The organism is Novosphingobium oxfordense (genome assembly GCF_044029435.1).
In the GTDB taxonomy this organism is placed as follows: Bacteria; Pseudomonadota; Alphaproteobacteria; order Sphingomonadales; family Sphingomonadaceae; genus Novosphingobium.
Genome location: NZ_CP147005.1, coordinates 3,619,594 through 3,734,936, shown reverse-complemented (window position 1 = coordinate 3,734,936; position 115,343 = coordinate 3,619,594). Strand labels below are relative to the sequence as shown.

At 62.3% G+C, this 115,343-nt stretch carries 88 protein-coding genes, 1 tRNA gene and 4 pseudogenes (1 of these 93 running past the window's edge); 44 read left to right on the top strand and 49 right to left on the bottom strand.

Annotation, left to right across the window (positions count from 1 at the left end; all coding sequences use genetic code 11):
• Positions 1-267, bottom strand: the beginning of a protein-coding gene (locus tag WBP07_RS17660) for a helix-turn-helix domain-containing protein (protein WP_395392969.1). It extends 624 nt beyond the left edge of the window; the window shows 267 of its 891 coding nt (coding positions 1-267); it begins with the start codon at positions 265-267; its stop codon lies off the left edge, out of view.
• Between the two features lie 185 nt (positions 268-452).
• Between WBP07_RS17660 and WBP07_RS17655 the strand changes: the two genes are divergently transcribed.
• The 3 genes from WBP07_RS17655 to WBP07_RS17645 all read left to right on the top strand — a co-directional run bounded on the left by WBP07_RS17655 (position 453) and on the right by WBP07_RS17645 (position 4,857).
• A complete protein-coding gene (locus WBP07_RS17655) occupies positions 453-1,715 on the top strand; it encodes a gallate dioxygenase (RefSeq protein WP_395392967.1) in 1,263 nt (420 codons plus the stop codon).
• 235 nt (positions 1,716-1,950) lie between these two features.
• A complete protein-coding gene (locus WBP07_RS17650; protein ID WP_395392965.1) occupies positions 1,951-3,258 on the top strand; it encodes an MFS transporter in 1,308 nt (435 codons plus the stop codon).
• A gap of 84 nt (positions 3,259-3,342) precedes the next feature.
• Positions 3,343-4,857 carry an alginate export family protein gene (locus WBP07_RS17645; RefSeq protein ID WP_395392964.1) on the top strand — a complete coding sequence of 505 codons (1,515 nt, stop codon included), beginning with the start codon at positions 3,343-3,345 and terminating at the stop codon, positions 4,855-4,857.
• Between the two features lie 81 nt (positions 4,858-4,938).
• Here WBP07_RS17645 and WBP07_RS17640 read toward each other — a convergent pair whose 3' ends face one another.
• Both WBP07_RS17640 and WBP07_RS17635 read right to left on the bottom strand, forming a co-directional pair.
• Positions 4,939-6,090, bottom strand: a complete 1,152-nt coding sequence (locus WBP07_RS17640) for a glycerophosphodiester phosphodiesterase (RefSeq protein WP_395392962.1) — start codon at positions 6,088-6,090, stop codon at positions 4,939-4,941.
• Positions 6,091-6,482: 392 nt separating this feature from the next.
• Entirely contained in the window at positions 6,483-8,402 is a 1,920-nt protein-coding gene (locus WBP07_RS17635; protein WP_395395829.1) for a ribonucleoside-diphosphate reductase subunit alpha, read from the bottom strand.
• 895 nt (positions 8,403-9,297) lie between these two features.
• On the opposite strand from WBP07_RS17635, the gene WBP07_RS17630 reads away from it, so the two are divergent.
• Positions 9,298-9,543, top strand: coding sequence for a GlsB/YeaQ/YmgE family stress response membrane protein (locus WBP07_RS17630; RefSeq protein ID WP_395392960.1), 246 nt, complete (start codon positions 9,298-9,300; stop codon positions 9,541-9,543).
• Positions 9,544-9,787: 244 nt separating this feature from the next.
• Here the strand turns inward: WBP07_RS17630 and nadB are convergent, their stop codons facing one another.
• Both nadB and WBP07_RS17620 read right to left on the bottom strand, forming a co-directional pair.
• A complete protein-coding gene (gene nadB, locus WBP07_RS17625) occupies positions 9,788-11,404 on the bottom strand; it encodes an L-aspartate oxidase (RefSeq protein WP_395392959.1) in 1,617 nt (538 codons plus the stop codon).
• Between the two features lie 96 nt (positions 11,405-11,500).
• Positions 11,501-12,448: an ABC transporter ATP-binding protein gene (locus WBP07_RS17620; protein WP_395395828.1), complete on the bottom strand. Its 948-nt coding sequence runs from the start codon at positions 12,446-12,448 to the stop codon at positions 11,501-11,503.
• Between the two features lie 166 nt (positions 12,449-12,614).
• On the opposite strand from WBP07_RS17620, the gene WBP07_RS17615 reads away from it, so the two are divergent.
• Positions 12,615-13,880, top strand: a complete 1,266-nt coding sequence (locus tag WBP07_RS17615; RefSeq protein ID WP_395392957.1) for a cytochrome P450 — start codon at positions 12,615-12,617, stop codon at positions 13,878-13,880.
• A gap of 321 nt (positions 13,881-14,201) precedes the next feature.
• Here the strand turns inward: WBP07_RS17615 and WBP07_RS17610 are convergent, their stop codons facing one another.
• On the bottom strand, positions 14,202-14,645 hold the full coding sequence (locus WBP07_RS17610; protein ID WP_395392956.1) for a winged helix-turn-helix transcriptional regulator: 444 nt from the start codon (positions 14,643-14,645) through the stop codon (positions 14,202-14,204).
• Between the two features lie 103 nt (positions 14,646-14,748).
• On the opposite strand from WBP07_RS17610, the gene WBP07_RS17605 reads away from it, so the two are divergent.
• From WBP07_RS17605 to WBP07_RS17590, 4 genes are all read left to right on the top strand, one after another.
• Positions 14,749-15,318, top strand: a complete 570-nt coding sequence (locus WBP07_RS17605; RefSeq protein ID WP_395392955.1) for an FMN-dependent NADH-azoreductase — start codon at positions 14,749-14,751, stop codon at positions 15,316-15,318.
• A 96-nt stretch (positions 15,319-15,414) separates the two neighbouring features.
• Positions 15,415-15,627, top strand: coding sequence for a zinc-finger domain-containing protein (locus WBP07_RS17600; protein WP_147221702.1), 213 nt, complete (start codon positions 15,415-15,417; stop codon positions 15,625-15,627).
• A gap of 94 nt (positions 15,628-15,721) precedes the next feature.
• The gene (gene tldD, locus WBP07_RS17595) at positions 15,722-17,140 is read left to right on the top strand and encodes a metalloprotease TldD (RefSeq protein ID WP_395392953.1); all 1,419 of its coding nucleotides are present in this window, start codon (positions 15,722-15,724) and stop codon (positions 17,138-17,140) included.
• A gap of 93 nt (positions 17,141-17,233) precedes the next feature.
• Positions 17,234-17,656, top strand: a complete 423-nt coding sequence (locus WBP07_RS17590) for a hypothetical protein (RefSeq protein WP_395392951.1) — start codon at positions 17,234-17,236, stop codon at positions 17,654-17,656.
• A gap of 70 nt (positions 17,657-17,726) precedes the next feature.
• On the opposite strand, the gene WBP07_RS17585 is transcribed toward WBP07_RS17590, so the two are convergent.
• Positions 17,727-18,146: a GNAT family acetyltransferase gene (locus WBP07_RS17585; RefSeq protein WP_395392950.1), complete on the bottom strand. Its 420-nt coding sequence runs from the start codon at positions 18,144-18,146 to the stop codon at positions 17,727-17,729.
• Between the two features lie 137 nt (positions 18,147-18,283).
• On the opposite strand from WBP07_RS17585, the gene WBP07_RS17580 reads away from it, so the two are divergent.
• The gene (locus tag WBP07_RS17580; RefSeq protein WP_395392949.1) at positions 18,284-18,775 is read left to right on the top strand and encodes a methylated-DNA--[protein]-cysteine S-methyltransferase; all 492 of its coding nucleotides are present in this window, start codon (positions 18,284-18,286) and stop codon (positions 18,773-18,775) included.
• Between the two features lie 50 nt (positions 18,776-18,825).
• Here the strand turns inward: WBP07_RS17580 and WBP07_RS17575 are convergent, their stop codons facing one another.
• Together WBP07_RS17575 and guaA are read right to left on the bottom strand one after the other, a co-directional pair.
• Positions 18,826-19,485: a sulfotransferase family 2 domain-containing protein gene (locus WBP07_RS17575; protein ID WP_395392947.1), complete on the bottom strand. Its 660-nt coding sequence runs from the start codon at positions 19,483-19,485 to the stop codon at positions 18,826-18,828.
• A gap of 189 nt (positions 19,486-19,674) precedes the next feature.
• Positions 19,675-21,258 carry a glutamine-hydrolyzing GMP synthase gene (gene guaA / locus WBP07_RS17570; protein ID WP_395392945.1) on the bottom strand — a complete coding sequence of 528 codons (1,584 nt, stop codon included), beginning with the start codon at positions 21,256-21,258 and terminating at the stop codon, positions 19,675-19,677.
• Between the two features lie 504 nt (positions 21,259-21,762).
• On the opposite strand from guaA, the gene gyrB reads away from it, so the two are divergent.
• Positions 21,763-24,306 carry a DNA topoisomerase (ATP-hydrolyzing) subunit B gene (gene gyrB, locus WBP07_RS17565; RefSeq protein WP_395392943.1) on the top strand — a complete coding sequence of 848 codons (2,544 nt, stop codon included), beginning with the start codon at positions 21,763-21,765 and terminating at the stop codon, positions 24,304-24,306.
• A 25-nt stretch (positions 24,307-24,331) separates the two neighbouring features.
• Here gyrB and WBP07_RS17560 read toward each other — a convergent pair whose 3' ends face one another.
• The gene (locus WBP07_RS17560; RefSeq protein WP_395392942.1) at positions 24,332-25,414 is read right to left on the bottom strand and encodes an endo-1,4-beta-xylanase; all 1,083 of its coding nucleotides are present in this window, start codon (positions 25,412-25,414) and stop codon (positions 24,332-24,334) included.
• Positions 25,415-25,571: 157 nt separating this feature from the next.
• On the opposite strand from WBP07_RS17560, the gene WBP07_RS17555 reads away from it, so the two are divergent.
• The 3 genes from WBP07_RS17555 to WBP07_RS17545 are packed head-to-tail and all read left to right on the top strand — an operon-like array spanning position 25,572 to position 29,430.
• Positions 25,572-27,080 carry a tetratricopeptide repeat protein gene (locus WBP07_RS17555; protein WP_395392940.1) on the top strand — a complete coding sequence of 503 codons (1,509 nt, stop codon included), beginning with the start codon at positions 25,572-25,574 and terminating at the stop codon, positions 27,078-27,080.
• Positions 27,081-27,122: 42 nt separating this feature from the next.
• Entirely contained in the window at positions 27,123-29,024 is a 1,902-nt protein-coding gene (locus tag WBP07_RS17550; protein WP_395392939.1) for a M1 family metallopeptidase, read from the top strand.
• A 4-nt stretch (positions 29,025-29,028) separates the two neighbouring features.
• Positions 29,029-29,430 (top strand): metallopeptidase family protein, encoded by a 402-nt coding sequence (locus WBP07_RS17545; protein WP_395392938.1) that lies wholly within the window; start codon positions 29,029-29,031, stop codon positions 29,428-29,430.
• Between the two features lie 247 nt (positions 29,431-29,677).
• Here WBP07_RS17545 and WBP07_RS17540 read toward each other — a convergent pair whose 3' ends face one another.
• The 6 genes from WBP07_RS17540 to WBP07_RS17515 all read right to left on the bottom strand — a co-directional run bounded on the left by WBP07_RS17540 (position 29,678) and on the right by WBP07_RS17515 (position 37,605).
• Entirely contained in the window at positions 29,678-32,023 is a 2,346-nt protein-coding gene (locus WBP07_RS17540; RefSeq protein WP_395392937.1) for an acetamidase/formamidase family protein, read from the bottom strand.
• Positions 32,024-32,168: 145 nt separating this feature from the next.
• Positions 32,169-33,560, bottom strand: coding sequence for a peptidase M20 (locus WBP07_RS17535; RefSeq protein WP_395392936.1), 1,392 nt, complete (start codon positions 33,558-33,560; stop codon positions 32,169-32,171).
• A 28-nt stretch (positions 33,561-33,588) separates the two neighbouring features.
• Entirely contained in the window at positions 33,589-34,830 is a 1,242-nt protein-coding gene (locus WBP07_RS17530) for an MFS transporter (RefSeq protein WP_395392934.1), read from the bottom strand.
• The gene (locus WBP07_RS17525; protein ID WP_395392932.1) at positions 34,830-35,498 is read right to left on the bottom strand and encodes a cysteine hydrolase family protein; all 669 of its coding nucleotides are present in this window, start codon (positions 35,496-35,498) and stop codon (positions 34,830-34,832) included. Before WBP07_RS17525 ends, WBP07_RS17530 begins: the two co-directional genes overlap by 1 nt.
• Positions 35,499-35,503: 5 nt before the next feature.
• Positions 35,504-36,628 (bottom strand): LLM class flavin-dependent oxidoreductase, encoded by a 1,125-nt coding sequence (locus WBP07_RS17520; RefSeq protein ID WP_395392929.1) that lies wholly within the window; start codon positions 36,626-36,628, stop codon positions 35,504-35,506.
• A gap of 38 nt (positions 36,629-36,666) precedes the next feature.
• Complete coding sequence (locus tag WBP07_RS17515; RefSeq protein WP_395392927.1) at positions 36,667-37,605, bottom strand: ribokinase; 939 nt, start codon at positions 37,603-37,605, stop codon at positions 36,667-36,669.
• A gap of 219 nt (positions 37,606-37,824) precedes the next feature.
• Between WBP07_RS17515 and WBP07_RS17510 the strand changes: the two genes are divergently transcribed.
• Positions 37,825-38,655: an oxidoreductase gene (locus WBP07_RS17510; protein ID WP_395392925.1), complete on the top strand. Its 831-nt coding sequence runs from the start codon at positions 37,825-37,827 to the stop codon at positions 38,653-38,655.
• The gene (locus WBP07_RS17505) at positions 38,655-39,332 is read left to right on the top strand and encodes a cysteine hydrolase family protein (protein ID WP_395392924.1); all 678 of its coding nucleotides are present in this window, start codon (positions 38,655-38,657) and stop codon (positions 39,330-39,332) included. The genes WBP07_RS17510 and WBP07_RS17505 overlap by 1 nt, the downstream gene beginning before the upstream one ends.
• Positions 39,333-39,619: 287 nt before the next feature.
• Here the strand turns inward: WBP07_RS17505 and WBP07_RS17500 are convergent, their stop codons facing one another.
• Positions 39,620-40,726, bottom strand: a complete 1,107-nt coding sequence (locus WBP07_RS17500) for a TauD/TfdA family dioxygenase (RefSeq protein ID WP_395392921.1) — start codon at positions 40,724-40,726, stop codon at positions 39,620-39,622.
• 365 nt (positions 40,727-41,091) lie between these two features.
• Here WBP07_RS17500 and WBP07_RS17495 point away from each other — a divergent pair, with 365 nt between their 5' ends.
• From WBP07_RS17495 to WBP07_RS17470, 6 genes are all read left to right on the top strand, one after another.
• Positions 41,092-42,324: an NAD-dependent epimerase/dehydratase family protein gene (locus WBP07_RS17495; RefSeq protein WP_395392920.1), complete on the top strand. Its 1,233-nt coding sequence runs from the start codon at positions 41,092-41,094 to the stop codon at positions 42,322-42,324.
• A gap of 58 nt (positions 42,325-42,382) precedes the next feature.
• Entirely contained in the window at positions 42,383-44,050 is a 1,668-nt protein-coding gene (locus tag WBP07_RS17490; RefSeq protein WP_395392918.1) for a hypothetical protein, read from the top strand.
• Positions 44,050-45,966 carry a glycosyltransferase gene (locus WBP07_RS17485; RefSeq protein ID WP_395392917.1) on the top strand — a complete coding sequence of 639 codons (1,917 nt, stop codon included), beginning with the start codon at positions 44,050-44,052 and terminating at the stop codon, positions 45,964-45,966. Before WBP07_RS17490 ends, WBP07_RS17485 begins: the two co-directional genes overlap by 1 nt.
• Positions 45,963-46,904 (top strand): hypothetical protein, encoded by a 942-nt coding sequence (locus tag WBP07_RS17480; RefSeq protein ID WP_395392916.1) that lies wholly within the window; start codon positions 45,963-45,965, stop codon positions 46,902-46,904. The genes WBP07_RS17485 and WBP07_RS17480 overlap by 4 nt, the downstream gene beginning before the upstream one ends.
• Before the next feature lie 56 nt (positions 46,905-46,960).
• Positions 46,961-47,482: an META domain-containing protein gene (locus WBP07_RS17475; protein WP_395392915.1), complete on the top strand. Its 522-nt coding sequence runs from the start codon at positions 46,961-46,963 to the stop codon at positions 47,480-47,482.
• A gap of 90 nt (positions 47,483-47,572) precedes the next feature.
• Positions 47,573-50,107, top strand: coding sequence for a DUF3772 domain-containing protein (locus WBP07_RS17470; protein ID WP_395392912.1), 2,535 nt, complete (start codon positions 47,573-47,575; stop codon positions 50,105-50,107).
• An 8-nt stretch (positions 50,108-50,115) separates the two neighbouring features.
• Here the strand turns inward: WBP07_RS17470 and WBP07_RS17465 are convergent, their stop codons facing one another.
• Entirely contained in the window at positions 50,116-51,462 is a 1,347-nt protein-coding gene (locus WBP07_RS17465; RefSeq protein ID WP_395392911.1) for a TldD/PmbA family protein, read from the bottom strand.
• Positions 51,463-51,830: 368 nt separating this feature from the next.
• The gene (locus WBP07_RS17460) at positions 51,831-52,139 is read right to left on the bottom strand and encodes a hypothetical protein (RefSeq protein WP_395392909.1); all 309 of its coding nucleotides are present in this window, start codon (positions 52,137-52,139) and stop codon (positions 51,831-51,833) included.
• A gap of 445 nt (positions 52,140-52,584) precedes the next feature.
• On the opposite strand from WBP07_RS17460, the gene lptB reads away from it, so the two are divergent.
• From lptB to WBP07_RS17435, 5 genes are all read left to right on the top strand, one after another.
• Entirely contained in the window at positions 52,585-53,346 is a 762-nt protein-coding gene (gene lptB / locus WBP07_RS17455; protein ID WP_395395827.1) for an LPS export ABC transporter ATP-binding protein, read from the top strand.
• 98 nt (positions 53,347-53,444) lie between these two features.
• Positions 53,445-55,016, top strand: a complete 1,572-nt coding sequence (gene rpoN, locus WBP07_RS17450) for an RNA polymerase factor sigma-54 (RefSeq protein ID WP_395392908.1) — start codon at positions 53,445-53,447, stop codon at positions 55,014-55,016.
• Positions 55,017-55,190: 174 nt separating this feature from the next.
• Complete coding sequence (locus WBP07_RS17445) at positions 55,191-55,871, top strand: energy transducer TonB (protein WP_395392907.1); 681 nt, start codon at positions 55,191-55,193, stop codon at positions 55,869-55,871.
• 383 nt (positions 55,872-56,254) lie between these two features.
• Positions 56,255-57,652 (top strand): methyltransferase domain-containing protein, encoded by a 1,398-nt coding sequence (locus WBP07_RS17440; protein WP_395392905.1) that lies wholly within the window; start codon positions 56,255-56,257, stop codon positions 57,650-57,652.
• Positions 57,653-57,935: 283 nt separating this feature from the next.
• The gene (locus WBP07_RS17435) at positions 57,936-58,436 is read left to right on the top strand and encodes a YSC84-related protein (RefSeq protein ID WP_395392903.1); all 501 of its coding nucleotides are present in this window, start codon (positions 57,936-57,938) and stop codon (positions 58,434-58,436) included.
• Between the two features lie 28 nt (positions 58,437-58,464).
• Here the strand turns inward: WBP07_RS17435 and WBP07_RS17430 are convergent, their stop codons facing one another.
• A complete protein-coding gene (locus WBP07_RS17430; RefSeq protein ID WP_395392901.1) occupies positions 58,465-60,720 on the bottom strand; it encodes a tetratricopeptide repeat protein in 2,256 nt (751 codons plus the stop codon).
• A gap of 84 nt (positions 60,721-60,804) precedes the next feature.
• Here WBP07_RS17430 and WBP07_RS17425 point away from each other — a divergent pair, with 84 nt between their 5' ends.
• The 6 genes and pseudogenes from WBP07_RS17425 to WBP07_RS17400 all read left to right on the top strand — a co-directional run.
• Positions 60,805-61,092 (top strand): hypothetical protein, encoded by a 288-nt coding sequence (locus WBP07_RS17425; RefSeq protein WP_395392899.1) that lies wholly within the window; start codon positions 60,805-60,807, stop codon positions 61,090-61,092.
• Entirely contained in the window at positions 61,089-62,651 is a 1,563-nt protein-coding gene (locus WBP07_RS17420) for a hypothetical protein (RefSeq protein WP_395392898.1), read from the top strand. Before WBP07_RS17425 ends, WBP07_RS17420 begins: the two co-directional genes overlap by 4 nt.
• A gap of 67 nt (positions 62,652-62,718) precedes the next feature.
• Positions 62,719-63,258, top strand: coding sequence for a sigma-70 family RNA polymerase sigma factor (locus WBP07_RS17415; protein ID WP_395392896.1), 540 nt, complete (start codon positions 62,719-62,721; stop codon positions 63,256-63,258).
• Positions 63,255-63,947: a DUF1109 domain-containing protein gene (locus WBP07_RS17410; RefSeq protein ID WP_395392895.1), complete on the top strand. Its 693-nt coding sequence runs from the start codon at positions 63,255-63,257 to the stop codon at positions 63,945-63,947. Before WBP07_RS17415 ends, WBP07_RS17410 begins: the two co-directional genes overlap by 4 nt.
• A 120-nt stretch (positions 63,948-64,067) precedes the next feature.
• Entirely contained in the window at positions 64,068-65,606 is a 1,539-nt protein-coding gene (locus WBP07_RS17405; RefSeq protein WP_395392894.1) for an arylsulfatase, read from the top strand.
• Positions 65,607-66,062: 456 nt separating this feature from the next.
• Positions 66,063-66,296 (top strand): annotated as a pseudogene (locus tag WBP07_RS17400) (transposase); the annotation flags it as partial.
• Positions 66,297-67,154: 858 nt separating this feature from the next.
• Here the strand turns inward: WBP07_RS17400 and rfbA are convergent.
• The 4 genes from rfbA to rfbC are packed head-to-tail and all read right to left on the bottom strand — an operon-like array spanning position 67,155 to position 70,581.
• Positions 67,155-68,024, bottom strand: coding sequence for a glucose-1-phosphate thymidylyltransferase RfbA (gene rfbA, locus WBP07_RS17395; protein ID WP_395392893.1), 870 nt, complete (start codon positions 68,022-68,024; stop codon positions 67,155-67,157).
• The gene (rfbD, locus tag WBP07_RS17390; RefSeq protein ID WP_395392892.1) at positions 68,021-68,917 is read right to left on the bottom strand and encodes a dTDP-4-dehydrorhamnose reductase; all 897 of its coding nucleotides are present in this window, start codon (positions 68,915-68,917) and stop codon (positions 68,021-68,023) included. The genes rfbA and rfbD overlap by 4 nt, the downstream gene beginning before the upstream one ends.
• Positions 68,918-68,950: 33 nt before the next feature.
• Entirely contained in the window at positions 68,951-70,003 is a 1,053-nt protein-coding gene (gene rfbB / locus WBP07_RS17385) for a dTDP-glucose 4,6-dehydratase (RefSeq protein ID WP_395392891.1), read from the bottom strand.
• A gap of 14 nt (positions 70,004-70,017) precedes the next feature.
• A complete protein-coding gene (gene rfbC / locus WBP07_RS17380) occupies positions 70,018-70,581 on the bottom strand; it encodes a dTDP-4-dehydrorhamnose 3,5-epimerase (RefSeq protein WP_395392889.1) in 564 nt (187 codons plus the stop codon).
• Between the two features lie 316 nt (positions 70,582-70,897).
• Between rfbC and WBP07_RS17375 the strand changes: the two genes are divergently transcribed.
• Entirely contained in the window at positions 70,898-72,718 is a 1,821-nt protein-coding gene (locus WBP07_RS17375; protein WP_395392888.1) for a hypothetical protein, read from the top strand.
• A 229-nt stretch (positions 72,719-72,947) separates the two neighbouring features.
• Here WBP07_RS17375 and tnpC read toward each other — a convergent pair.
• From tnpC to tnpA, 3 genes and pseudogenes are all read right to left on the bottom strand, one after another.
• Positions 72,948-74,474 (bottom strand): annotated as a pseudogene (tnpC, locus tag WBP07_RS17370) (IS66 family transposase).
• Positions 74,475-74,628: 154 nt separating this feature from the next.
• Positions 74,629-74,915, bottom strand: a pseudogene (gene tnpB, locus WBP07_RS17365) (IS66 family insertion sequence element accessory protein TnpB).
• Between the two features lie 62 nt (positions 74,916-74,977).
• Positions 74,978-75,343, bottom strand: a complete 366-nt coding sequence (gene tnpA / locus WBP07_RS17360) for an IS66-like element accessory protein TnpA (RefSeq protein WP_395392886.1) — start codon at positions 75,341-75,343, stop codon at positions 74,978-74,980.
• Positions 75,344-75,488: 145 nt separating this feature from the next.
• Between tnpA and WBP07_RS17355 the strand changes: the two are divergent.
• Positions 75,489-75,842, top strand: a pseudogene (locus tag WBP07_RS17355) (transposase); the annotation flags it as partial.
• A gap of 47 nt (positions 75,843-75,889) precedes the next feature.
• Here WBP07_RS17355 and WBP07_RS17350 read toward each other — a convergent pair.
• The 10 genes from WBP07_RS17350 to WBP07_RS17305 form a co-directional block, all read right to left on the bottom strand.
• Positions 75,890-77,134 carry a hypothetical protein gene (locus WBP07_RS17350; protein ID WP_395392885.1) on the bottom strand — a complete coding sequence of 415 codons (1,245 nt, stop codon included), beginning with the start codon at positions 77,132-77,134 and terminating at the stop codon, positions 75,890-75,892.
• Between the two features lie 10 nt (positions 77,135-77,144).
• On the bottom strand, positions 77,145-77,714 hold the full coding sequence (locus WBP07_RS17345) for an acyltransferase (protein WP_395392884.1): 570 nt from the start codon (positions 77,712-77,714) through the stop codon (positions 77,145-77,147).
• Positions 77,711-79,012, bottom strand: a complete 1,302-nt coding sequence (locus tag WBP07_RS17340) for a glycosyltransferase (protein ID WP_395392883.1) — start codon at positions 79,010-79,012, stop codon at positions 77,711-77,713. Before WBP07_RS17340 ends, WBP07_RS17345 begins: the two co-directional genes overlap by 4 nt.
• Positions 79,012-79,899, bottom strand: a complete 888-nt coding sequence (locus WBP07_RS17335; RefSeq protein WP_395392882.1) for a glycosyltransferase — start codon at positions 79,897-79,899, stop codon at positions 79,012-79,014. Before WBP07_RS17335 ends, WBP07_RS17340 begins: the two co-directional genes overlap by 1 nt.
• 10 nt (positions 79,900-79,909) lie before the next feature.
• Entirely contained in the window at positions 79,910-80,980 is a 1,071-nt protein-coding gene (locus tag WBP07_RS17330; RefSeq protein ID WP_395392881.1) for a hypothetical protein, read from the bottom strand.
• A 5-nt stretch (positions 80,981-80,985) separates the two neighbouring features.
• Entirely contained in the window at positions 80,986-82,074 is a 1,089-nt protein-coding gene (locus WBP07_RS17325) for a DegT/DnrJ/EryC1/StrS family aminotransferase (RefSeq protein WP_395392879.1), read from the bottom strand.
• Positions 82,071-82,976, bottom strand: coding sequence for a hypothetical protein (locus WBP07_RS17320; RefSeq protein ID WP_395392877.1), 906 nt, complete (start codon positions 82,974-82,976; stop codon positions 82,071-82,073). The genes WBP07_RS17325 and WBP07_RS17320 overlap by 4 nt, the downstream gene beginning before the upstream one ends.
• A 12-nt stretch (positions 82,977-82,988) precedes the next feature.
• On the bottom strand, positions 82,989-83,921 hold the full coding sequence (locus tag WBP07_RS17315) for a Gfo/Idh/MocA family protein (RefSeq protein ID WP_395392876.1): 933 nt from the start codon (positions 83,919-83,921) through the stop codon (positions 82,989-82,991).
• Between the two features lie 3 nt (positions 83,922-83,924).
• Positions 83,925-85,217 carry a nucleotide sugar dehydrogenase gene (locus WBP07_RS17310; protein ID WP_395392875.1) on the bottom strand — a complete coding sequence of 431 codons (1,293 nt, stop codon included), beginning with the start codon at positions 85,215-85,217 and terminating at the stop codon, positions 83,925-83,927.
• 66 nt (positions 85,218-85,283) lie between these two features.
• A complete protein-coding gene (locus WBP07_RS17305) occupies positions 85,284-86,585 on the bottom strand; it encodes a sugar transferase (protein WP_395392874.1) in 1,302 nt (433 codons plus the stop codon).
• A 174-nt stretch (positions 86,586-86,759) separates the two neighbouring features.
• Between WBP07_RS17305 and WBP07_RS17300 the strand changes: the two genes are divergently transcribed.
• From WBP07_RS17300 to WBP07_RS17285, 4 genes are all read left to right on the top strand, one after another.
• Complete coding sequence (locus tag WBP07_RS17300; protein WP_395392872.1) at positions 86,760-88,133, top strand: O-antigen ligase family protein; 1,374 nt, start codon at positions 86,760-86,762, stop codon at positions 88,131-88,133.
• Between the two features lie 119 nt (positions 88,134-88,252).
• Positions 88,253-88,897 carry a polysaccharide biosynthesis/export family protein gene (locus WBP07_RS17295; protein WP_395392871.1) on the top strand — a complete coding sequence of 215 codons (645 nt, stop codon included), beginning with the start codon at positions 88,253-88,255 and terminating at the stop codon, positions 88,895-88,897.
• Between the two features lie 13 nt (positions 88,898-88,910).
• Positions 88,911-91,121, top strand: a complete 2,211-nt coding sequence (locus WBP07_RS17290) for a GumC family protein (protein WP_395392870.1) — start codon at positions 88,911-88,913, stop codon at positions 91,119-91,121.
• Entirely contained in the window at positions 91,118-92,389 is a 1,272-nt protein-coding gene (locus WBP07_RS17285; RefSeq protein ID WP_395392869.1) for a hypothetical protein, read from the top strand. Before WBP07_RS17290 ends, WBP07_RS17285 begins: the two co-directional genes overlap by 4 nt.
• A gap of 28 nt (positions 92,390-92,417) precedes the next feature.
• On the opposite strand, the gene WBP07_RS17280 is transcribed toward WBP07_RS17285, so the two are convergent.
• Together WBP07_RS17280 and traA are read right to left on the bottom strand one after the other, a co-directional pair.
• Positions 92,418-92,966 carry a DUF6118 family protein gene (locus WBP07_RS17280; protein WP_395392867.1) on the bottom strand — a complete coding sequence of 183 codons (549 nt, stop codon included), beginning with the start codon at positions 92,964-92,966 and terminating at the stop codon, positions 92,418-92,420.
• 1 nt (position 92,967) lies between these two features.
• On the bottom strand, positions 92,968-95,799 hold the full coding sequence (gene traA, locus WBP07_RS17275) for a Ti-type conjugative transfer relaxase TraA (protein ID WP_395395826.1): 2,832 nt from the start codon (positions 95,797-95,799) through the stop codon (positions 92,968-92,970).
• Between the two features lie 171 nt (positions 95,800-95,970).
• Here traA and WBP07_RS17270 point away from each other — a divergent pair, with 171 nt between their 5' ends.
• Positions 95,971-96,309, top strand: coding sequence for a conjugal transfer protein TraD (locus tag WBP07_RS17270; RefSeq protein ID WP_395392865.1), 339 nt, complete (start codon positions 95,971-95,973; stop codon positions 96,307-96,309).
• A gap of 16 nt (positions 96,310-96,325) precedes the next feature.
• The gene (locus WBP07_RS17265; protein ID WP_395392864.1) at positions 96,326-96,538 is read left to right on the top strand and encodes a conjugal transfer protein TraD; all 213 of its coding nucleotides are present in this window, start codon (positions 96,326-96,328) and stop codon (positions 96,536-96,538) included.
• A gap of 74 nt (positions 96,539-96,612) precedes the next feature.
• Here the strand turns inward: WBP07_RS17265 and WBP07_RS17260 are convergent, their stop codons facing one another.
• Entirely contained in the window at positions 96,613-96,972 is a 360-nt protein-coding gene (locus tag WBP07_RS17260) for a hypothetical protein (protein WP_395392862.1), read from the bottom strand.
• Positions 96,973-97,483: 511 nt separating this feature from the next.
• Here WBP07_RS17260 and WBP07_RS17255 point away from each other — a divergent pair.
• Together WBP07_RS17255 and WBP07_RS17250 are read left to right on the top strand one after the other, a co-directional pair.
• The gene (locus tag WBP07_RS17255) at positions 97,484-98,065 is read left to right on the top strand and encodes a hypothetical protein (protein WP_395392860.1); all 582 of its coding nucleotides are present in this window, start codon (positions 97,484-97,486) and stop codon (positions 98,063-98,065) included.
• A 331-nt stretch (positions 98,066-98,396) separates the two neighbouring features.
• Complete coding sequence (locus WBP07_RS17250) at positions 98,397-98,615, top strand: helix-turn-helix transcriptional regulator (RefSeq protein WP_395392858.1); 219 nt, start codon at positions 98,397-98,399, stop codon at positions 98,613-98,615.
• A 63-nt stretch (positions 98,616-98,678) separates the two neighbouring features.
• On the opposite strand, the gene WBP07_RS17245 is transcribed toward WBP07_RS17250, so the two are convergent.
• The 9 genes from WBP07_RS17245 to WBP07_RS17205 all read right to left on the bottom strand — a co-directional run bounded on the left by WBP07_RS17245 (position 98,679) and on the right by WBP07_RS17205 (position 113,757).
• Positions 98,679-98,963 carry a sigma factor-like helix-turn-helix DNA-binding protein gene (locus tag WBP07_RS17245; RefSeq protein WP_395392856.1) on the bottom strand — a complete coding sequence of 95 codons (285 nt, stop codon included), beginning with the start codon at positions 98,961-98,963 and terminating at the stop codon, positions 98,679-98,681.
• Positions 98,960-99,847, bottom strand: coding sequence for an ArdC family protein (locus tag WBP07_RS17240; RefSeq protein WP_395392854.1), 888 nt, complete (start codon positions 99,845-99,847; stop codon positions 98,960-98,962). Before WBP07_RS17240 ends, WBP07_RS17245 begins: the two co-directional genes overlap by 4 nt.
• A 370-nt stretch (positions 99,848-100,217) precedes the next feature.
• A complete protein-coding gene (locus tag WBP07_RS17235; RefSeq protein ID WP_395392852.1) occupies positions 100,218-101,519 on the bottom strand; it encodes a tyrosine-type recombinase/integrase in 1,302 nt (433 codons plus the stop codon).
• A gap of 194 nt (positions 101,520-101,713) precedes the next feature.
• Positions 101,714-101,787: transfer RNA gene (locus WBP07_RS17230), tRNA-Gly, on the bottom strand.
• A gap of 138 nt (positions 101,788-101,925) precedes the next feature.
• The gene (locus WBP07_RS17225) at positions 101,926-104,778 is read right to left on the bottom strand and encodes a TonB-dependent receptor plug domain-containing protein (RefSeq protein WP_395392850.1); all 2,853 of its coding nucleotides are present in this window, start codon (positions 104,776-104,778) and stop codon (positions 101,926-101,928) included.
• 243 nt (positions 104,779-105,021) lie between these two features.
• The gene (locus WBP07_RS17220) at positions 105,022-106,257 is read right to left on the bottom strand and encodes a glycoside hydrolase family 27 protein (protein WP_395392848.1); all 1,236 of its coding nucleotides are present in this window, start codon (positions 106,255-106,257) and stop codon (positions 105,022-105,024) included.
• 115 nt (positions 106,258-106,372) lie between these two features.
• On the bottom strand, positions 106,373-108,811 hold the full coding sequence (locus WBP07_RS17215) for a glycoside hydrolase family 3 N-terminal domain-containing protein (protein WP_395392846.1): 2,439 nt from the start codon (positions 108,809-108,811) through the stop codon (positions 106,373-106,375).
• An 8-nt stretch (positions 108,812-108,819) separates the two neighbouring features.
• A complete protein-coding gene (locus WBP07_RS17210) occupies positions 108,820-110,367 on the bottom strand; it encodes a tryptophan halogenase family protein (RefSeq protein ID WP_395392843.1) in 1,548 nt (515 codons plus the stop codon).
• Between the two features lie 264 nt (positions 110,368-110,631).
• Entirely contained in the window at positions 110,632-113,757 is a 3,126-nt protein-coding gene (locus WBP07_RS17205) for a TonB-dependent receptor (protein WP_395392841.1), read from the bottom strand.
• Between the two features lie 322 nt (positions 113,758-114,079).
• Between WBP07_RS17205 and WBP07_RS17200 the strand changes: the two genes are divergently transcribed.
• Positions 114,080-115,315, top strand: a complete 1,236-nt coding sequence (locus WBP07_RS17200; RefSeq protein WP_395392840.1) for an ROK family transcriptional regulator — start codon at positions 114,080-114,082, stop codon at positions 115,313-115,315.
• Positions 115,316-115,343: the final 28 nt, after the last annotated feature.

The window sequence follows — 115,343 nt, the reverse complement described above, 5'->3', positions numbered from 1 at the left end:
CGGCTCGTACCGGAAGCCGTGGATGCGGTAAGGCGGCACCACCATGACGCTGCCGGGCCGGAAAGGATGGACCTGCCCTTCCAGCGTGATCTCTCCGCCCGCCTCGGTGCAGACGCCGATCTGGAGGAAGTGCGGATGGGTATGCGGCTTGATCTCCCACCCGCGTTCGCGGCAGCGTTCGTCGAGTCGCTCCACATTCACGAACCAGTCCGCCCGCGCGCCCGTCTCTCCATAGAGAACGTAGCGCGGAACAGAGGCGGCGCTCACGCTGCCGACGGCAGTTTGGTCTGATGCGGCCTCATTTGGCGAAAAGTCCAAAAGATTTTCAATTTCCGACATGGACCCGGGTTAGTTTAAAGTGGATTGGGGCACAAGCGGCAGGACCGGCGTGCCCAAGGCAGTTCCGGAACCGGGTCGCAGTGGAATGGATGCTCGACGGAAGGACGGCCCGCATGGCCCGGATCATTGGCGCTATCGCCAGTTCGCACACGCCCACCATCGGCTTCGCGCTCGATGCGAAGAAGCAGGACGATCCGGCGTGGAAGCCGATCTTCGAGGCTTACGAACCGGTGCGCGCATGGCTGGATGACAAGCGGCCGGACGTGCTGCTGATCGTCTACAACGACCACATCACATCGTTCTTCTTCGACCACTACGCCCCCTTCACCCTGGGCGTGGACGACCGCTACCACGTGGCGGACGAAGGCGGCGGGGCGCGCCATGTTCCGCCGATCGGCGGCCATGCCGGTCTTTCGCGCCATATCGTGCAAAGCCTGATGACCGACGAGTTCGACATCGGCACTTTCCGCGGACGCGGGCTGGACCATGGCTGTTTTTCGCCTCTGTCCGTGCTGCTGCCGCATGAGAACGGCGCATGGCCAACACAGATCGTGCCGCTGCAGGTGGGTGTGCTCCAGTTCCCGATCCCCACCGCGCGCCGCTGCTTCAAGCTGGGGCAGGCGCTGCGCACCGCCATCGAAAGCTATCCCGAAGACCTGAAAGTCGCGCTGGTCGCCACCGGCGGGCTTTCGCATCAGGTCCACGGCGAACGCTGCGGCTTCAACAATCCCGAATGGGACGCCCGCTTCATGGACCTGCTGGAAAGCGATCCCGAGGCGCTCTGCCGGATGACCCACGCGCAATATGCCGAACTGGGCGGGATGGAGGGTGCAGAGGTCATCATGTGGCTGATCATGCGCGGGGCGCTGTCGGCCCGCGTGCGCTGCCTGCATCGCAGCTACTACCTCCCCTCGATGACCGGCATCGCCACCGCCGTCTACGAGAACGAATCACCTGCCCCGGACGAGGCTTTCCTGGCCGCCCATCGCACCCGCATAGGTGAGCAGCTGGCCGGTGCCGAGCGATTCGCGGGTACCTATCCCTACACGCTGGAGCGCAGTGCCAAAGGTTATCGCCTGAATCGCTTCCTCCATTCGCTGGTGGAACCCGAAGCCCGCGCCGCCTTCCGCGCGGACGAGGGCAAGGCCATGGCCGCTGCCGGACTTAGCGAGGAAGAACAGGCCCTTGTCCGCCGCCGCGACTGGCGCGGGCTGATCCATTACGGCGCGATCTTCTTCGTTCTGGAGAAGCTGGCCGCCGTGACGGGGGTATCCAATCTGGACATTTATGCCTCAATGCGCGGTGAGACGCTTGAGGACTTTATGAAGACCCGCAACCAGCAGGTCACTTACTCGGTGGCGGCGCAGCCGGCCTGAGGTTCTGATTCGAAATTCGCCAAAGCGGCGCATTTCGGTTCGGTGCCGGCCCTCTCCCCCACCCGACCTCCCACGAGTATACCCTGTTGGGAGGTCGGGTGAGGGAGAGGGCCGGCACCGAAAAATCCGAAGCGAACGTTTCGGATCAGATTCTGAGTCCAGGCTTGCGTCGCCCCCCGCGTCGCCAATAATTCCCGCGCCCTTCAAGAAGGCAGCGGAACCACAGGAGAAGTGCATGGAAGACCCACGCGCCATTATCGCGCGCGAGCCGATGCATTATCGGCAGATCATTGCCGTAGCCATCGCAACCGCGCTCAACGCCCTCGACGGGTTCGACGTCCTGTCGATCAGCTTCGCCGCGCCCGGCATTTCCAAGGACTGGGGCATCGATCGCGCCGCGCTGGGCCTGGTGCTGTCGATGGAACTGTTCGGCATGGGCATCGGCGCCTTCATTCTGGGCAGCCTGGCCGACCGGGTTGGTCGCCGCCCGACCTTGCTGGCCTGCCTTGTCATCATGGGCAGCGGCATGTTCCTGGCTTCCACCGCCACTTCCGTGCCAATGCTTTCCGCCTACCGCCTGTTCACGGGCCTGGGCATCGGCGGTATGCTGGCCGCGACCAACGCCGTCGTCGCCGAATGCTCCAACGCGCGCCGCCGCAACCTGAACGTTGCGATCATGGCGGGTGGCTATCCGATGGGTGCCATCGTCGGCGGTTCGATCGCTTCGTGGCTGCTCGGCGTGACCGGCCACTGGCAGTCGGTCTTCGAATTCGGCTCGATCGTCACGTTCTGCTTCATCCCGCTGGTTATCTGGCTGGTGCCCGAAACCATGGCCTTCCTGCTGCTGAAGCGTCCTTCCGGTGCGCTGGAGAAGATCAACCGCACGCTCGTGCGTCAGGGTCGCCAGCCGCTGGCCACGATGCCGCCCGCCGATCCGGTGAAGGAACGCACCAGCGTCGCAGCCCTCTTCGCGCCGGGCCTTGCCAGCGTGACCGTGATGCTGACAGCCGTGTGCTTCTTCCACATGATGACCTTCTATTTCCTGGTGAAGTGGATCCCGAAGATCGTCGTCGACCTGGGCTTTGCGCCCGCATCGGCTGGCGGCGTGCTGGTCTGGGCTAATGTCGGCGGTGCGATCGGCTCGCTTGCCGTCAGCCTGCTGAGCCAGAAGGTCGGCATCCGTCCGCTGGTGGTCGCCTCCATGGTGCTGGGCGCGGGCGCGGTCGTGCTGTTCGGCCAGGGCTTCACCACGCTCAGCGGCCTGTCGCTGATCGCCTGTGTGGCCTGCTTCTTCCTGAATGCCGCGATTGCCGGTTTCTATGCCGTGATCGCCCAGAGCTATCCCGCCGCGCTGCGCGGTGGTGGCACCGGGCTGGTGATCGGCGTGGGCCGCGCCGGCGCCGCGCTGGGCCCGATCGTGGCCGGCGTGCTGTTCAGCTCCGGCTGGGGCCTTGCGCCGGTGGCGATGACGCTGGCCTGCGGCACCTTGATCGCCGCCGTGGTCCTTTCGATGGTGCGTTACCGTGAAAGCGTGATCGCCTGATCGAGCGATAAAAGTTGGAGGCGGCCGAGACTGACCGGCCGCCTCCGCTAAAAAGACCAAGACGTTTCAGAGAGGAATTCCCCCATGCGCACCTCCCGCGCCCTGACCCTGCTCGCCTGCGGCACCGCCGCTGCGGCCACGTTCGCCATCCAGCCCGCCCTTGCGCAGTCGGTTCCGCCCGAAACCGGAAAGACGGACGAGGCCGGCACGCTTTCCACCCAGGCCCCTCCGGGTATCCGCCCCGCCAAGTCGCAGGCACGCCCCGCCGAAGCCATGCCCGGCGGCCGCCCCGGCCCCGCCAACCAACCGCAGGCGATCCGCTGGACGGAGGACTGGTCGAAGCGCGCCGATGCCGATGCGCCGTTCCTTGAGAAGATCAAGCACATCCCGATCGCCAACGACGACGTCTACCTGACGCTGGGCGGCGAGGCGCGCGTCTATTATACCGACTGGCACCACTCCTCGCTGGGCCTGAAGCCGAACGACAACAACGACCCGGTCCAGTCGCGCCTGCGCCTGCTGGCGGACCTCCATGTCGGCCCGAACCTGCGCGCCTACCTCGAACTGGGCGACAATCGCGAATTCGGCGAACAGTTCCCCACGGTGCCCAACCGCGACAAGGTGGACATCTACCAGGCCTTCGTCGACGTGACGGTGCCGCTGGGCAAGGCCGGCAAGGTAACCTTCCGCCCCGGCCGCTTCGAAATGCCGCTGGGCAACGGCAAGCTGGTGGGCGTGCGCGAAGGCCTGAACATGCGCTTCACCTATCAGGGCGTGCGCGCCACCTACATCCTGCCGGGCAAAGTCTCGGTAGACGTCTTTGCGGTGAAGCCGATCCAGATCGATCCGGGCACGTTCGACGATGGCCCGAACCACGCGCAGGACTTCCACGGCGTCTACATCAGCGCCCCGAACCGCATCGCCGGCTTCGGCACCGATATCTACTGGTACGAGATGGAGCGCGACCGCGCCACGCTGGCCGTCGGCGTCGGCAGGGACGACCGCAACAACTGGGGCGGCCGCCTGTGGAAGCGCGGTCCGCACTGGGACCTCGACCTTGAGGGCACCTACCAGAGCGGCACGTTCATCGGCAAGGACATCAAGGCTTTCGGCACGATGTTCGAAGGCGGCTATACCTTCACCGATACCGCGATGAAGCCGCGCCTGGGCCTGCGCGCCAACTACTTCAGCGGCGACAAGGACCTGACCGACAACAAGGTAGGCACTTTCGTTCCCGCCGCGGCCCGCCTGCCGCTGATCAGCGAGGCGGCGTTCTTCACCTTCTCCAACCTGATGGACCTCTACCCCTCGGTCACCATCAAGCCGACGCCGGCAATCACGGTCATGGCCGGCCCGGACTTCCTGTGGCGCGCCCGCAAGGGCGACGGCGTCTACATCGGTCCGTCCGGCGCCAGCTTCGCGCCTTACGATTCCAGCCGTGCGATCGGCACCGACCTCAACCTCGAAGCATCGTGGCAGGCGACCGACCGGCTGGCCTTCCGCCTTTGGGAAACCTACTTCGCCGCCAGCAACTCCTTCCAGGACAACGGCGGCAAGAGCGGCAACTATTTCGGCCTGATGGCCAACTACAAGTTCTAAACGAGACGCCGGAACTCAAGAAGGAAGGCGGGGGAGCGAACGCTTCCCCGCCTTTTCTTTTCCCGACGCTTCGGGCCGCTATCAGGCCCGGCCGTCCACAGCCTGACGGCCGATGGCCGGATCGTCGGTAAAGAACGAATCGATGCCCAGCGCCAGATAGCGGCGGATTTCGGCGATCGAGCCCGCCGGATTGCGCGCGCCCTGCCCGCCCCCGTCGCGCAAGTCGGTCGGCAGGAAGTAATTCTCCGGACGGAAGGTCCAGGTCGATACCAGCAGCCCGGCCGCGTGAGCGCGGTCGACAAGTCCGGTCCCCTGCGCCAGCAGCTTGCCGTCCTTGTCACGCCCCAGCAGCGCCATGTTGTAGGGCGAGATCCAGTCGGCATAGGTCGCCATTTCGGCCAGGCCGGCATCGCTGTGCATCTGGTCGAAAGTCGGCCCGGAACCCACGGCGACGACATCGGCCGGCCGCATAGATCCCGGCATCGTCAATTGCAGCAATTGAACATTGCCCAGCCCATCCAGCCGTTGCCGCAACCACTTGAGGTTGGCGATCTCGAAGCTCTGCACGATCACCGGCGCGGCCTGGAGATAGGCGCTGGCATGCAGTCGGTCGAGAAAGCGCTGCTCCAGCGGCAGGCCGATCGAGGCGAAGTAGGTCGAGTGCTTCAGCTCGGGGATCACCCCCACCACCCGGCCGCGCGCGGCGGATTCGGCGGCGACGAAATCGGCGATTTCCTCGAACGTCACCACCTGGAACTTGCCGTCGTAGCCGTGGCTTTCCGGACGCAGCGCGCCCAGACGCTCCTTGGCGCGCAAGGTCTTGATCTCGGCCAGGGTGAAGTCCTCGGTGAACCAGCCGGTCACCTGCTCGCCATCGACGGTCTTGGTGGTCTTGCGCGCGGCGAATTCGGGCCGGGCAGACACGTCGGTGGTTTCGGCAATGTTGTTCTCATGCCGGGCGATCAGCACGCCGTCCTTGGTGCTGACCAGATCGGGCTCGATGAAGTCGGCCCCATCGGCAATCGCCTTGGCATAGGAGCCCAGGGTATGCTCGGGCCGCAGCGCCGAGCAGCCACGGTGGCCGATCACCAGCGGCTTGGCCGGACGCGTCGGGCGGGTCCCCCTCGGTGCCGATACCGGCGCCGCCAGCACGCCGGGCGTGAAGCCCGCCGCCAATCCAAGTCCAAGCCCAGCGCCAACAAGCGAACGGCGGGACAGGCGGCTGTCGATCATGGGGGAGTGTCCTTCGCAAGCGTGTCTGGCTCCATCACGGCTTCGCCCCACTTTCACGAGGACAACCAGTGACATGGCCTTCGCGCCCGTCGCTAGGACCGGAGAATGACAATTTGTGGTCAAAGCGGGCTGCACGCATGCTCTCCAGCGGAGCAGCTCATGCGAAGCACTCGGCCCCAGACCCATTACGCGCCTAAAGTGCCTCGTCGCCCCCGCGAAGGCGGGGGTCCCGCTTCCTTCTGCACCGCCCGCGAAGAAAAGCGGGATCCCCGCCTTCGCGGGGATGACGGAGGATGGTTGGGATGGCGCAGGGCAAAACGAAAACGGCCCTCCAGCAAAGCCGGAGGGCCGTCTCTCGGTGATCTTGTCTGGCTTACCTTAGCGGCAGGACCTTACTGGCAGGCAAGGCACTCGTCGTAGTCGGTCGTCTCGCCGATCTCGAACTTGGGCGCTTCGGGCGTATTGTCCGCCTCCACGCCGCCGGAGCCGGCGAAACCGGCGCGCTGCACCGACTTCGAGCGCAGGTAGTAGAGCGACTTGATGCCCTTCTCCCAGGCCTGGAAGTGCAGCATCATCAGGTCCCACTTGTCGACGTCGGCCGGGATGAACAGGTTCAGCGACTGCGCCTGATCGATGTAGGGCGTACGATCGGCCGCGAATTCGAGCAGCCAGCGCTGGTCGATTTCGAAGCTGGTCTTGTAGATCGCCTTTTCGTCGGGGCTGAGGAAATCCAGGTGCTGGACCGAACCGCCGTGTTCGAGGATCGAATTCCACACGTTGGTGGAATCCTTGCTCTTCGAAGCCAGCAGCTTTTCCAGATAGGGGTTCTTCACCACGAACGAGCCCGAGAGCGTCTTGTGGGTGTAGATGTTCGCCGGGATCGGCTCGATGCAGGCGGAGGTGCCGCCGCAAATGATCGAGATCGACGCGGTGGGCGCGATCGCCATCTTGCAGCTGAAGCGCTGCATCACGCCCATTTCGGCCGCATCCGGGCACGGTCCGCGCTCGTTGGCGAGCATCAGCGAAGCCTCGTCCGCCTTGGCGGCGATGTGCTGGAACATCTGCATGTTCAGCGCCTTGGCCATCGCGCTTTCGAAGGCGATGCCGCGCTTCTGCAGGTACGAGTGGTAGCCCATGACGCCCATGCCCACCGAACGCTCACGCGCGGCGGAATAGCGGGCGCGGGCCATCTCGTCCGGCGCGCGATCGATGTAGTCCTGCAGCACGTTGTCGAGGAAGCGCAGCACGTCTTCCACGAAGCGCTTGTCGCCCTTCCACTCTTCCCAGGTTTCCAGGTTGAGCGAGGAGAGGCAGCACACGGCCGTACGGTCGTTGCCCAGATGGTCGCGGCCGGTCGGCAGCGTGATTTCCGAGCAGAGGTTCGAGGTCGAGACCTTCAGGCCCAGATCGCGGTGATGCTTGGGCATCATGCGGTTCACGGTGTCGGAGAACACCAGGTAGGGCTCACCGGTGGCGAGGCGCACTTCGACCAGCTTCTGGAACAGCGAGCGGGCGTGGACGGTGCTGCGCACCGAACCGTCCTTGGGGCTGCGCAGCGCGAAGTCGGTGCCATCGCGCACGGCTTCCATGAACTCGTCGGTCAGCAGCACGCCGTGGTGCAGGTTCAGCGCCTTGCGGTTGAAGTCGCCGGAGGTCTTGCGGATCTCCAGGAACTCCTCGATCTCGGGGTGCGAGACGTCGAGGTAGCAGGCGGCCGAGCCGCGGCGCAGCGAACCCTGCGAGATCGCGAGGGTCAGCGAATCCATCACGCGCACGAACGGAATGATGCCGCTGGTCTTGCCGTTCAGGCCCACCGGCTCACCGATGCCGCGCACATTGCCCCAATAGGTGCCGATGCCGCCGCCGCGCGAGGCCAGCCAGACGTTCTCGGTCCAGGTCGCCAGAATGCCTTCGAGGCTGTCGTCCACCGAGTTCAGGTAGCACGAGATCGGCAGGCCGCGTCCGGTGCCGCCGTTCGAAAGAACGGGGGTGGCCGGCATGAACCACAGCTTCGAGATGTAGTCGTAGATGCGCTGGGCGTGGTCCTGATCGTCCGAATAGGCATCGGCCACGCGGGCGAACAGGTCCTGATACTTCTCGCCGGGCAGCAGGTAGCGGTCGTCCAGCGTTTCCTTGCCGAAGTCGGTCAGCAGCGCGTCGCGCGCATCGTCGGTGACGATGGTGAAGCGGCGGGCATTGATCGTCTTCGAATCGGTGACGCGCGGTTTCGGCGCTTCTGCGGCGGCGGCCAGGGCGGCTGCGGCGAGAGCGTCAGCCACCAGCGCGGCCGAAGCGGTATCGGTCTTGTCCATGGCGATTGCCGGGCTCACGCCCGCCTCCTTTTCCTGCTTCAGCCCAAGTGCTTTTGGCGTTGCCTTTTGGGGGGCCTTTACCGGCGCCTTCGGGGCATTGCTGCGGCTCATTTCAAAGCCGGGCATTTCGACCTGACCATCATCAATTACATCGGAGCTGTTCACTTCAGCGTCGCTTCCGTTCCTGAAATCCACGTTTGCCCCCGTGCTTAAAATCCGGCGTCATCGAAGCGCCACATGGCGCCTTCACAACATGGCTTCGGGGCCGAACGACCATCCGCGCGAGTCGCCGGGACGAGAGGATCGACCCGGCTAGCACGGACGGCACAAAAAGAGAACAAAATTCCCTGACCGACCCCGGCGCCAACTGTCGTGAAGCTTGGCAATCCAACCCGGAATCGCTCCCGCCCAGCCCCCACAGCCTGGAAACGACAATACCTAGGTCTAGATGCCCCGCGACCGACGCGCCACAACCCATAGTGCCCTTTCTGGTTTCCAACGCAAGTGGGGGTGCCGGGGCCTAAGGTCAATTACCTAGAAGGGGTTTACACCTCGCTAGCCATCGCGACGCGTGGGAACTCCTTCACCGGGCATCGATGCAAGGGCCAATATGGGGTCTGCGGACAAAAATTTTTCCACATAAAACGGCGACGAAACGAATCGCGTTTGCGACGAAATGAGTGCGCGAAAATCCGGGTTTTCCCGCCTATCTAGGTACTTGACGCGTGTTTTCCCCGCATCGATCCACCAAAGCGGCTCAACCCGTCGCATCGTTTGCATCCGCGCATTCGACGGGCCTGATCCGCGCTTTGCCGATTCCCCCCTTGCAACCGCCTTGCCATCGGATGCTTCTACGCATCGCTTACCCTGTGATTCTTCAAGGACATTCCATTCCATGATCAACCTGATCGGCGCCATCATCAGTGGCTTCATCATCGGTGTGCTGGCGCGTTGGCTCTACCCCGGGTTCGTGGACATGAGCTGGGTGGCGACGATCCTGCTCGGCATCGGCGGGTCGTTCGCCGCCGGACTGATCACCACGCGCGGCGAACCCGGATTCCAGCGCGCGGGCTGCCTCGCCTCGGTGCTGGGCGCGATGGCGCTGATCTACATCGGCCGCGCGCTGCATATCGGGATGTGAGCGCGTGGGCAGGACGGCTCAGGCCGACCGGCGCCCGTGTCTCGTCATGCAGGTTTCCCCGATGGTGGCACCGAGATGTGCCACCAAAGGTCATCTAGTCGCAAATCACTCCGTCGCCCCCGCGAAGGCGGGGGCCCCGCTTCGTTCTTACCACGCGCGCGAAGAACAGGCGGGATCCCCGCCTTCGCGGGGATGACGGGATTTAGTAGGTCGAAATTTGCGCGTGATGCGCGACCTGAGCCTCTTACGGCACCAACACCGTGTCGTGCGGCGCGGTTTCCGTCGCCGGGTAATCGAGCGTGAAGTGCAGTCCCCGGCTCTCATGACGGTGCAACGCCGAGCGCACGATCAGCTCCGCAGTCTGAAGCAGGTTGCGCAGTTCGATCAGATCGGTCGAAACGCGGAAGTGTCGGTAATATTCCTCCACTTCCCCATTCAGCATCTGGATGCGGTGCATGGCGCGCTCCAGCCGCTTGGTAGTGCGCACGATGCCCACGTAATTCCACATGAAGCGGCGGATCTCGGTCCAGTTCTGCTTGATGACCACCTCCTCGTCGGAGTCGGTCACCCGGCTTTCGTCCCAGGGCCGAACCGGCGGCGGCGCGTCGAAGGCGTCCCAGTGGTCGAGGATGTGCGCGGCGCAGGATTCGCCGAACACGAAGCATTCCAGCAGTGAGTTGGAGGCGAGGCGGTTGGCCCCGTGCAGCCCGCTTTCGGTGCATTCGCCGGCCGCATAGAGGCCTGGCAGATCGGTCTTGCCGTCCAGATCGATCAGCACGCCGCCGCAGGTATAGTGCTGCGCGGGCACGACCGGGATCGGCTCCCTGGTCATGTCGATGCCAAGGCCCAGCAGCTTTTCGTAGATGTTCGGGAAGTGCTCCTTCACGAACGCTTCCGGCTGATGGCTGATGTCGAGGTGGACGTAGTCGAGGCCGAAGCGCTTGATCTCCGAGTCGATGGCGCGGGCGACGATGTCGCGCGGGGCCAGTTCCAGCCGCTCCGGATCGTAGTATTCCATGAAGCGCTTGCCGGTGCGCGGGTTGATCAGCCGCCCGCCCTCGCCCCGCACGGCCTCGGTAATGAGGAAGTTCTTCACGTCCAGGTTGTAGAGGCAGGTCGGGTGGAACTGCATCATCTCCATGTTGGAAACGCGCGCGCCCGCACGCCAGGCCATGGCAATGCCGTCTCCCGTGGCGCCGCGCGGCGCGGTGGAGAACTGGTAGACGCGGCCGGCACCGCCGGTGGCAAGCACTGTCGCGCGCGCGGTATGCGCCTCCACCCGGCCGGTATTCTCGTCCAGCGCATAGACGCCCCAGACGCGGCCCGATCCCGAATAGCGCATCTCATGCCGGCCGGTGATCAGATCGATACACGACTGGCCCGGCAGCAGGGTGATGTTGGGATTTTCCTCCGCCGCCTTCAGCAGCGCGCTCTGCACCGCCCAGCCGGTGGCGTCCGCCACATGGACGATGCGGCGGTGCGAATGGCCGCCCTCACGCGTCAGGTGCAGTTCGTTGCCATCCATGTTGAACGGCACGCCCAGTTCCACCAGCCGCTCGATCGCGTGGGGAGCGCGCTCGATCACGTACTCCACCGTCTCGCTGCGGTTCAGACCGGCGCCCGCGATCATGGTGTCGCGGATATGCTCCTCGAACGTGTCGCCAGCGTCGAGCACGGCGGCAATGCCGCCCTGCGCCCAGGCGGTGGACCCGCCGGTGAGCGTGCCCTTGGCGAGGACGAGAACCTTCAGCTTTTCGGCCAGCGCCAGCGCGGCGGTAAGGCCGGCGGCGCCGGAACCGACGATGATCACGTCATAGGGGATCACATCATGAGCAGGCGCGGCAACAGAATCCGTAGTCATGCCGGCTCCATGCCGAGACTAAGCAGTCTGCGCAATAATTAGCTTTGCATTCCCGCTTGCTCCGCAATCATGTTGCAGTGCAGCAGAGCGTTCGGATCAGGCGGCAGCAGAACTCGTCAGGCTGACGAACACGTCTTCAAGATCCGCCTCACGCGTGGTCACATCGACGATCGAGAAGCCCTGCGCCTGCACGGCGGAGAGAATCTGGCCGGCGTTGGAGCGATCCTTATCGTAGGTGATCTGCAGCACGCGCTCACCCGCCTTTTCGCACTTCACGAAGCCAGGGTGGCTGGGCAGTTCGGTCATGTCGCGGTCGAGCGTCAGGACCAGGATCTTCTCGCGCGCCATGCCCACCAGTTCGCGCGTGGGCTTGTTGGCGATCAGTTCGCCGTGGTTGATGATGGCGATGCGGTCGCACAGTTCCTCGGCTTCTTCGAGGTAGTGCGTGGTCAGCACGATCGTCGCGCCTTCGCGGTTCAGTTCGGTGACCAGTTCCCACAACTGGCGGCGCAGTTCCACGTCGACGCCGGCGGTCGGCTCGTCCAGCACCAGCACCGGCGGCTGGTGGACCAGCGCCTTGGCGATCAGCAGGCGGCGCTTCATGCCGCCCGACAGCGTGCGGGCATAAGCGTCGCGCTTGTCCATCAGGTGGACGGCGCGCAGCAGGTCTTCCGACCGGCGCAGGGTCTTGGCCACGCCATAGAGCCCGGCCTGATTCTCCAGCACCTCAAACGGCGTGAAGAACGGATCGAAGACGATTTCCTGCGGCACGATCCCGATCGAGCGCTTGGCATTGCGCTGCTGCTTGTCGATGTCGAAGCCCCAGATATCGATCGAGCCGGAGGTCTTGCGCACCAGCCCGGCCATGATGTTGATCAGCGTGGACTTGCCCGCGCCGTTGGGGCCCAGCAGGCCAAAGATGCCGCCTTCGGGCACGTCGAAAGAGACGCCCTTCAGCGCCAGCTTACCTTCTCCGCTGCCCACAGGCGCATAACGCTTCTTGAGATCGCGGATAGAGATGGCGGCGGAAGTAGTGCTGGTCATGCGCCGCATGTGGGACAGGATCGCCTGCCAGTAAAGGGCGCGCGGCACCGCCCCCGCACGATTGCGCGACAATTGATCGATTGACGCTCCCCGGCGCGCGACATACGATCCATAATATATCACAAAAGGCAGGCGAGTCAGACCTGCCCCCGGCGGGAGAGCAGTCATGGCCACGGCGACGCTGAACAGCGAGCACGACTACTTCACCGATCACGCGGTGCTACTGGATCCTTACGACTATTTTGAGCGGCTGCGCGCGCAGGGGCCGGTCTGCCCAATGCCCGGGCGCGATATCCTGCTGGTCACCGGCTTTCAGGAATCGCTGGAAGTGCTGCTGAACGCGCGCGATTTCTCGTCCTGGCTCAATCCCGATCCGCTGACGCCGCTGCCCTTCGCGATCGAGAGCGACGACATTTCCGAACAGCTCGCCAACCATCCCAGCAGCGAGATGGAGCTGCTGGTCTCCTACGACGGGAACCGCCACGCCGCGGCGCGGGCCTTGCTCAATCCGCTGTTCGTCCCTTCCCGCCTGAAGGAAAACGCCGCCTTCATGCGCAGCTACGCGCAGGACATGGTGCGCGATATCGTGGCACGCGGCGGCTGCGAACTGGTGGGTGAAGTGGCGACGCCGTTTGTCACCATGGTCATCGCCGATCTGCTGGGCGTCCCTGCCGAAGACCGCGAGGCATTCCGCGCGCTGATCGATGCCGCGCCGCCGCCGGGCAACATGGACGCGGGGGACGAGGGGCAGTCTATCCACCCGCTGCTCGCCATGGCGGGCTACTTCGCCCGCTACGTCGCCGAACGCCGCGCCCAGCCGCAGGACGACGTGATGACCGAGATGGCCTCCGCCACTTACCCCGATGGTTCGACGCCGGACGCGATGGAAGTGGTGAAGTCCGCCATGTTCCTCTTCGCCGCCGGTCAGGACACCAGCGCCAAGCTGATCGGCAACGCGCTGCGGCGGCTGGCGGAGGACCAGCCGATGCAGCAGTTGTTGCGCGACGATCCTTCGAAGATCGGCCCGTTCCTGGAAGAAGTGCTGCGGATCGAAGGCTCCACCAAGGCGACCTTCCGCATCGCCGCGCGCGATACCAAGCTGGGCGACATTGCGGTGCCGGCCGGGCAGCGACTGGTCATCTCGCTCTCCGCCGCCAACCGCGATCCGCGCCGGTGGGAAAACCCCACGGACTTCGTGATCGGCCGTCCGCGCATCAAGGAACACCTCGCTTTCGGGCGCGGCGCGCATACTTGCGCCGGAGCGCAATTGGCACGGGCGGAAGTGGCGGTGCTGCTGGAATGCCTGCTGGCCGCAACGCGGGCGATCACGCTGGACGAGGCACATCACGGCCCCGCCGACGCACGGCGGATCGCCTATGAGCCCAGCTACATCATTCGCGGGCTGGCGGAGCTGCATCTGAAGGTCGAGTGAGGGTATCGGGCGGCTCACCCGTGGGGCCGCCGCCAACTTCGTCATTGCGAGCGTAGCGAAGCAATCCAGGGGCGGTTTGCGCGGCTCTGGATTGCTTCGCTACGCTCGCAATGACGAGCGCAGGTGAGATGGGCCCACACGAGCGGGACCCGACAACTAACCCGCGATCAGCCAGTGGCCTCGCCCAAAACACTCCGTCGCCCCCGCGAAGGCGGGGGCCCCGCTTCCTTCCGCCTCGCCGCAAAGAACAAGCGGGATCCCCGCCTGCGCGGGGATGACGGGGATTAGCTATGATTGGGCGGTGCTGGCAGAACCTGAAGTTCAAGCCGCGTCGCTGCGGCTGTCGTAGAACGACCGGCTAGCCTCGATCGACGGGCGGTTGGTTACCGCCCAGGCGCCCAAAGCCTTTACCGGCTCCGAAAGCGAGCGCCCCAGATCGCTCAGCGCATATTCGACGCGCACCGGAACGCTGGCATGTACCGTGCGCACCACCAGCCCGTCGCGCTCCAATGCCCGCAAGGTGCGGGATAGCATCTGCTGCGAAATGCCCTCGATCCCGCGCTTCAGCTCGTTGAAATGGCGGTTGTCCTCCAGCAGCGTCATGACCACCAGCATCGACCACTTGTCGCCCACGCGGGCAAGAATGTCGCCGACCATGCGGCAGCTGCGCGCGGAATGGACGACTTCGCCGGCCGGTGCGTGCACGGCGGCATGGGCCGAAGCTGGGCCCGGCTCTAGGCCCGGCTCTAGGGTAGTCAGTTGCATGTTACCTGGTCCTGAAAAAATGCGCTCTTGGCGGGCGTCGCAGTGCAACATAGCTATGACCAGTCATTTTTCCAGACTACCTCCCAACTGAAGGCACACCCCCATGAAGCTTCTCCACCTCGATTCCAGTATCCTTGGCGAAAACTCGGTCAGCCGCGCGGTTTCGGCCGCCGTCGTCTCGACGCTGACGCAGGCCGATCCCTCGCTCGAAGTCAGCTATCACGACCTTGCCGCCGAAGCCCTGCCACACCTGACGCTCGACGTGCTGGGCAACCCGGACGGCACGCCCGAACTGGCCGAATTCCTGGCCGCGGACGTGATCGTGATCGGCGCCGGCATGTACAACTTCACCATCCCCAGCCAGCTCAAGGCCTGGTTCGACCGCGTGCTGGTGGCCGGCAAGACCTTCCAATACACCGCCGAAGGTCCGCAGGGCCTGGCCGGCGGCAAGAAGGTCTACATCGCCCTGTCGCGCGGCGGTTACTACGGTGAAGGCCAGCCCGGCGCCGCTGTGGAGCATGCCGAATCCTACCTGCGCGCCGTGCTTGGCTTCGTGGGCATCACCGATCCGATCTTCGTGCTCGCCGAGGGTATCGCCATCGGGCCGGAAGTCCGCGAAAAGGCCCTGGCCGACGCGCTCGCCGAAGCCGGTGCACTGGCTGTCGCAGCCTAAATTGCATGTGATGGTACCGGGTGCGCGCATTTCGCCGCGCACCCGCATCATTTGCCCGCTGGAAATTCCTCTGAAGGCTTGGTAATCGGCCGATCCATGAGCACGCAGCCCGAAACCGTCTTCACCGATTCCCACCGCGTTTCCTGCGACGGGGCCACCGAAATCCGCTCGAACGGCACCTACAAGGCAGCCGCTCTGGGCCACCCGCGCGTGTGGCTGGAGATCGACGAGAAGGGCTATGTCGATTGCGGCTACTGCGATCGCCACTTCGTGCTGAAGGGCGGCCCGGCCGACCAGCAGGCGGCCTGAACGCCATTCCTTTCGAGCCGGGCCTAACGCTTGATGGCGTGCCCGGCCCTCAATTCGATTTGATACCGCGGATCGCCGCCCTATATCCGTGGGCATGACCAGCCCCGATCCGCGCTCGCTCCTCTATCGCCAGCTTTCGCCCGAAGAGGCCCAGGCCCTCGCCCGCGAAACCTTGCAGCGCTGCGAGGACGGCGAACTCTACATGCAGTTCATCGCCACGGAGGCGTTCGGCTTCGACGACGGCCGGTTGAAGACCGCCGACTATTCGCGCGATGCCGGCTTCGGCCTGCGCGGCGTGACTGGTGAGATGACCGGCTTCGCCCACGCCAACGAAATCTCCGCCGCCGCCATCCGCCGCGCGGGCGAAACGCTGCAACTGCTCGATCCCGCCACCGGCACTCGCCCCGGCCCGCCCCCGCGCAGCAACCGCCACCTCTACACCGAAGCCTCGCCGCTGGACCTCGTGCCATTCGAGGACAAGGTGCGCCTGCTGGAACGGATCGATGCCGCCGCCCGCGCGCGCGATCCGCGCGTCTCGCAAGTCAGCGCCAGCCTGACCGGCCAATGGTCGGTGGTGGAAATCGTGCGGCCGGACGGCTTCATCGCCACCGACGTGCGCCCGCTGGTGCGCCTCTCCGTCTCGATCGTCGCCGAAAGCAACGGCCGGCGCGAAACCGGATCGTTCGGCATGGGCGGCCGCCATCTCTACGACACGCTGTTCGATCCCGCGAACTGGAACAACGCCATCGACACCGCGCTGGCGCAGGCGCTGGTAAACCTGGAAAGCGTGGACGCGCCCGCCGGTGAAATGTCCGTGCTGATCGCCCCCGGCTGGCCCGGCGTGATCCTGCACGAAGCCGTGGGCCATGGGCTTGAAGGCGATTTCAACCGCAAGGGCACTTCCGCCTTCTCCGGCCGCATCGGCGAACGCGTGGCCGCCCCGGGCGTCACCGTGATCGACGATGGCTCGATCTCCGACCGGCGCGGATCGCTCTCGATCGACGACGAAGGCACGCCCACGCAGGAAACCGTGCTGATCGAAGACGGCATCCTGAAGGGCTACATGCAGGACCGCATGAACGCGCGGCTGATGGGCGTGCAATCCACTGGCAACGGCCGGCGCGAAAACTACGCCTATGCCCCGCAAGTCCGCATGACCAACACCTTCATGAAGGCCGGCAACGACGATCCCGCCGAACTGCTGTCGCGCATGAAGAAGGGCATCTTCGTGAAGTCGATGGGCGGCGGACAGGTCGATATCGTCTCCGGCAAGTTCGTGTTCTCGTGCAACGAGGCCTACAAGGTGGAAGACGGCAAGCTGGGCGCGCCGATCAAGGGCGCCACGCTGATCGGCGATGGCCCGACAGTGCTGACGCGCGTGACCGGCATAGGCAACGACCTGGAACTCGATCGCGGTGTCGGCGTCTGTGGCAAGGGCGGACAGAGCGTTCCCGCCGGCGTCGGCCAGCCCACACTGCTGGTGGACGGCATCACCGTGGGCGGCACTGCCTGACGGCGAAGCGCCCCGCACGTGCGACGGTCATTGTGGGTTAAGCCTTGCCGTGCCAATGTCTTGGCAAGGGCGGGCTTTGTGGAAGGTAAGACAATGGCATTCAAACATGTCGCCGCAGCCGCGTTGATCACGGCCAGCCTCATCGCCACCCCCGCCGCCGTTTCCGCCCGTCCGAAGCTGACCGGCGAACAGCAGCTCGCCAAGATTCTCGAAGGGCGCGAGGCGGGCAAACCGGTCACCTGCATTCCGCTGAACCAGGCGAACGATACCCAAGTGGTGGACAAGACCGCGATCGTCTATCGCATCGGCGGCACGCTCTACGTCAACCGCCCGACCAATGCCGACAAGCTCGATTCGGACAGCATCCTGGTCACCAAGCTGTTTTCCAGCCAGCTCTGCCGGCTGGACACGATCCAACTGCACGATCGCAGCACCCGTTCATGGCGGGGCTTCGTGGGCCTGCAGGACTTCGTGCCCTACACCCGCGTGAAGCAGCCGGCCGCGCCCGCCAACTGAGCGAACACCAACGTCCCCTGAGGAAGGCGGCCGGGATTTCGATCCGCGGTCGCCTTCTGCATTGTCGCGCCTATGCGTCGAGCCGGCGGCCCAGCGTCACCACATCCTGACGCTCGTAGCCGATGGCATCGTAGAACCCCAGCGCCACCGCATTGTCGCCGCGCACCATCAGCTGGATCTTCGGACAGCCACGCGCCACCAGCCACTGTTCACAGACCGCCATCAGCGTGCGGGCGACACCCCGCCCGCGCCATGAGTGACCTACGCCGAGGTAGTAGACCCAGCCGCGATGACCGTCGAAACCGACCATCGCCGTGCCCGCCAATGCGCCATCAATCCGCGCGACCAAGACGGTGCTGCCGGCTTCGCGCAAGGCCAGGGCAAAATCGGCGGCCGGATCGTTCCACGGCCGGGTCAGCCCCACGGCGTGCCAGAGCGCAATGACTTCCGCGCCTTCGCCGGTGCCGGCCTCGCCAATTTCCACGTCCATATACCTGCTCCTGCGGAACGAGGGGCGGAAACTGCCGAATGCCCGGAAAAAGGAAAGCAAATACGGCTACATGGACCTTAGGCACTTTCACTCGGACGTCGCGCGCCTATCTTGGCGCTTCCTCCTGGAGTTGCCCGATGCCCCTGTTCCGATCCCGCATGCCCTCGCCCGTTGGCGAACTCACGCTGGTCGCGAGCGATGCCGGGCTGGTCGCGGTATTGTGGGAGGATGACGATCCCCGCCGCGTGCCTCTGGCCGATCTCCTCGACGATGCGGGCCATTCCGTGCTCGAACGGGCCACCGTCCAACTCGGCGAATACTTCGGTGGCGAACGGACGCGGTTCGACCTGCCGCTCGATTTTCGCGGCACCGATTTCCAGAAGAGCGTCTGGCACGCGCTGCTCACCATCCCTTTCGGAGAGACGCGCAGCTATCGTCAGATCGCCGAAGCCGTGGGCCGCCCCACCGCCAGCCGCGCGGTCGGCGCCGCCAACGGGCGCAACCCGGTGTCGATCATCGCACCGTGCCACCGCATAGTCGGCGCCAGCGGCGCGCTGACCGGGTTTGCCGGCGGGCTGGAGGCCAAGGCGTTCCTGCTGAAGCTGGAAGGCCCGAAACTGCTGCTGTGACAAAGCGCAGAGCCTCCCCCATCGCATTGCTCATGGCAGCGTGAGGATGTTCATGGCTGATAGCCGAGATAGGCGAAGTCCTGCCGGTACTTTTCCTCCAGCAGCCGCTTGGACGAAGGCGAAAGCGGGCTCTGTTCCTGGTACAGAGACCGGCTTGCATTCAGGTGCTCCAATTTCGCCGTCAACTGGAACATCTCTGCCAGCATCTCAAAATCGCGGCCGATATCTTCGGTTTTTCCGAGCACGAGATTCTCGGGCGGAACGCCTTCCACAAACGAAAATTGCGTCTTCAGCGACCGTATCTTCTGCAAATACGCCTTTTCGCCACGGCAGAATTCGACGACAAAATCGTCCACGCCTTGCGGCACATCCGGATAGATGTTCGCATGGGTTTTCAGAAGATAGGCGTGCAACGAACAGAAACGCGCGAAAGGATGGCGCGAAAAGGCAATGAACTTGTAATTTGCCAGCGCCTCCAAACCCAGCCCCGTCCTCTGTTGGAACGCGGCATGAAATTCCAGGAAGCTTTCATGCTTGGTGTTGGCGTTGACCGCCCGGGAAATCGGCACCGCGCCCTGCCCGTTCGGGGCGGCACTTGCTACCGGTTGCAATGCGCTGCGCAGCGATGTGCCGGCGCATTTGGGAATGTGAATGAAAACAAAGCACTTGTCGGGATTGATTATCATGCGTCCACCTGCCTGACGGTCCATCCCGCCGGGCGGATAGACCGTCAGGCAGGCGACTTACCCAGACATTATAGGCAGACCCCGCAAGGATCGGTTGGGCACGGCGGAAGAGCTCGGCGGGTAATCCTTTGCCACATGTAAAGAAAAAAGCCCGCATCGCTGCGGGCTTTCTCCGTTATCGCATCAAGCGGCCGACGAACGCCAGACGCCAAATCATTCCCACTCGATCGTGCCCGGCGGCTTCGACGTGTAGTCGTAGACCACGCGGTTGATGCCCTTCACCTCGTTGATGATGCGGGTGGCGACGCGCGACAGGAAGGCGGCGTCGAACGGGTAGATGTCGGCGGTCATGCCGTCGGTGGAGGTGACTGCACGCAGGGCGCAGACATTGTCGTAAGTACGGCCATCGCCCATCACGCCCACGGTCTTGACCGGCAGCAGCACTGCGAAGGCCTGCCAGATCGCATCGTAGAGGCCGGCGTTGCGGATTTCCTCAAGGTAGATCGCATCGGCCTTGCGCAGGATGTCGCAGCGCTCGCGCGTCACTTCGCCGGGGATGCGGATGGCCAGGCCCGGTCCGGGGAACGGGTGGCGGCCCACGAAGATGTCGGGCAGGCCCAGTTCGCGGCCCAGCACGCGGACTTCGTCCTTGAACAGTTCGCGCAGCGGCTCGACCAGCTTCATGTTCATGCGCTCGGGCAGGCCGCCGACGTTGTGGTGGCTCTTGATCGTCACCGAGGGACCGCCGGTGAACGAGACCGATTCGATCACGTCCGGATAGAGCGTGCCCTGCGCCAGGAACTCGGCGCCGCCGATCTTCTTCGCTTCGTCCTCGAAGACGTCGATGAAGGTCTTGCCGATGAACTTGCGCTTGGCCTCTGGGTCGGTGACGCCTTCAAGCCCCTTCAGGAACAGCGTCGACGCATCGACGTGGACCAGCGGGATATTGTAGTGGCCGCGGAACAGGCTGACGACCTGCTCGGCCTCGCCCATGCGCAGGATGCCGCCGTCGACGAAGACGCAGGTCAGCTGGTCACCGATCGCCTCGTGGATCAGCAGCGCCGCAACCGCCGAATCGACGCCGCCCGAAAGGCCGCAGATCACGCGCTTGTCGCCGACCTGGGCGCGAATCTCGTCGATCTTGGTCTTGCGGAATTCCGCCATTGTCCAGTCGCCGGCAAGGCCGCAGACGTGGCGCACGAAGTTCTTCAGCAGCTTGCCGCCATCGGGCGTGTGCACGACTTCGGGGTGGAACTGCATCGCGTAGATGCGCTTCTCGTCATTGGCGATCACCGCGAACGGTGCGCCTTCACTGGAAGCGACCGGGCGGAAGCCGGAGGCAAGGCTGGTCACCTTGTCGCCATGGCTCATCCATACCTGGTGGCGTTCACCCTTGGTCCAGAGCCCGTCGAACAGCGCGCAATCGTCGCCGATCTCGATGAAGGCGCGGCCGAACTCGCCCGAATCGCCCAGCAGCACTTCGCCGCCCAGCTGGTGCATCAGCGACTGCTGGCCATAGCAGATGCCCAGCATCGGCAGGCCGCTTTCAAGGATTTCGTCCGGGATCCGCGGTCCGTTCTCGTCCAGCACCGAAGCGGGCGAGCCGGAAAGGATCACGCCGGCCGGCTTCATGCGGGCGAAGGCTTCCTTCGCGGCATTGAAGGGGGCGATTTCCGAATAGACGCCCGCTTCGCGCACGCGGCGCGCGATCAGCTGGGTAACCTGGCTGCCGAAATCGACGATGAGGATGGAATCGGAGCCCTGCCCCGGATTCGTGGAGGAAGTCTGGTCAGTCATGGCCGGCCACTATAGCGACATATCGCGAGTGTCCAGTGCAGGCGGCGGATTTGCGCGCGTGGCCCATCAAACCGGACTGGCAAGATAGCGTCAGTTGCAAAATAATCACGTAATTTTGTTTCTTTGTGATTTGCAAAAATTCCGCCGCTTGGTAATTAGCTCCTCATGACAGGGCGTCGTGACCGCCCGGTCAGCATAAGCCAAAAAAAGCTAAGTTTGCAGGAAATAGCCATTTTGCGGATGCCCCTCGCGGCATTCGTCGCCGTCGCTCGCGCAGGGTGTGTGCGTCGCGGCGGAAGTCCATGCTCCTCCTCCCGGCATTGGACGAACATCATATGGCAAAGGGCGGCTCCGCAAGGGGCCGCCCTTTCTTGCGTCCAACTCTGGCATCCGGCGCCGCCAGCACGCTGCCTGTCGCGAACCTGTGTCCAGTCTTGTGGAAAAGAACGGCCCTACAGCCGGTTTTGCTTGGGTTCCTCGGCCCCAAACCCTATATCCTCAAATATGGCTAGCACCGACGACAGCACTCCCGGCACCGCCGATAACGGCAAGAACCAGAACAGCTACGGCGCGGATTCGATCAAGGTCCTCAAGGGTCTCGACGCGGTTCGCAAGCGCCCCGGCATGTACATCGGCGATACCGATGACGGTTCGGGCCTGCACCACATGGTTTTCGAAGTGTCCGACAACGCGATCGACGAGGCGCTGGCCGGTCATTGCGACCTGGTGCTGATCGAACTCAATGCCGACGGATCGGTCTCCGTAGAGGACAACGGCCGCGGCATTCCCACCGGCCTCCACCCGGAGGAAGGCGTTTCGGCGGCAGAGGTCATCATGACCCAGCTCCACGCCGGCGGTAAGTTCGAAAACACTTCGGACGACAATGCCTACAAGGTGTCCGGCGGCCTGCACGGCGTGGGCGTCTCGGTGGTGAACGCGCTGTCCGAATGGCTTGAACTCACCATCTGGCGTGAGGGCAAGGAACACTGGATGAAGTTCGCCAACGGCGATGCCGTGGCCCCGCTCAAGATCGTTGGCGATGCGCCCAAGGTGGCGGACAATGCGGACGACAACGGCTTCAAGAAGGGCACCCGCGTCACCTTCCTGGCTTCGACCGAGACGTTCAAGAACGTCACCGAGTTCGATTTCGACAAGCTGGAGCACCGCTACCGCGAACTGGCGTTCCTGAACTCCGGCGTGCGCATTCTGCTGCGCGACAAGCGCCATGAAGAGATCAAGGAGCACGATCTCTATTACGAAGGCGGCATCGGCGCTTTCGTGCAGTTCCTGGACCGCAACAAGCAGGCCCTGATGCCCGAACCGATCGCCATTTCGGCGGACAAGGACGGCATCGGCATGGAAGTCGCGCTGGAATGGAACGATTCCTATTACGAGAACGTGCTGTGCTTCACCAACAACATCCCGCAGCGTGATGGCGGCACCCACCTGGCCGCATTCCGCGCCGCGCTGACGCGCACGCTGAACGGCTATGCCGAGCGTTCGGGGCTGCTGAAGAAGGAAAAGGTCTCGCTCTCGGGCGACGACATGCGCGAAGGCCTGACCGCGATCGTCTCGGTCAAGCTGCCCGATCCCAAGTTCTCCTCGCAGACCAAGGACAAGCTGGTCAGCTCCGAAGTGCGCCAGCCGCTGGAAGCGCTGATGAGCGAGAAGATGACCGACTGGCTGGAGGAAAACCCCGCCACCGCCAAGGCCATCGTCATGAAGGTGATCGATGCCGCCGCCGCCCGCGAAGCCGCGCGCCGCGCCCGCGAACTGACCCGCCGCAAGGGCGCGATGGACATCGCCTCGCTCCCCGGCAAGCTGGCCGACTGCCAGGAACGCGATCCCGCCAAGTCCGAACTGTTCCTGGTCGAGGGTGACTCGGCAGGCGGCTCGGCCAAGTCCGGGCGCGACCGCAAGACGCAGGCGATCCTGCCGCTGAAGGGCAAGATCCTGAACGTGGAGCGTGCGCGGTTCGACCGCATCATTTCCTCCAAGGAAGTGGGCACGCTGATCCAGGCCATGGGCACCGGTATCCGCGACGACTTCAACCTTGAGAAGCTGCGCTACCACAAGGTCGTCATCATGACCGACGCAGACGTCGACGGCGCGCACATCCGTACGCTGCTGTTGACGTTCTTCCATCGCCAGATGCCGGAAATCATCCGCGCCGGGCACCTCTTCATCGCCCAGCCGCCGCTCTACAAGGTCGCCAAGGGCCGCAGCGAAGTTTACCTGAAGGACAATGCCGCGCTTGACCGCTATCTGGTCGAGGCCGGGCTTGCCGGGCGCGTGCTGGAAACCTCCGGCGGGGCCCGCATGGGCAGCGACCTTGAGGCGTTGGTCGAACACGCGATTCGCTTCCGCAACCTGATGGGCTTCGTGCCGCGCCGCTTCGATCCGACCATCATCGAAGCGCTGGCCCTGTCCGGCGCGTTCGAGCCGGACCTCAGCGCCACCGCCCGTACCGAGGCGCTGGATCGCACCGCGCAGTGGCTCGATCGCGGCGATCCGGAGGCCAAGTGGTCCGCACGCCTGACCGAAGAGGGCAATCTGGAGATCGAGCGCGTGTGGCGCGGCGTCACCGATCATCACAAGATCGAAGGCACCTTCCTGGCCAGCGCGGAAGCCCGCAAGCTGGCTCGCCTCGCCGCAGAAAATGCCGACGTCTACTCCGGCGCCGCCCGCCTCACCCGCGCGAGCGCCGTGGCAGAGGCCGAAACCACCGACGCCGAGGATGAAGGCGCCGCCACCCGCCCGATCGTGGGCGCGGACGTGATCACCCGCCCGGCCCAGCTTCTGGACGCCGTGCTGGCGGTGGGCCGCAAGGGCCTGTCGATCCAGCGCTACAAGGGTCTGGGCGAGATGAATGCCGAACAGCTTTGGGAAACCACGCTGGATCCGGAAAACCGCGCGCTGCTTCAGGTGAAGGTAGAGGACGCGGACGTCACCGACGAAATCTTCACCCGCCTGATGGGCGACGTGGTCGAACCGCGCCGTGAATTCATCCAGGACAACGCCCTGAACGTCGCCAACCTCGATATCTAAGGAAAACGCCGCCGCCCCGGAGCGATCAACGCGCCGGGGCGGCAGCCAGCGCCTCGGCAATGGCGTGGTACATCGACTTGGGCTTCAGCTTGTCGTCATAAGGGCAACCGCGCATGGGCAGCCCATCCGGCCGCCGGCGCTGCACCGGATAGCTGGGCCGGTTTAGGTTCGAATGCCGGTCGGTCAGCCCCCAGACCGTCACCCCGCGCACATTGGTGAAGCTGAGCGTGAGGTCCAGATAGCCCTTCACGAAAGCCGCCACTTCCCTGTCGCGAACGACGGGATCCCGCGATTCCAGGTAACGGTCCGCGCAATCCAGCTCGGTGATTGCGACTTCCAGCCCCAATCCCTGCACTTCGTCCAGAAACCGCCGCCAGTCGCGCTCATCCCGCTGGCGGCCCAGCGTGTTGCCGATGTGGCTCTGAATGCCCAGCACATCGATCCGGACCCCGCGCTTCAGCGCATCTTCCAGCAGACGAAGCGCACCGTTCCGGTGCCGCGGGTTCGCCTCCCAGTTCATGTTGCCGTTGTAGACTGCCTTGGCCCAGGGAAAATGCTCGCGCATCAGTTCGAACGCGACGTCCATGAAGCGTTCGCCCAGCACGCGCGTGAAAATCGAATTGGCCAGATTCCCCGTCGAGACTTCCAGCGCCTCGTTGACGCAGTCCCAGGCGTTGACGTGGGGAAAGCTCGTGCCAAGAAACGCGGCGTGGCGGCGCATGACCTCCACCAGCCCGCGTCCCCCCAGTGCGCCAAGCGCACGCTCCATCCCCAGCATCCATTGCGGGATGCGATCATCGTTGTTCCAGGCGAAAGTGTGCCCGTGAATGGCCATGCCGTGCGTATCGGCGAACTTGTAGATCCGGCGTGCCTTCGCGGTTTCGTAGGCCCCCCGCTCCGGCTCCATCCATTTCCACTTGAAGTCGTTCTCAGGCGTCAGCATCGCGCAGTCGCGCAGCAAGAGCCCGCGGTACGCCGCTTCGTCCAGATGGCTGGCCATGACCGCCGCCCCAAACCGCAAGCTGCGCCGGCGCGCGATCTTGTCCAGACCCTGCGCCGCTGTCGCCGCAACATCACGTTCGGCGGCGGCATCGGGGCGATCGGCCATGCGAAACGGTTCTCCGGAAGCCATGACAGGGCACGGCGGCCAATCTATTCCACCTTCGCAAATCCAACTATCGGGGATGACCGCGTTTTTCGCCCCGCTTACTACTGACAAGCACGCCCCGCCGCCTTAGCATCGCAACCCTGAAATGGGGGATTTGATGACGAAGATGGGTCGAAGTGCGTTGGTTCTGGCCTTGCTGGGCGGAGTAGCAACGCTGTCGACAGGCGCGCAAGCGCGCGAAGATGTCAGCCGGGCAGCGGCCAAGGCGATGCCGCGCCTGCAAGCGTCGATGAACGGCAACGACTGCGCCGGCGCCATGAAAGCCGTTTCGCCGATCCTCTCCCGCAAGGATTTCGCGACGCTGGACCAGAGCATGCAGGCGCGGATGCTGCTGGCGGCGACACTCTGCGAAGGGAGCAGCAACCAGCTTGAACCCGCGCTGGTCCACGCACGCGCCCTCACTGCCCTGCCCAATAGCCCGAACGTGGCCTGGCGGATGCGCTTCGGCATCGAACTTGACAGCGGACGCTATGGCGATGCCGTCACGACGCTGGAAACGATGCAGCGCCAGTTCCCGGCCGCGCTGGAAGCGATCGAAAGCCGGTGGGTCTTCGATCTGGCCGCCAGGTTCAAGGGGCGCGAGGACGATCCCGCCTACCGCCGCCTGCTGACGCTGGCCATCGATCCGAAATTCGCGCCCGCCGGTGACGACCGTACTTACCAGAGCATGCGCCTTCCTCTCGCCCGGCTGCTGGCCAAGGCCGGCGACACGCCCGGCGCAACCGCCCAAATCGCCGCGATCCGCGACGCCCAGCTTTTGCGCGACGTCAGCCTGGACCCGACGCTGCGCGGTTTTCTGCCGCAGCCTTTCGACTTGCGCACGGCTTACGAACGTCAGGCCGACGATCTTGAAAAGCGCAGCATCGCGCGTCCAGGCCTGCTTGAATTGCCGGTTTCGCTCGCCGCCACCCAGCGCACGCTCGGGCAGACGGACAAGGCGCTCGCCACGCTGGAAGCGGCAAGGCCCGAGGGCGTACTGGCCAAACAGTTTGCCGATCGTAACAAGCACATCAACTGGTGGTGGGACGGTCTGGCCCGCACTTACGAACAGCTTGGCCACTATGACCAAGCCGTCGATGCCTATCGCAAAGCCATCGAAGGCGGCGAAAGCGGGGGCGCCAATGTCAGCCAGACGATCAACCTGGCCTACCTTCACGTTCGCTTCGGCCATCCTCAGGACGCGCTGACCGTGCTGGCGCCTTTCACCGGGGCCTCCGAGCAGAAGACCAGCCCTTACGGCATGATGGAATTTCATCTGGCGCACGGTTGCGCCGCGCAGGCGCTTGGCCAGACGGACGCAGTCAATGCGGATCTGGCCTATGCGCAAGATCATGTGAAGGACCATCCCACGGCCTTCACCGACCTTCAGCTCTGCACCGGGCGGATCGACATGGCTGCAGCCTCGATGATCGCACGGCTCGACAATCCGGAGATGCGGGTGGATGCCCTCGCCCAGTTGAGCCTCTATCGCGCGCCGCCCACCACGCTTCCCGCCGATCCGTTCGCCGCCGGCATGGAGGCCCTGCGCAACCGTGCCGACGTGCAGGCCGCCATCGCCCGTTCCGGCGGGATCGGGCATTTCGACATCTATCCCACCACTCTCTAGCCCGCTTGCGCCGGATCATGGGCGCGGCCATAAACCGCGCCCATGCGTAACCTTCTTGCTGCCGCGCTGCTTGCCGGCTCCGCTTCCGTCGCCATCTCGCCTGCTGTGGCCCAGAATACTACAACTTCGATTCCCGCACCGATCCTGACGACGCCTGAGGCGAAGGACGTCTGGACTCACGCAGAGCCGCAAGTGGCCCGCGTGACGCACGTGGCGCTGGATCTCGACGTCGATTTCCAGAGCAAGACGCTGGCCGGCAATGCCGTGCTCGACATTCTGGCCGCGCCGGGCGCCGCGCAGATCGTTCTCGACGTCAATGACATGGATATTTCCGCCGTCACCGACGCCGCCGGCAAGCCGCTGAAGTGGACAGTCGGCCCGAAGGATCCCAAGAACGAGGATATCGGCTCGGCCCTGACCATTCAGCTTGCCGGCGCCACGAAGATCAAGATCGCCTACCGCTCGAAGCCCGGCGCCACCGCGCTGCAATGGCTGCCGCCGGAAATGACCTTCGGCAAGAAGAAGCCCTTCCTGTTCAGCCAGGGCCAGGCGATCCTCAACCGTTCGTGGGTACCCACGCAGGACAGCCCCGGCATCCGCCAGACCTGGGAAGCCACCCTGCGCGTGCCGGGTGACATGGTTGCGGTGATGAGCGCCGAAAAGCTCTCCGGCGACAAGGGAGAGGCCCTGCCCGACGGCCGCCGCCAGTTCCGCTTCCGCATGGACAAGCCGGTACCGCCCTACCTGATCGCCTTCGCGGTGGGCGACCTGAAGTTCAAGTCGCTCGGCCCCCGCTCCGGCGTCTGGACCGAGGCGCCGATGCTGGACAAGGCGGCCAGGGAATTCGTCGATGTCGAAAAGATGATCGATGCCGCCAGCAAGCTCTACGGCCCCTACCGCTGGGGTCGGTACGACATGCTCGTGCTGCCGCCCGCCTTCCCTTACGGCGGCATGGAAAACCCGATGCTGACCTTCCTGACGCCGACGATCGTCACGGGCGACCGCTCGAACACCGACGTCGTCGCGCATGAACTGGCGCATTCGTGGTCGGGCAACCTCGTCACCAATGCCACCTGGTCCGATTCCTGGCTGAACGAGGGCTTCACGACCTATTTCGAGAATCGCATCATGGAGGCGCTCTACGGCAAGGAGCAGGCCGCCATCTATGCCGACCTCGACTGGGACGTGATGCAGCGCGAGATTACCGAGGCCGGCGGCCAGACCGGCGCCGCCACCCGCCTGCACGGCGATCCGGGCGCGGGTGAGTTGGACTACACCAAGGGATCCAACTTCCTGCGCATGATCGAATACACGGTCGGCCGTGAGAAGTGGGATGCCTACCTCACGTCCTACTTCGACCGTCACGCCTTCCAGCCGCAGACCACTGCCGGCTTCCTGACCGACTTGCGTGAGCGGCTGCTGAAGGGCCAGCCCGAACTGGAACTGAAGCTTCAGCTTGACCGCTGGTCCTATGCCGCCGGCTTGCCCGACAATGCCGTGCGCGTGAACAGCGCCACGTTGGCCAAGGTCGATACCAAGCTGGCCGCCTTCAACGCCGGAGGCCCGGCCAGCGCGGTTCAACCCACCGGCTGGACCACGCAGGAATGGCTGCGTTTCCTCAACGGGATCGACCGCCAGCAAAGCCCCGCGCGCCTGAAGGAACTGGACGAAACGCTGGGCCTTTCCGCTTCGGGCAATGCCTATATCCAGTCGGCCTGGTTCGAACTCGCCATCGCCAACCGCTACGATCCGGCAGTGCCGTACTTGCGCACCTATCTCTCGCGGATCGGGCGCGGACTGCTGGTCTATCCGCTCTACAAGGGGCTGATGAAGCAAGGCGATTGGGGCCAGCCCAAGGCGCGGGACTTCTTTGCGGAAGCCAAGCCGACCTACCATCCATCGACCGCTGCGGGCATCGCGCGTATCGTCGCCGGACAGGAGTAACCAGATGCACCAGCGCTTCGGCAATGCCCCCAGCCCGGCCGTGTTCGAGGCGCTGGCCCACGCCGCCTTCGCGCGCATTCCGGAACCTTTCGCGAAGCACCTCGACGGGATCACCGTCCATGTCGAGGAATTCGCGGATGAGGAAACGCTGGAAGCGCTGGGGATCGAGGATGCCTGGGACCTCACCGGCCTCTACCACGGCCGCCCGCTGGACGAGGAATCGGTGTGGAGTTCGGGCGAATTCCGCCCGCGCATCACGCTCTACCGCCAGCCGCTACTGGCCGAATGGTGCGAGACCGACGTGACGCTGGAAGACCTGGTGACGCACGTGGTGGTGCATGAGGTGGGGCATCACTTCGGCCTGTCCGACGACGACATGCACGCGCTGGAAGACGACGCCGATTGACCTGACCTCCCCGGCACGGGGAGGGGGACCGCCCGAAGGGTGGTGGAGGGGAGTTTCGCCAAGGCGCGAGGCTGCGGGAGGACGCGAATCCCCTCCGTCAGCGCTTCGCGCTGCCACCTCCCCGTACCGGGGAGGACTTGCCAGCCGGCTGGCTCACCAAACCCCGTCGCTCCCCGAGAAGAATAAGCGAGATCCCCGCCTTGGCGAGGATGACGAGAATTATTGGGCCAAGGTCTGCAACGAAACCTCAGCTCGTGAACAGCGCCTTCCGGATCACCGCATGCACGCCGAAATTGCCGTTCACCACTTGCGACACCCCGAAGTCCACGCCCACCGATAGCAGTGAGATCGCCTCATCCTCGGTCAATTGCTTGGCCGTCATCAGGAACCGCCGCGCCTTGCGGAAGGCGTCGCGCATGGCGGCGTCGATCGAGGAGTGCTTGTAGACCTCGCTCTGCGCGTCAGGCCCCAGTTCCTTCAGGTAATTGGGGTGCGAGAAGCCCATGATTACCCATTCGCTCTCGGTCTCGATCAGCGGGTAATCCACGTCCTTCAACTGCTCCATCACGCCCGAAGCCTTGTGGTGGACGATCTGGACCAGCCCGGTCATCGAACATTCGATGGCCGTGCCGCATAGCTCGCTATCGCCCTGAGAGGCGTGCGGATCGCCCAGCGAGAGCAGCGCGCCGGGCACTTGCACGGGCAGGAACACCCGCGCACCGGGGCCGGTGCGCCAATTGTCGAGATTGCCGCCGAAGCTGGCGGGCGGCACCGAATCCACCAGCCCGTTGTGATTGGGCGCCACCGCGATCACGCCGAAATGCGGGCGGATCGGGATCTCGACGTTCTGGAGGATGTCGTAATTGCGCTCGATGCTCTCCGGGTTCACCGGCACGCCCGGATAGTCGTAGCGCGCATGGGTCACGCCCGAGGGATCGACTTGCGGCGTCCAGCGATAGGAATAGACCGCGTGTGCCGTCGGCAGCCGCCCGCCGGTCGCTTCCACCTCGTAGATCGTCACGACTTCGCGGTTCTTCGGCTCGGTCAGCAGGTCGTTGTAGTGGAAGCCCCAGTAGGTCGCCGCGTTGGAGCCGAAGCTCTTGCCGGCAAACCGCGAATTGCCGCTGGGGCGCGGCTTCAGGTCGAGGATGCGCACTTCGATCAGGTCGCCCGGCATGGCGCCTTCGACATGGATCGGCCCGGTGCAGATATGCACGCCGAAGCCTTCGCCCGGCCCACGACCAAAGGCGCTGGCATCCATCGGCCCGGCACCGCGCCGCTCCACCGTCTTGCCGCAGTGATCCCAGTGATAGACGCTCTCCACGCCGGCATCGCCTTCGACCATCCGCTCGGGATCGTCGTTGGCGTGGTGAGTCAGCGTCTCGATCGTGACGAAGTCACCCGAACGCACGCGCAGAGCCGGTTTCAGGTCCTTGCTGAGATAGCCCCAATGCACCGTGTCCGGCGTAGCGGGCAGGTGGTGATGGCGCGAAGTGCCGGTCTCGCCCATGTAGGCGGGCACTTGCGGGGTATCGTCCGCAGCCTGCTCCTCAAGCTGCTCATCCAGGACTTCCTCTACCTCGACAGCTTCTTCCGCCTTGGCCGCGCGTTCCTTTCGCGCGGGCCGGCCACGGCGGAGCAGCTCGACCGCTTCCTGCTCCTGCGGCGGCGCCTTGCGGTATTCGCGGGGAGAAATGCCGTACTGTTCGCGAAAGGCGCGGCTGAACGAGGCGCTGTCGTTGAAGCCCCATTCGAACAGGATGTCGGAGATCGACTTCTGCACGTGCAGCGGGCTGCGCAAGTCCAGCCGGCAACGCTCTAGACGGCGCACCTTCACATAGTGGCCGAAACTGTCGTCGATCGATTCGAACAGCTTTTGCAGATAGCGGGGCGAGATGCCGTGCTCGGCCGCCACTTGCTGGTAATTGAGGTCCGGGTCGGACAGGCGGATTTCGATGGTCTGGAAGATGCGTTCCAGCAGCGCGGCGCGCATGCCTGCCGCGCCGCCCAGCGCCTTGGCCGGGGCATTGTCCAGCAAAGCGGTAACAAGAAATTCGGGGAAAGCCAGTTCCACCGGCCGCGCCTGGTCGGTGGTGATGTCGGTCAGGGTATCGGCCAGCGATCGCAACATACCGGCGAAGACGCGCGCCGATCCGCTGTCCGTGGCGATCTTGCGCGGCGGGCCGCTGATCGGCGTCTTCAGGCGGGCGCTCAGTTCGCTGTGCGGCACTTGCACGATCAGGCTGCGGTTATCGCCCGCGAACGCGATGCTCACCGGCGAATCGCCGCGCCCGCAGATGATGTCGCCATCGGCAAGGCGCAGTTCCTGCTGGGCGTCGCGCATCGTCGCGCTGCCGTCCAGGATCATCGCCAGCCAATAGGTGGCCGGCTGGTCGCGGAAATCGATGGTCCAGGCCTGCGCGGTGCCGGTGACGCGGATGAAGTCGATATGCGTGCTGGACCGAAAGTGGATCAGCTCGCCATAAAGCGTCGCCTCATCCGCATCGTCGAGCGTGAGCGACAGACGCTTGAGCGCGAAACGCCATGCGTCGCGGCGCTGTTCCTTGGGGTAGACGTTGGTCGTTATGCGCAAGCGAGAACCACCCTGATAGACCGGTGGCACCCTTCCCGAACGGGCGTCCAATTTAGTACTTTGGCAATTTCGTACTTTGGCGACCTTATGACGAAGGTCTATCGGGCCTCCGTTCACTCGGCAAGGGCGGCGTATACGCCAGAGTTCAACCTTGATCGAAAGGCGTCTCGTTGCCGTACACACTGGTGCCTGCGCGCTCGATCGGCGCCTCGCCCCGGCCGCAGACGGCCAGCATCGTCAGAGCGTAGACCAGCGCGCTGGAGGCCATGTCCTCCGGCGTCGGCCGCCAGCGCGGCATGCCGGTGGTAACCGCCGGAACGCGGTGCATGTTGAACACGTTGTGATCGCGCCACATGCTGGAATAGACCGGGTGCGCGGGCTCCACCGCCGCGCCGCGCGCCAGCCGGGTGGCGGCATCGACCGCGCCGACCAGTGGGGCGACCTCGGAGGGGCGCGCCTCGAAACCGTGGCGTACCACCACCGGCTCCACATCGAACGCCTCCACGTCCACGCCGCGCATGGCTTCCATGATGCCGTGGTAGGCATCGGCCGCTTTCTGGCGCGGGTTGAGCGAGACGTCGATGTAGAGCGCGCAGACCTCGGTGCCCGCGCCGAAATCGATCGGCATGCCGCCGCGCACGGAGGCGATCTGGACTTTGGGATGGATCGCCCCGCTGGCGGTTTCCATCACGGAGTCGCGCTCGAACTTCAGGCCCCAGGCGTGGAGCGCGTCGATCACCGGGCCGAGGCGATAGATCGGGTTCGGGTGGCGGCGCGGATCGGTGGGCGCATCGAGGATCGGCGAGAACACGCCCTGACCGAAGATCCGCACGCGGTAGAGCGCATAGCCGCAACCCTGCCAGGTCAGGCCAAAGTCGGTGCCCTCGGCGGCGATGGCATAGTCCGGCGCGACGCCGCCGTGGTGGAACAGGTAATGCGCGCCGATGTCCTTGCCGTTCCAGCCGATGCCGGCGAATTCCTCGATCGGTTCGGGGCCGATCTCTCCGGGACAGGCGGTGAGCCAGGTCTTGCCGGAAAGGCCGATGCCGGCCTTGCGCAGCGCCTTGGCGGCGATCAGGAAGCACGACATCGGGCCGCGATCGTTGCTGATCGGATAGCCGCGCAGGCGCCCTTCCTCGTCCAGCCAGCACTGGGTCCATTCGGGATCGGCCAGCGTGGAATCGCGATAGCGGAACTTGTCATGCTCGCGCATGCCGCTGGGGCTTTCGGTGTCCAGGTGCGCGGTGAACAGCAGGTTCGCGCCGCGTCCCGTTCCGCCGTACTCGCCGATCACATTGGGCCGTTCCGGCGTGGCGCCGACCTTGCGCGGGTTGAAGCCTTCCTTCGCCATCCAGTCGTGCACGAACTCGGCCGCCGCCAGTTCCTCGCGCGATCGGCTGGGGATGTTGCCGAGCGTCAGCGCCAGTTCGACCAGTTCGTCGGTGTCGATGGCAGCGGCGATGGCGGCGCGCTCTTCCTCGCTGACGGCATAGGGCGCCTTTGCGGGATCGGCGAAACTGGGGAGGGGATCGGACATGTCGGCCAAAGTCGGGCTCCGTGAGAAATCAGTGACCGGAGACGAAGAGCGCTTCACTCTCCGCCTCGCGGTCATAGCGGGGCAGCAGCATGAGCAGCAGCGCGCCGGCCAGCAGCGCCGCGCCGACGCCGACCAACGCCGGGCGGTAGGAATGGCGTGCGTCGAATACGAGATCGAGCAGGATCGGCGTCGTCCCCTGCGCGGCGATGACAGCCGAATACATGGCGCCGATCACCGAACCGAAGTGCCGCGTGCCGAAGTAGCGCGCTATGAAGTAAGGCAGCGCGCCGAACTGCCCGCCAAGGCCGATGCCCAGCAGCGCCCCGCCCAGCAGGAGCAGCGGCGTGCCTTGCGCGGTCTCCAGAATTACCAGCCCGATCACCGCCATCAGGTACATCGGCACCGCTACGCGCGGCGTCGGGATCTTGTCCATGATCCGGCCCGTGGCGATCTGCCAGCCCGAGGTGACGAGCGCGAAGACGCTGACTACCGCGGTTCCCGTCGCCACCGAAAACCCACGGTCGGACAGGATCGGCACCACATGGCTGAACACCGCCGTGGTGCCGCCCGCCCCCGCCGCCAGCGCGATCAGGATCAGCCAGAACATCGGCGTCTGCGCCGCCTCGCCCAAGGTCATGCCATCACGTTCGACGGCCGCTTCGGCGCCCGCCACCGTAGCGCGGTCACGCAGCAGCAGGACCAGCAACGGCAGCGCGATCACCAGCATGAAGGCGGCAATGCCCAGATAGCCCGCGCGCCAGCCCCATGTCTGCACCAGCACGGCGGCCAGCACCGGCAGCACCACCGAGCCGATCCCGCAGCCGCCGCCCGCGCTGATGCCCAGTGCCGTGCCGCGATTCTCGTCGAACCAGTCGGCGATTACCTTCTGGAAGATCGGCGTGCCCGCCATCGCCCCGAACACTGCCAGCACCGTGAACGTCGCGTAGAACTGCAGCAGACTGCCGCTGTTGAGCGCCAGCGCCGCGATCGAGAGCGAAAGGCCGAAAATGCCGACCAACAGCGTCCGCCTCGCCCCGGCCTTGTCGACATGGCGGCCGATCAGCGGATAGGTCACCGCGCCCACCAGCGCGAGAATGCCCAGCACGCCCGAAACGCTCGCCCGGTTCCAGCCGAACGCCTCGGTCAGCGGCACCAGGAACAGGCCGAAGACGGCGTGCACCGCCGGCGTCACGCTGACCGCATTGCCCAGCGTGCAGGCGAACAGCACCCCATTGCGCGAGCCCAAAGCGGACGGGCGAGAGGCGGCCATCAGGCGCTTTCGCCCTTTGACCAGGCCCTCTCGACAGCATCGGTCGTGGTCAGCAGCACGCAGTTCTTCTCCATCGCAGAGAGCGAGCTTTCGTGCAGTCCCGGCTCATAGGCGGCGCTGGCGTCGGAGACGAGGAACACGTCGTAGTCGTGATGGAAGGCGGATCGCGCCGTCTGGTCCACGCAGCAATCGGTGGAGAGGCCGCAGATCACCAGCGTCTGGATGCCGCGTGCGCGCAGTTGGGCATCGAAATCGGTGCCATGGAAACTGTCGTAGAGCAGCTTGGCAATCTCGATATCGCCCGCCTCGGGCAAGATGCGATAGTAATCCGCCCCACCGTCCTCGACACGGCAGATCGCTTCTCCGCCCGGTTGCCCGCGCCGGACCATCAGCGTTTTCAGCGCGCGCGAATCCGTCTCGGGGCTGGTGACGACGCGCATCAGCGCCACAGTGGCCCCCGCGCCGCGTGCCGCCGCCACCAGCTTCTCGCAATTGTCGATCGCCGCCTCGGCCGGCGAGAGATCGACCCCATAGCGCCCCAGCAATCCATGCGGCGCGGCGAAATCGACCTGGATATCGACCACCACCAGCGCGGTGGTCTTCGGATCGATCATCCCGGCCAGCGCGGCCGCGTCGACATGGGGCAGGTCCTCGCTGCGAAGCGGCATGGCGATCAGCCCTCCACCGCGACGGCAACCTTATCCGGGAACCGCTCGCGCAGGGCCGGCAGGATCTCCGCGCCGAAGATCGGCAGGCTCTTGATGTAATCGTCGAAGATCAGCATCAGCCCATCGGTGCCGGAGGCTTCCAACAGGTCGCCCACCTGATCGGTCACGCTCTTCGCGCTGCCCACGATCTGCGCCGACATGAACGAACTGCGCGCCTTGCGGGTGAAGTCGTTCTCCTTGCCGATTTCGGCATCCAGGAAGCCGTAAGCGCGCATCATGCCCGCCAGCGCGCCTTCGTCCAGACCCGCAGCATAGTGCTGAGCGGTGGCCTTGGCGGCCTCATCACTGTCGCCGATCACCAGTGTCATCATCGAATAGGTGCGGATGTTGCGGCCGTATTCGGCAGCGATGGCCTTGGCGCGATCGCTGTTCTTGGAAAGCTCCGCCCCGGTGCCACCCGAAAGGAAGATCGCGTCCATTTCCTCGGACGTCAGGCGCATGCCGATCTCGGACGATCCGGCGCAGACCAGGAACGGGCGCTGTTCCGGCTTGGGCCAGGATTCGCAGTCTTCCAGCGTGAAGTAGTCCCCCTTCGTGGTGACCGAATCCTCGCTCCACAGTGCCTTCACCGCGCGCACCCATTCGTAGGCAAGGTCGTAGCGCTGGTCGTGATTCACATCCTCCGGCCAGGCGCCCATCTGCGCGAATTCGCCCTTGTAGGAGCCGGTGACGACATTCAGCCCGGCGCGACCACCGCTCACTTGCTGCAAGGTCGCCATCATCTTGGCGGCCACCGCCGGGTTCTGGAGCAGCGTGTGCAGGGTGGTGACGATGCGCGTCTTCTTCGTCACTTCGGAAAGCGCCGCCATCAGCACGATCGGATCGAGCGAGGAATCCCAGTGCTTCGTCTCGCCGCCGTAACCGCGAAACTTCGACATGGACATGATGAAGTCCATGCCCGCCTGCTCCGCCAGAACCGCGCACTGGCGGTTGTAGGCGTAGGATCCATCCAGTTCCGGCTTGTTCTTCGACAGGATCCAGCCGCCATTGGCGACCGGCAGGAACAGACCAAGGTCCTTGCCGCCATTGTCGGAGGGAAGGCCAAAGGGTGTCAGCGGGTGCGGGTTCATTTCTGTCCTCTGATGCTGGTTCGGTGCTGTCCTGATCCTCAGCCTAGGGAAACGCCCGCCCGGTTCTTGATCGGCGGCGCATGTTCTGTTGCCCGGCCCGAAAGCAGATCCTCCACCGCCGCGCGCATCGGCATCGACGGTGCCGCGCCCTGGCCCAAGGTGCAGAGCGCCGCCGCCGCGCTGGCCCAGGGCAGCGCTTCCTCAAGACTGCGGCCTTCGTCCAGCAGCGCCGCCAGCGCGCCGCAGAAACTGTCCCCCGCGCCTACGGTATCGACCGGGACCACCGGCACGGCGGGGACATGGAACTCCCGATTACCCTTCACCGCCACCGAACCGCGCGCGCCCAGCGTGACGACCACCGCCTGATCCGGATGGCGCAGCAGCCCGCGCGCCTCCCGCACCACGGCGGGCAGGCCCTCAACCGGCCCGCAGCAGGCGAAGGCCGCAAGCTCGGTCTGGTTCACCACCAGCACATCGACATGATCGAGCAGCGCGTCCGCCGCCAGCACCGCCGGCGCAGCGTTGAGAATGCGGATGCATTTCGAATTGCGGAACACCGGCAGCAGCGCGCCCACCGGCACTTCCAGCTGCGCCAGCAGCACGCCCTCCATGACCGGGCCGGGCGGAGAGAGCCGCGCATTGGCGCCGCTGACGACGATGATCTGGTTCTCGCCGTCGGCATCGACAGCGATGTAGGCGGTGCCGGTCTCCGCCCCTTCCAGCGCGACGACGCCGGACACCGCGATCCCGTCCCGCGCCAGCCGATCGCGCATCCAGCGCCCCGCATCGTCATCCCCCACCGCGCCGACCATGCGCGTCTTCGCCCCCATTCGCGCAGCGGCGACCGCCTGATTGGCGCCCTTTCCGCCGGGCAGCCGGGCAGTCGCCTTGGCGATGACCGTCTCGCCCGGCATCGGCAGGTGGTCGAGCGAGGTGATGATGTCGAGGTTGATCGAACCGACGATGTGAACTGCCAAGTGTGCCGCTCCGCTAGTCTGGAATGCCCCTTCGCGGGGCCACGTTCTGCAAGTGCAACATTGGGTGCAGCATGGCGCGTCCGGCGGGGTCAAGCCCGTGCTGGCGCCGTGCGTCCCCGCACAATAATTGCGGGGTCCAGCGCCAAGAGCCTTCGCGCGCGTGCGATCTACCTTTGCCGCACACTCTACGCCTTTCGCCTTTGGGGAGACACGCGAATTATGACAACCTGGCTCATTACCGGCATCGGCGGAGGCCTTGGCCGCGCCCTTGCCGAAGCCGCGCTCGCGCGCGGGGACACTGTCGTGGGCACCACCCGCAAGACCAGCGATCTGCAGTTCGAGGCGCTCGCGCCCGGCCGCGCCCACGCACTCTGCGTCGATCTGACCGACGAGAATTCAGTCAAGGCCGCCGTAGCCCGCGCAGAGGAGATCACGGGCGGGATCGACCGGCTGGTCAACAACGCCGGCTACGGGCTGATCGGCGCGATCGAGGAAGTCTCGATCGAGGAAGCCAAGGCGTTGTTCGACGTGAACCTCTTCGCCCCGCTGCGCATGTTGCGCGCCCTGCTTCCTTATATGCGCGCGCGCCGGGCCGGGCATGTGATCAACATCACCTCGGTCAGCGGCCATGCGCCGTGGGCGGGCACCGCGCTCTATGGTGCCAGCAAGTATGCGATGGAGTGCATCGGCCAGACCTTGGCGCAGGAAGTGGCGCCGATGAACATCCGCGTCACCAATGTCGCCCCCGGAGGCTTCCGCACCGGCTTCGCGGCGGCGGGACTGAAGATCGCGGCGGCCGACATTGCCGATTACGAGGACGTCGCCCATTTCGCCCGCCGCAGCCTGACCGAAGGCGCAGGCAAGGAAAAGGGCGATCCGGCGCGCGGCGCTGCCGCGATCCTCAAGGCCCTCGATGCCGCAGAGCCGCCGCTGCACTTGTTCCTGGGCGAGGACGCGCTCCATTACGCAGGCGACCAGCTGGAATTCGTGGGCAAGCAGATGCGCGAGTGGGAGGCGCTTTCGCTTTCCACCGCCTTCGAACCGGCCTGATGCACCAAACCGACTTGCCTGATTGGGTCGTCGAGCGCGGGCGCGGCTACAACAGCTTCACCGCGCTCGATCCCGCCACCACCGCGCTGGTGGTGATCGACATGCAGAGCGCCTTCGTGGGCGAAGGGCAGGTCTTCGGCAATGTTCATGCGCGCGATGCCATCGGGCCGTGCAATCGCTTGGCCGAGGCCATGCGCAAGGCGGGCGGCACGGTGATCTGGATGCGGCAGACCACCAGCGATGCGCCATCTTTGGCGATGCCGCATTGGCAGTACGACCGCTCCGACCCGTTCGTCGCCCGCGCCATCGCGGCCTTGCAACAGGGAGAGGCTTCGCACGACCTCGATCCGGCAATGGTGCGCGATGCTGGTGATCTGGTGCTCGACAAATACCGCTACGGCGCGTTCTCCTGCCCTGACGGGGCCTTGGAGAAAGCGCTGCAGTCGCTGCGGATAGAAACGCTGGTGCTGGCGGGCACGCTCACCAACGTCTGCGTGGAATCGACCGCGCGCGAGGGCAACATGCGTGGGTGGAAAGTGGTGGTCGTGAGCGACGCCTGCGCGGCGGTGACCGATGCGGAGCACAATGCGGCACTGATGAACCTGCGGCTTAACTTTGCCGATGTGCGGACTTCAGGAGAAGTGCTGGCAATGCTTGACATTGCCGAGACGGTCTGACTCCAGCCACCGAGCTACCATCCTGCCACATAACACTTCGTCGCCCCCGCGAAGGCGGGGGCCCCGCTTCCTTCCTGCCACGCCCGCGAAGAACAAGCGGGATCCCCGCCTTCGCGGGGATGACGGGGTTTGGTGCAAGTAGCCCAAATCCTCCCCTGCATGGCGAGGGGGACCGCCCGAAGGGTGGTGGAGGAGTGTCAGCCTCTCGGTCGCGTACAACCGAACCCGTTACACCCCTCCGTCAGCCGCTTCGCGACTGCCACCTCCCCTTGCAGGGGAGGAGATTCTCAAACCATCAAGCGCGGCACTGAAACCGAAAACACATCGAAGTGCGCATCCGGATGCTCCGCCTGCCCGTCGCGCGGGGCCTGGCGCACTTGCACGACGCCGTTCTTGCCGAAGCCATCCACCACCGGCCGCCCGGCATCGCGGCTCAGCCACAGGCGCAGGAGGTGGCGCTTGCGCTGCGGTTCGGGCCAGTCCCAGAACGTCGTGCGGGCATGCAGCGCGGCGTAGTTGGAGAGCCACTGGATGTCGCCGGGGCGGAAATCCATCTCGATGGCCATGCCTTCTTCGTAAGTGATCGTGTCGAAGAGTTCGAGCACCTCGATCTGCTCCGGCGTCAGCTTGGGCACGCCCGCGTATTCCTGCGCGGTGAGGATGTAGAGCGAGCCCGCGTACATCGAGAACACGCCGTCGACGAGGCTGACGATAGGCGAGGTGTAGGTGTCCGCCGGGGCATTGTGGTCCTGCCGGCGCCAGTCCCAGTGGAAGGGTTCCAGCAGCAGCGGCGCCAGATCGGGGCGGCGGCGCAGGATCTCGTTGTAAATCTCCGCGCCGGAAACGAGGCAGGACAGGCCGCCCTCCTTGGCCGGGCGCAGGCACATCAGCGCGACGATGTCCGAACTGTCCGAGTGGTAGACCAGCTTGTCCCGCACTTTGGAGGATAGCGCGGTGGGATCGTCCATGGTCTTGTCGCTGGTGGCGTAGACGTGGTCGATCAGGTCGCCCATCTCGTTCTGACGGATCGGATCGCCCATGTGCAGGCCCAACACGTAGTAGATCGCGTTGGACAGCGCGTCCGAATAGAGCTGGGTGCGCAGGCCGCGCACCAGCACGAAACCCCGGCCGTAATCGACATCGGCGCCCCATGACTTCACCGCATCGGCACAGGCGACCAGCGGATATTCTTCGGCCGTGACGGTTCGCAGGTCCGGATTCTCGGCCAGGAAGCGGGTGCCGAGCGTTTCCAGTTCCTGCACTTGCGCGTCGGACAGCATGTAGATCCACTCATCGCTCCCGGCGAGCCGATCCCCGCGCCAGGCGGCGGCGGTGGTGACGGGCGGGAAGACCTCGCCAGCCATGGGGGCAGAGGTGGAGGCGGAACTGGCCATGCTTTCAGGTCCTTTTGAGCGGCATTGCGGGATGCCCCCTCTCTAGGCCGCCCGCGCGCCCGCGACTTGTCATGCCATGTCCGAAAGTTTTCCGGACTGCGTATCCGGGCCTTCCGCTCCCCCACAGGATGGCGCGTCCATTACGGCGTCATCGCAGTCGTTACTGCGGGGCGCCGAAGTAAAGTGCGTTAGATAAAGAAATCATACCCCCGCGTGACACCAGCCAGACAGTCGAGCCGGGACCACAACGCTTCATTTTTGCAACAAGGTCATCGCAATAAAAGAAAATTCTCGAAAGTGACTGGTCGGTGCGCAATAAGCAGGTATTATCATGCACTTCATGAAGTATCGCTGACGGAGACCGCATGGTATCCCGGAAGAAGATTTTCGTGCTGGGTGGTGACGGCTTCTGTGGGTGGCCCACTTCGCTGCATCTTTCCCGCCTGGGCCATGACGTCGTCATCATCGATAACTTTTCGCGGCGCCGCATCGATGCGGAGCTGGGCATTCGCAGCCTGACGCCGATCGTCTCCATCGAACAACGGATCGACGCCTGGCGCGATGTCAGCGGCCGGCAACTGGGCTTTCACTACATCGACATCGCGCAGGATCCGGCGCAGCTGACCGCGCTGATCGCGGCGGAGATGCCGGACACTATCGTCCACTTCGCCGAACAGCGCGCCGCGCCCTATTCGATGCGCGGGCCGGTGGAAAAGCGCTACACCGTGGGCAACAATGTGCAGGGCACGCACAATGTGCTTTGCGCGCTGGTCGAATGCGGGTTGGACACGCATCTGGTCCACCTAGGCACCATGGGGGTCTATGGCTACGGCGGCGCCGGGTTCGAGATTCCCGAAGGCTACCTGGGCGTCGAAATCGTCGACAAGGCGGGAGAGCGGCATGACTGGGAGATCCTCTATCCCACCCGGCCCGGCAGCATCTATCACCTGACCAAGTCGATGGATCAGCTGCTGTTCCAGTTCTACGCCCAGAACGACAAGCTGCGGATCACCGATCTGCACCAGGGCATCGTCTGGGGCACCCAGACCGAGGAAACCCGCCAGCACGAAGACCTGATCAACCGCTTCGATTATGACGGTGAATACGGCACCGTGCTCAACCGTTTCCTGGTGGAAGCGGCAATCGGCCATCCACTGACGGTCCACGGCACTGGCGGCCAGACGCGCGCCTTCATCAACATTCAGGACACCGTGCGCTGCATCGCCCTGGCCGTCGCGCACCCGCCGCAGCGGGGGGACCGGGTAAAGATCCTGAACCAGATCGCCGAAACGCTGCGCGTGCGCGACCTTGCCGCGTTGGTCTCCCGCGTGACCGGCGCGTCGATCGAGAACCTGCCCAATCCGCGCAAGGAAGCGGCGGAAAACGATCTGGTGGTCAGCAATGCCACGTTCCGCTCGCTGGGCCTCGATCCGATCCTGCTGGAAGAGGGCCTGCTGGGAGAGACGATAGAGATCTCCACCCGCTTCGCCGACCGGGTGGACCTTGCGCATATTCGCGCACGCACCGCCTGGTCGCACGAGGAGCGCGAACTGCTGGGCAGGCAAAACCACACGGTGGGAGCGCGGACGGCAGTTTGACGGCCGTGTCGAACGGTAACGATCGGGGGATGCTCCCGGCAGCGGAGGTAAGGCGTCGATGAGGCTGTGGGGTATCGGACTGCTGGCACTGCTGCTGGTCGGCGTGCTGATGGCTATCGGGCAGACAGGTCTGTTTGCCGGGCTGACCAACCGCGATCGTCTGGGACCGCCCTATTTCGACGATTACGAAGCAGGATCGATCAAGTACACCGGCGATGCCGGCCGATCGGTTTTCGTGGCGCAGACCCATCCGGATACACCGCTGATCCTTTCCGGGCTGCCGTCCTATGTCAGCAAAGCCTTTCGCCTGCCGGTCGATGCGCGCCCGCGCAGCGGGGTCTACAACGTGTTCTTCCGCGTCGACGCCGCCAAGGGCGCGCAGGGGGCGCTGCGGGTCACGATCAACGGTATCAAGCGGGCCGACGTCCTGCTGGGCGAAGGGCGTACCCAGCAGCAGGCCGAAGTCCAGCTGACGCCGTCCGAACTGGCCGCAAGGCAATTGGACGTGAAGCTGGCCCTGATCGGGCGCGGGCCGCTGGCCGAATGCACGCCGGCCGAAGCGATGTCCGCCGTGGTGACGATCCTGCCGCAGAGCGGGCTTTCGCTGCGGCTGGACCGTCCGGTGGCCAGTTTGCGCGACAAGCTGGCGCTGTGGGGCAGCCTGATCCCGGTCGATTGGGAAGATCGGGGCGATCCGGCCGACACTGCCGCGATGATCGCCGCCGCCCGCCTGGTCGAAAAGGGCCAGATGACCTACTTCGGCGAAAAGGGCCTGTCGGCAAAGGAACTGGGCGACATGCTGAAGGTCGCCTCGCAGCCTGATTTTGCATCCGATTTGCGCATCCGCCAGGGCCTGCTGACCTATCCGATCCCGCTGGTGTCGGACATCGCCAACGGCGGCGCCCGCCGGTTCGATCGCGAGACGACCTGGCGCTATAGCTACAACATCGCGGACCTGCCGGGCGGTGCCCTGCCCTCCACGCTGGACCTCCACATGGTGATGGGCCCGCTGGCCGGCACCCGCACGACGATGGTGGTCATGCTGAACGATCGGCTGGTCTGGACCCGCGCGCTGGGGCAGGCCGGCGACAAGGACGAGACCGGCAAGCCCGCCGCCAGCCAGTTCCACGTCAACCAGTCGATCCAGCTTCCCGCCGATCTTCACAAGGCGCGCAACGATCTGGAAATCACGCTGACCTCCTATAGCGAGACCGACATGCGCTGCGGAGCGATGCGCCTGATCGCAGCGGAAATGCTGCCGAATACCGTGCTTCAGGCCGGGCCGCGCACGATCCTGCCGGCCATGCAGTTACGCGCCGCCCTCCAGGCCGCACAGCCGGTGCGGCTGGCGAGCGAGCCGCTGACCGCGCCCGATGCCCAGGCGGCAAGCCTGCTGCTCTCGAACCTGGCGCCCAGCCGCCTGCGCTTCGACGACAAGGCGCCGCGCGCCACCGTGCAGGTCTTCGCCGGGGACGTTGCCGCCAAGGTCGCCCGCCTGCGACCGGGGCCGGCCCGCTGGATCGTCTCCGCCCCGGCCGACAAGCGCGATGAAGTGAGCGCGGAGCCGCTTACGCCCAGTGCACGCGCCCTGTCCGACAATGTCGTGCTGGTCGTCACTTTCGCCCAGCCGCCCAGACTGCCCACCGTGCCGGTGACCATTCCAACGGCAACCCCCAGCCCAACCGGCACCGCATCGCCGGCCGCGCGCGGCGCCAGCCAGCAGTAATGGCCTCCGCCGGCGAGTATTCCCGGCGCGATGCCAATTTCCGGTCGGTGGACAGCCGCCCCGGCCAGCTTGCCGTACAAGTCTCCACGCTGCGGGCCCCGGCGCTGTTGCTGACGTTCGCGATCCTTTCCTCGATCCAGATCGCCGCGTTCGAACTGGGCTGGCTGGACAAGCTGTTTCCCGCCCGCGATTACGTTTTCGGGCCCTATATGGGCATGCACGCGCTGGCGGTGCGGGCCTTCATCCTCTCTTTCTACATATCCTTCGCGATCTTCGCCTCCGGCACCGCGAAGGCCCGCGCGCTGATGGCGTTCGACCTGGTGCTGCGCTTTCTGGTCGTCTGCGCGCTGCTCGACCTGGGCAGCACCGCGCTGCTGGGGCTGATCGGCGAACCCTATCCGCTATCGGTGATCCAGGTGATCGCCGGCTTGCTGGGGTTCGGCATCTTCGCCTTCATCATGCTGGAACGCGGGACGATGCCCAAGGCGGTCTATGTGCGGATCGACCGGCACCACAACTACCGCTCGCTGTTCCGTATCGCCGCGACCGGGGCCGTGGCCATGGTGGTTTCCGCATGGGCAGGCTTTCACAACGTGGCGCTGCTCAACGATCTTCGGGAACTGAGCCTGCTGGGCGGGATCGGCCCGGGCGTGGTGCTGTTTCTTACGGTGTTCTTCGCGCAGCTCTACGTGATCGCCGCCGTGGAACGCCGGATGCTGGCCCGGCGCGACTTTGCCGCGCCGATCAGCGTGATCGTGCCCGCGCACAACGAACGCTACATCATCGAAGAGACGATCCGCTATATCGACCGGGCCGCCGCCGAATACAGCGCGCCGGTCCAGCTCATCATCATGGACAACGCCTCCACCGACGGCACCGGGGACCATGCCCGCGCCGCCATCGCCGCATGCAATGCACTGGATGGCCACGTGGTGGAAGTGCCCCGGCCCGGCAAGGCCCATGCGCTGAACGCCGGGGCCGCCATCGCCAGCCATGAATTCATCGTGCGCATCGATGCGGACACGCTGGTCCGCAGCGATACCTTCCGGCTGGCCATGCAGAACTTCGCCAATGCGGAGACGGGCGCGGTGGGCGGCATTCCGCTGCCGCCGGGCGGTGCCCTGTTCGATGGCGGGCGGCTGGTGGAAGTGCTGCTGAAGCACGGCTACTATTCGCCCGCCCTCTCCGCGATCACCGGCCTTGTCGGCATTCCCGGCATGTTCGTGATCTACCGGCGCAGCGCGCTACAACGCGCCGGATCGTTCCCCGCCGGCATGAACGGCGAAGATACCGACATCTCGCTGCGGATCGCCGAGCTGGGCTATCACTCGATGGTGGACGAACGGGTGCGCTATGTGTCCGAAGTGCCGACCAGCTTTGCGCACTTGCGCGAACAGCGGCTGCGCTGGTTCCGATCCGTCTACCATGTCAGCGCGCGGGCCAGTTCGCTGATCCTGTCCCGCCGGATCACCATTCGCGGCAAGCTGATCCTGCCCTACATGCTGCTCAACAATGCCCGCCGGGCGATGATGGTGCCGCTGCTGGTATTTGGCCTGCTGGAAGCGATCTTTTCGCACAACACCAGCTATCCACTGGACTGGCATGCCGTATTGGCGGTGCTGCTGGGCGCACCGCTTCTGAATGCGGTCCTCGCGATCGTGCTGAGCAAGGAACCCCGCGCTTTTCTGTCTTTGCCGCCCTACGTCTTCTTCCGCACGCTGCGGGCCTGGTACACGCTGGAATCGGCGCTGACGATCCCGATCAACACGCGCCGCACCCGCGTTGCCCTGCCCGATACCGGGCATGCCCTGGCATCCGCCGCACCAAGTCTTGCGCCACTGGAGGCCCCGTCTGCCGAACAGGCGGTGCCCCAGCCCGCGCCTTCTCCGAACATCCCCCCTCAGGAGACGCCATGACTCCCGCATGCCGCCGCATTTCGCTCTCCGCCGCCCCCGTTGCGCTTGTCCTGACTGCCATGGCCCCGACGGTCGCCATCGCGAAACAAGGCGATCTGGTGTTCGACGGTTCGGCCTGGGTAGGCCGCGGCGTGGTGCCGCCGGACGTGATCGATTCCACACCCGATCAGGATCGCATCCAGACCGACCTCGGCACCAGCATGCGGCTCAGCTACGATACCGGCCCGGTGATCCTGCGCGCACTGGCCGGGGCAGACGTGTTTCCGGTGGAGAGCGACTACAACCGCTACCGCCTTGGGACCGAGGCGCAGTACGATCTGGCGCTGGCGGACAAGGGCCGCGTCAAGCTGCGGCTGATCCCGGGCTTCGACTATGTGTTCAGCAACAATGGCCGCGTGTTCGACCGCTATCGCATCGATGGGCAGCTGATCATGCGCCACAACCGCGAACACACCACCACCGTCCGCCTGCGCTATGGCTTTCGCAACCAGTGCGAATGCACGTTCCGCGGCTACGACCAGTCCGAATGGCTGGGCGAGTTGCGGCATTTCTGGCGGCCGGGCAACGGGCCCACGCGCATCCAGGGATCGCTGCTGGGCATGCACCACGATGCCGATGCCCAGCGCTTCAGCTATGACGGGTTCGGCGCGCAACTGATCGGCCGCACGGCGCTGACGCCCAAGCTGGACCTTTACGGCCGCGCCTATTTCGCCAAGCGCTATTACAAGGCCGCCTTCTCCAACTTCTACGATTTCAAGCGGCGCGACACGCAAGTGCGCGGCTCCGTGGGATTGGAATATGCGGTGGCGCGGAACTATGCGCTCTATGCCGAAGGCGGCTATACCAACAACGATTCGAACGTGCCGACGCGCGCCTACCATGGCTTCATCGGCCAGTTGGGTGTGCGCTGGAACTTCCTGCTGGCGCAGGGATCGTGACCGCCTGCGAAGCGGGCCGGAATGCAGATCGATATCCCGATGGGAGGAACAAGCCGATGAAGCGGATTTCCCTGATTTCCTGTGCGACACTGGCGGCGCTGGCGCTTGCCGGCTGCCAGACGGCCCCGCAAGCGCCCCAGCCTGCCGGTCCTCCCGCCGGCCCTCCCGCCGGCCCGCCATCCACGGTTCCGCAGCCCCCTGCGACGGGCGGCCTTGCCGGCACCTCGTGGAAACTGATCGGCTTCCAGTCGATGGACGATGCGCAGGGCACCACCAGGCCCGACGCCGGGCGCACCTACACGCTGGAATTCGGGGCCGACGGGGCACTGGCCATGCAGCTGGACTGCAATCGCGGCCGCGCATCCTGGACCGCAACACCCAATGAACAGGGGGGTGGAGAAGGCGGCTCGCTGACGATCGGCCCGGTCGCCTCCACCCGCGCGCTCTGCGCGCAACCGGATATGGGCCAGACCATGGCCGCGCGCCTGCCGGACGTGGCCAGCTACACCTTGCGTGACGGACATCTTTTCCTTGCGCTGAAGATGGATAGCGGCATTTACGAATTCGCCCCGCTCTGACCTCCGTTGCGGCCGGCATTTCGGGGAAACGACTTGGACCGCGATACGTCGATGGATTGCCGGCATGGATGGCACGGTGACCTGCGGGCCGTGAGGCGCAACGCCCCGTTTCGGCGCGCCGTGCTCATGCTGCTGGCGTTCTGCGGTCTGCTGGCGAGCGCTTCCGCGCAAGCGCAATTGCCGATCCTGCCGATCCCGCTTCCATCCGCCAGCCCGAAGCCGGATGCTTCCGCCACGCCTGTCACGGAATCCGGAGCCGCCGATTCCGGGCCTGCCAATTCCGGGCCCGCCCAAACCGAGACAGCGCCCGCCCATCCCATCGTCTCGCTGATCGGTCCGGAGGCGGTGGCGAAGTTCAACGCCGATGCCGCGCAAGCCCAGGCAGTGCTGGCCAAGCCCATCGGCAATTACGACTACTACGGCGTCCACCAGCTCAACAAATTGCGTGATCGGCTGGCCGCGGACCGCGACCTCGCGCGCCAGATCGCCGATCGCAGCAATCTGGATGCGCGCATCATCCAGGCCCAGATCGCCGCGCTCGGCGCCGTACCGGCAGAGGGCAAGACCGAACCCGGCGCGATCACCGCGCGCCGCAAGGAGCTGGACGCGCAGCTCTCGGTAAAACTCGCCCCCGTGCTGGACGCGCGCGAGGCGCAGGCCCGCGCATCCACGCTGGTTTCGGAACTGGACGAACGCATCGCCACGCTGGAACGCAACCGCCGTTCCGAACGGACGCGATCCATCCTCGATCCCCGGCTGTGGATCGATGTCGCCGGCGACGGGCAGAAGGGGCTGGACATCGCCGCGCGAGAAGGCGCGAAAGGCGTGGCGCGCGACGGCGCCAGCCATTTCGCGCTGCGCCTGCTGGCAGTGGCCGCGCTGGTGCTGCTAGGGCCCTTCGCCTCTATCCGCCTGCTGCGCATCGTCCGCCGCCGCTTCGTGGAAAAGCACCAGGCCACGCCGCAGACCGCGCCGCGGCTGATCTACATCGTGATCGAGGATGTGATCGCCGCGATCTTCCTGTTCTTCGCGATCGGCTGCTCGGTCGCGGCCTTCAACCTGCTGATGCGGCCATTCCTCGATAACGAGACGCTGGCCGCGCTCAGCGTGCTGCTGCTGCTGGCCGCGCTGGTGGTGGCGATCGCCCAGTGGCTGGCGAAAAGCACGCTGCAATCACCCTTTCACGAACTGCGGCTGGTCCGCCTGCGCCCGGACCTGATCGACCGCGCGGTGGGCACCGTGCGCCTGCTGGGCATCGTGCTGGCGCTGGAAATCGTGGTGGAGGGGATAGAGGACCAGGGCTTCCTGGCCATATCGGTGATCGATCTTGCCTCCGCGATACTGCTGATCTGCGGCGGCGCGCTGGTCTGGCGTTTCGCCGATATCATCGGCAAGGGGCGCGACAAGACGCCGGATGCGCCGGCTACCCCGACGCTGCATTCACGCTCCACCCGCAAGCAGGGCGACCCCCTCGATTTCGCGGGGCCGCTCGCCAAGATCCTGATGCTGCTGGCAGCCGGCTGCATCACCGCCGCCGTCGTCGGCTACATCGTACTGGCGCGCGAGCTGTTTTCCGATCTCGTCATGTCGGTAGCGATCATCGCCATCGCCATATTCCTTCACCGGCTGGTCAGCCTGATCGTCGGCCTGCTCGCCGAGGGCGGGCTGAAACGCTACCGCGCCAGCATCCATTTCGTGCCGATGCTGGCCGGCGTGGTGCTGACCCTTTCCGCCCTGCCGCTACTGGCGATCACCTGGGGCTACAATAGCCGCGAGATCGGCGACGCGGTGGTCATGCTGCGCACCGGCGTGACCTTCGGCAACGTCAATATCTCGGCGGGAGACATCCTGACTTTCGCCTTCGTGTTCCTGGCCGGCTACATCGCCACGCGGTGGACCCAGCGGATCATCAACCTGACGATCCTGCCCCAGTTCGAGATAGACCGGGGCTCGCAGGCCTCCATCGTCACCATCATCGGCTATGTCGGCATCGTCATTTCGGCGGCCATCGCCATCGCCACCACGGGCCTTGACCTCACCAGCCTGGCCTTCATCGCCACCGCCCTTTCGGTGGGCCTTGGCTTCGGCCTGCAATCGACGGTGGAGAACTTCACCAGCGGCATCATCCTGCTGGTCGAACGCCCGATCCGCGAGGGGGACTGGATCGAGGTGGGCACTTATTCGGGCATCGTCCGCAAGGTCTCGGTCCGCTCGACCCATCTCGAAAGCTTCGACCGGCACCAGATCATCATCCCGAACTCGCAATTGATCACCGGCAGCGTGAAGAACCTCAGCCTGGGTGAGCATCTGGCGCGCGTGGTGGTGCCGATCAGCGTCGCCTACGGATCGAACCTGGAACACGTGCGCGAGGTGCTGGTCGAGATCGCCAAGGCGCAGGACGGCGTGCTGTCCTGGCCCGAACCCAACGTGACGCTGGATGCCTTTGCCGACAGCGCGGTCCAGATGCGCCTGCTGGTCTTCGTGCGCGACGCAACCGACGGCACTGCCACCGCCTCCGCCATGCGCTTCGATATCGCCCGGCGCTTCGCTGCCGAGAACATCGAAATGCCCTTCCCGCAGATGGAAGTGCGCATGCACCAGGAAGACCCGCGCAAGAACCGGTGAGGGGCTGGTCAGTCCCCCGCCACGGTCAGCCCGTCCACCCGCAAGGTCGGCACGTTCAGCGATCGGTCGCGCACAAGATCGTTGGCCGGGATCAGCGCCGCGAACATCGCCAGCAGGTTGCCCGCCACGGTGAATTCCGCGACCGGGCCGGCGATCTGGCCATCGACGATGCGGAAGCCCGATGCGCCCCGGCTGTAATCGCCGGTCACTCCGTTCACGCCCTGGCCGATCAGTTCGGTGACGTAGACGCCATCCTTGATGTCCGCCATCAGCTCGGCGGGGGAGAGCGTGCCCGGCAGCAGGTCGACATTGCCCACCGAAACCCCCGGCGCGCCGTTGCCGCCGCGCGCGGCATGGCCGGTGGGGGCGAGCCCCAACTGGCGCGCAGAGGCGCTTTCCATCAGCCAGCCGGTCAGCCGCCCATCCTCCACCAGATTGCGCGCGCGCGTCGCCAGCCCCTCGCCATCGAACGCGCGCGAACGCAGCCCGCGCGGGCGCAGCGGATCCTCGACGATGGTCACGCCGTTGGCGAAGATCGCCTGATCCAGCCGGTCGAGCAGGAAACTGGACCGGCGGGCGATCGCACTGCCCGACATTGCGCCCAGCAGGTGGCCCACCAGCGATCCGCCCACGCGCGGGTCGAACACCACCGGCATCGGCCCGCTGCGCAGTCGGCCCGGCGCAAGCTTGGCCACGGCCCGCTCACCCGCCAGCGTGCCGATCGAGGCCGAGGTCGGCAGGTCGGACCAGTGGTGCATGGCCCGCCAGTCGCTGTCGCGCTGCTTGTCCACGCCTTCTCCCGCAACCACCGATGCGCTGACAGAGCGGCTGGTGGAGCCGTAGCCGCCGCCGAAACCATGGCTGGTGGCCAATGCCACCACGCCGCCGCCCGAACTGGCCGAGGCGCCATCCGAATTGGTGACGCCGGCCACCGCGCGGGCGGCGTCCTCCGCCTCCTCTGCCATCAGGCGCAAGTCCTGCGGGCCGGGCTCGCGATCGTCCAGCAGGTCCAGATCGGGCCAGGGGCCGGTAGAGAGCAGTTCCTCAGGCGCCAGCCCGGCAAAGGCATCTTCCGGCGCGCTGCGCGCCATCGCCAGTGCCCGGTTCGCCAGTTCGTCCAGCGCCTGCGGGGACAAGTCGCTGGAGCCGATGCTGGCGGACCGCCGGCCGACGAACAGGCGCAGCGAAATATGCTCGCTTTCCGACCGTTCGACGTCTTCCAGCTTGCCAAGGCGCACCTGGATCGCCTCCGAAGAACTGGCGCCATAGACCGCGTCGGCGGCGTCCGCGCCGACCCGGCGCGCGCGCTCCACCAATTGCTGTGCGCGGTCCAGCGCTTCGTCGGGGGTCAGCATCCTTGATCGATCTCCATGAGCGCGGCCCGAACATGGACCACGCACCGCATTCCTTGCTGACCTAAGCGCACCGGCGGCGAAGGGCAAATGGTGGTCTGGTGATGGGCGGTGGTTCCGGTTGAGGTTGAGGTTGAGGTTGAGGTTGAGGTTGAGGTTGCCCACCCCGCTGCGGCTAGGTTCGCCTGTGGCTCACCAAGCCTCGCGGCCCTCCCGCTTGCGGGAGGGCGTAATTGCGCTTTGCACGACTTGGTGCGCTGTCATCCCCTCCCGCAAGCGGGAGGGGAGCGAGACTTGGCAGCCTGCTGCCTAGTCGCAGCGGGGTGGGCAAGCGCAAGGTCTGATAACAGGATAACGGGACAGCGACAGTATCACCGAACCAGCAGTGCAAGTCCCTTGAACAGCCCGGTAAGCGCGAAAGGCAGGCCGATCGCCAATCCCCAGAGCATCATCAGATCGCGGCGGTAGAACGGCTGAAGTGCCGGATCGTGTGCCTGTTCGTCGGTCAGGCGGTTCCAGCGGGCTTCGAAACGGCGGCAGGCGGGGATGATGGCGATTACCAGGATAACCAGCGCCAGATAGGGCAGCAGCGATTCGCCGCCGGCCTTCAGCGCGCCGATCGTCACGAAAATCTGGAGCGCGGTGTAGACCAGCAGGGCATAGGCGATGTGATCGCTCATCTTGCGGCGAAAGTCGGGCAATGCCTTAGCCTGATCGCGATCAGCTTCCGGCGGGGTATGTCGAACCGGCTGCGGCGCTTGTGTAGAGCGCAGATCCGCATGCCCCCCCTCGGCATTGCGGCTGAAACCGTCTGAAATCCCTGTATGTCTGCCGGTCTTGGCCATCGAGCCTAACCTTTCTGTCCTGAGTGCGACCTTTGTTGTCTCTCCCGCGATCACTAGATCACGCGGCGCATGGATTGGCAAGTTCGCGCCATGCGGAACGCAATTTTCTATCCCTGCATTATGGACCTTATGACGGTACTGAAACTGTCGCACCGTCCCCGGCGTTCCCGCGAACAATGCACGCTCTGGCGCCCATCCGGTCGCCAGCCGGAAATGGCGGCTTGCGATAGGCCGGTGGGCTGCGTAAACGGCGGGGAAGATGACCGAAACGAGCGAACGCATGAAGGAAACCCCGGCCGCCGCGCTTACCGTGGCGCAGAATGGCGGGCTTGAGGTCATCTCGATCGCCAAAAGCTATGACAAGCGCGCGGTCCTGACCGACATTTCCGTCTCGGTCGCCAAGGGCGAAGTGCTGGGCCTGCTGGGCCCGAACGGCGCCGGCAAGACCACCTGCTTCTATTCGATCATGGGCCTGGTGCGTCCCGACTCGGGCCGCATCCTGATGGACGGCGTCGATGTGACGCGCCTGCCGATGTATCGCCGCGCGATCCTGGGCCTGGGCTATCTGCCGCAGGAAACATCGATCTTTCGCGGCATGACCGTCGAACAAAACATCGGCGCGGTGCTGGAACTGAACGAGCCCGATCGCGATGTCCGCGCCTCCGAACTGGAGCGTCTGCTGGACGAATTCGGCCTTACCCGCCTGCGCTCCAGCCCGGCGATGGCGCTTTCGGGCGGCGAGCGCCGCCGCTGCGAAATCGCGCGCGCGCTGGCTGCCAAGCCTTCGATCATGCTGCTGGACGAACCCTTCGCCGGCATCGACCCGCTGTCCATCGCCGACATCCGCGACCTTGTACGCGATCTGAGTTCGCGCGGAATCGGCGTGCTGATCACCGACCACAACGTGCGCGAGACGCTGGATATCGTGGACCGCGCCTGCATCATCTACGGCGGCCAGGTGCTGTTCGCGGGCAGCCCGGAAGCGCTTGTCGCCGATGAGAACGTGCGCCGCCTCTATCTGGGCGAAGGCTTCACCCTGTGACGGGGCACCGCCCCGTTATCATGTTCCGCGTCGTGAGGGGGCTCCACGGCGCGATCGGGGTGGCAGGGACGAGGCAGCCCCCTTCGGGAACCTGAGCCATGGCGCTGGGGCCCAGGCTGGACCTGCGGCAAAGCCAGTCGCTGGTGATGACCCCGCAGCTCCAGCAGGCGATCAAGCTGCTGGCGCTCTCCAACCTTGAGATCGAAGCCTTCATCGGCGAAGCGCTGGAGGCCAATCCCCTGCTGGACGTGGGTGGCGCTCCATCCGGACCGGATGTCGGGCCGGTTGTGGGCGAAGGCCCGGCCGAAACCCCGCGCCTGACCTCTCCGGAAACGTCCGCCGTGGACCGGCTGATCGGCGAAGGACGCGGCGGAGAGGATCGCCCGCTCGACATCGAAGTCCCCGCCGGAGAGCGCGAGCGCGACACCGGCGACGGCAACGAGCGCGCCGAAGCCTCCTCCAGCGATTCGGTGACTGGCGACTGGGGCGGAGACTTGCGCGCGGGCGGCGGCGAGGACGGCCCCGGCATCGACCAGCACGGCGGCGGCGAACTATCGCTGGTCGAGCATCTCGAAGCGCAACTGGGCACCGCCACCGACGACGATCTGCTGACCGGCATCGCCCGCTACATGATCGGCCTGCTGGATGAGGCGGGATACCTGCCCGTCTCGCTGGGCGAAATCGCCATCGACCTGGGCGTGGAGGAAGCGGAGGCGGAGGCGGCGCTGGCAGTGCTGCAATCGCTGGATCCCACTGGCGTCGGCGCGCGCACGCTGGGCGAATGCATTGCGCTGCAGGCGAAAGAGGCGGACCGCTACGATCCCTGCATGGCGCGGCTGATCGACAATCTGGACCTTGTCGCACGCGGCGACCTGCCCCGGCTCAAGCGCATCTGCGGCGCCGACGACGAAGACATGGCGGACATGCTGAGCGAATTGCGCGGCTACGATCCCAAGCCGGGCCTGCGCTTCGGCGGCGAACCGGGCGCGGCAGTGGTGCCGGACATTCTGATTACGCCGGCCGCAGCCGAAGAGAAGCAGGGCGAAAAGCAGAGCGCGCAACCGGGCTGGGATATCGCGCTGAACGAGGCGACGCTGCCGCGCCTGATCGTCAATCGCGGCTATTTCCTGGAACTGCGCAGCGGCTGCACCGACAAGGCATCGCGCAACTGGCTTTCCGAAAAGCTGACCGATGCCAACTGGCTGATCAAGGCGCTGGACCAGCGGCAAAAGACCATCCTGAAAGTCGCCGCCGAACTGGTGCGCCAGCAGGACGGCTTCTTCCGCCACGGCGTCTCCCACCTGAAACCGCTGACCTTGCGTACGGTGGCCGAAGCCATCGGCATGCACGAATCCACCGTCAGCCGCGTCACCTCCAACAAGTATCTCAACTGCCCGCGCGGGACCTATGAGTTGAAGTACTTCTTCACTTCCGGCGTGGCGGCGGCAGGCGGCGAAGGCGCGTCGGCAGAGGCGGTGAAGGCAGCGATCCGCCAGCTGATCGATGCGGAAGATCCCAAGGCGATCCTGTCCGACGACACGCTTGTGGACCTGCTGAAAGCGAAAGGTTTCGAACTGGCCCGCCGCACCGTGGCCAAGTATCGCGAGGCAATCGGCCTTGGCAGTTCGGTGCAACGTCGCCGCCAGAAAGCCATTGCTGCAGCGCGGTAACTACTAAGCATGGTGATAGTCAGTATTGCCAGTTAAATGCTTGTATTGCTGAGTATTATTTTATTTGAAACGATGGGATTCGTGTTAGCTTTCAAACCATGAAGTGCGCCAGGCTTGCGATGATCCGAAAACGGAAATCGCAAGAATAAGGGCACCATATTGGAGAGAATGCCGATGTCCTACGTCGATCGGAATTCCAACCCCAACCAAAAGTTCCTCACCGGGGGCGTGGTCGCATTGATTCAGGGCGGCGTGGCGCTGGCCCTGATCAACGGCTTTGCGGTGACGATATTCCAATCGGAACCGAAGCCTCGCACGGAGGGCGTAATGGTCCATCTGGACCCGCCGCCTCCCCCTCCCACGCCCACATCCAAGCCGGAACAGCCCAAGTCGATCGACACGGTCATCACCACCACGCACACGGTGCTCAAGGACCCGACGACCACCACCCAACCCACCGACCTTCCCTCCCTGCCGCCGGTGGCCACCGGCACGCCGACCGGCACCGCGCTCGATCCCTTCCCGCAGCCTTCCACCACCCCTTCGCCGCGCTTTCAGCCGCGCGGTGCGATGCCGCGTAACGATCCGGGCACCTGGGTCACCACGCAGGACTATCCCGCCGGAGAACTGCGCGCAGAGCACCAGGGCATGGTCCGCTTCCGCGTCGACGTGGATGCACGCGGCCGGGTGGGGCAATGCACGATCATGAGTTCCAGCGGCTATTCAGGGCTGGACGAGGCGACCTGCAAGTACGTCAGCCGGCGCGCCCGGTTCGAGCCCGCCACCAATGCCGACGGTGAGGCTTCCGCCGGCTCATACATGGGGACGATCCGCTGGATCATCCCGCGGGACTGACCCTTGCACCCCCATGGGTCATCCCGCCCGGAGCGGCGCACATCCGCACCACCGTGCCGCTCCGGCTCGTCAAGGGAAAGGGACCGTTCCCGTCCCTGACCCGGGTCCCGCCCGCACGGCGTACCCCTCGCCGCGCGGGCGGGCCGCCCCATGGGCCCGAAAGACCGTTTGGAAATTCGCCAGAACCGAACTTCGCAGTACCAGTCCGCTCCTCCGCCCGACCGCCCACAACGGTGTATACTGGATGGGAGATCGGGCGGGGGAGCGGGCTGGTGCCGCTCCATAATAGTCGTTTTCCCTGGGGGGGAGCTTCGTCCTCGATCAACCCTGTTGTCCTAGTTCTCGGGATCGAGATCGCCGGCAGGGTGAAACGAGGGCGAAGCATGATCCCGAAGACTTTCCACTTCATCTGGGTGGGCGACGAAAGCCGCCGCCCCGACAATTGCATCCGGACCTGGCGCGATGCCCATCCGGACTGGGCCTTCCGCCTTTGGGGCAATTCCGATCTCAACGGGCGCGACTGGATCAACGCCCGCCACATGGCCGAAATGCGCCAGCGCGAATGGAACGGCGTGGCGGACATGATGCGCTGGGAAATCCTGCACGAACACGGCGGCCTGGTCTTCGACGCGGACAGCATCTGCACCCGCCCGCTGGATGACGGCCTGCTCGATTGCGAGGCCTTCGCCTGCTGGGAGAACGAGATCGTCCGCCCCGGCCTGATCGCCGCCGGCTATTTCGGTTGCCGGCCGGGCAATGCCTTCGTGAAGCAGATCGTCGAAGACATCGCCGTCAGCCCCTCCGTAATCGGTGACATGGCGTGGAAGACGGTGGGTCCCCAGCGGCTGACCGATTGCTACCGCAAGTTCGCCTATACCCCGCTGCGCATCTACCCCAGCCACTACTTCATCCCGCGCCACTTCACCGGGGTGACGTACGAAGGCCGCGACCCGGTCTATGCGCATCAGCTTTGGGGATCGACCCACCGGACTTACGACCAGATCCATAAGACCGATCTTAGGGCTGATCTTAGGGCCGATCTTAGGGCCGATCCGGGCGCCGATCCGGGCGCCGCCGCCGCGCCCGCTCCGGTTCCGGCATCGTCACCTGCTCAGGCCCCCTCACCCGAGCAGGCGCCCAAACAGGTGGCCACCGATGGCTCGCCGCTGGAAAAGATCCACGCGCCCTACTTCCTCCAACGCGTGCCGGTCAGTTCGGAACTCGCCGCGCTGGGCCGCATGGATGTTTTCGCCAGCCTGCTGTCCGGAAAGCGCGTGCTGCATGTCGGCTGCGCGGACTGGCCGATCACCGACCCGCGCACTTCGCTCCACGTCCGGCTGGAAGAACACTGCGCCCACCTGGACGGCGTGGACCCGCATGGGGAGGCGCTGGAACAGCTGCGCCCTTACGTGAAGGGCGAATTGTTCACCGACCTGTCGCAGGCGACCGACCGCTACGACGTGGTGCTGGTGCCCGAAGTGATGGAGCATGTGCCGGACGTCGCCGGATTCCTGGCCCAGATCGAGGCGGTCGATGCCGGCCTGTTCCTCATCTCCGTGCCCGATGCCTTCCAGTGCCGCGCCCGCCACTTCGACTATCGGGCCGAGAGCGAGACGTTCCTCGAAGGCGTCCATCCGGACCACAACGTCTGGTACACGCCTTATACGTTCGCCAATACCTTGCGGAAATACAGCAGCCTGGAAATGCAGCGAATGTGGTTCTTCAACCGGATCTCGCTGCTGGCGCTGCTGAGCAAGCCGGCTTTGGCGCGAGCAGCGTAAATGGCGGCCTGAACGCAAATTCCCGACCGAGCACCCCGCATCGCGGAACTTCCACGAACGGGTCATGTTATGGGCATGTCGCCCCGGCCTTTCGGAACTCCGCTTCCGGTTTTCAGGGTTTGTGTCGATTGCCCACGCTGCTCAAACGGGCGCAAGACCACGAAAGACGGACGGAAGGGCGCGCTGCACCAGACATCACATTAGGGAAGGACGATCGATGATCACCGGAATTACGCGCAGATCGGCGATTTTCACTCTATCCATTGCGGCCTTGGCGACAGCCATGCCCAGCCAGGTGATGGCGGCATCGTCGGCCGCCGAGATCGAGGCGAAGTCGCGTGCGGCGCTCCATCAGCTTTACGCAGCCAATCCGAAGGCCGCCGCCATCGGCAAGCGCGCGAAAGGCATCATGGTATTCCCCAAGATCATCAAGGGCGGCTTCGTGATTGCCGGTTCGTCCGGTGACGGCGTGTTGCTGGTGAACGACAAGGTCACGAAGTTCTTCAACATATCCAGCGCATCGGTGGGCTTGCAGGCCGGCGCGCAGGGCTATGGCTACGCCCTGTTCTTCATGAACAACGAGAAGCTGGCCGAAGCGACATCCAATGAAAGCTGGGACGTCGGATCGGACCCCAACGTGGTGATGATCGACAAGGGCGCCGCCGCCGAACTCGATACCACCACGCTGAACAAGGCAGTCTACGCCTTCGCCTTCGGTCAGAAGGGCTTGATGGCCGGCATCAGCCTGAAGGGCAGCCGGACCAAGCAGATCCATCCGAAGTAACGGCCCGTGCGGGAGGCATGGCCTCCCGTCACTCCACCTCGAAGTGATCGGGCGCCAGCCCCGCCTGCCGGCGGCGATGCATTTCCGCGAACGCGCGCTCCAGCCGGCGGGTATAGTCCGCCGTGCGGAACAGCGGCGCGCTCGGCCGGTTTTCCACTAACTTCGCGCGCAGATCCGCCAGCCGCGCCGGATCGCGTGCCAGGGCCAGCGCGGCGGCTTCGTAGGCCGCCGCGTCCGCCACCGCCATTTCCGGCAGCCCGATGGCGTGAAGCAGGCTGGTCGCCACCCGCGCCGCAAACTGGTTGCCGCTAAGCGTCAGCACGGGAAGGCCCGCCCATAGCGCGTCGGACGCCGTGGTGTGCGCGTTGACGTTGAAGGTATCCAGGAACAGGTCGGCGTGGGCCAGCCGGCCAAGGTGCTCGCCATGGCGGACGTTGCGGGCGAAGACCAGCCGGGCGGGGTCGATCCCCCGCGCGGCCGCTTCTTGCCGCAGGTTCGCCTCGGCCCACTCGTTGGATCGCAGCAGCCAGAGCACACTGCCTTCGACCCGGTCCAGCAGGCGCATCCAGATATCGAACTCGGCCGGGCCGATCTTGTAGGTGTGGTTGAAGCAGCAGAACACGAAGCCCCCTTCCTGCCTTTCCGGCCCTTGCTGCCTTTCCGGCCCTTCCTGCCTTTCCGGCAGTCCCCAGTCGCCGCGGGTGCGGGCATCGGGCACGATCGCGCGCCGGTCGTCATTGGCCTGATAGCAGCCGGCAAGGCGCACGATCTTCTCGCTGAACCACGCCTCGCCGCCCGGAGGCAGGGCAACGGCGTCGGCCACGAAATAGTCGATGCAGGGATGACCCATGGTGCCAGGATAGCCCATGTGGCTCACCTGCACGGGCGCCAGCCGCTGGCCGAACATCGAACTGCGGGTGCCGCGCGTATAGCCCTTCAGGTCGACCGCGATGTCCAGCGCATCGTCGCGGGCAAGGTCGCGCACTTGCACGTCGGTCAGGTGGCCGATCTCGGTAAAGGCATCGACCTGGCGGCGCAGGGCGATGCGGGAGGCATCGTCCTCGCGCGCCGGGCCGTAGCTGTAGAGGCGCACGTCGAAACACGCACGGTCATGCTCGCGGAACAGCCCGCTCATCAGGTACATCGTCGCGTGATCGTGGAAATCGGCCGAGAAGTAGCCGATGCGGATGCGCCCGTCGGCGGACGGCGCGGGATCGGGCAGGTTTTTCGCCAGGGATTCCGGACCGGCGCCGAACTTCACCGCCGCGCAGGCCAGCGAACGGCGATACTGGTGCTCCGGATCGTCGACGAAGGGCAATGTCGCGAAAGGCTGGACGGCGGCGGAACCGGCGGTCAGCGCGTACTGGTCGCGATTGCTCCAGTCGCAGATGTGCGCTTCCTCGAACAAGGCATGCAGCAGCGCGGAGCGATCGTCGGGATTTATCGCGTAGGCCTTGCGGAACGCGGCGATGGCATCGGGCAGCGCGCCCGTCAGCACCAGTGCCTTGCCCCGGTTGACGATCGCCTGGGTATTGTCGGGATCGGCCGCCAGCGCGCGGTCGTAAGCGTCCAGCGCCTCGTCGACCCGATCCAGCAGCAGCAATTCGCCGCCCATGTTGTTGTAGGCGTCGGAATGGTCGGGCTTCAACGTCACCGCCTTGCGGTAGGAATCGATCGCCGCCGCGCGCGCGCCGCGCTTCGCGCGCAAGTTGCCAAGGTTGTAGTGCGCCTCCACATAGCCGGGGTCGATCTTGACGGTAGCGGCATATTCCACCTCGGCCTCCTTGGGCCGTCCGGCAAGGTCCAACAGGTTGGCAAGGTTGTAGTGGGCGTCCGCATACTCGGGATGGCGGGCGATCACGGCGCGATAGGTCGATTCGGCCTCCAATGTGCGGTTCTGTCGCCGCAAGGTAATCGCCAGGTTGTTGTAGCAGGCGGCGGCGTCGGGGTCCGCAAGGATCGCCCGGCGGAAGGCCGCCTCCGCCGCCGGCAGCACGCCCATCGCCAGCAAAGCCGCGCCTTGCAGGTTGTGGACGGCGAAGCTCTGCGGAAATTGCTCGGCCAATCGGGTGCCGTGGCGCACTGCCTCGTCCAGCGCGCCGGCGCGGTAGGCGGAAATCATCGGATCGAGCTGGTCCGGCGGCGGATTGGCGTTGGCCGCCTCCAATGCGTCCAGCGCGGCACGAGCCCGCGAATTGCGCGGAAACCGCGTTAACGCCTCGCGATAGAGCGCCCGCGCCGCATCGGTCTCGCCCCGCCGCGCGGCGCCACGGGCCTTGATCATCAGTGCTTCCAGTCCGCTCACACAAACCTCCCCAGGCCGTCAGGTCCGCTGCGCCCAGAGCTAGGCAAACAGGGTTGACGGGCCATGAGCCGTCGAATCCGGAAAAACCCGCAAGAAATGGCGTTTTACGCTGGGTTAACCATTCCGACGGATAAGGCGGAGGACGCCGTCAGGGCTGTTCGGGGGAACACGAAGACCATGAAGATGGAGCCGATCGCTTCGCAGCTGGCAACCGCGCCGCCACGCCTTTCCGTGGTGGTGCCCTGCTACAACGAACAGGCCGTGCTCGACATGCTTGAGACGCGACTCACCGCCGCCTGCGCGGCCGAGATGGGCGACGATTTCGAGATCGTGCGGAGAACCGCACGGTGAGGGGCCTGACCGCCCGCGAACGTGGTGTCGGCCTGATGCCGGCCACCAACTGGCGCGACGGCGCGGTGCCCCGTTCCTGGTGCATCATCGCCGTGCTGCTCACGGCCGTACCCCTGCTCTATCCGCAGGTTCCACCCCTTACCGATCTGCCCGCGCACATGGCGCGCTTCATGGTGCAGATGGACGGTGGCCGCTCCGTCGATGTCGCGCGCTGGTACACGTTCAACTGGAACTTGCTGCCCAATCTGGGGACCGACCTGCTGGCCCTGGTCTTGGAGCCGGTTCTGGGCCTGAGCGCCACGATGAAGGCCATCGCGATCCTGATCGTGATGCTGCAGAGCGCCGGTTTTCTGCTGCTCTCGCGCGCGGCGCATGGCCGCGTGATGGCGACGGCGCTGTTCGCCGTGCCCTTGGCTTTCGGCCATTCGTTCAACTACGGCTTCCTCAATTTCTCGCTCGCCATCGCGCTGGACACCCTGGCGCTGGCCCTCTGGATCAGCCCCTGGATGATGGCACGCCCACGCTTGCGTTGGGTAACGTTCTGCGCCGTCGCAAGCGTGATCTGGATCTGCCACCTTGCGGGCTGGGCGGTGCTGTGCATCGCTGTCGGGTGCTGCGAATTCGCCTTCCGTTTCGAACGCGATCGGCGCTTCCTGCACTCCGCGTTCACCGGCTTGCTGGCCAGTTCCTGCCTGCTGGTGCCCCACGCGCTGAGCATGCTGTGGCCGCACACCCCCGAACACCTGCCCACCGACGGCTGGTTTCTCCTGGCGATGAAGTTCGTCTTCATCGCCGACGTTCTGGCCGATCGCTGGAGCACTTTCGATACGCTGTGCGCCCTCGAACTCATCTTCGTGATCGTGTGCATGTGGCGATCCAATGCTTTTGCCTTGCACAAGGGGCTGGCGCTTGCCGCTGCCGTGCTGTTCGGGATTTTCTGGCTGATCCCCGTACGCATCTACGGGTCCTTCTTTGCGGACATGCGCATGCTGCCGATCACGTTCGCGCTAGCGCTGATCGCCGCGCGTCCGGCGAATCCGATGGGCAAATTCGGCTGGTTGTCGCTAGCGGCCGTGGCATTCGTCGCCGTGCGGCTGGCATCCAACACCGCAAGCCTTGCCACGTGGGACCACCAGATCCAGCAGGAAACTGCGGTGCTGGACCATGTTCCCCGTGGGTCGCAACTGGTGACCTTCGTTGCCCTGCCCTGCCGCGATAGCCCGTTCGCCGGCCCCACGCGCAACACCCATATCGCCAGCTATGCCCTGATCCGCAGGCATGCCTTCGCCAACGATCAGTTCGCAATGTCGGGCGGACAGCTGCTGAGCATTTCGAACCCGGTCGCCGCACCGTTCGACCGTGATCTATCCGCGATACAGATCGGCGAGCAATGCGACGGCACCGTCCAGGTACAGACCAGCGCCGCGAAGATCCCTTCGGCCATTCCGTACCTGTGGATCGTCTGGCAGGACACGCACGAGCTTCCGATCCCCGGCTGGACGCCTCTCGCCCGCACCGGCGCGCATGGCCATTCGGTGCTCTACCGCCGAAGCGAATAATCCTCGCGAAGCGCCGGCGGCCGTGTAACGTCGCGGGGCTTCGCGACGAACTCCTGTGGACATGCTGATGCGCACCGGCGAGACCGAACTCAGGGACTGGATGGTCCGCGCCCTCGATGGCGACGCCAAGGCCTATGCCCGCCTGCTGGAAGCGCTGGTGCCGCGCCTGCGGTCCTTTTTCCGGCGCCGCATGACCGGCCAGGACGACGATATCGAGGATCTCTTGCAGGAAACGCTGATCGCCTTGCACACCCGCCGCATGACCTACGATCGCGCCCGCAACTTCACCGGCTGGCTCTATGCGATCGCGCGATACAAGATGATCGACCATTTCCGCCGGCAAGGCCGCACCGTCCCGATCGACGGGATGGAGGACGATCTTTCCATCGACAGTTTCGAGGATGAGGTCGGCGCCGGCCTCGATACCGAGGCGCTGCTGTCCACGATCCCCGAAAAGCAGGCCCGCGCCATCCGTGCGACGCGGATCGACGGCCTCTCCACCTCCGAAGCCGCCCAGCGTGAGGGGATGGGCGAATCCGACGTGAAGGTCTCCACCCATCGCGGGCTAAAGGCACTCGCCGCGCGCGTGCGGGAGGCGATGAAGTGAAGAGCAGTGATAACGTGACGAACGACGGCGGCCCGAACCGGGGCGAGAACGCATGCGACCGTCTTGTCGCTTCGCTCAGTGCGGATCTTTGCGCGGTACCGCGCCATGCCGCTGCACGGCGTATCCTGACCGGCCTTGCGCTTGGCATGGCGATGACGATCGCCCTGCTCATGTTGGGGCTCGGCATACGGCGCGATCTGGGCGATGCCATGCAAAGCAGCCACTTCTGGATGAAGACGCTCTATGCCGCCGCGCTGGGCGCACTGGCGCTGATCGCCACGCTGCGCCTGGCCCGGCCGGACTGCGGCCCTCAACGCAAGCTCTGGCTGATTGCCCTTCCCCTAGGCCTGCTGGGCGCGTTTGCGGTGCTGGAGATGACCCGAACGCCGGCGTCGCAATGGCTGGCGATGTGGCTGGGCCATAGCTGGAAAGTCTGCGCGGCCATGGTTCTTGCCCTGGCGTTGCCGATCCTGACCGGGCTGCTCTGGGCCTTGAAGCGCCTTGCCCCCACGCGCCTGCGTCTTGCCGGGGGAACCGCCGGGCTGGCGGCCGGAGCATGGGCGGCATGCCTCTATTGCCTGCACTGCCCCGAAACCTCCGCGCTGTTCGTGCTGACGTGGTATTCGCTGGGGATCGCGCTGTCCGCCGCTCTCGGCGCCTTGCTGGGGCCGCGCGTGCTGCGCTGGTGATGGGCTGATCCGTCCCGCATGGCGCGGGTTACCATCGGCTGATTTCGGTAAAAGACCCGATAACCCGGCACGCCCGCGCCCGTCAGCTTTCCCGTCGGCCATAACCGACGGAGACGAATCATGCCGAATGGAAAGCCGAACATCCTCGTCATCTGGGGCGACGATATCGGGATCACCAATCTCAGCTGCTACAGCCACGGCCTGATGGGTTACGAGACCCCCAACATAGATCGCATCGCCAAGGAAGGCATGATGTTCACCGATTCCTACGGCGAACAGAGCTGCACGGCGGGCCGATCCTCCTTCATCACCGGGCAGAGCGTCTATCGCACCGGGCTTTCCAAGGTCGGCCGCCCCGGCGGGCGCGAAGGGCTGCTACCGGAAACCGTCACCATCGCCGATCTGCTGAAGAACCATGGCTACGCCACCGGCCAGTTCGGCAAGAACCACCTGGGAGACCGCAACGAGTTCCTCCCCACCGTCCATGGCTTCGACGAATTCTACGGCAACCTCTACCACCTGAATGCCGAGGAAGAGCCGGAGATGGACGACTATTACCCGGAAAAGGACTTCCCCAACATCCGCAACAAGATCGGCCCGCGCGGCGTGCTGCATTGCTGGGCGCAGGAGGCGGACGATGCCACCGAGGAAAAGCGCTGGGGCCGCATCGGCAAGCAGAAGATCAAGGATACCGGCCCGCTGACCAAGAAGCGCATGGAAACCTGCGACGACGATTTCGTCGACAAGGCCAGCGCCTTCATCCGCAAGGCCAAGGCGGACGATCAGCCGTTCTTTGTATGGCTGAACACCACGCACATGCACATGTTCACCCACACCAAGCCGGAGAGCAAAGGGCAGGCAGGGCGCTGGCAATCGCCCTACCACGACACCATGATCGACCATGACAAGAACGTCGGCCAGATGCTGGACCTGCTCGACGAGCTTGGCATCGCCGACGATACTTTCGTCATGTACTCAACGGACAACGGTCCGCACCGCAACAGCTGGCCCGATGCCGCCACCACACCTTTCCGCAGCGAAAAGGATACCAACTGGGAAGGTGCCTTCCGTGTACCGCTGGCGGTGCGCTGGCCGGGCAAGGTTCCAGCGGGATCGATCTCGCACGGGATCGTCCAGCATCACGACTGGCTGCCGACGTTCCTGGAAATGGCGGGCGAGGCCGATGTCAGCGAGAAACTGAAGAAAGGCCATCAGGCCAACGGCAAGAGCTTCAAGAACCATATCGACGGCATCAGCATGCTCGGCCACATCACCGGCAAGGAGAAGGAAAGCCCGCGCAAGCTGTTCTTCTACTTCAGCGACGATGGGGATGTGCTGGCCCTGCGCTACGACAACTGGAAGGTCGTGTTCATGGAACAGCGCTGCCAAGGCACGCTGCAAATCTGGGCGGAGCCATTCACGACCCTACGCCTGCCCAAGCTGTTCAACCTTCGAACCGATCCGTTCGAATATGCCGACATCACGTCGAACAGTTACTACGAATGGTTCCTCTACCACGACTACATCCTGTTCGGAGCCTTCGGCCTGGCGGATCAGTTCGTGGCTACATTCAAGGAATTTCCCAGAGTGCAAGCGCCAGGCAGCTTCACGATCAACGATGCCTTGGTGAAGTTGAACGCCATACAAGTGGCCGACTGACAAAACCGAAGGGAGCGGCCAATTCCCGCCGCTCCCGCATCGGTGGCCTTTCGGGCACGCCGAACGGTCCGCGCCGATCTGCGCATCAAGCTGGTGAAGGGAATCGCAACGCTTACCCACGCGATTGATTTTCAAGAAAATGCTGCGTTGCAACAAAATTTTAGGCCCCATGGTGGGCCCCATTCCCTGTTCATAAATCGGGTTCGAAGCATAAACAGGAATCGCTGGTCCCCCTCAACTTATGAACTGCAATCTTACTCTATGAGTTCGCGTAAATTGCGACCGCCTACGGCGAACCAGTTCGCAAGGACTTGGCGTTGCGCGTTCGCACAGAGCAAATTATGGCGGAGCAATCCGTGCAATATTCTTCGTCAATGTCGCCATGTCGACGCTTCGATCTGCTGATATGATCTGGCTCCCGTTTCGTCCGGACACCCTCAGGCATAGCATGGAGGCTTGGGGCTATTCCCTGAGCACGTGCCTATGTCTGGACAAGAGGTTGTCGCTGATGGCGGACATCCCCGTTTCTGGTCGGCTGCGGAGAAGCTGAGAATCGTAAAGAACACACTGGACGGCAGCGTCAACTTGTCGGTGGTTGTGCGGCGCAATGGCGTCTCGGCCAATCTGCTGTATCGTTGGCGCCGACTGACGCTCGAAGGAAGCAGTGTTCCGGTGACTAGCGATGGCGACGCACGGTACGCCTCTGCGTGATCAACCCAGGGCCTCTTTATAAGGCCTCGTCACACCAACGCCTGAGAACTTGGCGTCGAAGCTTGCCCTATCAATCCGATGTCCGAATGGTCATCTTGTGACTTTAGTTTGACGCTAATACCCAAATCTCAGGTTTGGCGACACTCCAGCGCAATGGGAAACAAATACCAATTTAATTAATGTTAATTACCTCAATAAATCCATGCAATCTGAATCTTAATATCTAATTTCCCTTGCGATGGTTAACTATTTTTAATTTTCATATACCGCTCAATACCATTGAATAAGGGTTATATATCTTCAATGACCATACTTTGTAGAAAAATCTATTGATTTCAGAAGGTTCATTCTGGATCTGAGTCGGTATTGACCATTCTTTCAGTTCTGCATTATTCGGAAGAAAAGGTGGGTCGCGAAGGGGTTTGATCGTGGATAGAGAGTTGATCGCTTATGGGCTGATCGCAATTTCGGTGGCTGGCGTCGGAATCTGGTCGAGCATCGCGTGGCGTAAGCATAAACGCAAAAAGCTTAGGCTCCGGGGCATCAAGACCCACGTTCGCTGAGTTGGCGATGACATCCTTGTATCCTGGGAGAATGGATAAACAGGTACCGATATCCCCAGCCGAAGTGGAGGCGAAGGAGCTAGAGCGCATTGGCCGACGCCCAGCAAACCGGCATGCCGTAAGCTGATCGCTGGATTTCCCATCCTCAAGATGAGCTTCGCCATGCACATGTGAGCTCGCCGGAAGGGCTCGGCTTGCAGTCACTAATGGCGGAAGCCCGCAACAATGTGCTGCGCAAGCATGGTGAAAGCCCAGCAATGGGGTAGTCGGGGGCCTAACGCCCCTCGACAGCTTTCAAGATCGCACGCCCGTAAGCGGTTTTTTTGAAGCGTTCTCCTGCTTGACGCGCTTGTTCAGCAGAGATGAAGCCCATCTCGAATGCAATCTCCTCGAGGCAGGCAATCTGAATACCCTGGCGATGTTGGAGGGTTCGAACGAATTCCCCAGCTTCCAACAGACTGTCGTGCGTACCGGTGTCTAGCCAGGCATAGCCACGGCCCATCTGTTCGACGTACAGATCACCGGCTTCCATATAGAGGCGGTTGAGGTCCGTGATTTCCAGTTCGCCGCGTGCTGATGGCTTCAGATTACGGGCAAGCTCCACAACGCGGTTGTCGTAAAAATAGAGACCGGTCACTGCATGGTTGGATTTAGGCTGCGCCGGCTTTTCCTCGAGGCTGATGGCACGGCCGCCTTCACCAAATTCAACCACGCCATACCGCTCCGGATCCTCCACACGGTAGCTGAATACCGTCGCGCCCGTCTTGCGTTCGACTGCGCTCACCAGCAGGTCGGTCAGGTTGGCACCGAAGAAGATGTTGTCGCCCAGGACTAACGCCACGTTATCGTCGCCGATAAAGTCTGCGCCTATCGTAAACGCTTGAGCCAGGCCGTCAGGGCTTGGTTGTTCGGCATACTCAATGTTCAATCCGAACGCAGATCCATCACTGAACAGGCGTTGGTAATTGTCTAGATATTCTGGGCTTGAGATAATAAGAATTTCGCGAATGCCCGCCAGCATAAGAACGCTAAGCGGGTAATAGATCATCGGCTTGTCGTAGACAGGAAGTAACTGCTTGTTAACGGCAAGCGTAGCCGGATGGAGCCGCGTGCCAGTGCCTCCGGCGAGAATGATGCCCTTCATTTACGTACTCCGATGAGTTCGTCGAGAATATCGCTGAGCGCTTCTGGCCAAGGTCGCGGTGTGATGCTGTACCCATTGCAGATCGCGTTGTGGCTTAGGAGTGAATTGGCCGGTCGCCGTGCAGGTGTGGGATAGTCCGCAGTGGTGATTGGCGCGACGTTGGCAGTAGGCCCACCGCGTTCGCCCGACTGACGGAATATCTCCGTCGCGAAGCCAGCCCAGGTTACGGTCCCGGCATTGCTAAAATGGAAGGTGCCGGTAGGGGCAGATTCATCTTCAACCAGGCGAACCGTAATTGTCATCAGTGCCTGAGCCAGATCTGCAGCGCTGGTGGGAGAGCCATGCTGGTCGTCGACGACGCTCAGCGTATCGCGGCCTTCGCTGACGCGCAGCATCGTCTTGATGAAGTTGTGGCCATGCGCCGATACCACCCATGCAGTGCGTACGATCGCGTGGCGAGCACCGGATGTCCGCACCGCCAGCTCGCCGCCCAGCTTGGAGGCCCCGTAGACGCCTAGCGGTGCGACAGGGTCGTCTACTTCCCATGCTCCGGCTTTGTTGCCGGCGAACACATAGTCAGTCGATACCTGAACAAACGGAATTCCGGCCTTGGCGCACGCCTCGCCGAAGGCCGCCGGAGCCATCGCATTGATGGCCCAAGCGCTTACGATGTCGCTCTCAGCCTTGTCTACAGCGGTATAGGCCGCGCCGTTGATGACAGCTGCCCAGTCGCGCTCTGCCACTTTGGCAGCGATCGCAGCGGTGTCGCGCAAGTCGAGCGTATGGCGGCCAACTGCTACGACTTCCCAGCCTTCAGGCCATGTGCAACGCTGAAGTTCCGTGCCAAGCTGCCCATCGGCACCGGTAATGAGGATCGCGTACGGCTTCGTCACGAATTTCTCCGATTTGTAGATGTGTCGACAGTTCTACGCCACGACACCTCGACGTTCCGAAGCCTTGGCCGCCACCAGCGGGCGCCACCACGCTTCGTTTGCCAAGTACCATTCGACGGTCTTGCGAATGCCGGTTTCAAACGTTTCGACAGGCTTCCAGCCCAATTCGTCACCGATGCGCGTTGCGTCGATGGCATAGCGCTTGTCGTGTCCAGGGCGATCGGCAACCTCGATCATCTGATCGGCGTAAGGCTTGCCGTCTGTGCGAGGCCGAAGCTGGTCAAGGATGGCGCAGAGTGTTTTTACCACCTCGATATTCTGGCGTTCGTTATGGCCGCCGACATTGTAGGTGCGGCCGGGCTGACCCTGTTCGAACACCGCCTGCAGGGCACGCACATGATCCTCGACATAGAGCCAGTCGCGAACCTGATCGCCCTTGCCGTAGATTGGCAGCGGTTCACCATCGAGCGCCTTGGCGATCATCAGCGGGATCAACTTCTCGGGGAAGTGATAAGGCCCATAATTGTTCGAGCAGTTGGTGATTAGCACCGGCAGGCCGAAGGTGTGGCCCCAAGCGCTGACCAAGTGGTCGGATCCAGCCTTCGACGCCGAATAGGGCGAGCGCGGGTCATAAGGCGTTTCCTCGGTGAACAAACCGGTATCGCCCAGCGTTCCGTATACCTCATCTGTCGAGATATGGTGGAAGCGGAAAGCCGCCTTGGCTTCTTCATCCAGGCCCAGCCAATATGCGCGCGCTTCGGCGAGCATGGTGTAAGTGCCGACGACATTGGTCTGGACGAACGCGCCAGGACCGTCGATTGATCGATCGACATGGCTTTCGGCCGCCAAGTGGGTGATAACGTCCGGACGGAATGCCGCAATCTCCGCGCGGACCGCATCGGCATCGCAGATGTCGGCCTGCACGAAACGGTAGCGGTTGGAAGATGCCACGCGCTCGACCGTCGACAGCGTGCCGGCATAGGTCAGCTTGTCAAAATTGAGCACTTCATGCTCGGTATTCTCGATCAAGTGTCGAACAAGTGCCGAGCCGATGAAGCCGGCGCCGCCGGTTACGAAGATACGCATGGGTTTTGTGTCCTTCAGGCGAACGGCGCGAGTGGGCGGCCATCATAGGGGAAGGGGCTGTCGAATTCGGCAAGCGTTGGCTGTACCTTGTCCTTTGCGGACAATTCAGGCGCTGTACCATCAGGGAGCGGCCAGTCGATCCCGACACTGTCCCAGCGGATACCGCCATCATGGTCGGGCGCATAAATGTCCGAGCACTTGTAGGTGACTTCGCAATCGGGCTCCAGCGTCATGAAGCCGTGCGCGAAGCCGATGGGGATGAACAGTTGATGCCCGTTTTCCGCACTTAGTTCGGCACCGACCCAATGACCGTAAGTCGGGGACCCTTTACGGATATCGACGGCCACATCGAATATCCGCCCGCGAATGCAGCGCACCAGTTTGTCCTGCCCCTTGGGGGGGGTCTGAAAGTGCAGGCCACGGAGTGTGAAGGCGGGGACTGACAGCGAATGATTGTCCTGCACAAAGGTGCAGGTAATGCCTAATGTCGTGAATTTGGGCTCCGAGTATACCTCGGTGAACCAGCCACGGGTGTCGCCATGGCGCTTAGAACGGATGAGTTGAACAGGTGAGTGCATAGAGCCTTCAAATAACTTCGAGACCGAGCAGCTGCAATCGGTCAGACATGGTGGTGTTTACATGGCTTGTTAGGGCGAAAGGAAACCGCCTTCAAACGTTATGTCTGCATGTTTGCGCTAGATGATACACAGTATCCTAGCGCAGCCTTGGCCGCAGGTTGGTTCTCGGCGACCGAGACTGATCAAGGAAGCAAAGGGACAATGGGCCGGAATTAATTCCCGGACACTGACCACCCGAGCTCCATCAAGCGCGCCACACCGACTTCAGCTGGCTCAAAATGCACGCCAAAAATGTTTCAGGCAGGCTGCGCGATGGATGCCTGAATACGCACCAATTCTTGTTCATTGGACGATCCCAAGAGCAAGATTCGAGGGCATGGCGAAAGCCACGCCTCACACGCCTACGGGATTCACGCCACTTGGCGATTTTAGTTCATCGACCGGCGGCAAAATTGGTACAGGATCAATCAATCTGAGGCAAAAATCATCACGACGAGGACCTATGAAATCCAGCTCCGACGCTCAGAACATGCGGTTATCTTCCGAAGCCGGCTTGGATGCCGCCCACACCCACCTGTCGCGAAGAGCGCTAGTGGGGGGGGCTGTCGGAGCGGCGATGGTTTCACCGTCATCGCATGCGCAGCCAGGTACAGCGTCGGGCAGTCAGGATGTCGAGGCGCAAGGAGCTTTTAAACTGAGCACCGATGGCACCGTTACGCGAAGTATAGTGAGCAAATTGCGTGAACAGGTGTCGGTACTAGACTATATTCCATCGGAACATCACGCGGCGATAAGATCCGGCGATTCACGATTTGACTGTGCCAATGCATTTCAGCAAGCCATCAACGAAAACCTTACGATCACTGTTCCCGATGGCACCTATCTGGTTGGCACCACAATACGTGAAAAAACCAATGGTGGCGCCCGCAGTATTATCGGTCAAAGTCGCCTGAACACCCGCATCATGGCTGCTCCGAATCTAGCTCATCAAGGGATGCCGATTTTTTGGTTCGGCAACAATAGCGGTCATGGCAATTATCGCCTACGGTTCCAGCATCTCTCACTGAATGGGGCTGGTGATCAAACCAACGGCGCGGGTGGCGCGATCGGTATCCGTGCACAGGAATGCGGGACCAGCGTGATTGGTGATCTGTACATTTCGCGATGCCAAATCGCAATCGACGCCATCGGTTGCATCGGAGCATCGTTCGGCGGGGAGAAAACGGAGATAATGGCTTGTGAGCAGGGGCTTTGGCATAGCGCCCCGAACTCAGGGAAGCCGACTGGTCCTGATGACATCACATTGACCGCCAGCCCCCTTTCTCTGAAGGATAATGCAAACCGGGCTAGCAACTTCTGGTTTTCCAAAGTTGCCCGGCCTGTCCGGCTCATGGGAGGGCTGTCACACCTTGGCCATGTCGTACTCCAGTCGTGCGGCAGCGGTACTTCTGACGATCTAATCCATCTCCTTAGCGCGAATGAGAGCTATGATTATGGGGGCGGCCCAACGCTGTCCGACATATGGTGCGAAGGTGGCAATTACAGATCCATCATCCGGGTGGAGCACACCCGGGATGCACGTATTCGTAAAATATTCCTGTCAGGCGCCGGCACGACGAGTGAACAAGGCATCGTCGTGATTAATTCCAAAGGATGTCGCGTTGATGATGTCGCCGCTCGCGGTTCCTGGCTTCGCTCGCCGACCGAGGAACGCTCTGGAAATCACTGGCTTCATGTAGATTCCACATCGTCGGGCGGCGTCTTCGGCCCATTCTATTTCACTCAAAACAGTTGCACCTATTACATTGATCGCACTGCGCCCCGCCACAATCACATCATCATCGACAATCATCGCGCAGATACAACGACCCAAGGTATTATTGTCGGACCCATCCAGATATCCGGCAGCACGATCCAGAAAGATCCCGCTATTCAAGCAAAAATCGATCTCCAGATCCACGATTTCGATGTGTACGCCGAGCATGAATTGCGCGTGCAGAATAAGCGTGTGGTCGGCCCGCAACAGCCGGCTATCGCCGACGCGAAGGGAGGAAGGACGATAGATGCAGAAGCCCGGACAGCACTCCACGCCATCCTGAGCAGCCTCCGCCAGCATGGACTAATTTCCTCCGAATAACTGAGAGGCTGTTTGGAAACTCGGTGCCGGGGGTTGTCGAGGGGCTCTGCGCCTGATTCAGGCTCTGCATGTGGATTCGGCAGAGCCGATGGAGGACGCCAGTCCGAGCACGGCGGTGATCGGGAGCCGGTCAATCAAGGCACCATCGGCAGAAAAAAGTGTAAGCGGTAAAAATCCCCCACGTGGCGGCGGAGCCACCCCGTCAGGTTTGGCGATGTCATTTCGGTGATCAAGCAGCGGTGACGACGTTGCTCATTTCGAACATCGTTTGCCCGGCGTTTGTATTGACCCAGTTGTATGGGAGCAGATCGTCGATCGGATCGGTGTCGGAGCGGCTGATAACTCGGGCGAGTACATCCGAGAGGTAGGCGTAGGGCTCGAGGTCCAGCATCTTGCAGGTTTCGACCAGCGAGGCGATCGCCGCCCAATTTTCGGCGCCGAGTTGGTGGCCGGCGAACAACGCATTTTTTCTCTGGAGAGTCACTGGCCTGATGGCACGTTCGGCGGCGTTGTTGTCGAGCTCGATCCGTCCGTCGTCGAGGAACCGGCTGAAGCCCGCCCAACGTTTCAGCGCATATTTCATCGCGTCGCTTGTCGCCGAGCCAGCCATGATGCGGGGGCTGATGGCAGTGAACCAAGCATGGAGGCTATCGATCAGCGGACGGCTTCGCTCCTGCCGTACAGCAAGGCGCTCCTCGGGCGAGCGACCACGGATGTCCTTTTCGATTCCGTAGATCCTGGCGATGCGCTGCAACGCATCCTGCGCGATCGGAGCATCACTGCCCGCATCGACAAACTTACGTCGCAGGTGCGCCCAGCAGTAGGATTTCCAGACGCCAGCATTGGCGCGGTCATCCTTGCCGAACTGGTCGTAGGCTTGCCAGGCATCGACCTGCAGGATGCCGTGGTAGGCTCCCAGCAGCTGCCTGGCCCACATGGCCCCGCGGCCGGGCATATAGGTGTAGAGCGCCAGCGGCGGATCGGCACCGCCATGGGCCCGGTCGTCACAGACGATGACCCACATGTAGCCGGTTTTGGTCTTGCCGGTCCCCGGTGCCAGCACCTTGACGGTGGTTTCGTCGACGAACAGCCGTGATCGTGCAAGTGCATCCACGCGCATCCGGTCGACGATCGGCTGCAGCGCCGCAATGCCCCGGCCGACCCAGTTGGCCAGCGTGGCGCGGCTGATCTCGATGCCCTGCCGCACGAAGATCTTCGACTGGCGATAAAGCGGAAGGTGGTCGCAGTACTTGTTGATGAGAACATCGGCGATCAGCGCTTCTGTCGGCAAGCCGCCCGGCACCACGCGCGCCGGTGCCGGAGCCTGGTGTACGCCATCGGTACAGCACCGGCACGCATAGCGCGGCCGGATCGTCACCATGACGCGGTGCTGCGCTGGGATGATGTCGAGCCGTTCCGCACGGTCCTCACCGACCTTGTGCAGCGCGCCGCCACAGGCGCATTCCAGGCTGTCGGGTTCGATCACCACCTCGAAGCGCGGCAGATGCGCCGGCAGCGATGCGCGCTGTGTGTCGGCGGGCCGGCGTTTGCGAGGCACGAGGCCATGACGCTCGATTTCTTCGTCTGTCTTATCCTGCAGGCCCTAGGCCTCACCAAGGGCCACGGCCTGGTCTTCCAGCGCGAGTGCGAGCTGATCGACAGGAAGCTTCTCCGACCGCTTGCCGAAGGTCGTGCGGTTGATCAGTTTGAGGATATGCTCGAGCCGCGCTGCGCGGGCGCGCTCGGCCAGCAGCATCGCCTTGAGCTGCTCGACGTCGTCGGGAAGCTCGTCGTATCCGGCTTCTGCGCCGGTCGCTGCGGGGAGTTCTGGGTGCGCCGCCACGCCTGCATTCTAGCGGATTTTGCCTCGCGAGGAACAGCCTTGCGCCAAGCAGAATCAGGCATGCGGCCTACTGCGCATGGATCGGTTTGGGCACGCGCGGCACGTGCACGCGCGACCAGTCCAACCCCTCGATCAACGCCGAGGCTTGCGCCGCTGACAGCTTCATCACCCCGTCTCCCGGGCGTGGCCAACGGAACTTCCCATCGTGCAAGCGCTTCGTCACCAGCACCAGCCCGGTGCCGTCCCAGACCAGGAGTTTGATCCGGTCCGCTCTGCGGCCCGGAAGATAAACAGCATACCTGAGAAGGGATCGAGCCTGAGCTCGCGCTCGACCAGCGAGGCAAGGCCCACCATTCCTTTCCTGAAGTCCACGGGCTGCGTTGCGACCAGTACCTTCAGGGGGCCGGGCGGGATGATCACGCGCCCACCCGCGCGGCCAACAACACCCGCTCGATGTGATCCGCGCTCACGTCGGGAGGGATGCGGATCAACAGCCCGCTTGCCTCGACGACGATCTGGCCGCTGACTGGTGGCACTGCCGCGCTGGACAGTTCGTCGACCTTCCCACGCTCGACCATTGCCGGCACAAAGGTCATCGCCTCCGCGCGCTCCCGCAATCCGCGCCGCCATGTGTACAACTGCTGGGGAAACAGCCCGTGGCGGCGCGCCACCGCTGACACATTGGCACCCGGCTCCAGGCTTTCCGCGATGATCTGCGCCCGCGCCTCGGGCGTCCAGTGCCGCTTGCCCCGCGGGCTTTCGATCACGTCAAGCCGCTGCACCTGACCCGGGGCGCTCGTTTCGAAACATGTTTCGAAATCAGTTTCATCACTCACTGGTAACCTCGCCGTTCATTGCGACGAAACTACCAACCTCGGAGCTTCTGAAAATGTGGGGGATTTTGACCGCTTACAAAAAAGTGAGCTTGACGCAGGCAAGAAGGTTATCGGATGCGAACGGCACATTGCCGTCGATACCGGTAGACGGCTCCTACTGGTCAACCTGACCATTGCAGAGATTTCGGACAGCGCAACCGCCCAGAGTATCCTCGATGGCATCGGCAAACGCTCGCCCCGGATCAAACTTCTCTTCGCCGATGCCGCTTATGACCGCCTTAAGGCAAACTATCTGGATTTCAACGTCGAGATCATCCGACGCAGCGATCAGCAGCAAGTCTTCAAGGTTCTGCCCCAACGATGGGTTCTCGAACAGACCTTTGACTGGATGCTCCGATAATGCCGATTGGTCCGCGATTACGAGAAGCGCATCGACGTCTCCTAGACCATGACCCTCGTCACTATCGGCGGCAATCTCCTACGCCAAAACGCTCACCCCTGACTTTCCAAACGAACTCTGAGGGAGCGAGAACCGGGCCAGAAATCACATGCCTTGGCGCGTATCAAAGCAATATAAACGAAATACAATATAGACGACCACACAGAAAATACGATATAGTAATTTACAGAACGTATAAAAAATAGCGAAACTGCTAAAATTGTCGTCCTTACAACATCAACAGCCAAAAAATACGCCTCTTTTTTAAGCGGCAACCTTACGTTGGCCACGGTATTGATAGCAACCTGACCTATCGTTACAAGAGAAAGTGGGATAATCATGTAGGGATTTGAAATATTGAGAACGCGACTCAATAAAACAACAGCTACAATCACAAATGGTAACAAGAACGAATAAAGCATCGCACTGCGCAACATGGCATGACGTGTTATGCGCCAGATATCTCTGCCGGGCGTGACCGAATTGCGCACTAGTGCAAAGGTATCAGCAAGATACGAATGGCCGTAAGCCTGTCGGATCAATGTGATTGGACCGGTCAAAAGGCGCATGACGAAACCAAAGTCGGCAACAAATGCCGCCGACTGGGTTGCCGAGGCAATAACTACGGGTATGTTGGCGTAGACGGTATTGACCATCACGGCAGCAGTCAGTGCGATGCTTCGCTTTAACATAGTGACTGACGGGACGCCCAAGGCTATTCGACCCGGAACGTTTATTATTGCCATCGCTAGCCAGAGAAGAATTGGCGCAGCTACCCCTATTGCGTATACAAAAAAAACAGCACTGCGGCCAATGCCACTCCATACTATTATAGCTAGAAGAACAAGAATTACGGTTTGGATGAATCTTGTCGCTACGAGTTCGATTACGCGACCCATCTGAACGCAAAGAAAAGATTGAGCCTCAATCATCCCGAACCCGAAGGCTAAAACATAAGACATCGGCGATATATCAATAGACAAATCGAATACTGATAATATCAGTTTCAGAAAAACTGCGCATACACTTAACGTCACAACCGAAATCGCGAGTGTCGAAAAAAGTACTTCTTTATCAACCTCACCTTTGGATTCGAACAATAAGAGCTCGAAGCGAAGGGTTGCAACGGATCCGATGATTGATGCAATCGATATCTGAGTTATGAAAAATGCAAAATGCTCATGCCCCAAGATAGGTTTGAGGACTATCAGCATCAAAAAAGAAGCTGCCTGAAAAATGAGGCTCCCTAAAGCCATGCCTCCGGCGTTCGACCGGAAACGCGAGACTATCGACTGCATCTTCTACGCTCTATCTTCGGGGTAGATACACGGGACGATGATATGCGCCCGCTTCGTCTAATTTCTGGTAATGCTCTAGGTCGCGATGGCCGATCGGCTGCGCCTTGGGAGCGCCGACTATAGCACATTGAGGGATTTCACCAGCCACCACAGCACCAGCACCGATGATAGCGCCGTCACCGATGTGGGCTCCGGGGAGAATCGTCACATTAGCGCCAACCCACACGTTTCGCCCAATGAAGACTGGGCGAAATACATTGGAATGGTCGAAAGGTAGTTCACTGCCTCGATGATCATGATTGCGCGTGTAAATGGTCACGTTGCGCGCGAAAATCGTGTTATCACCTATCGTTAACCCGCCTTCACAGACCCAATATGCGCCCGAATTAACATGGACATTATGACCTATCTCAAGTTTCGAAATATTGGTGAAACGCCCATGTCCCGCAAATTTTATCGAACCACACTTGCCTGCCTTCCGAGAAAGGTAGGACTCCAGAGTCCATGCCCAATAGCGCGATACAGCAATTGCTATGACCCGATTAATATAATGAAAAAATAACCCGAGATTAACACTCATGCCAATTTCCGACCGGCGCAATATTGGAACATATCTTCAGTCGAACCTTCAAGGTTCTTGTATAGCTGCACCAAACGGTCAGCATTGGCTGTCAGTGAAAAATCGTTTCGGGCTTCACGCGAAATACGCAGCCTGTCTCTTGCTTGATCCAACAATTTCGCAACGGTTTCGGCGCACGGGCCAGCTTCGGGATCATATGCTGCACCAGCATTCCGTGCGAGGGCATATTCCCGCACGCCGCCACAATAACGGTTCACTAGCAAAGGCAGGCCAACAGCCAAATACTCAGCTGATTTCGTTGCGAATACCGGCTCAGCCAGTTCGCGCTCAAAAGCGGTTTTTGGGGTGCGATAGCTTAAAATGGAAATGTCAGCGCCTTGCAGCAACTGCACGGTTTCCGCTGGTGCGCTTGCCGAAGTGAAGGTGATGGCATCCACCAGATCCGCCCGGCCGAAGGCAGCAAGACTGCTCTTTAGGGCACTATGATCCGATTTGGTGATCAGCAGCAGCCGCGCTCCGGGACAATGATCGCGGAATCCAGCAAAAGCCAGCCAGAGATTTTCCGGTTGGTGCCAGCTATTCTCTGCGAGATAGCCGGCATATGCTAGCACCGGTGCCCCAGCATCAAGACGGCTTGTGTCGGAAATCTTGTCCTCATTCAGGCCTCGCACTTCGGCGTTCAAATGTACGAGCGCCGTGCGTCGGGCACCCAGCACATCGAACCGGTCCTGCATGGGAGTTGATACGGCGTTTGAGAGATCGGCCGCCGCCAGCATCGCTTTCTCCGTATCTTTCCAGAAACGATATGCAGGCGAGCCATCCTTCCATCGGCCCGCCAGGCGCGCCTCTTCCGGCATGAGGGAACGTGCATCGAACACGATTTTTACTGGCAACCGGTATCGCGCTCGCACCTTAAGTGCAAAATGAGTGGCCACATACGAGCGGCATTGAATAATATCTGCGCCGAAATTTTGGATGTGTTTAGCGAGGAAGCGCTCATGGCCGGCGGTAAAGAGAGGCAATTGCCAAGGTTGAGGATGGACGCCGACAGGAGGAACTGCAAGCCGCCGAGTGACGAAGCCATCGCCCCCCAACCGACTTCGGATTGCCGAGATTTGGCGATGGTAGTGCCATTTCTCGCGTACCATCCCAGAATGGATCAGCGGAAATCCAGCCAGCAGTCCCGCACGTTCAATTTCAGGATGGCGCTGAAGCGCGGCAACCACTTCAACAACCTGCCCACCATATACCGACGAGAGGCGCGGCACCTCCCCCCAACTCATGTACAGCACACGCATTACCGCTTCTTCCCGATTGCCATTGCCATCAACAACAGCGTGATTGCACAGGCTTCAGACAACCGCCGGCGATATTCTCGACTATGAGCTAAGAGCTTGCCCCAGGACTTGACCTCAGGCTTGCGCAAATATTCCAGCAGCGCGTTTGAGGCGCCTGTAAGTTTGCCTACTGCCAAGATCTGCGAGCGGTACCAGCCATTGCTAACAAGGTCGAGGCGGGCGAGCCGCGCGCGCAAGCCCGCCGCGGCGCCCACAACATTGCTTTCATGCTGCCGGTAATCAAGGCCTGCAGTAGCATCTATCAGCCAAGGCATAGATGCTTCTCGAAAATAAGCGTAGAACAGCCAGTCATGCCTTTCGATGCCGCCCAGCGTTTCAGTGTCCGCCTTGTTCAATTGCATACGCAGAAAATTGGCTGCTTTCGCAGGAAAAACGAAGGTGCTTCCCGGGCCCGCACTCTCTAGCAGATAATCGAAGCGGCGGAGCGGCTGGCTTTTACGAATATAGCGTCGGCGGCCATCCGGCCAGAAAGCCTGCACGTCCGATGAATAGCCGGCAAGATCGTGAGTTTCGATCGCGCGCACCGCCTTCGCCAGCTTATCCGGGAACCATCGATCATCCTGATCCGCCAGCGAGACATAATCGTAACCATCCCACTCTGCTTCCTGAACCAACCGAATGAAATTCTGCGCCGCTGAACGGCGGGGCGCGATGGGCAAAAGCGTGAGGCGTTCCCCTCCCTCGCAGCGAGCGACATTCACGGTATCATCGCCTGAACCATCATCCGATAGGAAGATATGGCAATCAACGCCTTCGCTGCGCAAGATCGACTGAATTTGTTCACCGATCCAATCAGCGCCATTATAGCTGGCGAGCAGCACGGCCACTTTAGGAACACTACCCATAAATAATTGTTGCCTGAACAAGATACACAACATTCATAACAATAGCATAAAAACAATACTTATTTTGATTATCTCTTGAATTGCACAAATATTTTATCAGAATGGGCAGCAAAAATACATAATACCTGAACGTCTGAATTGTCGGAACAAAGCTTATGACTAGAAAATATGTGAAAATGAATGCATATAAATAGGACTTCATGTCCTCATTCATTCGCTCTTTCCACAGCCACTTACCGCCAACGAGAATGACAAGGAGATAGTCCACACCAATACCTAATATGGCATTGGTACCCCCAAGGTAAACAAACGAAACAAAAAGAAGACCAAGGCTGACTATCGGATTGTCATAATAATCAGTCAGACTTTGGCTAATATCACCGATAGTCGAGTCGCCACCAACGAATATATTGCTGGCCTCCACGTAAGGCCGAATGACTATCGCCACCACAAGAAGGACAATCATCATTCCAAGTGCGATTTGGGGTCGCCAACGAAAGCCCATAAGGCAGCCCAGATAAATCGTCAGCGAAACAAAGGACCTATCAATCAGTACCAAAGCGATAGAGGCAATGGTGTAAGGCCAGATCCGCTTTGAAGCCAGCGCGCCCACCATGACAAGAACAGAAAGCGTGCAAAATAGCGCCTGCTGATTTATACCGGTCATGTAAAAAAGATTTGCCGGCCAAATCAGTGACATCAAGTATAGGTTTTTATAATTAGAATCCTTTAATAAAAACACACCTAACAAAGCGGAAATAAGTATCATCGCCGCATTTACTAGCTTCATGTCGTAATAGCATTCATACCCACCTGTCATTCGGGCATGGAATACATTAGATAGATACGACATATCGCTTCCGTTCACATAGGAAACGATGCAATAATTCGTCGTGGCACGAGACAACAGGTCTAGATAAATATTTTCATCAATGCCGACACGGGAAACCTTATAGATTTCATCAGGCCAGTTGAGCGCCGGAAACAAGAAGGTCCATGCTAGCACGCCAATAGCGAACAGCAGAAACAAGCCCCATGGGCGATAGGCAGCTTTGAACGCCAATTGGGTTACTCGCGCCAGTCTTTTATCGCGCCAACGATTTCATCGATTTGCGCAGTTGAAAGATAGGGGTGCATGGGCAGGCTCATGACCTCTCGCGCGGCCTGGTCGCCCACAGGGAGCGAAACATCCGGATCTGCTACGGCAGGTTGTCGGTTCAGGGGAAGCGGATAGTGAACAGCTGTAGGGATGCCCGCGCGCTCCAGAGCGTGTTGGACCCGGTCCCGTTCCTTGACCCTGATCGTATATTGCGCCCAAGCGCTCGTCGTTCCCGCCGCAAGGGCTGGTGGCTGTACGCCGATCTCAGCCAAAGCGTAGGCATAGCGATCCGCCGCGTGCTGCCGAGCCGCAATTTCGTCATCCAAGATTTCGAGCTTTGGCAAAAGAATCGCGGCCTGCAGCGTATCGAGACGAGAATTTACCCCGATACGAATATGATGATATCGACGCTCCTGACCATGCCGGGCGATTTGTCGCATGACAGTCGCCAGTTTCGCGTCAGATGTGAAGATTGCCCCCCCATCGCCGTAGCACCCTAAGGGTTTCGACGGAAAGAAACTGGTGCAGCCTATTGTGGAGAGGTTACACGATTTGCGGTTCTGATAGGTTGAACCGAAACTTTGAGCTCCATCCTCAACGACAGGAATGCCATGACGTTCCGCAATGGCGTTAATCTTGTCCATGTCGGCAGGCTGGCCATATAGCGATACGGGAATAATCGCTTTGGTGTTTGGCCCGATTGCCGCCTCAAGCACATTAGGATCTAGCGTGTAAGTGACCGGATCGATATCGATATAGACCAACTTTGCACCGAGCAGCGCAGCTGTTTCGGCAGTAGCGATATAGCTGAAACCCGGCGTGATGACCTCGTCTCCTGGCCCGACGTCGAGCGCCATCAACGCTATCTGCAATGCATCCGTACCGTTGGCAACGGAGATACAGAATTGCGCGCCAGTATATGCGGCCAGCTTCTCTTCAAGCTCGTCGACTTCAGGGCCTAAGATATAGCGGCCGTGCGCGAGAACGGCAGCAATGCCAGTCTCGATCTTTTCTCGGATACGGTCCTGTTGTTTTGCCAGATCGATGAACGGAATCATTTAAATCCTCGCATGAACGATAGCCATTTGCGATGGTCAACAGCAAAATGGCCTGTCACCCGACTACCTTCACTGACATCCCGGGCTACCACTGCACCAATGGTCACATGTGTGCGGGGGCCAATATTGCAGCCATTACTGATTGAAACATTCGGCCCGATGAAACTATCATCGCCAATATTTACTCTTCCGGAAATTTCGGCGCATGCGGCCACCTGTACTCTCTTACCGACACGGCAATCATGAGCTAGATGCACCTGACAGTCGAACTTGGTTTCGTTGCCGATTTCGGTGAATCCACCAAAGGTCGCGCGCACCAACGTGCATTTAGATTGCACGTCCACATCGGTCCCAATTCGCACACCTCCAGCCTGCTTGAGGATTGCACGAGGGCTTACTTCCGCGTTCACCTCAAAAGCGTCCGCCCCAACAATCGTGCCAGGGCCAATCGTGCTCCGAGCACCAATGATCGACCGCGCGAGAACGATGGCCCCCGGATGGATGACCACGCCCTCCCCAATCACAACATTTTGTTCTGCGATATGAGCGCTGGGATGAACGATCGCAGTAGGATGCACCCGTGTCGGAAAATCCTCCCATTGGAAGTTGGGAATGGCGACGAGGGCTTCATGCAGAAGCATCGCTGAAACCCTTGGACTGTCAGATATTGCCAATCCAAGGGTTTCGGGAACCTGTGATGCAAGCTCAGCCGTTGTGATTACGCCGCTAATTCCGCCCATTGCCAGGGCTTCGCGGATATGCGCAGGCTTTCCGCAAGGTACCACTCGCTGATCGAGTAGTGTCGGTACCTTGCCGACAAACGCCACAGCACAATCTCGCTGCACTTCCAGCCCGAAACTTCCTGAAAAGCCCTTCAAAGGGAGTGTGGCACCAGTAAACATCGGCCGATCCTATCAGCGTAGAAATGGATGCTTCTCGCCCGTCGTGACCACCGGGCCGTTGCGGATTTGCGAAACGGTTTCGATGGCCACACGATTCTCCTCGATTCCGAAACCTCGACCCGCCAGCACTTCCTCATAAATCCGGTTATGAAGTTCCGTGAAGCCATCGGAAAACTCGATATCCTCGCCGTCTGCAAGGATCGCGCGGAAGGTACGCTTACCCTTAGCGCGCTCCGCCTCAGGCACATCGTTGGGGTCAATTGAAAGGAACCAGCGCACTCGCGCCCGGGCATATTCCAGGTATCCAGCTGCCTTCGTCGGGGTATTCAAATGAACGATGTTTTCCTGTAGATCGCCATAGACAAAATGCAGCATATCAAAAAAATGCACGCCAATATTCGTGGCGATACCACCGGATTTACTATCCGAACCCTTCCAGCTCTTAAGATACCAATTTCCACGCGACGTGATGTACGTCAGGTCAACGTCCACCTTCTTTCCTTCGGGCTGCGCCATAACTTTGTCGCGCAATGCGATAATTGCAGGATGCAGGCGTAACTGAAGGACCGTGTTGATCTTACGCCCAGTCTCGTCTTCGAGAGCCCGCAGACGACTGATGTCTTCAGGATGAAGCACCATGGGCTTTTCACAGATCGCATCGGCACCCGCCCGCATCGCGAAACGCATATGTGCGTCGTGAAGGAAATTGGGCGATGCAATAGCGACGTAATCTACCGGGCTTTTTGCACGGCGCTCATCATCGACAAAGGCTTCAAGCTGTTCGAACTGGGTGAAGAATTGCGCCGACGGAAAATGACTGTCGAGAATTCCGACGGAATCGTTGACGTCCATGGCTGCGACTAGATTTCCACCCACGGCGGCAATCGCCTTCATATGGCGCGGTGCTATGTAGCCCCCTGCGCCCAAAAGTACAAATCGCTTCACTTCTCAGGCCTTTATAACGTTGTCGTGTTGTTCGCGATAAATACCGCGACTATCAATTATAAGCTGGGCATTTTCCCTAATCATCTCGTAATCAAATTTCGAATGATCGGTGGTTATGACTACAGCGTCATACGAAGAGATAACTTCTGGCGAGAGCGTTTCACTTTTTAGATCGAACTTATGCTCACGCATCTTTGGGAAGACCGGAACATGCGGATCCGAATAAGCGAGTTGAGCCCCGCTCGCGCGAATATGCTCCATCACTTCGACGGAAGGGCTCTCGCGCATATCGTCGACATTCTTCTTATATGCGATACCCAGCACTAGGATTCGGCTACCATTAAGCGCCTTCCGTCGCATGTTCAGCCCAGTCACAAGCTTAGCCATCACAAATTCAGGCATGCTGCGGTTTATTTCACCCGAAAGCTCGATAAAGCGCGTGTGCAAGCCATATTCGCGAGCCTTCCAAGTAAGATAGAACGGATCAATTGGGATGCAGTGCCCCCCAAGGCCTGGCCCAGGGTAATAAGGAGTAAAACCAAAAGGCTTGGTTGCAGCTGCATCGATGACCTCAAAAATATCGATACCCATCCGATCAGCTACAATCTTCATCTCGTTAACCAAGCCAATATTCACTGCACGATGAATATTCTCGAGCAGTTTCGTCATCTCTGCTACTCGGGTCGAGGTTACAGGAACAACCCTATCGATCACTTGGTCGTATAGAGCTTTACCTACATCAAGACACGCTGAGGTATGCCCCCCCACGACCTTCGGAATCGAATGCGTGCTGTACTTCTCATTACCAGGATCTTCACGCTCGGGGGAATACACCAAGAAGACATCTTTGCCGACGATCAGCCCAGTAGACTCGATTCGCGGAAGCAGCTCCTCTTCGGTTGTGCCGGGATAGGTGGTGCTTTCCAGCGATACGACTTGCTCTGCGCGAAGGTAGGGCAACACTGCCTCGATCGTGCGAGTAACGAACCCAAGATCAGGCTCCCGGTACTTGTTAAGTGGCGTCGGCACACAAAGGATAAGAGCATCCACTTCGCACGCACGCCGGAAGTCGGTTGTGCAGACCATCCCTCCTGCTACGGCATCCATGACCTCGTCATCGCTGATATGCTCGATTTGCGAATGCCCTGCATTCAGCCCGTCAACTTTTTCGGCGTCCACATCGAAGCCGACAACCTTGTAACCGAGCTTTGCGTAGCGCAGCGCTAAAGGCTGCCCAACATAACCAAGCCCTAGAATGCCAATTACTGCGTCACGAGCCTTAAGCTTCTCTAACAACAAAATTTAAAACCTTTCGTTATCAACTGCGGCAGGCGCAATTAATTTCCAATGGAAATGGCTTATTTACTTTGAACCAAATCCCGTCAGGATGGTAATAATGGTGCGCGCAATGATAACAATATCAATCCACAGAGAAAAGTTCTTGATGTAATAGAAATCAAAATGCAATTTTTCTTGGACCTGATCAACATCTGCCACATGACCCTGATTGACCTGCGCCCAGCCAGTGATGCCAGGACGAACGATATGGCGATATCGATAGAACGGGATTTCCTGTTCATACCATTGAGAAAGAACGTGCGCCTCGGGGCGGGGGCCGATCCAACTCATTTCTCCCCGCAGCACGTTCAAAATCTGAGGAAGCTCATCTATCCGACTGCGCCTAAGAAATTGACCAAGTCGCGTGATCCGCTTGTCCCCATCCTTGGTAATGGCAGCATCGCGGATTGCGCCATGATCAAGGGCAACCTGCGCACCGCCCGCCATGCAGCCCGATGGCTCCGACGCCATTGTCCGAAACTTGAAAACACGGAAAGGTCTCCCGCGATAGCCCACTCGCGTTTGCAGGAAGAGCGCGGGGCCTTTCGAATCCAATCGAATCAGAAGTCCGACTACCAACAAAAAGGGGAAAAGCACGACGATCGCTAGGATTGCTGCAAGCAGGTCCATGATCCGCTTCACTGCCATAAAGGTGTTTAGCGGACTTAGCGTGCCAAAGGTGTTTTCCGACAAGTGTTCGATTTCAACGCGGCCGGTTAACGATTCCAGCAGATGTTTCGAGTGATAAACCGGCGTTCCCTGCAGCGCGTAGGATGCCAGCCGGCGCTCCCAAGCGTCTGACAAGTCCGCCCAAAGGTCCGCACTGACGGCGTCGAGCGGTGTCGCGTCAGCGACTGATGGATCAAGCGGCCTCCAGTCGATGCCAGGTATTTGCGTTAGCCGCGCATACCCACCCTCAGGGACGACACCGATCGACAATCGAGATCGCTTACGAAATGCAGAATACATAACCCCGAACAGAATTATGCTAACCAAGAATGACGATATTAACACAAATCGGCTATAGGGAATTCTGCTAAAAATAAGAAAAAAAGTCACCACGCCGTATGATAAAGAAAAGGCCGGAAGAATATATGACCGTTCTTCAACACCGGGGTATTTTCGAACATTGTTCACCGCAGCCACGCTCAATGATGACGCAACCACGCATGCCAATACGGAATACATCACAATATTGGTATCAACTTCGATATGACTCGGTGCAATAATGACAAAAAGCGCCGCACTAATAATCACCGACATTATTGTAACAACATGACACCATGTTTTAAATGTCGCCGAATTTTTATTCCGGATCTCAGCCATTAAAAATTCTTCTTTTTACACATTATTCAATATCTCGACATGACCGTCACCACGAGAGTTCCGAGTGGCAGGCCATAGTGCGAAAGTGTGAATTCGTAAATAGCTACTAGGGTTTTGGCAAGGCGCCAGCAAAGCTCGATTTGCCCTTCAGCCAAAATCGAATATAGGGCACAAATGCCCGTTTCTCCTCGTCCGGCTCGCCGTGTGCTGCCGAGCCCCGCTTTTTCGTTATTGACGTTGTTTATGGCCATGCTGCTAGTGGCGGGCGGCGCCTCCCGTGCTGACGTGTACGGCCAGGCGGTGATCCGGGGTAGCGCTGCAGCCTTGATGACATTCTGTATCTTGATGGCTGATAGGCGAGAATTCGCTGTTGGATCGAGAGCGGTATATTTGTTCGCACTCCTTTCCCTTGGTTTACCCTTACTTCAACTTGTTCCAATGCCGCCATCGCTTTGGGAAATGCTACCATCGCACAAGATACTGCTTCAGGCTGTGCACGGACCCCAGCCTTGGCGACCGCTTGCCATTGTTCCGGACGCAGCTATCAACGCTGCGGCATCGCTGCTTGTGCCACTGGCAGCCTTGGTGCTGAATGCCACCCTGCCAGCGTCCGAACGGAATTGCGTGGCCACTCTAATACTTGCATTCATCGTGTGCTCAACCTTGGTCGGATTGCTCCAACTTTCAGGGGCAGGCATTGACAATCCGCTGATCAATGATGTTCGCGGAGCTGTCAGCGGTCCGTTTGCAAATCGCAATCATTTTGCATTACTGCTGGCGATTGGAGGAGTGCTGACACCTCTCTGGGCCTTCCGACATGGCGAACAATCATTGTGGCGATTGCCGGTTGCTATTGTGCTTTGTATATTGTTTTTCCTTCTGATTTTGGCGACCGGTTCGCGCGCAGGCATAGTGCTGGGCGCGCTTGGAGTTGCGGCCGGGCTCGCTATTGAATGGTCATCGTTTAACCGCATTCTTCGACGCGTTCCTCAAAGAATGAGGTTGTTAATCTGCGGAGCCGGCGTCGCATTTGGCGCGCTGTTAATCACCATCAGTATTTACGCGGATCGAGTGCAATCGATCAATCGCGCAATGTCGCTGAATGCAGCAGATGACATGAGGGTTCGAGGATTCGCGACCGTTCTCAGCATGGTACGAACCGGCTTTCCCTATGGAAACGGATTTGGCAGCTTCGAACCCCTGTTTCGATTGAATGAGCCTGATCACCTGCTCAAACCCACCTATTTCAATCATGCTCATAACGATTTCATCGAAATCGTGCATGATGGAGGTGTTATCGGATTGCTGCTCCTGATCACGGCGCTCGGATGGTGGGCCTGGGCAAGCATTCGTGCTTGGCGACTTGAACCATCGCCATCTTCCAAACTTGCCCGTACCGGGTCCATCATTCTAGGGTTGGTGTTTCTGGCCAGCATCGTCGATTACCCAGCCCGCACTCCAATCATCATGACGATCAGTTCGATCGCTGCGCTATGGCTTGCATGGGCTAGAGGAACGAAAGGCACAGGCCGCTTTACCCTACCGTGAATAGCTTCTATAGCCCCGCGACATTTCAGTCAAAAGTAGGATCAGCCCTTCTAATGCGTAGGCTTTCTGCCGCTCTTTTCCTTGCGGCTGTATCTGGTGGGTGTGCCCAACGGGAACCCTTGCAGTCAACTGCAAACCTTACGGTACTCAGCGACACCACGACACTTCCAGCGCCCGCTCGCGCTGATCTGCTTGCTCCTGACCGTCCGGCGCTGATTGGCCCCCTCGATGTCATTCAGGTCGAGGTGGTGAATATACCCGATTTCAGCCGAGAAGTTCAGGTCGATTCGAGTGGGCGAATTGCATTGCCTCTGGTCGGAACGATCGACGCACGGGGAAAAACCTCGGAAGAATTGGCTAAAGTCATCGAGGTTGCGTTGCGCGACAACTATGTCCGCCAGCCTGAAGTGGTCGTCAATATTAAGACCTCGGTCAGCCAGGTCGTTACTGTGGACGGCCAGGTGCAGCAACCCGGACTTTATCCGGTAACCAATCAGATGACGCTTATGCACGTGATCGCTTCGGCGCGGGGTCTCACTGAGTTCGCTCGACAGGATGATGTTGTAATTCTGCGTACGGTTAACGGTCAACGAATGGCAGGCTTATATAATATCGGCGCCATCCGTCGCGGAGTCTACGGCGATCCGGCGGTTTACGCGAACGATATTGTGGTGGTCGGAGATTCGCCGCAGCGTCGCCTGTTCCGAGACATTATTGCCAGTGCACCGCTAATCGTTGCACCGCTAGTCACTATTCTGCGTTAAGGCTGGTTGATCAATGAACTTCCCATCTTCTAACCTGTACGTGGAAAGTATCGCGGCAGACGATAAGCAGAACAATTCGACCCACTCCAGTAAGGATGCGATGCCCATTGTGCGTCAGTATCTTCGTATGGCATGGCGTCAAAGATTTATCATTCTTGGCTCGGTGCTTGTTAGCCTTGTTCTTGGCTTGATCGTCACTTTGCTGATGACTCCGCAATATACAGCGACCGCAACAATCGAAATTTCGCGGGAAACAGATCGCCTAACCAATTTTCAAGGGGCTGAGCGAGAAACAAGCGCAGCCGACCAGGAATTTTATCAGACCCAATATGGTCTTCTGCAATCTCGTTCGCTGTCTGAGCGCGTTGCTGTACAGCTTCAACTTGTAGATAGCCCCGATTTTTTCAAGATGTTTGGTGTAGACACAGGAAACGCTGCGTTCGAGCAGGTCCAAGGGCACTACACAACCTCCGGTCGAAAACTGCGTGAACGAGTTGCAGGAGATATCCTTCGCGACCATCTCAACGTGGCACCAACCCGATTGTCTCGCCTCGCCGACGTTCAGTTCACCAGCCCGAGTGCAAGTTTTTCAGCAAAAATTGCTAATGCTTGGGTTGATAACTACATTCAGATGAATTTGGAGCGGAAGGTTCAGGCGACTTCCTACGGCCGGAATATGCTGCGCCAGCAAATCGGCCAAGCGAAGGAACGTCTCGATGAATCACAGCGCCAGCTTGTAGCTTACGCGTCGGAACAGCGTATCATCAATCTTCCATCCGAAGGCGGGAACTCCCAGAGGTCGATTGTCGCGGATGAATTAGCGACCTTGAACGGCGCACTCGCCAGTGCGACCGCTGATCGCGTCCAGGCGGAAACGCGCTATGGCGTACTCACCTCATCTAGCTCGACTAGCCAAGCGTTGCAAAATCCGACGATAAATACACTTCGGACCCGTCGCGCCGAACTGGCCGCGCAGCATGAACAACTCATGACGCAGTTCGAACCTAGCTATGCGCCTGCCCGCGCGATCAAATCGCAAATCGCCGAGCTCGATCGCAGTATTGCTAGCGAAGAAGCGCGGGTTCGTAACTCTATCCAAGTCGAATATCGACAAGCGCAGGCTCGTGAATCGTCGCTCTCGAAAGAAGTTGAACACCGCAAGAATGACTATCTGAATCTGCAAAACCGCAGCATTCAGTATAATATATACCAACAAGAAGTTGATACAAATCGCTCGCTCTATGATGCGCTGCTCCAGCGTTACAAGGAGATTGGCGTCGCCGGAGGTGTAGGTGTCAACAATGTGGCCGTCGTCGATAGTGCTGAAATCCCGATGCGCCCCTCGGGCCCCCGGATGCTGCTCAACCTTGGTGTCGCGTTCGTAGTTGGATTCCTTGTTGGCGCCGGCCTCGCGTTTGTTCGGGAACAATTGACCGAGGCGATTGATGATCCTGAAGAGGTCACATCGCGTCTTGGCCTTCCGCTTCTCGGGACGGTACCGAAGGTCGCAACCGATCGGCCAGAGAAGGAGCTACTTGACCGTAAATCAGAGCTGGTCGAGGCTTATATGGCCGTTCAAACAAGTCTGGCATTCGCCACCGAACATGGCGTGCCTCGCTCGTTGTCGATCACATCGACCCAACCGGCGGAAGGGAAGTCAACCACCTCCTTGGCATTGGCGACAATGCTGGCCCGAGCGCAGCGTAAGGTCATCTTGATTGACGGGGATATGCGGTCTCCGTCTGTCCACCTCCTCGGTGGCGTGGGCCACGAACGCGGACTCAGCAACTATCTCTCCGGCGAAGATGATATTTCGAGCCTGACCTTTGAAATGCCCGATTTTGGTCTAACGGCCATGTCGTCTGGGCCGTTGCCACCGAACGCTGCGGAACTGCTGACCGGAAGACGCTTGCCGCTATTGATCTCCCGTTTGTTGGAAAGCTATGATCACGTTATCATTGATGCGCCCCCGGTTATGGGCCTTGCGGATGCACCCTTGATCGCAAGTCATGTAGAGGGGCTTGTCTATGCCATCGAATCTCACGGCGTCAGATCAAGCCAGGTTCAGGGGGCCCTGGCCCGCCTCGCAACCACGAATGCTCGTATCTTCGGTGCGGTATTAACGAAGTTCCAAGTTAAGCGTGACGGTTACGGTTACGGTTACGGTTACGGTTACGGGCGCGATTCGCGAGCGGATGCGAAGCGCGCGCAATACGAACAATGACACTGAAGGGAGCCAAAGTTTCGCACCGATCGCTTACTGAGTGGGGTGTGCGTGCGATGCTCGCTATCACTGTAGGGATGTGCGGATATCTTGCCGTGGCGGATTCGGTTGCCACGGCATTACCGAAAAGCGGTCTGCCCCTTGCCCATCGTATCGCACCTTGGAATGCGCGTGTTGCCGGCGCCTTGGCTCGCGAGGAAATGACGGAAGGGGCTCAATTGCTCTCCGGAAAAGGCTCGATTTCTGCGGGACATCAACGACTAGCGAGCGCTGCTGTGCTCGCACGAAATGCGTTGCGCCGAGATGGAACTGTTGTTTCCGCAGTGACAACGCTGGGGATGGACGCGCAGATAAACGAGAATGTTAACGTTGCCCGGGGCTGGTTCCGTTATTCAGAATCACTTTCGCGTCGAGATTTAACCACGCAATTATGGATGATCGAAGATGCGGTGCAGCGCGGCGACATCAGTCAAGCATTGCGCCATTACGATATTGCGCTGCGAACCCAGCCTTCGGCCCCCGACGTTATGTTCCCAGTCCTGGCTAATGCAATCGGGGATCCCATAGTAGCCAACGGCCTAGTGAATATCCTGCGCCAGCGGCGGGCATGGGGGCCACATTTTATCTCGTTCATAGCTAGTAACAGTGATGAACCGGTGGCCGTTGAGCGATTTTTTGTCGCACTCCGGGACATTGGGGTCAAGGTTCCTAATGATGCTTCCGTTGCCTTGTTGGATAAACTGATTGCCAATGGCGCGTATGATGAAGCTTGGCGTTACTATGCAATGGGTCGGCCAGAAGTAAAACGGCAGCGTTCGCGAGATGCTGATTTCTCGGCTCTGATACCGGAACCCTCCGAGCTCGACTGGAAGACCCAGAGCACTGCCGAAGGCATGGTCGCATCGATTCAGCCGACCGGAAATGGGGCCGAATTCAGCTTTTCTGCTCCTTCTAACGTGGGTGGAGAGGTTCTTCGGCAGCTTCAATTGCTGACGCCCGGAGATTACGTTCTCGAAGGCAGAAGCACACAGATCGAGCAAACCCGGGGCACCAGTCCCTACTGGCGTATTGTCTGCCTCAATAACGATCACGAAATCGGCCAGATCGATGTGCCAAATTCCAGCGTGGATAACGGTCGATTTAGTGGCGAACTGACCATTCCGGATAATTGCCCAGCGCAGAAAATTAGCTTGAACATCCGAGCTTCCGATGAGTCAGGCGGCGTCACGGGACAAATCGTTCGAGTGCAAGTCCGTCCACGCAACTGACTGGCATATATTCGCACGAAGCGGCCGATCACACGCTATGTCGCTGAATGGAACGAGTCGGGTGGCGGCTGACAGATCGCATCAGCCCATCCTTGCAATGCCAGTTTGCTGGTTCCATCGAGCGAATTGAACCCCAACCGAAGCCGCCAAGGAAGAGGCCAACAACTAGCGTCACGCCTGCTACAAGGATCATCCACTTGGTCTGCTCCTGCTCCTTGCGTGCCGAAGCGACAACGGTACCAATGGAAGCAGCAGCGGCCTGGAGATCCTTCCTCGCCCGTTCCCAAGCCTGATGATCGGCCTGACGCCCATCCCTGGCCGCCGCCTCGATCTGCTCAGCGATCGTCTCCGGTGTCAGCACCATGGCCGGCAGCTCGATGAAATTCTTCACCGCGCCGCGCACCTTCTGGAACTGACCCTCGATCTTCGCCAGCTCCGGACTGTAATCGCGTCCATGCATCTCCTGTAGTTTGACGGCGAGGCCGTCGACGGCAGCAGTCAATCCCGCCAAGCGCCGTTCCATAGCCTGGAACGCGGTGGCGGGATCAAGCTCTTCGGGGGTGTGGATGTCATGCATCCTACCAGCCTATCTCGATTCCACGATCGCGCGAGCGATCCAGCCAGGTCCGGATCTCGTGAGACAGCGAATCATTCCCAGAGAATGCCATGTGTCTTTCCCGCTGCTGGCGGATCAATGAATCCAGTTGAGGATCGTGCTGAAAACTCTTGGCGAGGTAATCGATTCGCTCCGCTACGCGCTCTGCCCCGACTTCGTCGCCGAGCTTGCGTAGGCGCTGGAACTGCCGCGTCTTGGCCTGCCACTCGGCGACAAAGCTGTCGGCGCGCTCCATGCCTTCGACACGTAGCTGCCCCTCTATCATCATCGCCTGCATGGTCCGCGCGGTGCGTCCCTTGGCGCTCTCGTCGACCAGCGAAAGATCCTTGGTCATCGCCGCGTGGAGATCACGCGCACCATATTCCCGCTGCCCATCGAGTTCAGCGGCGGCGCGCTCCAGGGCCTGAAGCTGGTGAGTGATGGGGTTGAGCCCTTGCCGGTGCATCTTCGTGATATCCTGCATCGCTCGCCCATAGCGCTCGACCGCCGCCTCCAGCGGATTGGCGCGCACTGGCTCGGCCGAAGGCGCCTTGAGCCTGAGCCCGGCAAACGGATCACGCTTGATGACGACTTCGGCTTGCGGCTCGCGCTTCATCTCGCGAGCGGGGCCATAGTCCGACGCCATGTCCTTCGAGCGATCGCGGCTGAGCGCGCGCACCAGCTTCGAGCGATCGGCAAAGTCATCCTTGCCATAGTGAAGATCGACCTGGGTCCGATGGCGTGACAGCGCCACATAGGCCCCATGCCGATCGAGCCCCGGGGTGGCGAGCACCTGCACCCGATCCACCGTCATGCCCTGCGCCTTGTGGATCGTCGCGGCATAGCCGTGATCCACATCGGCATAGTCCTTGAGATCGAAGGCGACCGATCGGCCGTCGTCGAGCATGACCGCCATGCTGAAGGGCGAGACGCTGCGCAGCGTGCCCAGCGATCCGTTCTTCACCCCCATGCTGCGCTCGTTGCGGAAGAACATGACGCGGTCGCCGACGGCAAAGGCCCGCTCGCCGCGCTCGACCTTGAGCGCAACGTCTTCGCCCAGTTCGCCGGCTTCCCGCATCTTTCCACGCGCTGCCTGATTCAGCTCGCCCACTTCGTCATTGGTGTGCGTGAGGATGATCCGGCTTGCGCCGGGATTGAGCTGGCGATCGCGATCCCACTGACCGACCAGCGCTTCGCGCGCACCCTCGCGTGTCGCGGCAACATGAACATGCCCGGCCCCCTCATAGGCCAGCACCGCCTCGCCGGTCCGACCGGTTGCGAGATCGCGCGTGGCCTCGCGCTGCCACTCCTCGCTCTGGCGCCGCACCTGCATGATCTCGACGCTGCCATGACGCTCGGCAATGCTGCGGAACGCGGCCCCCGCTTCGATGGCCTGAAGCTGCTCGGGATCGCCGACCAGCACAACCTTGGCCCCGCGCTTCTCGGCCTCGGAGATCACCCGCTCCATCTGCCGGGTTCCAACCATCCCGGCCTCGTCGATGACCAGCACCGACCGATCGGTCAGCAGTTCGCGGTCCTGCGCCCACTGGCGCTCCATGCTGGCGATCGTGCGGCTCGCAATCCCCGAGCCACTTTCGAGGTTCTCAGCCGCGATACCGGAGAGCGCTGCACCGCGTACCTCGTAGCCCGCCGAGCGCCAGGCATCGTGGGCACCCCCCAGCATCGCGCTCTTACCGGTGCCGGCATAGCCGATCACCGAAGAGAGGCCCCGGCTATTGGTCACATGCTCGAGGGCGCCGCGCTGCTCGGCCGAGAGGACCAACCCCCTCGCCTCGGCGCGCGCCAATGCCTTTTCTTGCACCGCGCGGCTGACGCCATGACTGCGTTCGGCATCGAGTTTGATGGTGGCCTTCTCGAGCCGCTTCTCGGTCTCGATCATCGCGCGCGAGGTGAAGCGATCCTCGCCGCGTCCGTCCTTGCCGAGCGCGACCAGCTCCGGCGAGGCGCGCACGGCGCCCAGCACCTGATCGAACTGCTCCTTGCCGTCGCTGTGCCGGTGGACGAACCTGGCCAAGTCACGGTTGGTGAAGGTCGCCTGTTGGTGGGTTATGGCATCGAGCGCGATCGATGGATTGGCGAGGATCTTCTCGCCATTGGCCCGGGCAATCGCGTGATGCTCTTCGAGCCGCTCGCTTTCGAGCCCCTGCCCGGCCATGCGCGAGGCAGCGGGACCGATCTTGTGCTGCGGTTCCAGCTCGATGCCCTGGGCTTCCAGCGAGCGATGATCGATCCGCGCATCGATATCGAGTTCGGCAAGCCGCTGGTTGACGTGATCGGCCCAGGCTTCGCGCCAATGGGTGAGGAGTTCGGTACGGTTCCAATCGCGCACCTTGGGACCGAAACCTTCTTCGGTCACTTCCCGCATGCCGAGCATCACATGAGCATGGGGCTTGGGCTGTCCGTCTTCTCCCATATCCCAGTGCACATTGAGATCGGCGACCATGCCGCGTGCCACGAACTCTTGGGTAACGAAGTCGCGGGCGAGGCGAATGCCTTCGGCCTGATCGAGCTCGCGGGGAATGGCAAACTCGACTTCGCGGCACAGCTGGGCGTCCTTGCGCTTCTCGGCTGCCTCGACGTCGTTCCACAGCCGCTCGCGGTCGCGCCACTGTTCGGGAGCGTTCTCGGGAAGCAGGATCTCCGAGTGCACGACGCCCGCCTTGTTGGAAAAGTCATGATCGCGCCCGAGCCGCTTATCGTGCAGCCGCGAGGCGGAGCGATAGGCGGCGGCGGCCACCGCCGAGGAGCCGGCGGCGCGCGAAATGACTTTGGCCGAGAAATGGTAAATCGCCATGACGGCGATCCATTTACACTTCAAGCAGCACGTCGGCACGACGTATAAGCGCGCCCTCGAACGATTTCATCGCACTCGGGAACGCGAAATCCCAGAAGATTTCACGCACTTGTACGGCGCTGAGACTCCCGATAGCTGAACTGTCCGCCTCCATCAACGAAAGGACGGACAATGCGTAAGCCCCGTGACTATGACGCCGAACTCAAGGCACTCACCGACAAGGCGCGGCAACTCAAAACCCGCAAGACCAGCCAGCTCGGAGAACTGGTGAATGCGACCGGCGCCGACACTCTTTCAGCCGAGGTCCTGGCCGGCGCGCTGCTCGATGCTGCCACCACCACCGACGCGGCCAGAAAGGAGGCATGGCGCAAGAGCGGCGCCGCGTTCTTTTCAGGGGAAGACAAAGGCTCTCGCGCAGGAACTGGCAGCGAACCTCGCAGCAACTTGGGCAGCGCTGCGGCGGAACCAGGCAGCGCACAATTGCCACTTGGCAAGCCGGGCGCGGCATGACGCCCGCGCGTGGCAAGTGAAGCGGCGCGAACGCACCCGCCAGCTTATCGAACTGGGCGGGCTGATCGTCAAAGCCGAGCTGGTCGAGCTGGCCGGGGATGACCGCGCGGTGATCCTCGGTCTGCTCGTCGAAGCGGCGGCCAAGTTGCGCGGCGAAGATCGCGAAAAGGCGCTAACGCTATGGCGAAGACGCGGGGTACGGGCCTTTAACGATCCTCTGGACAAATAGAGGCCCAGTCTCGCAGCCGGGGAAGCAAACAGGCGCCCGGTCATGCGTCTGCTTCGGCTTCGGGGCCAGCCTCTCTATCGGCGTGCTGGCTGACAGGCCGCTGCGGCTCGATCGGCCAGTTCGAAATCGCCGGCCCTAAGCGCTGCCTTCTTGGCGTCTTCGCACTTTCCATCGGCCACGAGCGCGCCGACTTCTTCGCGAAGGCCTTGCTCCTTGCGCGCTTCGTCGCGTTCCTCGTTCTTGTCGCGAAGACGCTCGACTTCGTTGAAGGACGAGTACCGCTGCTGCGCCGGATTGTCGCCGGACACGCCATCACGGAGGCCACAACTCGTCACGTTACCGAGGCGGTAGCAAGTCGCGGTCTGGGCCATGGCGAGCGATGCGGAAAGAGCCGCCAAGACCAGAGCGGTGGCCGTAAGTGCAAGCTTCATCATCACCCCCGAAACATCATTGCCCAGTCACGATCCCAATGACCGCGCGTTGAATTCGCGTCAAGAATTGGCTGCCGAGGTCTTGGCCGTCCAAGTCTTCGTCTCTGAGCGGGAAACGATGAGCCCGGCAAGTATCAACCGTCGGGGACAAGCCTACATAACGGATACGCCAATACCCTTGCGCTTTGCTGCGCCGACCTCTCTGTACCCCCTCACCTACCGATCCAGTCAGACCTTGGCCTAAGGATTCCCGTCTGTTATCCTGCCAAGGCGCTGCGCAAAGGGCAGCGCCGGGACTGGTAATCCCGCGAAGGCAAATGAACTCGGAAAACTCAGTTTTCCGGGGTGCCGTCGTGCATGTCCAAACCTTCGGGTGAAAGACGGCGGCGCATGTGCTTTCGCATGTTACCAGCTCCGGCGGCTCCCGCGCGTTAGCGTGCGGGAGTTCGGGACTGGTCCGCAAGTTGTCTCGAGCCTTCCGCCAACCCGCCTTGATGCGGACCCGGAGGTGCCAATGGACGTGCAAGTTCCTGTTGCTTCACCCGATCAAATCGCCGCTGTCACTGCGGCGCTCAACTCCTTGCCCAACGACAATTCCGCGCTCGCTGCGCTCTGGAAAATCTACGGCGCCGAGCCGGTGCGATTGCTGCGCACCCAGCAGGGGCGCAGCCTCAGCCGCGAGCGGGTCAAACGGGCGGAAGGCTTCATGGGCGGGCTCGCCCCTGACGCGCCGTTCCACTGGCACTATTTCCTCTACACGTCGGGGATCGTGGTGCAGCTGGCGCTGTCCTCGCACCTGCTCGATGTGGGCTTTCCGGATAGCTGGTGCGCACGCCACATCAGCCTCCACGTCGACAGATCGCTTGCCTACGCCAACGTCACCGGCTTCGGTTACGATTGCCCCGAGACGGCGCGGCTGCTGCAGGTGCTCTCGCCCTATTGGAAGTGGAACCGCAACCGCCCTGGCGACGGCAATCTGCTCGACGATGGCGGCTTCACGCCCGACGAGGTTCGCACGCTGGTTTCCGCGCTGGTCGAACACGTCCGCCATGTGACCGGCCATGCCCGGCCCCGGCAGCGCGCCATGCGATCCTGATCTGACGCCCGCAGCAACCGTGCTGCGGGCCCGCCGAACGTTGAGGGGCCGCCCACACATCGTGCGATTCGTGCGCCGATGAAGGCGACGCCGCGTGCGCGATGCCTGCGATGATACGGCCTGAGATCGAACCGCCGGTCACAACCTCTCGGCGGCCAATTTTTTTTGGTGTCCGTAGACAGCCGCCAATGTCCGTTACGGTGCACCGAGAGGAATCTCGCGCGTTTTTGGCCGTTTAGCGCTGTTTGATGCCCTTGCGCCGGGCTCGCTTGAGCCCAATCTTGCTCATGGCCGGCCAGTCCACCTCATGAAAATGAAAGGACAACGCCACATGGAAATGAAGCCTCTCGATCGTTTTCTGCGCCTCAATACCGTGCTCGAACGCACGGGCCTGTCCCGTGCGACCCTCTACCGCAAGATCCAGACCGGAACCTTCCCGAAGCAGGTCCGGATAGCCGAACGCTGCTGCGGGTGGCGCGAAAGCGCTGTCACGCAATGGATGGACAATCCCGTCTCGTATCTGGTCGAAGATTGCCCGCCGCAGGCCTGAACGGGCGTCACGTCGGAAGACAAGGCCGGGACGCGCCCGCCGTAGCGGGCCCGTCCCGATCCCTTACCAGCCCTTGCGCTCCTGCCGATTGCGCGACCGCACGATCAAGCCGATGGCACGGCCAAATTCGATCTCCACCCGGCGAACGCTGATGCCGAGTTGCTCGGCGATCTCTTCATAACTCTTCCCCTCGAACCGGATCAGATGGAACACGGCGCGCGGGAGCCAGGGAAGCGAACGTACCGCCCGCGCCAGCCGGCGCAGTTCGGGCTGTTCGTACTCGGGAAAGGCATCGCGCAGGAAGGCTTCGCGGATGCGCTGTTCCAGCAGATAGATGTGCCAGATCATGCCGCGTCCTCCCCGAATGCGAGGAGGAAATCGGCGCCCTTGCTGGCTGCACTGGCTGCCCGAAAGATCGCCTTCTCATCGGCGCGGAGGACTTCAAGCCACGATCCGATGTAATCGCTGTGCCGCACCGTTGGCTGGATACCGAGCGACGCGCAGGCAAAGGCCGAGGTCATCTCGGCGACAAGCTCTTCCTTGGCATACGATGCCGAACCGTACTTGCCGGTCTGGTCGCGGTCCAGTCGCCCCTTGCCGCCGACCCAGTGGCCCAGCTCATGAAGTGCCGTCCGAAACCAGTTCACCGGCTCATGGAAAGCCGCCTGCGGAGGAACCTGCACATAGTCCTGCTTGGGGGCATAGAATGCCTCATCCCCGCCGATCCGGAAGTCGGCGCCAGTTGCCGTGATGATCCGATCCACCTCGGCAATCGCCATGACCGGGTCGGGCACCGAAGGTTCCTCGGCATACCGCTCCGGCAGCCCCTCGATCTGATCGATGTTGAACACGACAAAGCGCTTCAGAAAGGCAATCGTCCGCGCCTCACGATCCTCGCACCGCGCCTGCTCCGCCTCGTTCCTCGGCGTGAAGCGATCTGCATAGCAGATGACCGTACCCTTCTCGCCGCGCCGGACATGCCCACCTGCGGCCAAGGCCTGCCTGTAGGTCAGCCAGCGCTGCGATGCGAAATGGCGCTCCACTGCCTCGCACCACAGGATCAGCACATTGATCCCCGAGTACCCCCTCCCGGAAACGGCATTGTGCGGCATCAGGCAGGGACACCGCGCACTGTCCCAGGGCTGCACCCATGGGAGCCTGCCCTCCTCCAGCTCGGCAATGATGCGGGAAGTGACCTCTCCATAGAGGCTCTGGCGATTGGTCCTTTCCATTTCTCCTGTTCCTTTCCTCAACCGCCATTGACCGGCGCCGGGGTGGCGGGGGGCGGCAGGAGCGGACCAAAAGCCTCGCCTGAAATGGCGGGGTGCACCCGTAGGGCCGAAATGAAATGGAGGACCTGGGCCCCGCCCAGGTTGCGGCTCGCCATGGCGGGGCTAAGGGGCCGTGACGCCCCCCGTCACCCAGGAGCCGAGGCACACGCCGACGCGCCAAAGGCGCGGCGACCGCTGACGGGACGCGATGAGCGTCCCGCCCCGCCAGCGATCGTTACGGCTGTGCCGACGAGACGCCGCAGGAGGCTCGGTTAAGCGTCAGCGAAATAGAGCGCGGCCGTGCCCTGGCACGGGGCGGATTATGCTAGGGTCAAAAGCCCAGTTTCGGCACGTGATAGTTATAGACCACTCGAAATTGCGCCATTTCGCGGACATCGCCCTTCTGCGGCTCTGATTTCGGTAATGGCGGAGCGTTTGCGCCTTCGCGCAAGTTATCCAGGAAGTTCGACCACCACTGCGCCATTGCAACGCGTTCCTTCCAATGCGCGCCGCGGTGATAGGCTGCCCTCACCTTATTCCCATCACCATGTGCCAAGGCTCGTTCGATGGCATCGGAAGACCATTTGCCAGATTCATTAAGCAACGTGCTCGCCATCGCCCGAAAGCCGTGACCAGTCATTTCATTGGTAGCATAGCCCAAGCGGCGCAGGGCGGCGTTTAGGGTGTTTTCTGACATTGGCCGCGTTCTGGATCGCATTGACGGAAAAACATAACCATAGGGCCCTGTAATCGATCGAATTTCCTCCAGTACCGCTATCGACTGCCGGGAGAGCGGCACATGATGCGGCTTACGCATCTTCATTTTCTCAGCCGGAATCGTCCAGAGCGCGGCATCGAGGTCAATTTCGTCCCATCGGGCATGACGCAATTCTCCAGGCCGTACAAAGACATGTGGCGCGAGTTGTAGCGCCCATTTCGTCATGCCTTGACCTTCATAGGCATTTATCGCTCGGAGCAGCGCACCGACCTTGCTGGAATCTGTAACCGCGCCGTAGTGTGTGACGGAAGGCGTCGTCAGCGCCCCCCGCAGGTCTCGCGTCGGGTCAGACCTTAAGCGGGCAGTTGCTATAGCGTAGCGGAAGACGGCACCTGCAAGTTGCAGGGTGCGTCGTGCGCTTTCCAGCTTGCCTCGTTTTTCAATCTTCCGGATAGCGGCAAGGACTTCGATGGGCTCGATCTCATGGATCGGCATACTACCTATCGAGTTGTCCAACAGACTGAGAAGATATTCGCAGCGCGCGGCCGTTGAAGGCGCCCAGGCCCTGTCACCATCCCGGCGCCGCTTATTACAATATTCGTTAGCAATGCTAGTGAAGGTGTTCCCCGCTAAAGCGGCCGACCGGAGCTTCTCACGCTGCTTTTCAAGGGCAGGATCCTTCCCCTTCGCTAGCAGATCACGAGCTTCGTCACGTCGCTTGCGGGCGTCTCTCAAGCTCAATTGCGGATAGGCGCCAAGGCTCAGCTTCTTCTCAACACCCTTGAACCGATATTTCATCCTCCAGAGCTTGGAGCCCGAGGGCGAGATAAGAAGGAACAACCCCAACATGTCACTGATTTTATAAGATTTTTCTTTAGATTTCGCATTGCGAATGGCGACATCCGTCAAGGGCATAATGGTGGCCTTTCCCAGCCGGGGACCCCGCTTGGGGGCCTCGAGCAAAAATCGGCTCATAGTTCTTGCGAAAAGGCCCCCATGGACGGGAGATGCCTTGATATGGCGAGGAACCTTACAAGCCGGACAAGGCGAAAAATACCGCAGAATTCCACGGTTTGCAAAGCTAAGAGGGATGTCATGGGATTGAGAATTGGAGCGGGTGAAGGGAATCGAACCCTCGTATTCAGCTTGGGAAGCTGCTGCTCTACCATTGAGCTACACCCGCGCGCCGGCTTGGCCGGAGGCGAGGCATTGGCACGGGGACCGGCTCCTCGTCAATATGGCCACCGCATCAATTCGAGAAAAGCCCGGCTCGATGGGGATCGAGCCGGGCAAGGTGGGAGAAAGATCGTGCGACGCGCGATCAGAGCTTCAGACGCACGCCCGCCAGGAAGGCGCGCCCCACCGGATCGTCGCTCAGCGCGAACCCATCGCGCAGGCCGGCGCGGGTACCGTTGCCCGAATAGGCGGCCGCTGGCGGCTTGGTGTCGAACAGGTTGGTGACGTTGACGTAGAACTCCGCCTTGCCGAAGCCTGCGTCGGCGTCGAAAGTCAGCGTGAGGTTGGTGGTGGCGAATGAATCGACGTGGTTGCTCGCCCAGTACTGCGTCGGATCGCCGCCCAGCTTCATCGCGCCGCGCCAGCGTTCCAGCAAGTCTACGGTCAGGTGCTCTGCCGGCTTGAACTGTGCGAAGGCACTGATCCGCCAGGCCGGGCCGGCCGACAGCCCCAGCGGGCCGAAAGCGACATTGCCCTGGTCCAGCGTGGCCGTGCCCTCCTGACGGTAATAGACATGCGGCTGCCACGACGTGAGCACGCGCAACGATGCAGGGCGACCGAACAGGCTGGTGCGGTAGTTGCCCTCCACATCGATGCCCCAGGTCTCCACTTGGGCGAGGTTCATGTAGAGGGTGTACCAGTGCGTCACGGCATTCGCGGCGCTGGTGTCCGTGTAGCCGTTCGGACGATCCTGCAAAGAGCAGTAGAACGAGGTTCCCCCGCTGTCGTAGCAGGCCTTCTGGTAGGCGGTCGTCGAACCGGCGATCTGCGTCACCGCATCGTCGATGGTGATGTGATAGGCGTCCACCGCGATGCTGGCATGCGACGTGGGCGTCCAGACAACGCCCCCCGTCAGCGTATTGGCGATTTCCGCCTTGAGGTTCGGGTTCGAAAGATCGGTCTGCTGCACGCTGGGGCTGGTGTTGGTGAGCAGGTCCACCGGATTGACCGGCACCGAGTTGGCCGGGGCAAAGAGTTCATACAGCGTGGGCGCCCGGATATCGCGCGACCGGGTGCCGCGGATCCGCAGCGTATCGGTCACGTGCCAGTCCAGCCCGGCCTTCCAGGTCCAGTACGTGCCTGAAGTGTTGTAGTGCGTGTAGCGCGCGGCGCCGTTGACGTTGAGCGCCTGGATGAACGGCACGTCCTTCAGCAGCGGAACATCGACTTCGATCGCCGCCTCGTAGACGGTCTGGCTGACTTTGGGCGATGCCGCAAAGCTGTTGAGCCAGAGCTTGGTCGTGGCGGTGCAATTGTAACGCAGGCCCGTGCAGTCCGCATATTCGTTGGGATCGGTATCGCTGTCCGCATCGAAGCTGACCTTGCGCCATTCGGCCGAGAGCGCGGCGTTGATCGGGCCGGCCCAGGTGCTGAGCGGCGATCCCGCGATGCTGCCGGAGACGTTGTTCATCCGCGTCTGCGCCCGATAATGGGTGCTGGGCATCACATAGGCCATCGCGGCCTGGCTGGCGGCGGTGGGACCGAAGACGTTGAGCGGCACGCAGCCCGGCATCTGACCCGGATTCGTGAGGGTGACGCGGCAGACCACGTTGCCCGTCGCCGGATCGGTGACCGCGTCGAGCGCCGCGGCTAGGTTCTGGTTGTTGACGTTGTTGTTCAGCGTGGTCTTGAGCGTGGTGACGCCCCAGACATAGTCGAGCTTCCAGTCGAAGGTTCCCAGCTTGCCATCGAACCCGGCATTCGCGGTCCATTGATCGGTGTGCGAAACCGAGTTGAGGCGGCCGGATTCATTGACCATCTCGCCGAACTTGAAGGAGCTGACACCCGCCATCGCGTCCTGATAGGCCTGCGGCAGGAAGGCATTGGTCGAACTCATCGTCACGCCCGAGAGGCGGAGCGGATCGGCCCAGTTCTGGTTGCTCTTGATGTCGCCGGCAACTTGCGCGTGGAAATGGACCGTGTCGCTGACGTCGAAGTCGAAGCGGCCGAAGAGCTGGTTGAATTCCAGCGGAGAGACCAGCGAACTGTCGTAATAGCCGCCGTCGCCGCCGATCTCCAGGCCGCTGGTGCCCGTCGTCGCGCCGTGGACGAAGGGCCGCAGAACGCCATTCTCGCCAAAGATCTGCCCGGCCAGCGGGCCGCTGGTGATCAGCCCGCCGAATGGGGTGTTGGCCTGGCGAACGTCGTGCTGGAGCACGTAAGGATTGGTGGCAGTGCCGGTGCCGGTCACGCCGATACTGTCGAGATAATCGCGCGAGGAGCGATACTTGACGCCGCCCTCCTTCCGATACTCGTAGCTCGCCTCGATATGGCCGCGCCCGCCGAACAGGCTGGTGCCACCGGCCACGCCGATGTCATATTGCGAGGCGTCGCCCCGCTGTGAAATGCCGCTGCTGGCTTGCACCTTCAGGCCGTTGAAACCCTTGTCGATTACGTAGTTGACGACACCGCTGACCGCGTCCGAGCCGTAGACGGCGGAGACGCCGCCGGTCACGGTGTCGACACGCTGAACCAGCATCTGCGGGATGATGTCGACATCGACCACGCCGTTCAGCAACGTCGGCGGAACGCGGAGGCCGTCCATCAGCACCAGAGTGCGGGTGGGGCCAAGGTTGCGCAAGTTGAGCTGGTTGGCCGAACCGTTGCCGGCACCGCCGCTACCGGTCGAGGTGGGATTGCTGGTGCGGCCGCGCGCGCCGGCGAACACCGGCAATGCATTGAGGGCGTCGGCCAGCGTGCCGGGCTGGACTGCCAGAAGGTTCGAGGGTTGCACCACGGTGACCGGCGACGGCATGGAATCGCCATTGCGGATCGCACGGGAACCAGTGACGATGATGTCCTGTGCCGGGACGGCGGCGGGTTCGCTGGAGGAAGTATTTTCTGCAGGACCCGACGGTGCATCTTGCGCCAGCGCCGGAACGGCATGCAACAGACTGGCGCCGCACAGTAGTGCGGCAGCCCGGTGGGCTTTCCTCATCACAACCTCCCATTGGATCGGCGACTTCATGCGCCGAAAAGACCTTGTTCGGCGATCTGCGGGATCGCCGTTATTTTGCTGTCTTGTTGCAGCTTTGTTATCGGTCTTTGCAGGAAGGGTGTGATTGAAACAGGCACCCCGGGTATTCACAACGGGTATTCACAATGAGGTGGGAGTGCTGCAGTCGACGGGGATGCACCTGGGGCTAACCTTTGGCGCATCCCGGCAACTCATTTCGCGATATCAGGGCGCCAGCGTCACCATTACCACGTCGTGCGGCGCGACCGTGGCCGAATAGCTGCCCTTCATCGCGCCCAGATCGCGGTGGGCCCAGAGGTCGCGCAGTTTCAGCGACTGAGCGGCCGGATAGTCCAGCTGCGTCCAGTTCACCGTCAGTTTCACCGGTGTCTCACCCCGGTTGAACAGCAGCGCGGCGCGCTTGCCGTCGGCCAGCGTGCGAACCCAGACTTCACCGTCCCCATCCTTGGCGATGCGGCGACCCTGGCGGCCCAGCTTGTCCTGATCGACCGCGATCACATCCTTGTTCAGCAGGATCGCCTTGGTGTCCGCGCTCATGTTCGCCACGTCGTTGCCGGCGATCAGGGGAGAGGCCATCATCGACCAGAGCGAGAAGTGGCTGCGATACTCTGCCGTGGTCATGCCGCCGTTACCGACTTCCAGCATGTCCGGATCGTTCCAGTGTCCCGGCGCGGCATAAGGCCAGAGCGGCTCGTTCAGGTCGACGATACTGAGCATGCCCAACGCATAGCCGTGCTTGCCGGACCACTTGTCGGTAATGTCGCCCGTGGTGCGCCAGATGTTGCCGATCTTCGAGGCCCAGAGCCACGGCTTGTTGGTGCCCCATTCGCAGAGCGAGAGCAGCACGTCCCGCCCGGTGGAGCGCAGCGCGTCGGACATCAGCGCATAGGCTTCCTCGGCATTGCGGCTGCCGGTGCTGCACCAGTCGTACTTCAGGTAATCGACGCCCCACGACGCGTAAGTGATCGCGTCCTGATATTCGTGGCCCTGACTGCCCGGGCGGCCGCCGCAGGTCTTGGTGCCGGCATCCGAATAGATGCCGAACTTCAGGCCCTTGGAATGCACGTAATCCGCCGTGGCCTTGATCCCCGAAGGGAAGGCCTTGGCATTGGCGGTGATGAAGCCCTTGGCATCACGCTCGCCATGCCAGCAATCGTCGATCACCAGATAGGTGTAGCCCGCGTCCTTCATCCCGGTCGAAACGATCGCATCCGCCGTGTCGCGGATCGTCTTTTCCGAGATATTGCAGGCGAACTTGTTCCAGCTGTTCCAGCCCATCGGCGGCGTCTGGGCCAGACCATTGGCCACGCGCGCCGGATCCTGCGAGGGCGGCAGGCGGTTCTGGTCAACCTCATCGGCCAGCGCCGGATTGGTGAGCGCCAGAGGAGCAAGGCTCAGGGCGAGCGCGGCGAACTTCGCGAAACGCGGCATCGTGTGCATTTCTCTCTTTCCGGCTTGGAGCAGCTGATCCGATTGCATCGGAGTAGCTGCTCCAAGATTTTGATTTTCCGCGTTTTCCGAGTCATCAGGTGATCCCACCTGATTAGAAAACGCTCTAGTTCGGGCAGATCGCGCCAGTGGGATCGGCATCGAGCTTGATGGTGGCGACCGATATCGTGTCGCCCGCATTGCCTTGCAGCACGAAAGGACGCGCGATCTTCGTCATGTCCGCGCCGGCCTTGGCGAAGCACGAGAGCGAGACCTTGACGCTGCTCCATTGGCCGGGGGCGCCGGTGAAGACCTTGCCGCCGTCGAGGAAGGTTGTGCCTACCCCCAGCTTCGGCGCAGCGGCTCCCTTGGCATCGACGCGGTAGTCGATGCGCAGGCTGAGCATGGCGTTGCTCTGGCGGTTGAGGTCGACCGTGGGCCCTTCGATGCGCACTTCGCCGGGGCCGGAGAAAGTCAGCTGGCGCGCGCCTTCCTGCGTGCCGCCGCCGTCCACGTTCTTCACCGCGACCGCTCCGCCGGTGGCGAGCTTCCACGGCGTCAGCACCTTGCCCGGCAGATAGTAGACCGAGACGTTCGAGAGCGAGGCATCAAGCCCGGCCACTTCGCTCAACTGCGGGACCGTGGTCTTGTCCTTGTAGGTGAGGCCGTAGCCATAGGCGAACTGCGGGTCGTAACCCGGCTGGCCCACGTTGTTGGCGAACTGGCCTGCGTTCTTCGGCCAGGAGTAGCTGAGCTTGCCGCGGAAATCCTTGTTCGGCGTGCCGTCCTTCTTGGCGACCAGTACATCGGCCAGCCCCTCACCCTCCGAACCGGGCAGGAAGGCGGCGACGAAGGCGTCGGACTGGTTGATTTCCGGATTCACCCAGAGCGCGCGGCCGGAGATGAAGACCGAGACGACCGGGATGCCCGCCGCTTTCAGCGCCTTCAACTGCGCCAGTGCCTGTTTGTCACCCGGCTGGAATTCCAGCGTGGAGATGTCGCCGACCATTTCGGCGTAAGGCGTCTCGCCGAAGACGACCACAGCAACGTCGGGCTTCGGCCCCGTCACCTTTCCGTCGGCGCTGAGCGTGGCGGTGCCGCCTGCTGCTTCGATGGCAGTCTTCAATCCACCCCAGATCGAGGTGGCACCGGGGAAGTCGGCATTGGTGTTCCCGGTGCCTTGCCAAGACATCGTCCAGCCGCCGGTCTGCATGCCGATATCGTCGGCATGGGTGCCGGTGACGAGTACCTTCTGGCCCGGCTTGATCGGCAGCAGTGCGCCGTTGTTCTTCAGCAGCACCAGCGATTCCGCCGCAGCCTGACGCGCCACCGCGCGATGTTCGGGCTTGCCGAGTTCGGTGCGCTGCTCATAGGGACGCGCGGGATCGAACAGGCCCAGCTTGAACTTCACGCGCAGGATGCGGCGCACCGCGTCGTCCACGCGTGCCATCGGGATCGTGCCGTCCTGAACCTGCTTCAGCGTGTTGTTGAACAGATCCTTCCAGTCGTTCGGCACCATCGCCATGTCGAGGCCGGCGTTGAACGTCTGCGGGCAATTGCCGTTGGTGCAGCCGGGAATCTGCCCATGCGCGTTCCAGTCCCCCACCGTGAAGCCCTGGAAGCCCAGGCGGCCCTTCAACACATCGGTCAGCAGTGTCTTGTTGCCGTGGTTCTTGACGCCGTTCCATGAGGAGAAGCTGGCCATCACCGTCATCGCGCCGGCATCGATGCCGCTGACGTAGCCCGGCGAATGGATCTCGATCAGGTCCTTTTCGGGGATCTGCGCATCGCCCTGGTCGATGCCGCCATGGGTGCCGCCATCAGCGAGGAAGTGCTTGATCGATGCGGCGACATTGCCGTTCTGGATGCGGCTCTTGCCGGGCACCCCCTGAAGTCCGCGCACCATGGCGGCTGAATATTCGCGGGTGATCTCCGGCCGTTCCGAATAGCCTTCGTAGCTGCGGCCCCAGCGATCGTCCTGCGGCACGGTGACGGTGGGTCCGAAGGCCCAGTCGAAGCCGGAGGCGGCGCTTTCGGCAGCAGTCACCTGCCCGATCTTCTCCATCAGCGCCGGATCGCGCATCGCGCCAAGGCCGACGTTGTGCGGGAAGATCGTGGCGCCGAAGACGTTGGAGTTGCCGTGGACCGAATCCATCCCAAAGATCACCGGGATCGGCACGTGGCCGGGGCGCTTCTCGATCGAAATCTGGCGGAAGGCTTCGGCGGTGGCGATCCAGTCGCTGGCCGGGCCACGATCGTTGCCCGAAAGCGGCGGGTCATTGCCGCCACCCAGGATCGAGCCGACCGGATATTCGCGCAGCTCCTCCGGCTTCATCGAGGCGATGGAGGGCTGGATCATCTGCCCGACTTTCTCGCGCACCGACATTTCGGCCATCATCTTGGTGATCTTGGCCTCGGTCTCCGGATCGACCAGCCCAACGCTCTGCGCCTTGGGCCAGAGTTCGGGATGCGCGGTGGCGGCAGCAGGCAGCGGCGCATCGGCCGAGGCCGAAGCCAAAGGCGCAACCGCGCAGGACAGGGCGAGAAGGGAAAGCGTCAGTCGCATCGGGTTTCCTAGGCGGAGTGTAGTGCGGATTGGGGCGCAGAATATTGCGCAGCAGAGGCGGCGCAAGTCTCTGCAATAAACTCTGCGTGCGTCCCCGCCTGCCCCACGGCGCGGGCAATCGCGGCACGCATCTGCGCGAACGAGCCGGCCAGTTCCTCATTGGAAAACTGGTCTGCCAGCGGATCGTAGCGCTGCGGCAGGATGCCGAAACCGGCGAACATCGATAGCCAGCTTGGCGCCTGGAACGAATCCCATTCGAAGCGCGGCAGCTTGCCCGAGCCCTGGAAGGTCCGAATGCGATTCGCCAGCGTCTCCGGCAGGTCCAGCGCGCGGCACTGCTGCCATATCGGCTCATCCCGTTGCCCGCCCCAATAGTGCAGCAACAGGAAGTCGCGGATACGCGCATACTCCAGCGCGGTAATGCGGTTGAATTCGTCCGCCAGCGTGGGATCGAAATCGCTATCCGGGAAGTGGGCGAGCAAACGCTCGATGCCGCTCTGGATCAGCACGATCGAGGTCGATTCCAACGGCTCAAGGAAGCCCGCCGCCAGGCCGAGGGCGACGCAGTTCTTCTCCCACACCCGGGTGCGATGCCCGGTGCGGAAGCGCAACATGTTGGGCTCTGCCAGCGCTTCGCCTTCAAGGTTGGCGATCAGCGTGGCGGTCGCCTCGTCATCGGAGATATGGCGACTGGAATAGACGTAGCCGTTGCCGACGCGATGCTGGAGCGGGATGCGCCACTGCCATCCCGCCGCAAGCGCGGTGCTGCGGGTATAGGGCGTCAGTTCGTCGCCATGGGCGCAGGGCATCGCCACTGCCCGGTCGCAGGGCAGCAGGTGCGTCCAGTCCTCGTAAGGCACTTCCAGCGTCTGGCCGAGGAGCAGGCTGCGGAAGCCCGAGCAATCGACGAACAGATCAGCCTCCAGCGTGCGCCCGTCGCTCAGCGAGACGGAGGCGATGCGGCCGGTTTCGCTGTCGCGGCTGGCACCGGAAATCGTGCCTTCGATATGGCGCACGCCCAGCATATCCCGCGCGCGCTGGCCCAGGAAGCGGGCGAACAGCCCGGCGTCGAAATGGATCGCCCAATCGAACACACCCAGATCGTTGGCGGGCTGTTCGGGCGGCAACACCATCAGGTTGCGCATCGCCGCCTGCGTGGGCAGGCAATATTCGGACAGCGGCGTATCGTCCCCGGCCATGCGGCGCTTCAGCCAATACTGGTGGAACGGCACCGAAAAGGCATCGACGCCATAGCGGCCGAAGGGGTGGAAAAAGCTGGTTTCCGGGCGTAACCAGTCACGGAATTCGATGCCCAGCTTCACGGTGCCCTGCGTGGCCTGCATCACTTCGGCTTCGGTCACGCCGATGGCCTTGAAGTAATCGCGGATCGCGGGAACGGTCGCCTCGCCCACGCCGACGGTGCGGATGTCGGGGCTTTCGACCAGAGTGATTTCGATGGGAAGACGGCGCAGGCGCGTCGCCAGAAGATTGGCGGCCATCCAGCCGGCTGTGCCGCCGCCGACGATCAGAATCGAGCGAATCGGTTCGTTTGCCATTGCTTACTCTCCCGGCAAGCTTGTTAGGCTGCAGAACCTGTTTGGAAAATGCTTGGAATGGCATTTCCAGTGCGGCATCGGCCCGCTCCCCACCCGACCGCCCATAGGGTACTATCGTTGGGTGGTCGGTTGGGGGAGCGGGCCGATGCCGCGAAATTCGCTTCCGGCGAATTTCCAAACAAGCGCCTAAACTCGCCGATACTGCCTGAAAGGGATCCCCCCGCCCGGAGGAGGAGTGGGCGGGGGGAAGAGGGAGGGAGCGGGTTAGAACTTGACGCGGACGCCTGCGGTGTAACGACGCTCGAAGATGTTGTTGTAGGCCTTCTGGTCCTTCCAAGTGAGGTAGTACTTTTCGTACTCACCCGTCAGGTTCGAACCCTGCGCATAGAGCGTCACGTTGGGCGTGAAGTCGTAGCTGACCGAAGCGTCGACATAGTTGGTCGGCGCTTGATAGAGTTCGAGGCCCTGAATGCCACCGAAGTCCGACTGGACAGCGCGCTTGGAACGGAAGTTCCATGCGACGCGCGCCTGGAAGTGCGAGTCCTGATAGAACAACGCGGCGTTGGTCTGGATCTTCGAGTTATCCTGGAACGGGATCTTGCCGCCAGCCAGGTCCTTCTTGCCGGTGTCGGACGGCGAGAAGGTGAAGTTGGCATCGATGCCGAAGTTACGCAGGAAGTCAGGCACGAAGTTCAAGTCGAGGAACGAGAGCTTGGCGCCCGCCTCGATGCCCTGCAGCGTGCCACCGGTGCCCTGCACCGGCGTGCTGATCGACACGGTACGGCCACGCACCACGCCATCGTTGTCGGGCAGGTCGGTACGGACGACGTTGCCGCTCTGGATGAAGCTGTCGACCGCGATGTGGAATGCACCCAGGCTCAGCAAGCTGCCGCGGCCCATGTAGTATTCCAGCGAGGCTTCGACGTTGGTTGCGCGCCACGGATCCAGCTGCGGGTTACCGTTCTGGCTACCGCCGGTCACGCGGAACACCGGGCTACCCGGGTTGCTGGTGTCGATCGCGTAGTTCGGCGTCAAACCGCCGCCCCACTGGTTGAGGTCGAGCAGCGTCATCGTCTTCGAGAAGGCCACGCGGAGCTTCAGGTTCTGCTGAAGGTCGAAGGCGACGTTGAAGGCCGGCAGAATGTCGGTGAAGTCGCGCTTGGTCTGCACCGACCCTGCCAGCGTGTTGGCCATGCCGTAAGGCTGCGGGCTGCCGGTGACGTACTGCGTCACGTCAAGGCGGGTGTCGATGATCTTGACGCCCGCGTTACCCGAGAACGGCAGGCCGAACAGGTCGCCCTTGAAGTCGGTCTGGACGTAGCCCGAGATCTGCTTGACGCCCACCTTGTAGGACGAGCCGGGGTTCATGACCTCTACGTTGCCGGGGTAGAAGCTGTTCTGGAATGCCAGCGCGTTGTCCATCGCCTTCGGGTTCAGGACATACATGTTGGGCACGCCGGCAACGCCGGTGTTGAACTGCTTGACCATGCTGGCCAGCGTGGGATCGGTGGCGAGACGGGTCAGCCCGGCGGTGTAGAATCCGGAGGCATCGCCCGCGCTGCACGAGCTGTCGCTCATCGGCACGTCGAAAGCCTTCCACTTCACCAGGCAGCCGTTCGGATCGCTGGCCTGACCGGCATAAAGCGGCGCGGCGCGGTCGAACTCGTAATCGCTGACCGAACGGTCCGAATAACGGGCGCCGAAGCTGATCGTGATGTTCGAGTTCGCTTCATAGGAACCATCGGCACGCACGACCTTGAGGTCGCCGTTCTTGCGGAAGTTGCCTTCCGACGACATCGTCTTGAGCGCGTAGTTGCTCATGTCGCCCAGTTCACTGACCAGCTGCGACGGCAAGGTGAAGACCGGCTTGTTCCCGGTGAAGTCCACCACGGCGGGCAGCGAGTTCAGGCCGGCGATCGTGTTGACGGTGTAGCCGTTCGAATTGAACACGCGGTCGCCGGTGGGATAGTGGCCCACGCCGCCCGGCTGCCACTGCTGGCCATCGGACATGCTGAACTGCAGGTAGCTCTGGTCGTAGTACTGGTGAGCCTTGCCATAGACGCCGCGCAGGCTGCCCTTGAACGGGCCGCCGTTGTCGAACTTCAGTTCAAGGTTGTAGTTCTGCGATTGCGAGCGATAGCGGTCGTTCTGGGCATAGGAATCGAAGTTACCCAGATCGTAGTTGTACACCTGCGTGGTGTTGATGTTGTAGGTACGGCCGTCGTTGCCGACGATGGTTGCACCGGTATCGCGCGACTGACCGGGCACGAATTCCGCTGCCTGCCAGTTCACGTCCTGCATCTGGAAGCCGGCCGTGCGGTCGTGCTCGTCCTGCTTGGTGAAGAACGCGTCGCCGGTCAGCGTCAGCGCGTCGTTGATCTCCCACTGCGCGGAGCCGTTGATGCCCAGGCGTTCACGCTGGTTGATCTTGTTCCAGCCGGTGAAGCCCTGCGGCACGATGAAGGCATCGTTCGAATCGCCGTCGCCGTTGACGTCCACACCGCCGGCAACAGCCGTGCCGCGCGGGCGGTTGGCGGGCGAGAAGCCGCCGCTCGACGTGGCGTCGGCAGTGCCTTCGTTATGCAGCGCGGCGCCGTAGCCTTCCTGGATGCCATTGTGCGAGTTCGACAGGCGCACATTCGAATAAGCGGCCGAGACCATGAAGCCGAAGCGGTCGTTATGCCAGGAAACCAGGCCATTGAAGTTCGGATCGAACTTGTGCTTGGTCTTGTCGCCATAGGAACCTTCGGCAGCGGCGGCAAAGGTGAAGCCTTCCTTCAGGTCGAAGGGACGGCGCGTGCGCAAGTTGACCGTACCGGTGATGCCCGCGTTCAGCAGGCTGGCGGTGGTCGACTTGATAACGTCGGCGCCGGAGAAAAGCTGCGAGGGAATGTCGCTGAAGTTCGGCTGGACCGCCGTGATCGACTGCGCGCCAAGGTAGGATTCGCCGTTCATCAGCGTCACCACCTGGGGCAGGCCGCGGATGTTGATGGTCGAACCTTCGCCGGCGCTGCGCAGGATCTGCACGCCCGGAATGCGCTGGAGCGAGTCGGAAATGGTGACGTCCGGCAGCTTGCCGATGTCCTGCGCGGAAATGGAATCGACCACGGAGGTGGCGTCGCGCTTGATGGCAACCGCGCGCTCCTGCGAACCGCGGATACCGGAAACGACGATTTCACCGCCGGTGGAAGCATCTTCGTCGCCATTCGCGGCGGTCTGCGGCGCGGCGGCGGCATTGAGCGCCGCTGAGTCTGCCACTGCCAGGCGGGTGGCGACGCCGGTAACGACCGGGGCCACTTCCTGTGCGATGGCACTGTGCGCGGTACCAAGCGCGACGAGCGATGTCGCCGTCAGCAGGACGCCACGATTCACGAAACGATGTCGGATCATTCCCCCAAAACTCCTCTCCTCGCACGCCGTTGGCGTGGACCTTGTTTTCTATGCGGAGAGGATGCCGGCGGTTCGCCGGTACTATCTTCCTCTCCTGCCACGAGGTTTCTTGTTGTGACTCGTGTTGCCTTAGACATCCGCTCAAACCCAAAAGGCGTCAACTTAAATTTTTTCTTTTTTGTTAGTTTGCGTGACTGGGTGGTTGTATTCAGGACCGATGAAAAGAGAGGATCGCACCCGCAAGGGCACGGAAATGGCGGCAAAGCAGACAGACAACGCCCCTGGGATGTCAGGCGGGCCCCCGGACGCAACATTGGCAAAAATGCAACTCGCCACCGGAAAAACGACCGCCGCGGCCCGCACGGGCAAGCGACTTGCGGTATCGCTTTCCGGCACCAATCTGGCGCGCGCCAGCGACTACAACCAGCGCATCGTCCTGCAGGCGATCCGTCTGGCGGGCGAAACCACGCGGATCGCGCTGGCCAACCAGACCGGGCTGACCCCGCCGACGATCGCCAATATCACCACCCGGCTGGAAGACATGGGCCTTGTCGCCCAGATCGGGCGCAAGCATGGCGGACGCGGCCAGCCCGCGCTGCGGCTGGCGATCGACCCCGACGGCGCCTTTGCGATCGGCCTCAATGTCGACCGCGACCACATCACCCTCGTCACGCTGGACCTTGCAGGCGAAGTGCGCAGCCGCGTCACCCGCGAAGTACGCTTCGCCATGCCGGCGGACGTGGTGGCGATCATCGGCGATGAACTCGACGGACTACTGGCGGCCGGCGAGGTGGACCGCGAGCGCGTGCTGGGCGTCGGAGTCGCGCGGCCGGACGACCTTGGCGGCATCGCCCTGCCCCACAAGCCGGCAGGCTACGAGAGCTGGAGCGCAGTGGATTTCTCCCAATTGCTCAAGGACGTGCTGCCCTGGCCGGTGCATGTAGACAACGACGCGGCGGCGGCGGCACTGGGCGAGGCGCAAGGCGTTGGCGGGCAGGATCGGCCCAGTTTCTTCTACCTGCTGATCAGTGCCGGCCTTGGCGGCGGACCGGTGATCGACGGCACCTATTATCGCGGCGCACGTTCGCGCAGCGGCGAAATCGGCCTGCTGCCCGATCCCGGCGGCGCCGCGCCGGGCGCACTGGTGCAGGACACCGTCTCGCTCTCCGCCATCGAGGAGCGGCTTGAACTGGCCGGCCGAAAGCTGGATCGGCTGGACGATCTGCTGGCGCTGGACCCGGTGATGGCGACCACGGTGGACCAATGGATCGCCGATGCCACCCGCGCCCTCACCGCGCCGTTGGTGGCGGTTTCCTGCCTGTTGGACCCTGACGCCATCCTGATCGGCGGACGCCTGCCGCTGCCCCTTATCACGCGCCTCTCGGCCCGGATCGAAGCGGCGCTGGGCCAGGTGCCGATGCCCAACCGGGTTCCGGTTCAACCCGCGCAGATGGCCAGCGATGCGCCTGCCATCGGCGCCGCGATCCTGCCTTTCCTCGACGAATTGCTGCCTTCGGACACGATTTTGATGCAGGCCGGTCGCTCACTCGCTGGCTAAAAAAAAGAATTTGTCTTAATTTTGCGAC

Bases quoted from the DNA above. Each gene is read 5' to 3' on its own strand.
- WBP07_RS17655 (WP_395392967.1), top strand. From the start codon at position 453: ATGGCCCGGATCATTGGCGCTATCGCCAGTTCGCACACGCCCACCATC.
- WBP07_RS17650 (WP_395392965.1), top strand. From the start codon at position 1,951: ATGGAAGACCCACGCGCCATTATCGCGCGCGAGCCGATGCATTATCGG.
- WBP07_RS17645 (WP_395392964.1), top strand. From the start codon at position 3,343: ATGCGCACCTCCCGCGCCCTGACCCTGCTCGCCTGCGGCACCGCCGCT.
- WBP07_RS17640 (WP_395392962.1), bottom strand. From the start codon at position 6,090: ATGATCGACAGCCGCCTGTCCCGCCGTTCGCTTGTTGGCGCTGGGCTT.
- WBP07_RS17635 (WP_395395829.1), bottom strand. From the start codon at position 8,402: ATGGACAAGACCGATACCGCTTCGGCCGCGCTGGTGGCTGACGCTCTC.
- WBP07_RS17630 (WP_395392960.1), top strand. From the start codon at position 9,298: ATGATCAACCTGATCGGCGCCATCATCAGTGGCTTCATCATCGGTGTG.
- nadB (WP_395392959.1), bottom strand. From the start codon at position 11,404: ATGACTACGGATTCTGTTGCCGCGCCTGCTCATGATGTGATCCCCTAT.
- WBP07_RS17620 (WP_395395828.1), bottom strand. From the start codon at position 12,448: ATGACCAGCACTACTTCCGCCGCCATCTCTATCCGCGATCTCAAGAAG.
- WBP07_RS17615 (WP_395392957.1), top strand. From the start codon at position 12,615: ATGGCCACGGCGACGCTGAACAGCGAGCACGACTACTTCACCGATCAC.
- WBP07_RS17610 (WP_395392956.1), bottom strand. From the start codon at position 14,645: ATGCAACTGACTACCCTAGAGCCGGGCCTAGAGCCGGGCCCAGCTTCG.
- WBP07_RS17605 (WP_395392955.1), top strand. From the start codon at position 14,749: ATGAAGCTTCTCCACCTCGATTCCAGTATCCTTGGCGAAAACTCGGTC.
- WBP07_RS17600 (WP_147221702.1), top strand. From the start codon at position 15,415: ATGAGCACGCAGCCCGAAACCGTCTTCACCGATTCCCACCGCGTTTCC.
- tldD (WP_395392953.1), top strand. From the start codon at position 15,722: ATGACCAGCCCCGATCCGCGCTCGCTCCTCTATCGCCAGCTTTCGCCC.
- WBP07_RS17590 (WP_395392951.1), top strand. From the start codon at position 17,234: ATGGCATTCAAACATGTCGCCGCAGCCGCGTTGATCACGGCCAGCCTC.
- WBP07_RS17585 (WP_395392950.1), bottom strand. From the start codon at position 18,146: ATGGACGTGGAAATTGGCGAGGCCGGCACCGGCGAAGGCGCGGAAGTC.
- WBP07_RS17580 (WP_395392949.1), top strand. From the start codon at position 18,284: ATGCCCCTGTTCCGATCCCGCATGCCCTCGCCCGTTGGCGAACTCACG.
- WBP07_RS17575 (WP_395392947.1), bottom strand. From the start codon at position 19,485: ATGGACCGTCAGGCAGGTGGACGCATGATAATCAATCCCGACAAGTGC.
- guaA (WP_395392945.1), bottom strand. From the start codon at position 21,258: ATGACTGACCAGACTTCCTCCACGAATCCGGGGCAGGGCTCCGATTCC.
- gyrB (WP_395392943.1), top strand. From the start codon at position 21,763: ATGGCTAGCACCGACGACAGCACTCCCGGCACCGCCGATAACGGCAAG.
- WBP07_RS17560 (WP_395392942.1), bottom strand. From the start codon at position 25,414: ATGGCCGATCGCCCCGATGCCGCCGCCGAACGTGATGTTGCGGCGACA.
- WBP07_RS17555 (WP_395392940.1), top strand. From the start codon at position 25,572: ATGACGAAGATGGGTCGAAGTGCGTTGGTTCTGGCCTTGCTGGGCGGA.
- WBP07_RS17550 (WP_395392939.1), top strand. From the start codon at position 27,123: ATGCGTAACCTTCTTGCTGCCGCGCTGCTTGCCGGCTCCGCTTCCGTC.
- WBP07_RS17545 (WP_395392938.1), top strand. From the start codon at position 29,029: ATGCACCAGCGCTTCGGCAATGCCCCCAGCCCGGCCGTGTTCGAGGCG.
- WBP07_RS17535 (WP_395392936.1), bottom strand. From the start codon at position 33,560: ATGTCCGATCCCCTCCCCAGTTTCGCCGATCCCGCAAAGGCGCCCTAT.
- WBP07_RS17530 (WP_395392934.1), bottom strand. From the start codon at position 34,830: ATGGCCGCCTCTCGCCCGTCCGCTTTGGGCTCGCGCAATGGGGTGCTG.
- WBP07_RS17525 (WP_395392932.1), bottom strand. From the start codon at position 35,498: ATGCCGCTTCGCAGCGAGGACCTGCCCCATGTCGACGCGGCCGCGCTG.
- WBP07_RS17520 (WP_395392929.1), bottom strand. From the start codon at position 36,628: ATGAACCCGCACCCGCTGACACCCTTTGGCCTTCCCTCCGACAATGGC.
- WBP07_RS17510 (WP_395392925.1), top strand. From the start codon at position 37,825: ATGACAACCTGGCTCATTACCGGCATCGGCGGAGGCCTTGGCCGCGCC.
- WBP07_RS17505 (WP_395392924.1), top strand. From the start codon at position 38,655: ATGCACCAAACCGACTTGCCTGATTGGGTCGTCGAGCGCGGGCGCGGC.
- WBP07_RS17500 (WP_395392921.1), bottom strand. From the start codon at position 40,726: ATGGCCAGTTCCGCCTCCACCTCTGCCCCCATGGCTGGCGAGGTCTTC.
- WBP07_RS17495 (WP_395392920.1), top strand. From the start codon at position 41,092: ATGGTATCCCGGAAGAAGATTTTCGTGCTGGGTGGTGACGGCTTCTGT.
- WBP07_RS17490 (WP_395392918.1), top strand. From the start codon at position 42,383: ATGAGGCTGTGGGGTATCGGACTGCTGGCACTGCTGCTGGTCGGCGTG.
- WBP07_RS17485 (WP_395392917.1), top strand. From the start codon at position 44,050: ATGGCCTCCGCCGGCGAGTATTCCCGGCGCGATGCCAATTTCCGGTCG.
- WBP07_RS17480 (WP_395392916.1), top strand. From the start codon at position 45,963: ATGACTCCCGCATGCCGCCGCATTTCGCTCTCCGCCGCCCCCGTTGCG.
- WBP07_RS17475 (WP_395392915.1), top strand. From the start codon at position 46,961: ATGAAGCGGATTTCCCTGATTTCCTGTGCGACACTGGCGGCGCTGGCG.
- WBP07_RS17465 (WP_395392911.1), bottom strand. From the start codon at position 51,462: ATGCTGACCCCCGACGAAGCGCTGGACCGCGCACAGCAATTGGTGGAG.
- WBP07_RS17460 (WP_395392909.1), bottom strand. From the start codon at position 52,139: ATGAGCGATCACATCGCCTATGCCCTGCTGGTCTACACCGCGCTCCAG.
- lptB (WP_395395827.1), top strand. From the start codon at position 52,585: ATGAAGGAAACCCCGGCCGCCGCGCTTACCGTGGCGCAGAATGGCGGG.
- rpoN (WP_395392908.1), top strand. From the start codon at position 53,445: ATGGCGCTGGGGCCCAGGCTGGACCTGCGGCAAAGCCAGTCGCTGGTG.
- WBP07_RS17445 (WP_395392907.1), top strand. From the start codon at position 55,191: ATGTCCTACGTCGATCGGAATTCCAACCCCAACCAAAAGTTCCTCACC.
- WBP07_RS17440 (WP_395392905.1), top strand. From the start codon at position 56,255: ATGATCCCGAAGACTTTCCACTTCATCTGGGTGGGCGACGAAAGCCGC.
- WBP07_RS17435 (WP_395392903.1), top strand. From the start codon at position 57,936: ATGCCCAGCCAGGTGATGGCGGCATCGTCGGCCGCCGAGATCGAGGCG.
- WBP07_RS17430 (WP_395392901.1), bottom strand. From the start codon at position 60,720: ATGATCAAGGCCCGTGGCGCCGCGCGGCGGGGCGAGACCGATGCGGCG.
- WBP07_RS17425 (WP_395392899.1), top strand. From the start codon at position 60,805: ATGAGCCGTCGAATCCGGAAAAACCCGCAAGAAATGGCGTTTTACGCT.
- WBP07_RS17415 (WP_395392896.1), top strand. From the start codon at position 62,719: ATGCGCACCGGCGAGACCGAACTCAGGGACTGGATGGTCCGCGCCCTC.
- WBP07_RS17405 (WP_395392894.1), top strand. From the start codon at position 64,068: ATGCCGAATGGAAAGCCGAACATCCTCGTCATCTGGGGCGACGATATC.
- rfbA (WP_395392893.1), bottom strand. From the start codon at position 68,024: ATGAAGGGCATCATTCTCGCCGGAGGCACTGGCACGCGGCTCCATCCG.
- rfbB (WP_395392891.1), bottom strand. From the start codon at position 70,003: ATGCGTATCTTCGTAACCGGCGGCGCCGGCTTCATCGGCTCGGCACTT.
- rfbC (WP_395392889.1), bottom strand. From the start codon at position 70,581: ATGCACTCACCTGTTCAACTCATCCGTTCTAAGCGCCATGGCGACACC.
- WBP07_RS17375 (WP_395392888.1), top strand. From the start codon at position 70,898: ATGCCTGAATACGCACCAATTCTTGTTCATTGGACGATCCCAAGAGCA.
- WBP07_RS17350 (WP_395392885.1), bottom strand. From the start codon at position 77,134: ATGCAGTCGATAGTCTCGCGTTTCCGGTCGAACGCCGGAGGCATGGCT.
- WBP07_RS17345 (WP_395392884.1), bottom strand. From the start codon at position 77,714: ATGAGTGTTAATCTCGGGTTATTTTTTCATTATATTAATCGGGTCATA.
- WBP07_RS17340 (WP_395392883.1), bottom strand. From the start codon at position 79,012: ATGCGTGTGCTGTACATGAGTTGGGGGGAGGTGCCGCGCCTCTCGTCG.
- WBP07_RS17325 (WP_395392879.1), bottom strand. From the start codon at position 82,074: ATGATTCCGTTCATCGATCTGGCAAAACAACAGGACCGTATCCGAGAA.
- WBP07_RS17320 (WP_395392877.1), bottom strand. From the start codon at position 82,976: ATGTTTACTGGTGCCACACTCCCTTTGAAGGGCTTTTCAGGAAGTTTC.
- WBP07_RS17305 (WP_395392874.1), bottom strand. From the start codon at position 86,585: ATGGCTGAGATCCGGAATAAAAATTCGGCGACATTTAAAACATGGTGT.
- WBP07_RS17300 (WP_395392872.1), top strand. From the start codon at position 86,760: ATGCCCGTTTCTCCTCGTCCGGCTCGCCGTGTGCTGCCGAGCCCCGCT.
- WBP07_RS17290 (WP_395392870.1), top strand. From the start codon at position 88,911: ATGAACTTCCCATCTTCTAACCTGTACGTGGAAAGTATCGCGGCAGAC.
- WBP07_RS17285 (WP_395392869.1), top strand. From the start codon at position 91,118: ATGACACTGAAGGGAGCCAAAGTTTCGCACCGATCGCTTACTGAGTGG.
- WBP07_RS17280 (WP_395392867.1), bottom strand. From the start codon at position 92,966: ATGCATGACATCCACACCCCCGAAGAGCTTGATCCCGCCACCGCGTTC.
- traA (WP_395395826.1), bottom strand. From the start codon at position 95,799: ATGGCGATTTACCATTTCTCGGCCAAAGTCATTTCGCGCGCCGCCGGC.
- WBP07_RS17270 (WP_395392865.1), top strand. From the start codon at position 95,971: ATGCGTAAGCCCCGTGACTATGACGCCGAACTCAAGGCACTCACCGAC.
- WBP07_RS17260 (WP_395392862.1), bottom strand. From the start codon at position 96,972: ATGATGAAGCTTGCACTTACGGCCACCGCTCTGGTCTTGGCGGCTCTT.
- WBP07_RS17255 (WP_395392860.1), top strand. From the start codon at position 97,484: ATGGACGTGCAAGTTCCTGTTGCTTCACCCGATCAAATCGCCGCTGTC.
- WBP07_RS17250 (WP_395392858.1), top strand. From the start codon at position 98,397: ATGGAAATGAAGCCTCTCGATCGTTTTCTGCGCCTCAATACCGTGCTC.
- WBP07_RS17245 (WP_395392856.1), bottom strand. From the start codon at position 98,963: ATGATCTGGCACATCTATCTGCTGGAACAGCGCATCCGCGAAGCCTTC.
- WBP07_RS17240 (WP_395392854.1), bottom strand. From the start codon at position 99,847: ATGGAAAGGACCAATCGCCAGAGCCTCTATGGAGAGGTCACTTCCCGC.
- WBP07_RS17235 (WP_395392852.1), bottom strand. From the start codon at position 101,519: ATGCCCTTGACGGATGTCGCCATTCGCAATGCGAAATCTAAAGAAAAA.
- WBP07_RS17225 (WP_395392850.1), bottom strand. From the start codon at position 104,778: ATGAGGAAAGCCCACCGGGCTGCCGCACTACTGTGCGGCGCCAGTCTG.
- WBP07_RS17220 (WP_395392848.1), bottom strand. From the start codon at position 106,257: ATGCACACGATGCCGCGTTTCGCGAAGTTCGCCGCGCTCGCCCTGAGC.
- WBP07_RS17215 (WP_395392846.1), bottom strand. From the start codon at position 108,811: ATGCGACTGACGCTTTCCCTTCTCGCCCTGTCCTGCGCGGTTGCGCCT.
- WBP07_RS17210 (WP_395392843.1), bottom strand. From the start codon at position 110,367: ATGGCAAACGAACCGATTCGCTCGATTCTGATCGTCGGCGGCGGCACA.
- WBP07_RS17205 (WP_395392841.1), bottom strand. From the start codon at position 113,757: ATGATCCGACATCGTTTCGTGAATCGTGGCGTCCTGCTGACGGCGACA.
- WBP07_RS17200 (WP_395392840.1), top strand. From the start codon at position 114,080: ATGCAACTCGCCACCGGAAAAACGACCGCCGCGGCCCGCACGGGCAAG.